This is a genomic window from Streptomyces cacaoi, assembly GCF_006539165.1.
GTDB classification, from domain to species: Bacteria; Actinomycetota; Actinomycetes; order Streptomycetales; family Streptomycetaceae; genus Streptomyces; species Streptomyces cacaoi.
The window spans coordinates 172230-287124 of sequence record NZ_BJMM01000002.1; the positions used below are offsets into that span (position 1 = coordinate 172230).

The 114895-nt window shown below is 74.4% G+C and carries 94 protein-coding genes and 2 pseudogenes (2 of these 96 only partly in view); 52 read left to right on the forward strand and 44 right to left on the reverse strand.

The genetic code is table 11. The annotated features are described in order from the left end of the window. Positions 1–222: the final stretch of a FadR/GntR family transcriptional regulator gene (locus tag SCA03_RS01220; protein WP_212766894.1), read on the forward strand. Its footprint begins 627 nt before the window's first position; only the last 222 of its 849 coding nucleotides appear in the window; the start codon falls outside the window, past its left edge; it ends in the stop codon at positions 220–222. A gap of 13 nt (positions 223–235) precedes the next feature. On the opposite strand, the gene uriT is transcribed toward SCA03_RS01220, so the two are convergent. After that, entirely contained in the window at positions 236–1684 is a 1449-nt protein-coding gene (uriT, locus tag SCA03_RS01225) for a uridine transporter UriT (RefSeq protein ID WP_078874948.1), read from the reverse strand. Beyond that, entirely contained in the window at positions 1681–2697 is a 1017-nt protein-coding gene (locus SCA03_RS01230) for a nucleoside hydrolase (RefSeq protein WP_141275165.1), read from the reverse strand. Before SCA03_RS01230 ends, uriT begins: the two co-directional genes overlap by 4 nt. Positions 2698–2962: 265 nt before the next feature. Here SCA03_RS01230 and SCA03_RS01235 point away from each other — a divergent pair, with 265 nt between their 5' ends. Then, complete coding sequence (locus SCA03_RS01235) at positions 2963–3712, forward strand: GntR family transcriptional regulator (RefSeq protein WP_030878058.1); 750 nt, start codon at positions 2963–2965, stop codon at positions 3710–3712. Positions 3713–3742: 30 nt separating this feature from the next. Here SCA03_RS01235 and SCA03_RS01240 read toward each other — a convergent pair whose 3' ends face one another. From SCA03_RS01240 to SCA03_RS01250, 3 genes are all read right to left on the reverse strand, one after another. After that, a complete protein-coding gene (locus SCA03_RS01240; protein WP_230988428.1) occupies positions 3743–4135 on the reverse strand; it encodes an NUDIX hydrolase in 393 nt (130 codons plus the stop codon). Between the two features lie 65 nt (positions 4136–4200). Then, positions 4201–4899, reverse strand: a complete 699-nt coding sequence (locus tag SCA03_RS01245) for an HAD family hydrolase (protein WP_030890531.1) — start codon at positions 4897–4899, stop codon at positions 4201–4203. 150 nt (positions 4900–5049) lie between these two features. Then, the gene (locus tag SCA03_RS01250; RefSeq protein ID WP_086817387.1) at positions 5050–6309 is read right to left on the reverse strand and encodes an alpha/beta hydrolase; all 1260 of its coding nucleotides are present in this window, start codon (positions 6307–6309) and stop codon (positions 5050–5052) included. A gap of 230 nt (positions 6310–6539) precedes the next feature. Between SCA03_RS01250 and SCA03_RS01255 the strand changes: the two genes are divergently transcribed. The 4 genes and pseudogenes from SCA03_RS01255 (at position 6540) to SCA03_RS01270 (ending at position 9463) form a co-directional block, all read left to right on the forward strand. Continuing rightward, entirely contained in the window at positions 6540–6995 is a 456-nt protein-coding gene (locus tag SCA03_RS01255) for a MarR family winged helix-turn-helix transcriptional regulator (protein ID WP_030878067.1), read from the forward strand. Between the two features lie 114 nt (positions 6996–7109). Beyond that, positions 7110–7325: a hypothetical protein gene (locus tag SCA03_RS01260; protein WP_030878071.1), complete on the forward strand. Its 216-nt coding sequence runs from the start codon at positions 7110–7112 to the stop codon at positions 7323–7325. 148 nt (positions 7326–7473) lie between these two features. After that, positions 7474–8034: pseudogene (locus tag SCA03_RS35880) on the forward strand (TerD family protein); the annotation flags it as partial. A 769-nt stretch (positions 8035–8803) separates the two neighbouring features. Continuing rightward, the gene (locus SCA03_RS01270) at positions 8804–9463 is read left to right on the forward strand and encodes a nucleoside/nucleotide kinase family protein (RefSeq protein ID WP_086815448.1); all 660 of its coding nucleotides are present in this window, start codon (positions 8804–8806) and stop codon (positions 9461–9463) included. 39 nt (positions 9464–9502) lie between these two features. Here SCA03_RS01270 and SCA03_RS01275 read toward each other — a convergent pair whose 3' ends face one another. From SCA03_RS01275 to SCA03_RS01295, 5 genes are all read right to left on the reverse strand, one after another. Further along, the gene (locus SCA03_RS01275; protein WP_086815447.1) at positions 9503–10642 is read right to left on the reverse strand and encodes an aromatic ring-hydroxylating oxygenase subunit alpha; all 1140 of its coding nucleotides are present in this window, start codon (positions 10640–10642) and stop codon (positions 9503–9505) included. Beyond that, the gene (gene solA / locus SCA03_RS01280; RefSeq protein ID WP_086815446.1) at positions 10639–11835 is read right to left on the reverse strand and encodes an N-methyl-L-tryptophan oxidase; all 1197 of its coding nucleotides are present in this window, start codon (positions 11833–11835) and stop codon (positions 10639–10641) included. The genes SCA03_RS01275 and solA overlap by 4 nt, the downstream gene beginning before the upstream one ends. A 190-nt stretch (positions 11836–12025) precedes the next feature. Continuing rightward, on the reverse strand, positions 12026–14503 hold the full coding sequence (locus tag SCA03_RS01285) for a GcvT family protein (RefSeq protein WP_051856045.1): 2478 nt from the start codon (positions 14501–14503) through the stop codon (positions 12026–12028). Positions 14504–14573: 70 nt separating this feature from the next. Then, on the reverse strand, positions 14574–15659 hold the full coding sequence (locus SCA03_RS01290; protein ID WP_030890513.1) for an S-(hydroxymethyl)mycothiol dehydrogenase: 1086 nt from the start codon (positions 15657–15659) through the stop codon (positions 14574–14576). Between the two features lie 225 nt (positions 15660–15884). Beyond that, a complete protein-coding gene (locus SCA03_RS01295; protein WP_030878094.1) occupies positions 15885–16688 on the reverse strand; it encodes an IclR family transcriptional regulator in 804 nt (267 codons plus the stop codon). 278 nt (positions 16689–16966) lie between these two features. Between SCA03_RS01295 and SCA03_RS01300 the strand changes: the two genes are divergently transcribed. The 8 genes from SCA03_RS01300 (at position 16967) to SCA03_RS01335 (ending at position 24617) form a co-directional block, all read left to right on the forward strand. Beyond that, positions 16967–17365 (forward strand): bifunctional 3-phenylpropionate/cinnamic acid dioxygenase ferredoxin subunit, encoded by a 399-nt coding sequence (locus SCA03_RS01300; protein WP_030878098.1) that lies wholly within the window; start codon positions 16967–16969, stop codon positions 17363–17365. Further along, positions 17362–18525 carry an NAD(P)/FAD-dependent oxidoreductase gene (locus SCA03_RS01305; RefSeq protein WP_030878100.1) on the forward strand — a complete coding sequence of 388 codons (1164 nt, stop codon included), beginning with the start codon at positions 17362–17364 and terminating at the stop codon, positions 18523–18525. The genes SCA03_RS01300 and SCA03_RS01305 overlap by 4 nt, the downstream gene beginning before the upstream one ends. Positions 18526–18635: 110 nt before the next feature. Then, complete coding sequence (locus tag SCA03_RS01310) at positions 18636–19517, forward strand: FAD binding domain-containing protein (protein WP_063764675.1); 882 nt, start codon at positions 18636–18638, stop codon at positions 19515–19517. Beyond that, on the forward strand, positions 19514–20035 hold the full coding sequence (locus tag SCA03_RS01315; RefSeq protein WP_051846381.1) for a (2Fe-2S)-binding protein: 522 nt from the start codon (positions 19514–19516) through the stop codon (positions 20033–20035). Before SCA03_RS01310 ends, SCA03_RS01315 begins: the two co-directional genes overlap by 4 nt. Continuing rightward, positions 20032–22452 (forward strand): xanthine dehydrogenase family protein molybdopterin-binding subunit, encoded by a 2421-nt coding sequence (locus SCA03_RS01320; protein ID WP_086815445.1) that lies wholly within the window; start codon positions 20032–20034, stop codon positions 22450–22452. Before SCA03_RS01315 ends, SCA03_RS01320 begins: the two co-directional genes overlap by 4 nt. Before the next feature lie 184 nt (positions 22453–22636). After that, the gene (locus SCA03_RS01325) at positions 22637–22822 is read left to right on the forward strand and encodes a hypothetical protein (protein ID WP_030878111.1); all 186 of its coding nucleotides are present in this window, start codon (positions 22637–22639) and stop codon (positions 22820–22822) included. A gap of 38 nt (positions 22823–22860) precedes the next feature. After that, entirely contained in the window at positions 22861–23577 is a 717-nt protein-coding gene (locus tag SCA03_RS01330) for an antibiotic biosynthesis monooxygenase family protein (RefSeq protein ID WP_086815444.1), read from the forward strand. Next, positions 23574–24617 (forward strand): NAD(P)-dependent oxidoreductase, encoded by a 1044-nt coding sequence (locus SCA03_RS01335; RefSeq protein ID WP_086815443.1) that lies wholly within the window; start codon positions 23574–23576, stop codon positions 24615–24617. The genes SCA03_RS01330 and SCA03_RS01335 overlap by 4 nt, the downstream gene beginning before the upstream one ends. 59 nt (positions 24618–24676) lie before the next feature. On the opposite strand, the gene SCA03_RS01340 is transcribed toward SCA03_RS01335, so the two are convergent. Beyond that, complete coding sequence (locus tag SCA03_RS01340) at positions 24677–26176, reverse strand: MFS transporter (RefSeq protein WP_051846378.1); 1500 nt, start codon at positions 26174–26176, stop codon at positions 24677–24679. A gap of 55 nt (positions 26177–26231) precedes the next feature. Between SCA03_RS01340 and soxR the strand changes: the two genes are divergently transcribed. Continuing rightward, entirely contained in the window at positions 26232–26690 is a 459-nt protein-coding gene (gene soxR, locus SCA03_RS01345) for a redox-sensitive transcriptional activator SoxR (protein ID WP_030878123.1), read from the forward strand. Between the two features lie 235 nt (positions 26691–26925). After that, on the forward strand, positions 26926–27141 hold the full coding sequence (locus SCA03_RS01350; protein WP_030878126.1) for a DUF2180 family protein: 216 nt from the start codon (positions 26926–26928) through the stop codon (positions 27139–27141). 9 nt (positions 27142–27150) lie between these two features. Here SCA03_RS01350 and SCA03_RS01355 read toward each other — a convergent pair whose 3' ends face one another. Continuing rightward, entirely contained in the window at positions 27151–28020 is an 870-nt protein-coding gene (locus tag SCA03_RS01355; protein ID WP_371863882.1) for a cytochrome c oxidase assembly protein, read from the reverse strand. Next, entirely contained in the window at positions 28017–28577 is a 561-nt protein-coding gene (locus SCA03_RS01360; RefSeq protein WP_086815442.1) for a DUF2243 domain-containing protein, read from the reverse strand. The genes SCA03_RS01355 and SCA03_RS01360 overlap by 4 nt, the downstream gene beginning before the upstream one ends. Positions 28578–29073: 496 nt before the next feature. Here SCA03_RS01360 and SCA03_RS01365 point away from each other — a divergent pair, with 496 nt between their 5' ends. Next, positions 29074–31134: a bifunctional aldolase/short-chain dehydrogenase gene (locus tag SCA03_RS01365; protein ID WP_086815441.1), complete on the forward strand. Its 2061-nt coding sequence runs from the start codon at positions 29074–29076 to the stop codon at positions 31132–31134. Positions 31135–31455: 321 nt separating this feature from the next. On the opposite strand, the gene SCA03_RS01370 is transcribed toward SCA03_RS01365, so the two are convergent. Further along, positions 31456–33024: an MFS transporter gene (locus SCA03_RS01370; RefSeq protein WP_086815440.1), complete on the reverse strand. Its 1569-nt coding sequence runs from the start codon at positions 33022–33024 to the stop codon at positions 31456–31458. Positions 33025–33259: 235 nt separating this feature from the next. On the opposite strand from SCA03_RS01370, the gene SCA03_RS01375 reads away from it, so the two are divergent. Then, positions 33260–33916, forward strand: coding sequence for a TetR/AcrR family transcriptional regulator (locus tag SCA03_RS01375; RefSeq protein ID WP_158102291.1), 657 nt, complete (start codon positions 33260–33262; stop codon positions 33914–33916). A 131-nt stretch (positions 33917–34047) separates the two neighbouring features. On the opposite strand, the gene SCA03_RS01380 is transcribed toward SCA03_RS01375, so the two are convergent. The 3 genes from SCA03_RS01380 to SCA03_RS01390 all read right to left on the reverse strand — a co-directional run bounded on the left by SCA03_RS01380 (position 34048) and on the right by SCA03_RS01390 (position 38442). Further along, positions 34048–35436 (reverse strand): amidase, encoded by a 1389-nt coding sequence (locus SCA03_RS01380; protein WP_158102290.1) that lies wholly within the window; start codon positions 35434–35436, stop codon positions 34048–34050. Continuing rightward, a complete protein-coding gene (gene asnB, locus SCA03_RS01385; protein WP_030878155.1) occupies positions 35433–37289 on the reverse strand; it encodes an asparagine synthase (glutamine-hydrolyzing) in 1857 nt (618 codons plus the stop codon). The genes SCA03_RS01380 and asnB overlap by 4 nt, the downstream gene beginning before the upstream one ends. 133 nt (positions 37290–37422) lie before the next feature. Then, positions 37423–38442 carry a diiron oxygenase gene (locus SCA03_RS01390; RefSeq protein WP_158102289.1) on the reverse strand — a complete coding sequence of 340 codons (1020 nt, stop codon included), beginning with the start codon at positions 38440–38442 and terminating at the stop codon, positions 37423–37425. 458 nt (positions 38443–38900) lie between these two features. Between SCA03_RS01390 and SCA03_RS01395 the strand changes: the two genes are divergently transcribed. The 6 genes from SCA03_RS01395 (at position 38901) to mce (ending at position 52007) form a co-directional block, all read left to right on the forward strand. Continuing rightward, positions 38901–40415 (forward strand): amino acid adenylation domain-containing protein, encoded by a 1515-nt coding sequence (locus SCA03_RS01395; RefSeq protein WP_159787805.1) that lies wholly within the window; start codon positions 38901–38903, stop codon positions 40413–40415. A gap of 76 nt (positions 40416–40491) precedes the next feature. Beyond that, entirely contained in the window at positions 40492–43530 is a 3039-nt protein-coding gene (locus SCA03_RS01400) for a condensation domain-containing protein (RefSeq protein ID WP_158102287.1), read from the forward strand. Positions 43531–43707: 177 nt separating this feature from the next. Beyond that, positions 43708–45024: a crotonyl-CoA carboxylase/reductase gene (gene ccrA, locus SCA03_RS01405; protein WP_030878165.1), complete on the forward strand. Its 1317-nt coding sequence runs from the start codon at positions 43708–43710 to the stop codon at positions 45022–45024. Between the two features lie 278 nt (positions 45025–45302). Continuing rightward, a complete protein-coding gene (locus SCA03_RS01410; protein ID WP_086815436.1) occupies positions 45303–50048 on the forward strand; it encodes a non-ribosomal peptide synthetase in 4746 nt (1581 codons plus the stop codon). Further along, positions 50041–51483 carry a methylmalonyl-CoA mutase family protein gene (locus tag SCA03_RS01415; RefSeq protein WP_086815435.1) on the forward strand — a complete coding sequence of 481 codons (1443 nt, stop codon included), beginning with the start codon at positions 50041–50043 and terminating at the stop codon, positions 51481–51483. Before SCA03_RS01410 ends, SCA03_RS01415 begins: the two co-directional genes overlap by 8 nt. Before the next feature lie 68 nt (positions 51484–51551). Then, on the forward strand, positions 51552–52007 hold the full coding sequence (mce, locus tag SCA03_RS01420; RefSeq protein WP_030890453.1) for a methylmalonyl-CoA epimerase: 456 nt from the start codon (positions 51552–51554) through the stop codon (positions 52005–52007). Between the two features lie 6 nt (positions 52008–52013). Here mce and SCA03_RS01425 read toward each other — a convergent pair whose 3' ends face one another. Further along, positions 52014–53510, reverse strand: a complete 1497-nt coding sequence (locus SCA03_RS01425; protein WP_030878178.1) for a YfcC family protein — start codon at positions 53508–53510, stop codon at positions 52014–52016. A gap of 347 nt (positions 53511–53857) precedes the next feature. Between SCA03_RS01425 and SCA03_RS01435 the strand changes: the two genes are divergently transcribed. Continuing rightward, the gene (locus tag SCA03_RS01435; protein ID WP_141275167.1) at positions 53858–55891 is read left to right on the forward strand and encodes a CocE/NonD family hydrolase; all 2034 of its coding nucleotides are present in this window, start codon (positions 53858–53860) and stop codon (positions 55889–55891) included. 75 nt (positions 55892–55966) lie between these two features. Here SCA03_RS01435 and SCA03_RS01440 read toward each other — a convergent pair whose 3' ends face one another. The 3 genes from SCA03_RS01440 to SCA03_RS01450 form a co-directional block, all read right to left on the reverse strand. Beyond that, a complete protein-coding gene (locus tag SCA03_RS01440; protein ID WP_030878183.1) occupies positions 55967–57790 on the reverse strand; it encodes a glycoside hydrolase family 3 protein in 1824 nt (607 codons plus the stop codon). A gap of 80 nt (positions 57791–57870) precedes the next feature. Continuing rightward, positions 57871–59157, reverse strand: coding sequence for an MFS transporter (locus SCA03_RS01445; RefSeq protein ID WP_030890445.1), 1287 nt, complete (start codon positions 59155–59157; stop codon positions 57871–57873). A 98-nt stretch (positions 59158–59255) separates the two neighbouring features. Further along, entirely contained in the window at positions 59256–60272 is a 1017-nt protein-coding gene (locus SCA03_RS01450) for a LacI family DNA-binding transcriptional regulator (RefSeq protein ID WP_030878188.1), read from the reverse strand. A gap of 245 nt (positions 60273–60517) precedes the next feature. Here SCA03_RS01450 and SCA03_RS01455 point away from each other — a divergent pair, with 245 nt between their 5' ends. After that, positions 60518–60718, forward strand: a complete 201-nt coding sequence (locus SCA03_RS01455) for a hypothetical protein (RefSeq protein ID WP_030890439.1) — start codon at positions 60518–60520, stop codon at positions 60716–60718. A gap of 120 nt (positions 60719–60838) precedes the next feature. Here the strand turns inward: SCA03_RS01455 and SCA03_RS01460 are convergent, their stop codons facing one another. The 8 genes from SCA03_RS01460 to SCA03_RS01495 all read right to left on the reverse strand — a co-directional run bounded on the left by SCA03_RS01460 (position 60839) and on the right by SCA03_RS01495 (position 71163). Next, entirely contained in the window at positions 60839–61987 is a 1149-nt protein-coding gene (locus tag SCA03_RS01460; protein ID WP_086818013.1) for an alcohol dehydrogenase catalytic domain-containing protein, read from the reverse strand. Then, on the reverse strand, positions 61984–62310 hold the full coding sequence (locus SCA03_RS01465) for a putative quinol monooxygenase (protein ID WP_030890432.1): 327 nt from the start codon (positions 62308–62310) through the stop codon (positions 61984–61986). Before SCA03_RS01465 ends, SCA03_RS01460 begins: the two co-directional genes overlap by 4 nt. 8 nt (positions 62311–62318) lie before the next feature. Continuing rightward, positions 62319–62948, reverse strand: coding sequence for a glycerol-3-phosphate responsive antiterminator (locus tag SCA03_RS01470; RefSeq protein ID WP_030878201.1), 630 nt, complete (start codon positions 62946–62948; stop codon positions 62319–62321). Positions 62949–62966: 18 nt separating this feature from the next. Beyond that, positions 62967–64520 (reverse strand): FAD-binding oxidoreductase, encoded by a 1554-nt coding sequence (locus tag SCA03_RS01475; RefSeq protein ID WP_086818012.1) that lies wholly within the window; start codon positions 64518–64520, stop codon positions 62967–62969. Then, positions 64517–66199, reverse strand: a complete 1683-nt coding sequence (locus SCA03_RS01480; protein WP_030890426.1) for a glycerol-3-phosphate dehydrogenase/oxidase — start codon at positions 66197–66199, stop codon at positions 64517–64519. The genes SCA03_RS01475 and SCA03_RS01480 overlap by 4 nt, the downstream gene beginning before the upstream one ends. Positions 66200–66201: 2 nt before the next feature. Continuing rightward, a complete protein-coding gene (locus SCA03_RS01485) occupies positions 66202–67791 on the reverse strand; it encodes an FGGY family carbohydrate kinase (protein ID WP_086818011.1) in 1590 nt (529 codons plus the stop codon). A 71-nt stretch (positions 67792–67862) separates the two neighbouring features. Next, positions 67863–69308 (reverse strand): MFS transporter, encoded by a 1446-nt coding sequence (locus SCA03_RS01490; protein ID WP_086818010.1) that lies wholly within the window; start codon positions 69306–69308, stop codon positions 67863–67865. Between the two features lie 235 nt (positions 69309–69543). Next, positions 69544–71163 (reverse strand): ABC-F family ATP-binding cassette domain-containing protein, encoded by a 1620-nt coding sequence (locus SCA03_RS01495; RefSeq protein ID WP_086818009.1) that lies wholly within the window; start codon positions 71161–71163, stop codon positions 69544–69546. Between the two features lie 185 nt (positions 71164–71348). Between SCA03_RS01495 and SCA03_RS01500 the strand changes: the two genes are divergently transcribed. After that, on the forward strand, positions 71349–71903 hold the full coding sequence (locus tag SCA03_RS01500; RefSeq protein WP_030878218.1) for a sugar O-acetyltransferase: 555 nt from the start codon (positions 71349–71351) through the stop codon (positions 71901–71903). Positions 71904–72084: 181 nt separating this feature from the next. Here the strand turns inward: SCA03_RS01500 and SCA03_RS01505 are convergent, their stop codons facing one another. Beyond that, positions 72085–73782, reverse strand: coding sequence for a hypothetical protein (locus SCA03_RS01505; protein WP_230988429.1), 1698 nt, complete (start codon positions 73780–73782; stop codon positions 72085–72087). Between the two features lie 583 nt (positions 73783–74365). Here SCA03_RS01505 and SCA03_RS01510 point away from each other — a divergent pair. Both SCA03_RS01510 and arsB read left to right on the forward strand, forming a co-directional pair. Next, positions 74366–74674, forward strand: coding sequence for an ArsR/SmtB family transcription factor (locus SCA03_RS01510; protein WP_030878227.1), 309 nt, complete (start codon positions 74366–74368; stop codon positions 74672–74674). Further along, positions 74671–75789: an ACR3 family arsenite efflux transporter gene (gene arsB / locus SCA03_RS01515; RefSeq protein WP_030878230.1), complete on the forward strand. Its 1119-nt coding sequence runs from the start codon at positions 74671–74673 to the stop codon at positions 75787–75789. Before SCA03_RS01510 ends, arsB begins: the two co-directional genes overlap by 4 nt. Positions 75790–75924: 135 nt before the next feature. Here the strand turns inward: arsB and SCA03_RS01520 are convergent, their stop codons facing one another. Beyond that, a complete protein-coding gene (locus SCA03_RS01520) occupies positions 75925–76572 on the reverse strand; it encodes a YHS domain-containing protein (RefSeq protein ID WP_086818007.1) in 648 nt (215 codons plus the stop codon). A gap of 287 nt (positions 76573–76859) precedes the next feature. Here SCA03_RS01520 and SCA03_RS01525 point away from each other — a divergent pair, with 287 nt between their 5' ends. Next, complete coding sequence (locus tag SCA03_RS01525; RefSeq protein ID WP_141275168.1) at positions 76860–77639, forward strand: hypothetical protein; 780 nt, start codon at positions 76860–76862, stop codon at positions 77637–77639. A gap of 61 nt (positions 77640–77700) precedes the next feature. On the opposite strand, the gene SCA03_RS01530 is transcribed toward SCA03_RS01525, so the two are convergent. Continuing rightward, positions 77701–78738 carry a LacI family DNA-binding transcriptional regulator gene (locus SCA03_RS01530; RefSeq protein WP_051846456.1) on the reverse strand — a complete coding sequence of 346 codons (1038 nt, stop codon included), beginning with the start codon at positions 78736–78738 and terminating at the stop codon, positions 77701–77703. Between the two features lie 347 nt (positions 78739–79085). Between SCA03_RS01530 and SCA03_RS01535 the strand changes: the two genes are divergently transcribed. The 6 genes from SCA03_RS01535 to SCA03_RS01560 all read left to right on the forward strand — a co-directional run bounded on the left by SCA03_RS01535 (position 79086) and on the right by SCA03_RS01560 (position 88048). After that, the gene (locus SCA03_RS01535; RefSeq protein WP_086818006.1) at positions 79086–80408 is read left to right on the forward strand and encodes an ABC transporter substrate-binding protein; all 1323 of its coding nucleotides are present in this window, start codon (positions 79086–79088) and stop codon (positions 80406–80408) included. Positions 80409–80574: 166 nt separating this feature from the next. Further along, the gene (locus tag SCA03_RS01540; protein ID WP_051846455.1) at positions 80575–81444 is read left to right on the forward strand and encodes a carbohydrate ABC transporter permease; all 870 of its coding nucleotides are present in this window, start codon (positions 80575–80577) and stop codon (positions 81442–81444) included. Positions 81445–81578: 134 nt separating this feature from the next. Beyond that, on the forward strand, positions 81579–82400 hold the full coding sequence (locus SCA03_RS01545) for a carbohydrate ABC transporter permease (protein WP_078872923.1): 822 nt from the start codon (positions 81579–81581) through the stop codon (positions 82398–82400). A 111-nt stretch (positions 82401–82511) separates the two neighbouring features. Next, positions 82512–83798, forward strand: coding sequence for a glycoside hydrolase 5 family protein (locus SCA03_RS01550; protein WP_030890402.1), 1287 nt, complete (start codon positions 82512–82514; stop codon positions 83796–83798). After that, positions 83791–86877, forward strand: coding sequence for an alpha-mannosidase (locus SCA03_RS01555; protein ID WP_086814666.1), 3087 nt, complete (start codon positions 83791–83793; stop codon positions 86875–86877). The genes SCA03_RS01550 and SCA03_RS01555 overlap by 8 nt, the downstream gene beginning before the upstream one ends. Before the next feature lie 76 nt (positions 86878–86953). After that, on the forward strand, positions 86954–88048 hold the full coding sequence (locus tag SCA03_RS01560; protein WP_230988430.1) for a zinc-dependent alcohol dehydrogenase: 1095 nt from the start codon (positions 86954–86956) through the stop codon (positions 88046–88048). Between the two features lie 79 nt (positions 88049–88127). Here the strand turns inward: SCA03_RS01560 and SCA03_RS36710 are convergent, their stop codons facing one another. The 3 genes from SCA03_RS36710 to SCA03_RS01570 all read right to left on the reverse strand — a co-directional run bounded on the left by SCA03_RS36710 (position 88128) and on the right by SCA03_RS01570 (position 90651). After that, a complete protein-coding gene (locus SCA03_RS36710) occupies positions 88128–88247 on the reverse strand; it encodes an LPFR motif small protein (protein WP_267883217.1) in 120 nt (39 codons plus the stop codon). 82 nt (positions 88248–88329) lie between these two features. Continuing rightward, the gene (locus tag SCA03_RS01565) at positions 88330–88848 is read right to left on the reverse strand and encodes a methylated-DNA--[protein]-cysteine S-methyltransferase (RefSeq protein ID WP_030878256.1); all 519 of its coding nucleotides are present in this window, start codon (positions 88846–88848) and stop codon (positions 88330–88332) included. 171 nt (positions 88849–89019) lie between these two features. Then, positions 89020–90651, reverse strand: coding sequence for an FGGY-family carbohydrate kinase (locus SCA03_RS01570; protein ID WP_230988431.1), 1632 nt, complete (start codon positions 90649–90651; stop codon positions 89020–89022). A gap of 123 nt (positions 90652–90774) precedes the next feature. On the opposite strand from SCA03_RS01570, the gene SCA03_RS01575 reads away from it, so the two are divergent. The 3 genes from SCA03_RS01575 to SCA03_RS01585 all read left to right on the forward strand — a co-directional run bounded on the left by SCA03_RS01575 (position 90775) and on the right by SCA03_RS01585 (position 94061). Beyond that, a complete protein-coding gene (locus SCA03_RS01575; protein ID WP_086814664.1) occupies positions 90775–91416 on the forward strand; it encodes a histidine phosphatase family protein in 642 nt (213 codons plus the stop codon). After that, positions 91413–92222 carry a DeoR/GlpR family DNA-binding transcription regulator gene (locus tag SCA03_RS01580; RefSeq protein ID WP_030878263.1) on the forward strand — a complete coding sequence of 270 codons (810 nt, stop codon included), beginning with the start codon at positions 91413–91415 and terminating at the stop codon, positions 92220–92222. The genes SCA03_RS01575 and SCA03_RS01580 overlap by 4 nt, the downstream gene beginning before the upstream one ends. A gap of 300 nt (positions 92223–92522) precedes the next feature. After that, complete coding sequence (locus tag SCA03_RS01585; protein WP_230988432.1) at positions 92523–94061, forward strand: FGGY-family carbohydrate kinase; 1539 nt, start codon at positions 92523–92525, stop codon at positions 94059–94061. A 421-nt stretch (positions 94062–94482) separates the two neighbouring features. Here the strand turns inward: SCA03_RS01585 and SCA03_RS01590 are convergent, their stop codons facing one another. From SCA03_RS01590 to SCA03_RS01600, 3 genes are all read right to left on the reverse strand, one after another. After that, positions 94483–95988: an MFS transporter gene (locus tag SCA03_RS01590; RefSeq protein WP_230988433.1), complete on the reverse strand. Its 1506-nt coding sequence runs from the start codon at positions 95986–95988 to the stop codon at positions 94483–94485. After that, on the reverse strand, positions 95985–96719 hold the full coding sequence (locus SCA03_RS01595; RefSeq protein WP_030878268.1) for a GntR family transcriptional regulator: 735 nt from the start codon (positions 96717–96719) through the stop codon (positions 95985–95987). Before SCA03_RS01595 ends, SCA03_RS01590 begins: the two co-directional genes overlap by 4 nt. Positions 96720–96939: 220 nt before the next feature. Further along, positions 96940–97866: a phosphotransferase enzyme family protein gene (locus SCA03_RS01600; RefSeq protein WP_086814663.1), complete on the reverse strand. Its 927-nt coding sequence runs from the start codon at positions 97864–97866 to the stop codon at positions 96940–96942. Between the two features lie 276 nt (positions 97867–98142). On the opposite strand from SCA03_RS01600, the gene SCA03_RS01605 reads away from it, so the two are divergent. Both SCA03_RS01605 and SCA03_RS01610 read left to right on the forward strand, forming a co-directional pair. Continuing rightward, a complete protein-coding gene (locus tag SCA03_RS01605; protein ID WP_230988434.1) occupies positions 98143–98976 on the forward strand; it encodes a polysaccharide deacetylase family protein in 834 nt (277 codons plus the stop codon). A 111-nt stretch (positions 98977–99087) separates the two neighbouring features. Then, on the forward strand, positions 99088–99603 hold the full coding sequence (locus SCA03_RS01610) for a lytic polysaccharide monooxygenase auxiliary activity family 9 protein (protein ID WP_086814661.1): 516 nt from the start codon (positions 99088–99090) through the stop codon (positions 99601–99603). A 66-nt stretch (positions 99604–99669) separates the two neighbouring features. Here the strand turns inward: SCA03_RS01610 and SCA03_RS01615 are convergent, their stop codons facing one another. After that, positions 99670–100620, reverse strand: coding sequence for a glycosyl hydrolase family 18 protein (locus SCA03_RS01615; RefSeq protein ID WP_086814660.1), 951 nt, complete (start codon positions 100618–100620; stop codon positions 99670–99672). Positions 100621–100990: 370 nt separating this feature from the next. Between SCA03_RS01615 and SCA03_RS01620 the strand changes: the two genes are divergently transcribed. Then, complete coding sequence (locus tag SCA03_RS01620; protein ID WP_086814659.1) at positions 100991–102799, forward strand: ABC-F family ATP-binding cassette domain-containing protein; 1809 nt, start codon at positions 100991–100993, stop codon at positions 102797–102799. A gap of 28 nt (positions 102800–102827) precedes the next feature. Here the strand turns inward: SCA03_RS01620 and SCA03_RS01625 are convergent, their stop codons facing one another. Next, complete coding sequence (locus SCA03_RS01625) at positions 102828–103973, reverse strand: baeRF2 domain-containing protein (RefSeq protein WP_030878279.1); 1146 nt, start codon at positions 103971–103973, stop codon at positions 102828–102830. Between the two features lie 150 nt (positions 103974–104123). Between SCA03_RS01625 and SCA03_RS37135 the strand changes: the two genes are divergently transcribed. The 8 genes from SCA03_RS37135 (at position 104124) to SCA03_RS01660 (ending at position 110104) form a co-directional block, all read left to right on the forward strand. Then, positions 104124–104582, forward strand: a complete 459-nt coding sequence (locus tag SCA03_RS37135) for a MerR family transcriptional regulator (protein WP_030878281.1) — start codon at positions 104124–104126, stop codon at positions 104580–104582. Between the two features lie 46 nt (positions 104583–104628). After that, positions 104629–104772, forward strand: coding sequence for a hypothetical protein (locus SCA03_RS34920; RefSeq protein WP_158102251.1), 144 nt, complete (start codon positions 104629–104631; stop codon positions 104770–104772). 106 nt (positions 104773–104878) lie between these two features. Then, positions 104879–105319, forward strand: a complete 441-nt coding sequence (locus SCA03_RS01635; protein ID WP_030878284.1) for a four-helix bundle copper-binding protein — start codon at positions 104879–104881, stop codon at positions 105317–105319. 382 nt (positions 105320–105701) lie between these two features. Continuing rightward, on the forward strand, positions 105702–106433 hold the full coding sequence (locus tag SCA03_RS01640; protein WP_086814658.1) for a hypothetical protein: 732 nt from the start codon (positions 105702–105704) through the stop codon (positions 106431–106433). A 71-nt stretch (positions 106434–106504) separates the two neighbouring features. Further along, entirely contained in the window at positions 106505–107845 is a 1341-nt protein-coding gene (locus SCA03_RS01645; protein ID WP_230988435.1) for a sensor histidine kinase, read from the forward strand. Between the two features lie 94 nt (positions 107846–107939). Next, positions 107940–108587, forward strand: a complete 648-nt coding sequence (locus tag SCA03_RS01650; RefSeq protein WP_086814657.1) for a response regulator transcription factor — start codon at positions 107940–107942, stop codon at positions 108585–108587. 107 nt (positions 108588–108694) lie between these two features. Beyond that, the gene (locus SCA03_RS01655) at positions 108695–108952 is read left to right on the forward strand and encodes a hypothetical protein (RefSeq protein WP_030878294.1); all 258 of its coding nucleotides are present in this window, start codon (positions 108695–108697) and stop codon (positions 108950–108952) included. Between the two features lie 120 nt (positions 108953–109072). After that, a complete protein-coding gene (locus tag SCA03_RS01660) occupies positions 109073–110104 on the forward strand; it encodes a glutathione S-transferase family protein (protein ID WP_030878296.1) in 1032 nt (343 codons plus the stop codon). Here the strand turns inward: SCA03_RS01660 and SCA03_RS01665 are convergent. Both SCA03_RS01665 and SCA03_RS01670 read right to left on the reverse strand, forming a co-directional pair. Then, complete coding sequence (locus SCA03_RS01665) at positions 110092–110778, reverse strand: 2'-5' RNA ligase family protein (protein WP_086814668.1); 687 nt, start codon at positions 110776–110778, stop codon at positions 110092–110094. The genes SCA03_RS01660 and SCA03_RS01665 overlap by 13 nt on opposite strands. A 104-nt stretch (positions 110779–110882) precedes the next feature. Further along, positions 110883–111251 (reverse strand): nuclear transport factor 2 family protein, encoded by a 369-nt coding sequence (locus SCA03_RS01670; protein ID WP_030890338.1) that lies wholly within the window; start codon positions 111249–111251, stop codon positions 110883–110885. Between the two features lie 295 nt (positions 111252–111546). On the opposite strand from SCA03_RS01670, the pseudogene SCA03_RS01675 reads away from it, so the two are divergent. Then, a pseudogene (locus tag SCA03_RS01675) lies at positions 111547–112339 on the forward strand (nucleotidyltransferase domain-containing protein). Positions 112340–112423: 84 nt separating this feature from the next. Here SCA03_RS01675 and SCA03_RS01680 read toward each other — a convergent pair. After that, entirely contained in the window at positions 112424–113812 is a 1389-nt protein-coding gene (locus SCA03_RS01680; RefSeq protein ID WP_030878309.1) for an NADP-dependent succinic semialdehyde dehydrogenase, read from the reverse strand. Positions 113813–113909: 97 nt separating this feature from the next. Next, positions 113910–114278 (reverse strand): DEAD/DEAH box helicase, encoded by a 369-nt coding sequence (locus SCA03_RS01685; RefSeq protein WP_230988436.1) that lies wholly within the window; start codon positions 114276–114278, stop codon positions 113910–113912. 258 nt (positions 114279–114536) lie between these two features. On the opposite strand from SCA03_RS01685, the gene SCA03_RS01690 reads away from it, so the two are divergent. Next, positions 114537–114895, forward strand: partial view of a GNAT family N-acetyltransferase gene (locus SCA03_RS01690; protein WP_030890331.1) — the 5' portion only. 265 nt of this gene lie beyond the right edge of the window; only the first 359 of its 624 coding nucleotides appear in the window; it begins with the start codon at positions 114537–114539; the stop codon falls past the right edge of the window.

Here is a 114895-nt window from a genome sequence, read left to right on the forward strand (position 1 = left end):
GTCGTCGAGGTCATCGAGGGCAAGCTGGCGCACGCCCGGCAGGCGGGCGACGGAGCGGACTGGATGCGCCGCTCCGTCGCCCACCACCGCGAGATCCTCGCCGCGCTCGCCGCGGGCGACGGTGCCCGCGCCGCGGCGCTGGGCCGCGCGGCGCTGTACGAGTCCTACGCGCCGCAGCTGCCCGAGCGGGACCGGGCCCGGCTGCGCGCCGCGCTGGACTGAGGGCGCGGCCGGATCAGGAGGCGACCTCGGCGTCCCGCGGCTTCGGGATGAGGAACGAGGCCGCCCAGGCCGCGGCGACGACGAGCATGCCGGCCACCACGGCGGCCACGTACCCGGTCGCCGAGCCGCTGCCGTCGGGGCTGCCGGCGACCTGTACGGGCGTCAGCAGCGCGAAGCTCAGCCCGGCGCCGAGGCCGAACGCGGCCGAGATCAGCCCGGGCAGGAACCCGGGATGGTCCGCCGGTGCAAGGACGACACCGAGCAGGTTGAGCACGATGTTGGCCATGCCCGCGTAGGTGACGCCGAGCAGCACCGTGCAGCCGATCATCACCGGCGGCGAGTGCACCCCGGCGAAGGCCGCCACCGCGAGGACCGCCACGCTGCCCAGCAGTCCCCAGCGCAGCAGCCGCAGATAGCCCAGCGTCGGAGCGAGCCGCCCGGTGAACGGCCCGACGAGCCAGCCCACCAGCGCGAACGGGGTCAAAAAGGCCAGCGAGGCGGTGCCCGCGCTCATCCCGAACCCGGCCTCCTCGTTCTGCACGAACGACATCAGCACGCCGTTGACCACCGCGAAGACGCCGACGAGGGTGAGCAGTGTGGTCAGCAGCGGCGCCCAGGTCGCCCGCCGGCGCAGATCGCGGATGCGTACCAGCGGGTGCGGGCTGCGCGTCTCCACCCGCCAGAACAGCGCGAAGGCCGCGGCGGCGAGCACCAACAGCCCGGTGAACACCGCCCAGTCGGCCGTCGCGGGCTGCTTGGCCTCCTCGACGGCGATGAGCAGGGCCACCACGGCCACGGCGATCGGCAGCACCCCGGGCCAGTCCATCGGTGTCCCGGCGGACGGCCGGGACTCCCGGCAGCCCAGGCTCACCAGCACCAGCGCGAGCAGGGCGACCACCGCGATGACCCAGAAGATGCTGCGGAAGCCGAACGCACCGGCCAGCCAGCCGCCGGCCAGCGCATCGATCCCGGCCACCCCGCCGTTCACGGCCGTCACCACGCCCATCAGCGCGCCGAGCCGCTTGGGGTCGGTGACCTGGGCGCGCAGCATCAGCAGCGAGATCTGCACGACCGGCCCGGTGACGCCCTGGATCACCCGGGCGACGTCGAGCACCACGATGTTCGGCGCGAGCGCCGCGAGCACCGTCCCGGCCGTGAGCACCGCGAGCATGCCCTGGAGCACGCGCTTGCGCCCCGCGATGTCGCTGAAGCGCGGCAGGAACAGCGAGAACATGCCGCACGCGGTGAAGAACGCGGTCTGCGACAGGCCGGTCGCGGCCTCGTCGGTGTGCAGCTCGCGTGCCATGGTGACCAGCGCGGGGCTGAGCATGCTGGCGTTGAGCTGGAAGGCCACACAGGCCGCCAGCAGCGCGGTCAGCAGCGCCGTCGTGCCGCCGCGGCCGGGGCCGGCGGGTGTCTCCCGCGCCGCCGGCGCCGTCTGCCGTGCGGGCGGGGTGCTCATCGGGCCGTCTCCTGCCCGGACCGGGTCAACCGCTCGACGAGCAGCTCACCGAAGGTGCCGTCGGTCTCCAGCACCACGGTGGCGCCGGCGCCGGGCAGTTCGGGGTAGCCGCGGTGGATGCCGCGGGTGTCGGCGACGAGGGCGCCCCGGGCCGCCCCGTCGGCCGTGTCGACGGTGACCGGCAGCCGGGGCGCCAGCCGCGGGACGACCTCGCCGACGGCGATGGCGGCGGCCAGCGGGTCGTGGCAGGCGCAGCCGCGGAACGGCAGGCACGTCGTCTCGTGGAAGGTGAAGTAGCAGTCGAGGATCTCCCCGGCGAGCCGGCCCGCCGGGCTGTCGGAGGCCAGCAGCCGCTGCCGCTGTTCCTCGGTCAGGTTCTCCCGCATCGTCACGTCCAGCGGGACGAGGGTGAGGTCCCAGTCGGCCGCGAGCACGGCCGCGGCGGCCTCCGGGTCGTGGCCGATGTTGGCCTCGGCCACCGGGGAGATGTTGCCCGGGTGGTGGACGGCGCCGCCCATCACCGTGACGTGGTGGACGAGTTCGGGCAGCCGCGGCTCCGCGCGCAGGGCCAGCGCGAGGTTGGTGAGCGGGGCGGTGGCGAGGATGTCGAGCGTGCCGCCGGCGGCGCGTGCCGTCTCGACGATCAGCTCCACGGCCGAGCGCGGGTCCGGCGCCGCGGTGGGCGGCGGGAGCGCGACGCCGCCGAGCCCGCCCTCGCCGTGCACGGTGCTCACCTCGTCGTGCACGGCGCCGGTCAGCGCCGTCTCGGCACCGGCGGCCACCGGTATGTCCGTGCGTCCGACGGTCTCCAGCACCTGGAGGGTGTTGAGCGCGGACCGCTCGGCACCGGTGTTGCCGGCGACGGTGGTCACGGCGCGCAGATCGGTGCCGGGGGTGAGGCAGAGGTAGAGCAGGGCCAGGGCGTCGTCGATGCCCGTGTCGCAGTCCATCAGCAGGGGACGGGCGGCGGGAGCGGAGGGGGAAGCGGCGGGGGAAGCGGCGGGAAGGGGCATGAGGCTCTCACAAGAAGCGGGGGTGTGCGGGGCAGGGCGGGGCGGCGCACGGGCGCGCTCCACCGACAGTCACAGCGACTTTGTCTGACAACTGGTGGCGCGAGGCTAACTCCGGCCCTACGGCCGCACAAGGGGTTGCCGGACGCCCGAACTCCTGTGGAAACTGCGGTGTACGGGCGTGACCGGGGGGTGAGGGCCGGGCTGGTCGCGTACTACCCTGGGGCTGCCCGGACCGAAAGGTCAGACAAGAGATCGGGGACTTGCGATGCCTCGCCAGGGAAACCGCCGCCACTCGCCCCGCGTCGAGCTGTACCAGCGTCTGGTGGCCGCCATCGACGACGGCACGTTCCCGCCCGGCGCCCGGCTGCCCCCCGAACCCGAACTCGCCACCCGGCTCGGCGTGAGCCGGCCCGCGCTGCGCGAGGTGCTGATCCTGCTCCAGGAGGACGGCGTCATCACGCGCCGCCAGGGCGCCGGCAGCACCGTCAACCAGCCGCCGCCCGCCCCCGGGCTGGAACGCCTGCTGCCCGTCGAGGAGTTGCTCGGCGGCTCCGGCGTGCGCTGCCGCAGGCTCGCCGAGGAGGACGAGGAGCCCACCGACTTCTCCGGGCACCATCTGCGGCTGGCGCCCTCCGCGCGCACCCGCTTCTGGGAGACGGCGGTGGACACCGACGGCGCGACGGGCTGCTTCGCGCACGAGTGGGCAGCGGACCCGGCCGGACTGCGCGCCGTCGACCCGGCGCTCACCGAGGCCCTCCGGCCCGCGCCGGACGCGCCGCCCACCACCATGCTCGCCGCGTTCCTGGCCGCCGCTCCCGGCCTGCCGCTGCACGCCCGCAGCACGCTGGGCGCCACCGTCCTCGGCAAGGAGCGCGGCCACGCCGTCTCCCGCCCGCCCGAGACGCCCGCGCTGCTGCTCACCCAGACCGTCGCGGCCTCCGGCCGTCCGGTGCTGGCCGCCAAGTACCTCTTCCCCGGCGGCTCCCCGCTGCTGCACATGGCACACCGGCGCTGAGCCCCGCGCCCCGGCGGGCGGGCGCCGGGCTCAGATCCGGCCGAGCAGCCCGTCCTGTCCGTCGGCCAGGGGCGCGGCCAGGGGCAGCGGGACGAAGCGGCAGCCGAAGCGCAGACCGGCGTCCGCGTCGGTGCCGCGCACCGTGTGCTGCCAGGTGTCCGCCGTGCGGCGGCCCGCGGACAGCAGGAAGAAGGTGGTGTGCCGGGCCTGTCCGGTCTCCGGGTGCGGACGCTCGTCGGCGCCGAGGGCGCGCACCACCCGCGTGTCCGTCAGCCCCGTCTCCTCCTCGACCTCGCGCAGGACGGCGCTGCGGAGGTCCTCGCCCGGGCGCACCCCGCCCGCCGGAACCTGGGTACCGGCGCCGGGCGCTCCGAGATGGTCGAAGACGAGCAACTCGCGTCCCCCGTCCGTGCGTCGGCGCACGACGTACGCCGCCACCCGGATCCGCGGGGCACCGGCCGCCGCCGCGTGTGCCCCGCCGGGCCCGGTCACCGGGCGCCGACGAGCACGCGCAGGTCCGGCACGGTGCCGTGGGTGGCGTCCGCCAGCCAGGACTCCGGTGTCGGGCCGCCGGTGTAGCCGAGCACGGGCATGCCCGCGGCCAGCGCCGCCCGGACCCCGGCCGGGCTGTCCTCCACCACGAGGCAACGCGCGGGCGGCGCACCGCACTCGGCCGCCGCGTGCAGGAACAGATCGGGCGCCGGCTTGCCCTCGGCGACGTCCTCAGCGCTGAAGATCCGGCCGGGGAAGCGGTCCCACAGCCCGGTGGCCGTCAGCGAGTGCCGGATACGGGAGTGGCTGCCGCTGGAGGCGACGCAGTAGGCCGTGCCCCGGGCGTCCAGCGCGTCGAGGACCTCGGGGACGCCCGGCATGGTGTGCGGCGCGGCGTCGAAGGCGGCGGCGACCCGAGCGCGGTAGTCGTCCAGCCAGGACGCGTCGACGGGCACGGTGGCGTGCCGGCGCACCTCGGCGAGCAGATACGGCTCCGGGGTGCCGAGGAACAGCTCGCGCACGTCCTCGGGGGTCAGCGGCCAGCCCACCTCGGTGGTCATCGCGGCGACGACCCGGGGCCCGATGCGCTCGGTGTCGACGAGGACACCGTCGCAGTCGAAGATCACCAACTCGGCGGCGGCGAGCGCCTCGACGGCGGACGCGGTCGGCGGGTGCGGTCGTGAGGGGGAGGTCATCGGGGCGGCTCCTCGATCGCGCGGCGCAGGCAGGCGGCGCGCTCCGGCCCGCCGCGCCCCCAACCCCATCACACGCGCCGGGCCCGCTCGCCCGCGCCCCGGTGCGCGGGGGCGGGACGCGAGCGGGCCAGGCGCCAGGAGAAGCGCGCCTCAGCGGGTTCCGGCGGCCTCGGTGATCTCCCGGGGTGTGGTGCCGAGCCACCAGTCCGGGTGCGCCGTGCCGTCGGTGACGGAGCCGTCGCGCCGGACGTAGTGACGCACGTCGCGGCCGGGCTCCTGGAGGCCGCCGTTCAGGGCGCGTTCGACCCACTCGGCGCCGAACCGGAAGACCTCGGCGGCGGTGCCGCCCAGCGGGTGGAACTCGTCCTCGTAGACCCGCATCTCCTTGGGGGCGCGGATGCGCTCGTAGGTGGCGAGGGCCTGTTCCAGCCGGGTCAGTTCGTCGAACTCGCCGATGCCGATCAGGACGGGCCGGGTGATGCCGGTGACGAGGTCGCCGAGCGGCATCCGGGCGGCCAGCTCGCGGTCGAAGTGCTCCTCGTCGGTGTACCCGGACATGTACATGAAGTTGCTCTTGAAGCTGGGCTGGGCCCTGTTGAAGATCGTGTCGAAGTCGCCGGTGACCCCCTCGAAGGAGGCCAGCGCCGCCAGGCGCGAGTCGGTGGCGGCGGCACGCAGGCCCCAGTAGCCGCTCATGCTGATGCCGAACATGCCGATGCGGTCGGCGTCGACCTCGGGAAGCTCCGCGAGGAAGTCGAGGTAACGGCTCAGCGCACGCTCGTAGTTGGTCAGATCGACGGTGAGGCCCGTCGCTCGGGACTCGCCCTGCCCCGGGCCCTCGATGGAGAGCGCCACGATGCCGCGCGAGGTGTAGTAGCGCTCGGCCGCCTGGATGTAGTCCTCCTTGATCATGTCCATCCCGGGCCCCAGGAGCACGGCCGGGGCTCCGCGGACCTCGCCGGCCGGCAGGTGCAGCAGGGCGTGGATGTGCTGGCCCTCGAAGTCCAGGACGACGCGGCGCACCCGGCCGTCGCGGAGTGCGCCGAGGCGCGCGACACAGTGGTTGGTGTGCTCGCGGAAGGCGGCCTTGCGCGGGTCGTCCGCGTCGAAGATCGAGTACTGGGCGCGGCCCCACATCACCGCGGCCCGCAGATAGAGGTCGGCGGCGGTCTGTGCGAAGCCCTCCGCGTCGTGGTGGGCGGCGCGCTGTTCGGTCTGGCCGGCGATGGTCGCCCAGGCCTTCGGCAGCATGGCGCCGCTCTTGACCAGGGCGAAGACCTTGTCGAAGTCGGTGTGGTCGTGGCCGAGCTGCTCCAGGGTGCCCTTGGCCTCGGGGTGCAGCGCGTCGAACCCGCCCTGCGCGAGGGCGATGTCCAGGCTCCAGCTCTGTCCGACGGAGCGTGCGGTCATGGCTCTTCTCCTTTTGACGGTGTGGTCCCGGTCCCGGTGTGCGGTGCGTTCTCCCACGCTGAGTTAAGTACTTACCTATTGGGTGGGCGCCGACGGGCCACCGGGCGGGGCCCGTGGTGCGCGAGCATTGGTAAGTACTTATCTATTAAGTACTTGAGATACGCTGGCTGTCAAACAGAGCCCGGGGCGCACATGCCCGACGGCTCCGGAGATCCCCAGGGAGAAGGGTCATGACCAGCACCGACGACGCCCGCCGGCAGGAGGCTCTGGCCGAGCTGTCCCGTGCCGCCTACAGCCTCAGTGCCGCCGACGCCCGCCTGCGCGGCCGGGCCACCCGCACCCCCGGCGCCCTGTCCCTCACGCATGCGCGGGCCCTGCGGGTGCTCGCCGAGCGCAGTCCGCTCTCGATCGCCGAACTCGCCGCGGGCGTCGAGACCACCAGCGCCGCCGCGACCCAGCTGGTCAACGGTCTCGCCAAGGCCGGCTATGTCGACCGGGAGCCCGATCCCGGCAACCGCCGCGCCGTCCGGGTGAGCCTCACCGCACGGGGGCGCGCCCGGCACCGCGAGCGCGAACGGCTCCTCGCCGACTCCTTCGCCGAGGCCCTCCCTCATCTGAGTGCCGACGATCTCGCCGTCGCCACCGATGTCCTCAACCGTCTGAGCGGAATCTACGACGAGTTGTAGCGGGCGCCGCCGAACTCTCTTGCTGGCTTGCGTAATTCCTGAACTCTCGCCGATGCTGTCGGCGTCGGTACCCACGGGGTGCCCATGGGACGGCGGTGAAGTGAGGGTGAAGTGATGAGGCGTGAGGCGGCGATTCTCTCCGGCGGGCCCGCCGCCGGGCTGCGGGTGACGGTGACCGGCCGGCCGCCCGTGCTCCAGGTGGCGTGGCCCTGCGAGGTGGAGGCGGCGGACGAGCAGAGCCCCCGCGTGGTGGCACTGTATGTGTACCGGCGCACCTCCTTCGCCCCCGAGGAGCCCCTGCGTTACGGCTTCGACGCGGCCAGCCCGTGAGCGGGCGGGAGCGGCGCCCACCTGCGGTTCTCGGCTATCCTTCTACAGTTCTGTAGTAGAGGGCTGTGTGCGCCGTGGCTGCCCTCGCGTGCCCGCGCACGGCGCGCGGCACCACGGTGCGCGAGGACCGCGAGTCCGAAGGAGACAGATGGGCGTCACCCTCCCCAAGGGCGGCAACGCGTCGCTGAGCCGGCAGGCACCCGGCGTGCGCAACGTGCGGGTGGAGATCGGATGGCAGGCGGCCGACGGGTACGACCTGGACGCGAGCGCGCTGCTGTGCGGGGCGTCCGGACAGGTCCTGTCGGACGAGCACTTCGTGTTCTTCAACAACCCGCGCAGCCCCGACGGCGCCGTCCGGCACGTGGGCAGCGACGGCGGCGGCACCGGCGCGGGTGACCGGGAACACCTGGAGGTGGATCTCGACCGGCTGCCGGCCGAGGTCGAGAAGGTCGTCTTCCCGGTCTCGCTGTACGAGGCCGCCCGACGCGGCCAGAACTTCGGCCAGTTGACCGGCGCGTACATCCGCGTCTCGGACGGCGAGGGGGCGGGCGAACTCGCCCGCTTCGACTTCCACGAGAACGCCTCGGCCGAGACCGCGATGATCGCCGGTGAGCTCTACCGGCGGGGCGCCGAGTGGAAGTTCCGCGCCGTGGGCCAGGGGTATGTGGCCGGACTGGCCGGTATCGCCCAGGACTTCGGCGTCGACGTCCTGCGCGAGACCGAGGAGGACGCCGGGGCCCCGCAGCAGACCGCCGCCTCCGCATCCCCCGCGTCCCCCGCGCCCGCGCCGTCCGTCCCCGTGGGCCCGGCGGCGTCCACCGCGCCGCCGCCGCAGCCGCCCGCACCGCCCGCCGCGGCCCCCGTGCCGCCCCCGCAACCGGCCGCACCGCCGGCCAACCCGCAGCCGACACCCGGGAGTTCCTCCATGACCTGCTTCTTCGACCCCCACCACGGCCCCGGGACGACCCCGGTGACCTGGTCGCCGCAGTGGGGCGTCCCGCGGCAGATCCAGGCGTGCGATCCCTGCGCGCAGCGAGTGCAGACCACCCCGCCGCCCTTCTACACCGCGCCGCAGGCGGGCTACCCGCAGCAGGGCTACCCCCAGCCCGGCGGATACCCGCCCTCCGGCGGCTATCCGCAGCCGGTGCAGCAGGGCTACCCCGACCAGCAGGCGGGCGGCGGTGGCGGGCAGCGCCGCTTCGGCATGGGCGCCGTCGCCGGTGCCGGTGCGGCCGGCTTGGTGGGCGGCGCGCTGCTCAACGAGGCGCTGAGCGACGACGAGCCCGACGTCACCATCAACCAGTACTACGAGGGCGACGAGTACGAGTTCGAGTGAGCGTGCCCGGTGGCCCGCCGGGTAGTCTCCGGCGGGTCGCCGCCGCCCCGAGCCGCCGTCGAAAGCAGGCGACGGCCGGGGCGCGGCGGCCGTCGAGGGCGGCACCGGCCCGGCGCCGCCCGGGAGCACGGAAGGTCAGCCGATGAGCACCACACCCGACCGGCCGCCCGTCGAGCGGGACCCGGTGGCGCTGGCGGCCCGGGCCCGCGAGCTGCGGGACCGGCCGGGGCGCGCACTGCTCGGACTCACCGGCCCGCCCGGCGCGGGCAAGAGCACCCTCGGTGCGGCGCTGGTGCAAGAACTCGGGCCCGGCGCCGCACTGTTGCCGATGGACGGCTTCCACCTGGCCAACTCCGTACTGGCCGCGCTCGGCCGCGCCGACCGCAAGGGCGCGCCCGACACCTTCGACGGCGCCGGCTACGCCGACCTGCTGCGCCGGCTGCGGGAGGCGGCCGGCACGGAGACGGTGTACGCGCCGCGTTTCCACCGGGAGTTCGAGGAGTCGTACGCGGCGGAACTGGCCATCGGCCCCGACGTCCGGCTCGTCGTCACCGAGGGCAACTATCTGCTGCTGCCCGAGGAGCCCTGGGTGCGGGTGCCGCCGCTGCTCGACGAGGTGTGGTACCTCGACCCGGACGAGGAGTTGCGGCTCTCCCGGCTGGTGGCACGGCACATCTCCTTCGGCAGGGCACCCGAGCAGGCCCACGCCTGGGCGCACGGCACCGACCAGGCCAACGCGGTGCGGATCGCCGCCACCCGCCCGGCCGCCGATCTCGTCGTCCGGCCTGCCCCGCGGGGGTGACGGGCGGGCCGGGCCGCGCGGCCCCGCCCGCCGTCGCGGTCACGCCAGCCGGTCCGTCACCCAGGCGTGGAACTCCCCGATGTGGTGCTCGCTGGGCACCAGCAGGCCGCCGTCCCGGTAGGCACGCGAGGACATGGCCGGCTGTGTCCGCTCGCAGGCCGCGAAGTCCTGCGCGTTGACGCGGTGGAACAGCTCGACGGAGCGGGAGACATCGGCGCCCGAGCCGACGACGTCCGGCGCGTACAGCCAGTCGCACTCGACGATCGTGCGGTCCTCGGCCACCGGGAACATCCGGTGCAGGATGACATGGTCCGGCACGAGGTTGAGGAAGACCTGGGGGCGGATGGTGAGCGCATAGTAGCGGCGGTCGTGGGAGTCCGGCACACCCGGCAGCCGGCCGAACCCGGCGCTGCCGTCCACCGTGAACCCCTCGGCCTCGGCGGCGAACTCCGGCCCGTGCCCCACGAAGTACTGGGCGGCGAAGCCGTCCGCGAACTCCGGGAGCACCTCGGTGAGTTCGGGATGGATCGTGGCGCAGTGATAGCACTCCATGAAGTTCTCGACGATGAGCTTCCAGTTGGCCGCCACGTCGTAGGTGTGCCGCCGGCCCAGCGCGAGATCCTCGACACCGTAGTGGCCGATCACCTCCGGGCCGCCCAGCCGGTCGGCGACCGCGCGGACGACCGTCTCCTCGAAGGACGGCGGCTGACCGGCCAGGCACACCCACGCACAGCCCAGCCACTCGCGCAGCGCGACGGAGTGCAGCCCGAGCCCGGAGCGGTCCACGTCCGGCATCCGCGCCAGGTTCGGCGCGGCGGTCAGCCTGCCGTCCAGGTCGTAGGTCCAGGCGTGGTACGGGCACTGGAGCGCACGGCGGACCTCACCGGACTCCTCGGTGCACAGCCGGGCGCCGCGGTGCCGGCAGACGTTGAGGAAGGCGCGCAGTTCGCCCCGCCTGTTGCGGGTGATCAGCACGGACTCGCGGCCGACGGAGACGGTGCGGTAGGCACCGGGCCGCTCCAGATCAGCGGAGCGGACCGCGCAGAACCACTCCTGCTCGAAGATGCGTTCCTGTTCGCGCCGGAAGTTATCCGGGTCGGTGTAGCGGTGCCCCGGCAGGGTGGCGATCAGGCTGCCGGGCTGCTCGGTCCCCGTCTCCGGGGTCGTCGGCACGGTCATCGCGCGGTCTCCTCCAGTGCGTGCTCCTCGGCCGCGGCCGGTGCCGCGGACCGCCTGCGCGGGTCGAACAAGGTGATCGGATGCCCGGTCGTGCCGTCCTGCACCAGATCGGCGACGATCTCCCCGACGACGGGCACGAACTTGAAGCCGTGCCCGGAGAAGCCGCAGGCCACCGTCACCGCGTCCGGATGGACCGGGTGCCGGGCCAGCACGAAGTGCTCATCCGGTGTGGTGGTGTACATACAGGTGACGGCCTTGCGCAGCCGGCCCGGCAACCGCGGGATACGGGGCCGCAGCTGGGCCGCCATCGCCGCCACCTCCTCGTCGTGGACGGTGCGGTCGATGGTCTGCGGGGTGCACACCGAGCCCTTGCGGAAGAACGCCACCTTCGCGCCGCCCTCCGGGCCCTCGATCGCCGGGAAGCCGTAGATCTGGGTGCCCTCGGCGTCCTCCCACACATAGACGGGCTGCCGCTCCGGGTCGAACGGGCCGGTGCCGCCGTGCGGATGGAACCAGTACATGATCTGCCGCTCGACGGTGAAGGGCACCCCGACGTCCGCGAGCAGCTCCGGGGCCCAGGCCCCCGGACAGACGACCAGATGCTCCGCGGTGTGCACCTCGTCCGCGGTGTACACGCGTACGCCGCGGCCGCCCTCCAGCACCTCCCAGCGGACCGCCGGCTCCTCGAAGCGCAGATCGGCGCCCGCGCCCAGGGCGAGCTGGATGTGCGCGGCCACGGTGGCCTCCGGGCGTACCAGCCCGGCCCGCTGTTCGTACAGCGCCCACTCGTCCTCGGCCGGGGTCAGCGTCGGGAAGCGGCGCCGCACCTCGGCCGCGTCGAGCACCTCGTACGGCAGGTCCCACTGCCGGGCCGAGCGCAGACTGCCCGCGAAGACCCGGCTGCCGGAGTTGCCGATCATCGTGCCGCCGCACAGCGTCGCGATACGGCGGCCGGTGTCCCGCTCCAGCTTCTCGAACAGCTCGTAGGAGCGCAGCAGCAGCGGCACGTAGGCCGGGTCCTCGAAGTACGCCTGCCGGATGATGCGTGAACCCCCGTGGCTGGAGCCCCTGTTGTGGGCGGGGCCGTACCGCTCCAGCCCGAGGACGCCCAGGCCACGGGCCGCCAGATGGTGGGCGGCGGCGCTGCCCATGCCGCCCAGGCCGATGATGATCACGTCGTGGGTTGCCGCCATGCGGACCTCCTGATTCCTGGCCCTCCCCGCCGGGGAGGACGTGACGGCGCCTCCCGGGGGAGGAGGTGAGCGGATGCGCGGAAGGGCGGCGCAGCGGGGTGCGCCCGCCCCGAAGAGGACGTGCCGGGGCGGCTCCCCGGCGGGGCCGCAGCGGGAGCGGCTCCGCCGGGGAGACCAGAGCGAGAGGCGGTCAGCAGCGGATACGGAGCATGTCCGGGTCGACGAGCGGCTCGGCCGCGACCGTCGCCGGGACCTTCTCACCGAAGTAGTCGATGTGCACCGGCGTACCCGGCACGGCGGCCGCGGCCGGCAGCCAGGCGTACGCCACGCAGCGCCCGACGGTGTAGCCGAAGGAGGCGCTGGTGACATGGCCGCCCACCGCGCCGTCCACCCACACCGGTTCGCCGCCCAGCACCACGGTGGCCGGATCGTCCAGGGTCAGACAGCCCAGCCTGCGCAGGGGCGCGCCCCGGGCCGCGAGCGCCGCACGCCCCACGAAATCGCCCTTGGCGGGCCGTACGGCGAAGCCGACGCCGGCCTCCTCGGGGGTGTCGTCGGCGGTCATGTCGGCGCCCCACGCCCGGTAGCCCTTCTCCAGCCGGAGGCTGTTGAAGGCGCTGCGCCCCGCCGCGACCACGCCGAGCCGCCGCCCCGCCTCCCACAGCGTGTCCCACAGCCGCAGCCCCAGGTCCGCCGTGGTGTACAGCTCCCAGCCCAGCTCGCCGACGTAGCTGACGCGCAGCGCGGTGACCGGTACCTCGCCGACATAGGTCTCGCGGCACCGGAAGTAGCCGAACGCCTTGTGCGAGAAGTCGGCGGGGGTGAGCGGCTGCACCAGCTCGCGGGCGAGCGGGCCCCACACGCCGACGCAGCACGTGCCGGCGGTGATGTCGCGCACCGAGACGCCGGGCGGTGCGTACCGCGCCAACCGGTCGGCGTCGGCGGGGGAGTTGGCGCCCAGCTGCCAGCGCTCCGGGCCGAGCCGGGCCGCCGTCAGATCGCTCAGCACGCCGCCCGACTCGTCGAGCAGCAGCGTGTAGGTGACCGCGCCCGGCTTCCTGGCCAGCTGGTTGCTGGTCATCCGCTGGAGGAACTCCAGCGAGCCGGGGCCCTCGACCGCCAGCCGGCGCAGCGGCGTCATGTCGTACAGCGCGACCCGCTCCCGGGTGGCCCGCGCCTCGGCCGCGGCGATCGGCGACCAGTACCGGGCCGACCACGCGTCCCGCGCGGGCAGCTCCAGCTCCTCGGCCAGCGGCGCGTTCGCCTCGTACCAGTGCGGCCGCTCCCAGCCGCCCGACTCCAGGAAGTACGCGCCCAGTTCGGTCTGCCGGCAGTGGAAGGGGCTGGTGCGCAGCGGCCGGGGCCGCTCGGGCGGCTGGAGCGGATGGACGATGTCGTACACCTCGACGAAGCTGCGCTCGCCGCGCTCGCGCACATACCCCGGAGAGCGCTGGGCCCCCTCGAAGCGCCGCAGATCGCACTCGTGCACGTCCACGGAGGTGCGCCCGTCGGTCATCCACTCCGCGACGGCACGCGCCGCGCCCGCCGAGTGGGTCACCCACACCGCCTCGGCCAGCCAGAAGCCGTGCAGCTGCGGGGAGTGGCCCAGCAGCGGCATGCCGTCGGGGGTGAAGGAGAAGACGCCGTTGAAGCCGTCCGCCACCCGGGAGCCGCCCAGCGCGGGCAGCATACGCACCGACTCGCGCCAGCTGTCGGCGAAGTCCTCCGCGGTGAACGCCAGCGAGGACGGCATGACCTCGGACTCGTCCCAGGAAGGCACCGTGTACGGGTCGACGGGCATCGGCCGGTGCGCGTAGGTCCCGATGCCGATCCGGCCCGGGGAGCCGTCCGCCGCGAGGTGTTCGCGGAAGTAGAGGTCGTGGTCCTGGTGGCGCAGGATCGGGCGGACCGCCTCGGTGTCCGGGCGGCCGCCGGAGAGCGCCGGCAGCGGCGCCGTGTGCGCGTACTGGTGCGCCAGCGGCAGCAGCGGCACCTCGACGCCCGCCATGGCGCCGATCACCGGGCCCCAGAAGCCGGCGGCGGAGACGACGTGGTCGGCGGGGAACGTGCCCCGGTCGGTGACCACGCCGGTGACGTGCCCGCCGGCCTGCTCGATGCCGGTGACGGTGTGCCGGTCACGGAACCGCGCACCGCGCCGCCGCGCCCGCTCGGTCTGCGCGTGGCAGGCCGCCACCGCCCGGGCGAGCCCGTCGCCCGGGGTGTGGAACCCGCCCAGGACCTGTTCGGCGTCCAGCATCGGGAACAGTTCGGCACAGCGGGCGGGGCCGACGAGTTCGCCGGGGATGCCCCAGGCCGCCGCCCAGCCGGCCTTGCGGTGCAGCTCCGACCAGCGCTCCTCGCTGCCGGCCACCTCCAGGCCGCCGACGGGCAGGAAGCAGGGACGGCCGGCCGCCCGGAGCCCGGTGAACTTCTCGACGGTGTAGGCCGCGTAGGCCGTCAGGGTGCGGGACGGGCCGGTGCGGAAGACCAGCCCGGGTGCGTGCGAGGTGGAGCCGCCGGGGGAGTCCAGCGGGCCCTGTTCGAGGACGGTGACGTCGCGCCAGCCGCGCTCGGTCAGTTCGTCGGCCAGTGCGCAGCCGACGATGCCGGCGCCGATGATCACCACACGTTCGGTCCGTACCGGCGCTCCGGAGGTCTTGGGGGTCACGGCTCTCCTCCGTTCACTTCTCCGCTCCGGCGGGGGTCCGGGGAGCTGACGGGGCGTGCGGGCAGGCGGGTCACAGGACCACCACCGAGCGCAGTACCTTGCCCCGCAGCATCCGCTCGAAGGCGGTCTCCACCTCGTCGAGCGCGATGGTCTCGGTGACGAAGGCGCCGAGGTCGAGTTTGCCGCTGAGGTAGAGGTCGATCAGCAGGGGGAAGTCGCGGCTGGGCAGACAGTCGCCGTACCAGGAGGACTTGAGGGCGCCGCCGCGGGAGAATACCTCCAGCAGCGGGAGTTCGACGGTCACGTCGGGGGAGGGCACCCCGGCGAGGACGAGGGTTCCCGCCAGGTCGCGCATGGCGAAGCCCTGCTGGTAGGTCTCCGGGCGGCCGACGGCCTCGATGACGAGGTCGGCGCCGTTGCCGCCGGTCAGCCTGCGCACCTCGGCGACGGGGTCGGTGCCCCGCGAGTTGACGCAGTGGGTGGCGCCGAACTGGGTGGCCGTGTCCAGCTTGGCGTCGTCGATGTCGACGGCGATGACCTTGCGGGCACCGGCGAGCGAGGCGGCGGCGATCGCCGCGTCGCCGACGCCGCCGCAGCCGATGACGGCGACGGTGTCGCCGCCGCCGACCCCGCCGGTGTGCACGGCCGCGCCGTAGCCGGCCATGACCCCGCAGCCGACGAGCCCGGCGGCCTCGGGCCGCGCCGCCGGGTCGACCCGTACCGCCTGGCCGGCGGCGACCAGCGTCTTCTCGGCGAAGGCGCCGATGCCGAGCGCCGGTGTCAGCGGGGTGCTGTCGGGCAGCGTCATGGGTCGGGCGGCGTTCTGCGAGTCGAAGCAGTACCACGGCCGCCCTCTGCGGCAGGAGCGGCAACTGCCGCAGGGCGCCCGCCAGGCGAGGACGACGAAGTCGCCGGGGCGCGGATCGGCGACGCCCTCGCCCACGGCCTCGACCACGCCGGCGGCCTCGTGTCCGAGCAGGAACGGGAAGCCGTCGCCGACGGCGCCTTCCCGGTAGTGCAGATCGGTGTGGCAGACGCCGCATGCCTGGACGGAGACGAGCACCTCTCCCGGGCCGGGGTCCGGCACCAGGACGGTCTGCACCTCCGCCGGGGCGTCCTTCTTCATCGCGATGACAGCGCGGACCTCGTGTGGCATTCCCAGACCTCGCAAGCTGTTGCGTAGTGCACGACTGGTTGCGCTATGGGAAACATAGTGAGAATGCCGCAGACCGCCGTCAAGAGATGACGATCAGTGGTTCCTGACGGGGTATCAGAAAAATTGTGCGGGCCCGGCCGGAGCCGGGCCCGCACAGCGGAACAGCGTTCGTGAGGTGCGCCTACGCGGGCTCAACAGCCCTGCGGCGCACGGGAGTTGTGGCGGTCAGTAGGCGTACCCCATCCGGCGCGACAGCTCCTGCGCCGCGGCCATCGTGCGCTTGGCGACCTCCTGGAGCCGCTCCTCCTCCAGCCGGTAGGACGGGCCCGAGACGCTGATCGCGCCGATCACCTTGCCGTCGTGGGCGCGCACCGGCGCCGCCACGGCGTGCAGACCGATCTCCAGCTCGTCCCTGGCGGTCGCGAACCCGTTGCGCACCACGACCTTCAGCTCCGACCGCAGCTCGGCGGGCGAGGTGACCGTGGCCTCCGTCAGCCGGGGCAGCTTGCGCGAAAGGGTGCTCTCCTGCACGGACTTGGGCTGGTGCGCCAGCAGCGCCTTGCCGCTCGACGTGGCGTGCAGCGGCGTGCGCCGGCCCAGCCAGTTCTGCGCCGTCACCGAGGAGGAACCGCGCGCCTGCATGATGTTGACCGCGGCGTCGTCGTCCAGGACCGCGATGTTCGCCGTCTCGCCCGCGTCCTCCGCCAGATCGCGGCAGACCGGGGCGCCCTCCTGCGAGATGTCCAGCCGGGAGGCCGCAGCTCCCGCCAGTCTCAGCACGCCGGGGCCGAGATAGTACTTGCCGCGCTCCTGCTCCTGTGTGACCAGACCCCTGGCCTCCAGGACGCCCAGGAGGCGGAACGCCGTCGACTTGTGCACGGCCAGTTCGTCGGCGATCTCCGTGACGCCCGCCTCGCCGTGCCGCGCGAGGATCTCCAACACGCTCACGGCGCGGTCCACCGACTGGACCGAGCCCGCCGCGCCCTTCGACTGCCTGCCCGCTGTGGTGTCCTCCGTCTTGTCCGTCATCTGCTCAACGTCACCGCCTGGTGGCCTGATCGTGGTTCACGGTTCCCGGCGCACGGCTGTGCGCTGCACTCACCAAAGTGCCAACGGGGCGTCTTCGGCAAGCGCTTGACGTGACGCCTTCCCGCTTGGATTCTGTTGCGCATCACGCGGCATCGTGCGCGATACGGAACTCGGATAGTAGCGAACAGTCTTCCGGCACCCTCCGGCCCGGCCCCTCGGACCCTGGTCCGGGCCGGTTCGGAGCCGACCCTGGCAACCCGCACGTGAGGTGATTCACCGTGATGATCGTCTGCCGCCTTGAGGACCTGCCTCCAGGGGAATCCGTCCGCCTCGACCTCGACCCTCCCATCGCTGTCTTCAACGCCGACGGCGAGCTGTACGCGGTCGACGACACCTGCACCCATCAGGACGCCTCGCTCTCCGAGGGCTGGCTGGAGGGCTGTCTGATCGAATGCCCGCTGCACGCGGCTTCATTCGACCTGCGCACGGGCAGGCCGACCTGCCTGCCGGCCCGCCGGGCGCTGCGCACCCACACGGTCAGCGTGCTCGACGGCGTCGTGTACGTGCACGTCGACGCCCACGAGAGCACCGCCCCCGCTCCCGCCGGACTCACAACCGGCCCCGGAGCGACCGTTGTTCAGGCCGCAGCGGCGGCCGGAGAGGAGACCGCAGCATGAGGACCATCACCGTGATCGGCGCCTCGCTCGCCGGCCTGTACGCCGCCATGGCCCTGCGCGAGCACGGCTACGACGGCCGGCTGGTGATCGTCGGAGCCGAACACCACAGGCCCTACGACCGCCCGCCGTTGTCCAAGGAGTTCCTCACCGGAGCCGTCACCGCCGACCGGCTCGCGCTCGCCGACGCGGAGGAGATCGCCGAGCTGGACGGCGACTGGCTGCTGGGCACCCGCGCCGAGGGGCTCGACCCGCCCGACCGCGCCGTCGTGCTGGAGGGCGGACGCCGGGTGCGGACCGACGGCGTCGTCCTGGCCACCGGGGCGGTGCCCCGTACCCTGCCCGGCGAACCGCTCGCCGGCGTGCACACCCTGCGCACCCTGGACGACGCGATGGCGCTGCGCGGGGAGCTGAGCAGGGGGCAGGTCCGCGTCGTGGTCGTCGGCGCCGGGTTCATCGGGGCCGAGGTCGCCTCCTCCTGCGCGACCCTCGGCCACCACGTCACCGTCGTCGAGGCCGCGCAGCAGCCCCTGCTGGACCGACTCGGGCCGCGGATGGCCGGGTTCTGCGCCGACCTGCACACCGACCACGGCGTCGCGCTGCTCACCGGCACCGGGGTGCGGGCCCTGCACGGCGATGCGCACGGCCGTGTCGCCTGGGTGGAGCTGGCCGACGGGCGGCACGTACCGGCCGACGTCGTCGTCACCGGGATCGGCGTACGGCCCGCGACCGACTGGCTGGCCGGATCAGGGCTGCCGCTGGACGACGGGGTCGTCTGCGACGCGGGCGGTGTCACGCCGGTGCCCACCGTCGTGGCCGCCGGCGACGTGGCCCGCAGCGCGGGTGTGCGGAGCGAGCACTGGACCAGCGCCATGGAACAGCCCGCCGTCGCCACCCGCAACCTGCTGGCCGGGACGAGCGTCGAACGCTGCACCTCGCAGCCCTACTTCTGGTCCGACCAGTACGGCATCCGCCTCCAACTGGCCGGACGGCCCGGGCCCGAGGACACGGTCCGGATGGTCGAAGGGGCCCCGGAGGACCGCAACTTCCTCGCGGTCTACGAGCGGGACGGCGCGACCACCGCCGTCCTCGCCGCCAACCGGCCCCGCCCCTTCGCCCGGCTGCGCCGCGAACTGAGCCGCGACCCGCTCGCCGCGGTCTGAACCGCCCCGACGGGCTGCGGCAGGACACCCGCCCGCAGGGCCGGGCGGCGGTCTTGCCCGGCGGACCCTCCCCGCGGAGGCTGTGCGTGAGCCTGCGGAAGGGGTCGGTCGTGAAGCCTCCCGTCTTCGAGTACATGGCGCCCGCCACGGTCGAGGAGACCGTGCGGGCGCTGGCGCGGCACGGGGCCCGGGCGGCGCCGCTCGCCGGAGGGCAGAGCCTGGTGCCGCTGCTCAACCGGCGCCGCGTGCGCCCCGATGTCGTCGTCGACCTGGGCCGGGTGGCGGGCCTGGACACCGTGCGCGTGGCGGACGGCGCCGTGCGCATCGGCGCGCTCGCCCGGCTGCGGACACTGGAGCGGCACGAGACGCTCGGCGCGGCGCTGCCCGTGCTGCGGCAGACCGTGCGGCTCGTCGCACACCCCCAGATACGCACCCGGGCCACGCTCGGCGGATCCCTGTGCCACGCCGACCCCGCCGCCGAACTGCCCGCACTCGCGGTCGCGCTCGGCGCGCGGCTGCGCCTGGCCGGCGCCGGTGGCGAACGCGAGCTGGACGCCGAGGAGTTCTTCCGGCCCGGCCGCACCGCACGCCGGCCCGGTGAACTGCTGACGGAGATCACCCTGCCGCTCCGGGACGGTTTCACCCACCGGTTCGTGGAGATACCCCGGCACGCGCACGGCGGCCTGCCGCTCGTCGGTGTCTGCGCGGGGACGCGCCGGGAAGCGGACGGCACCGTCACCGCCGCACGGATCGCCGCGGCCGGCGCCGCCGACCGCCCGCTGCGTCTGCGCGGGGCCGAACGCGCCCTCACCGGCGGCCCGTTGACCGAGGAGGCGGTGGCCCGCGCGCTGGACGCCGCCGCGTCCGCCGCCGCCCCGCCGGCCGACCCGCACGGCGATGCCGCCTACCGCACCGCGCTGCTGCGCACGGCGCTGCGCCGCGCCCTCGCCGCCGCCCCGCACCCCGGCACCGACCCGAAGGAGCGCGCATGACCACGGCAGCCCGCCGGACAGTCACCCTCACCGTCAACGGCGCCGCACGCTCGGCCCCGGCCGAGGACCGCACCCTGCTCAGCGACTTCCTGCGGCACACCCTCCGGCTCACCGGGACCCATGTGGGCTGCGAGGAGGGCGTGTGCGGCGCCTGCACCGTCCTGCTCGACGGCGAACCCGTCCGCTCCTGCCTGCTGCTCGCCGTCCAGGCACAGGGCCGCACCGTGGAGACGGTCGAGGGGCTCGCGGACGACGGCCGACTCAACGCGCTGCAACGCACGTTGAAGGAGACGCACGGACTCCAGTGCGGCTTCTGCACCCCGGGCGTCCTGATGAGCCTCACCGCGGCCGAACGCGAAGGGCTCGACGAGGAGGAGACCGCGGGCCAGGTCCTGGCCGGGCACCGCTGCCGCTGCACCGGCTACGCCGGGATCCGCGCCGCCGTCGCCGCCCGGCACCGCGCCCCCGGGGGCCCACGGCAGGCGCCCCGCGGCGGAGGAGCGGAGGCCGCCGGATGACCGCCGCACCGGCCGGCCCCGGGCCGGACGACACCACCGCACGGCCCGACGCCCCGCAGCAGCCCACCGGCGGACCCATCGGCCGCTCCGTGCCCCGGCTGCACGACGACCGGCTGCTGCGCGGCCAGGGGCGGTTCACCGACGACATCGACGACGGCACCGCGCTGCACGCCGTCGTCCTGCGCAGCCCCGTCGCACACGGCAGGCTCACCCGCTTCGACGCCGGCGCCGCACGCGCCGACGGCCGGGCCGTGCTCGTCCTCGGCCCCGACGAGATCGCCCGGCACACCCGGCCCCTGCCCACCGTCTGGCGCATCCGGGGACAGCGGCAGGACACCATCGAACTCGCCCCGCGCACCGTGCGGTACGCGGGACAGCCCGTCGGGCTCGTCGTCGCCGCCGGCCGCGCCGAGGCCGAGGACGTGGCCGAACTCGTCGAGACGGGCTACGAGCCGCTGCCCGCCGTCGTCGGGACCGACGCCGCGCTCGCCGACGGCGCGCCCCTCGTCCACCCCGAGTACGGCGGCAACACCGCCGGCAGCGCCCGCTTCGGCGACTCGGAGGACGAGGTCGAGCGTGCCCTCGCCGGTGCCGCACACGTCGTCACCCGGGAACTGGGCGTCCAGCGCGTCGCCTACACCTCGCTGGAGACCCGCGCGCTCCTCGCCGAGTGGACCCCCGGCACCGAACAGCTGACGGTGTGGGCCGGCACCCAGGTGCCCCACCCGTTCCGCTACGGACTGGCCCGCGCCCTGCGGCTGCGCGTCGACCAGGTCCGGGTGGCCGTGCCCGACCTGGGCGGCGCCTTCGGCGGCAAGACGGTGCTGCACGCGGACGAGACCCTCGTCTGCCTCGCCGCCCGGCTGCTGGGGCGCCGCGTCGCCTGGACCGAGGACCGCGCCGAGGCGCTGACGGCGAGCTACCAGGGCCGGGGCATGAGCGCCACCGCGCGCCTCGGCCTGGACGCCGACGGCCGCTTCGTGGCGCTGGACGCGCACATCACCGGGGACGTCGGCGCGTTCGTCTCCCAGGCCGGCACCGGGCCCTTCCAGGTCGCGGCGCAGGCGATCGAGGGCCCGTACCGCTTCGGCCGGGCCGGTGCGAGCGTCCGCGCCGTGTGGACCAACGCCGTGCCCACCGGCGCCTACCGCGGCTACGGGATGCAGGAGGCGTGCTGGATACGGGAGCGGCTCGTCGCCGAGGCCGCCCGCGAACTGGGCCTGCCGGCGGCCGAGTTGCGGCGCCGGAACCTCATAGGGCCCGAGGAACTCCCGTACACCACCCGGACCTTCTCCACCTACGACACCGGCGACTACCCCCGTGCCCTGCACAGCGCCGAACAGGCCGTCGCGGACGCCCCGCGGGTGCGCGAGGGCCGGATCCGGCGCGGTGCGGCGGCCGTTCCGAGCATCGAGGCCACCGGGTACGGGCCCACCTCGCTGCTGGAGGCGGCCGGAATGGAGGCCGGCGGCTGGGAGAGCGGGCGGATCCGGGTCAACGAGGACGGCACGGTCACGGTCTTCGCCGGCGTCGTCGCCATGGGCCAGGGCATCGAGACGGCGCTCGCCCAGATCGTCGCCGACCGCCTCGGCGTCCCGCTCGGGCTCGTCGCCGTCCGCCTGGGCGACACCGACACCACCCCGCGCTCGGAGTTCTCCTCCCAGGCCAGCCGCTCCGTCGTCGTCGCGGGCGGCGCCCTGATGCGGGCCGGCGCCCGCATGCGGGAGCGGATGCACGCGCTGGCGGCGAGCCTGCTGGAGACCTCGGCCGAGGACGTCCGGCTGGACGTGGAGGGGGAGGACGAGCCGGTCTTCCGGGCCGCCAAGACCTCCCGCACGGCGACCTGGGCCCAGGTCGCCCACCGCGGCTGGCTGGGCTGGGGCAGGCCCGACCCGGACCGCATCGTGCTGGAGGAGACCGTCGACTTCGACCCGCCGGGGCTCACCTACGCCTACGCGGCGCACGCCGCGGCCGTCGCCGTCGACCTGGACACCGGCCAGATCACCGTCGAGGGCTACTGGGCCTTCTCGGACAGCGGCCCCCTCGTCAACCCGATGATCGCCGAGGGGCAGATCGCCGGTGCCGTCGCACAGGGCCTCGGTATCGCGCTGACCGAGGAGGCCGCCCTGGACCCGTCGACCGGGCTGCCGCTGACCACCTCGCTGCGCGACTACGAACTGCCCGCCCCCGCCACCGTCCCGACGGCGCTGCACCTCAGCCACACCAGCACCCCCGGAACCGTGGCCCCCGGCGGATTCAAGGGCCTGGGCGAGGGAGGCATGCTGCCCGCCCCGGTGGTGGTGGCCAACGCCGTCGCCGACGCCGTGCCCGAGATCGCCCGCCGGCTGGAGCGCACCCCGCTGAGCCCCTACCGGGTGTGGACGATGCTGCGCGACGCCGGCCTCGCCACCGGCTGACCCGCGACCGGAGGCCGATTGGGGACTTCCAGCGGTGCCGGGCCCCGGATTTCGGCCCGCGCCGCCTCGCAGGTCCCCACAAGCAGTTCAATGAAACGATGGAAGGGAAGGCGCCCGCAGGGCCGGCCGGCAGGCCCGCGGTGCGCCGTACCGTTCCGACTTTCCATCCAGCAGGGAGCAACGGATGAGGTTCCGGCTCGACATCGATATGACGGACATGACGGAGGAGGGCCAGGCGGCCCGGGAGATCGGCCGCGCTCTGCGGTACTGGGGCGGAAATCTGCACCACTTCGCCCTGGAGCCGGGAGACGGCAGTACCATCACCGACTCCGCGCACCGGGAGATCGGCAACTGGCGCGTCGTCGACTGACACCGGGCGCCCGCGCTTCCCGGAGGAAGGAGCAGCACATGAACACCGACGGGGTGTCCCTGCCGGACCCGGCCGACCCCCGCTGCGACGGCGCCCTGTTCGGGCTGTGGCGGCTGTCCTCCGGGGAGCACGCGCACGCGGCGGCCGAGGCCGTACGCACCGTCTGGGCCGCACGCCCGTGGCCCTCCGAGCGGCTGCTGAGCTACAGCGTCCTCGTCGACACCGAGGGCACGACCCTGCTGCACTGCTCGCAGGTCACCGAACTCCGGGCGCCCGGCGCCGCGTTGAGCCGCGAGCAGGCGGCGGAACGCTCCACCGCGGTGGACGCGCTCGTACCCGGCATCGAACGGCTCGGCGTGATCGGCGCCCGGCGCCACCGCAGCAGCACCCCGCCGGGCCCGCGCGACGCGAGCAGGGTCGGCTGCGTCGTCCTCGTCACCCGGGAGTTGGCCCCGGCGGACGCCGACGGCGCCCGCGCCCTGGTGGACACCCTCTTCGCGAGCGGCGCCGGGGCCCCGCTCGCGCCCGGCCTGATCGGCGCGCACTTCCACATCTCGCCGGACGGCGGACACGTGCTCAACTACGCGGAGTGGACCGACGAGCAGGCCCACCGGGCGGCGGTCGGGGCACCGCCGCGGGACAACGCGGACTGGGAGCGGGCGCACGCCTGGCCCGGCCTGGTGCGCAGCGGGTTCCAGCGCTTCCGGCCGGTGCTGACCCTGCTGCCCGGAACGCGGGAGGGCGGCGCGGAATGACGGCGGTGCCGGACCCGCGGCGGATCGGCGCCCTGCTGCGGGACGCCTCCGTCACGGTCGACGCGGACCTGCCGGCGCAGGTCCGCGTCGAGGTGGCCCGGATCGCCGGCCGCCCGCCGGGCGCGGGCACGGGCCCGCGGGTGCACGTCGGGCCCGCGCTGCCCGCGGACGCCGGGCCGCGCCGACTGCTGTGGATGCACAGCACCAACGCGGGCGTGGACGGGCTGCTGCGCGCGTGCGGGCCCGCCGGCTGGCCGGCCGGAACGCTGCTGACCCGCACGGTCGGGCGGATGGGCGAGCGCATCGGCCAGTACGTGCTCGGGTGGGTGCTGGCCGACTGCCAGGACGTCGTCGGCTTCCTGCACCAGCACGAGGCCCGGGTCTGGCAGCGGCGGCCCGCCCGCCTCGCCGCGGGCGAGCGTGCCGTCGTCTTCGGGACCGGCGGCATCGGAACGGCGATCGGCCGTGCCCTGCGGGCCGTCGGCGTCCGCACCGTCGGGGTGGCACGCACCCCGCGCCCGGCCGACGGCGGTGACGGCCGCGGCGGGTCCGGCGGGTCCGGCGGGTCCGACGGGTGCGGCGGGTTTGACGGGGTCGTCACGCTCGACGCCGTGCTGCGCGAGGCCGCCCGGCCCGCGGGCGAGGCCGGGGAGACGGCCCGAGTCCTCGCGGGCGCACGCTGGTTGGTCAACGCGCTGCCGCTCACACCCGCCACCGAACGGCTCCTCGGCGCCGAGCTGTTCGCGGCCGCCGGGGGAGCGGCACTGATCAACGTCGGCCGGGGCGCGACCGTCGACACCGACGCGCTCGCCGCCGCCCTCGCCTCCGGCACGCTGCGCGGCGCCGTGCTCGACGTCCTGCCCGAGGAGCCGGCACCGCCCGAGTCCGCCGTCTGGGACCTGCCCCGGACGGTGATCACCTCGCACTCGTCGGGGCCCACCACCGAGGCGGACATCGTCGCCGACTTCCGCACCGCCTGGACGTGCCTGACGGCCGGAGAGCTGCCGCCGCTCACGGTCCGGCCCGACGCCGGGTACTGACCTCCGGGCCGGTGCGTCCTCCGCGTGGCCCGGGGCGCGGCCGTGTCCCCGCCCCGCCGTCACGGCGCGGGCGCCGGCGGGCCCGCCGCCGTCCCGCCCGGCACCGCGTCCGCCGTGCGCCGCCACGCCGCCGTACCGCGCCACACGCACCAGGCCCCGAGCACCCCGGCCAGCCCGATCCCGCACAGCGACAGCCGCGCCTGACCGGCCGTGTCCGGACCGCCGAGGCGGACGAGCACACCGGCCACCGCCGAGCCGACGGCGTTCGCGACCAGTTGCACGGTGTTGATCGCCGCGGCGGCGGTCTCGCCCTCCTCCTCCGAGGCACCGCCGCCCATCACCCGCGTCGCCAGATGCGGCCAGGCGATGCCGATACCCGCGCCGCCCACCAGCAGCGCGCACACCCAGCCGAGCACCGCGCCGCCGCCCATGCCGTGCCCCGCCCACAGCCCCGCCGCCAGGAAACCGGCCGTCACCAGCAGCGGAGCGGCCGAGGCGACGACGCTGCGGACGGCCGGGCGGGCCAGGACGGCGCTGGGGATCTCGCCCAGCGTCCAGCCCAGCGCGATCGCCGCGCCGGCGAACCCCGCGAGCAGCGGCGCCAGTCCGGCCAGCCGCTGGCCGAACAGCGGGACGAACGCCTCGATCTGGGAGGCGACGGCCAGCAGGGCGATGCCCGCGTAGCACCAGGGGAGCGGCGATCGCAGCCGGAAGGCGGAGCGCGGCAGGACGCGCCCGCCGCGCCGCCGGTCGTGGGCGAGGGCGAGGACCAGCACCACCGCGGCCGCCGGCAGCAGCACGGCCGGCGCCCCGCCGGAGCCGAGGACGTTCCCCAGCGCGACGAGCAGCACCCCGGCGAGCAGCAGGCCGACGGTCAGCGGCGCGGCCGCGGGCGGCACCCCGGCCCCTGCCCCGTCCGCGCCCGCGGCCCGGGCCGCCGGGACGGCGAGCGGAACCACCGCGCCGACCAGCGCCGTCGCGGCGAGCAGCGCCCACAGCGCCCCGCGCCACAGGTCGAACTGTGCGAACGCGCCGCCCACGGCCGGGCCCAGAAAGGTGCCCAGCCCCCACATCCCGGAGACCAGCGCCGTGCCCAGCGGCCACAGCCGCTCCGGCAGCAGCGAGCGGATCAGCGCGTACCCGAGCCCGGACAGCAGCCCGCCGCCCAGCCCCTGGACGAACCGCCCGGCCAGCAGGACCGGCATGGCGGGCGCCAGCGCGCACACCGCCGTGCCCACGGCGAAGGAGCCGAGGGCCGCGAAGTAGGCGCCCCGGGCGCCGAGCCGCGGCAGCAGGGTGCTCACCAGCGACGAGGAGATCACCGAGGCCAGCAGGAAGACGGTCGTCACCCACGCGTAGAACCGGTCGCCGCCGATGTCGGCCACCGCGCCGGGCAGCAGACTCGTCATCAAGAACACGTTCGTCGCGTACAGGCCCACACCGCCGGCGAGGACGACGGCGGCCTTGCGGTGGCGTGCGCCCAGCAGCTCGCCCCAACTCCCGTGCGGGCGCGGGGAATCGGGCGGGGGAGAGGTGTGCAGGTCGGAACCCTTGGTCATGCCGTGACGCTAGAACCTCAGGCGCACATGAGGTCAACCGCGTATCGTCGCGCGCATGCCGCACCCGCAGTCGATGCTCACCGTCGGTGAGGTGGCACGCCGCTCCGGCGCCACGGTCGCCGCCCTCCACCACTACGAGTCCCTGGGACTGCTCACCCCGCACCGCACCGCGGGCAACCAGCGCCGCTATCCGCGGCACATGCTGCGCCGGGTCGCGCTGATCCGGATGGCGGCCGGCGTCGGCATTCCGCTGGCCGACATCGGCGAGGCCATGGCCGGGCTGCCGCAGGACCGGGCGCCCGACCGCGCCGAGTGGCAGCGGATCACCGGGCTGTGGCGGGAGGCCATCGACGAGCGGATCGCGACGCTCCAGCAGCTGCGCAGCCAGTTCGTCGAGTGCATCGGCTGCGGCTGTCTGTCGATGACGCGCTGCTCCATCGTCAACCCGGACGACCGGCTCGCGCCCGCCACCGCTGCCGCCGCCCCGCCCCGCCGGGCACGGCGCCGCGGATAGCGCCCGGCCCGGCTGCCCGGCCTCCCCGCTTCCCGGGCACCCCGCTTCCCGGCTTCCCGCTTCCCGGCCTCCGGGCGTCCCGGCCACCGGCAGGAGAGCCGGGAGGTGCGGCCGGCCCTCTCGCGGGGTACCCGGGGCGTGTCCGGGCCGCACCATCCCGCGGCCCGGGCCGCCGACCAGCCGGAACGCCGCGCAGTCCGGGACGGGCACCGGCCGTCCAGGAGAGAGGCGGAGCATGCACTGCTACGACTGCCACCAGGAAGGCAAGGAGACGACGGCGCTCGCCGTGTGCCGGGACTGCGGTGCCGGGGTCTGCTCCCGGCACCTGCGCCCGGACCCGGAGCCGGTGCGGCGCTCCACCAGCTCCGGGCAGGTCTGGTCGGGCCAGGAGTCGCGGCGCATGATCTGCGAGACGTGCCACCGGACCTATCTGAACGAACGCGGGGCGTGACGGCGCCGCTCAGCCGGCCGGCGCCGGCCGCTCGCGCGGCGCCGCCCGCCGGGCGGGCACCGCCCCGGCGGGTGCCTTCCTGACCGGCCGCCAGGTGGCCACCAAGGCCGCGGCGAGCAGGAGTTCGGCGATGTCGCCGCCGTAGTACATGAGCTGCGCCGCGTCCCGCACCTCGTCGACGGGCACGTGCACCCCGATGAGGAAACCGCCGTACAGCATCTGGGAGACCGTCGCGTGCGCCGCGACCGCGACGCCCAGCAGCACCAGGCGGGCCGGGACGGAGGGCCGCGACGGCGCCGGGTCGGGCCCCGCGACGACCCAGGCGAACAGCCAGCCGGCCAGCAGGAAGTGCGCGTGCAGCGCCGGATGCCCCCAGGGCTGCGCCGTGAGGACGCCGTACAGCGGAGTGAAGTACAGCAGCGCCAGCGTGCCCGTGCTCAGTGCCAGCGCCGTCACCGGGTGTGCGAGCAGCCGGACGGGGCGGGAGCGCAGCAGACGCGTCAGCCGACGGGCCCGGTGGCTCGGTACGGCCCGCAGCAGCAGCGTGACCGGCGCCCCCAGCACCAGACCGAGCGGGGCGTACATCCCGATCAGCATGTGCTGGGCCATGTGCGCGCGGAAGTCGCCGTGCGCCGCCGGGCCGAGCGGCGGCAGCAGCGCGAGGGCCGCGAGCGCGCAGCCGGCCAGGAAGCTCACCGTGCGGGCGGTGTGCGGCGGCCGCCCGGGGTCCTTGCGGCGGCACCGGTGCACGAGCAGCAGATACCCGGCGGCCAGGAACAGCAGCGGCAGGGCCGGCAGCACGGCCGCCGCGAACCCCGCGGCCCCCGAGCCGCCCGGGTCCGGGTGCGTTCCGTGGTGGTGGCCTCCGGCGCCGGTCACGACCACGCACCGCTGCCGGGCACGGGCATGTCCAGGGCGCGGGTCCGGCCGCCGCGCTGGAGCAGGTACCCGACCGCCATCAGCAGGACGCCCACCACGAGGAAGCCGGTGTCCCACCACACCTGGTACGGGCCGTCGTGCACATGGTGGATACCGAGGATCTGGTGGTCGAGCAGCCCCTCGACGAGGTTGAACAGGCCCCAGCCGGCCACGATCCAGCCCCACAGCACCCGCGAGGTCCACACCCGGCGGCGGCCGTGCGTGACCCGTGAGTACAGCAGCGCCAGGCCCAGCAGGACGGCGAGCCAGCACACGGCGTGGAAGATCCCGTCCCACACGGTGTTCATCTCCAGGCCGGAGACGCTGTGCGGCGAGTAGTACTTGACGCCGATGCGGTCGGTGTTGGTGCTGCTGAGCATGTGGTGCCACTGGAGCAGCTGGTGCAGCAGGATCCCGTCGACGAAGCCGCCGAGCCCCACCCCCAGCACGATGCCCGGCGCGGTGATCCGGTTCGGGGGGACCTCCGTCCCCGTCGGCCCCGTGGTGGTCGCGGTCATCGCTTCTCCCTTCCGAGACGGTGCGTGCGCGGCGCGCGCACCGGACGGCACGGGGTTCCCCCTCGGCGTGCCCGGCTCACCGGCCGGGCGGCATTTCCGCCGTCCGGCCCAGACGCACCACGGGGCACGCGCCGTCCGGCCCGGCGGTCCGCCCCGAAGGGGCCGGCGGCGCCGTGTGAAAGGTTTCAGCCGGGCGGTCACGGCCCCGGCTCGGCGGCCGCCCTTGACGCGCGCGGGCCCCGCGGCCAGGGTTTGATTCGTTTCAACCGACGGGAACCGTACGGCGGTTCGCGCCTCGCAGGACGGATCAGCCCCGGCGGCGTCCGTGCGACGGCTCCCGGGACCGGCGGCCGGGCCGCCGCGCCGGTGCCGCGCCCGCACGCCGCCGCCCGCACACGGGGCCCGTCGCCGTGCCCGGTGCGGGCCCGCCGTGGAAGGCCGCCGCGCGGGTGGCCGCCCCGTCGGCCACCGGCCACCGAGCAAAGGACAGGAAGCCATGCAGCCCTCCCCTTCCCGGCCCGGCACCCAGCCCCCCGTCGCGGACCTCCTCGCCCGCTCGCACACCCTGGGAGCCGACCCGCGCAACACCAACTACGCGGGCGGCAACGCCTCCGCCAAGGGCAGCGCCGACGACCCCGTCACGGGCCGGCCCGTCGAGCTGATGTGGGTCAAGGGCTCCGGCGGCGACCTCGGCACGCTCACCGAGGAGGGGCTCGCCGTGCTGCGGCTCGACCGGCTGCGTGCCCTGACCGGCGTCTACCCCGGACCCGAACGCGAGGACGAGATGGTCGCCGCCCTCGACCACTGCCTGTACGGCAGGGGCGGCGCCGCGCCCTCCATCGACACCGCCATGCACGGTCTGCTGGACGCGCCGCACGTCGACCATCTGCACCCCGACTCGGGCATCGCGCTGGCCTGCGCCGCCGACGGCGAACAGCTCACCCGGGAGTGCTTCGGCGACGCCGTCGTCTGGGTGCCCTGGCGCCGCCCCGGCTTCCAACTCGGCCTGGACATCGCCGCGATCCGGCGGGCCCACCCGGAGGCCGTCGGCGTCGTGCTCGGTGGGCACGGCATCACCGCCTGGGGCGCGACCTCGCAGGAGTGCGAGCGCAACTCGCTGTGGATGATCCGCACCGCGGAGAGGTTCCTCGCCGAGCGCGGCACCGCCGAGCCCTTCGGCCCGCCGCTGGACGGCTACGCGCCGCTGCCCGAGGCCGAACGCCGCTCCCGCGCCGCCGCGTTGGCGCCCGTCGTGCGCGGCCTGGCCGCCACCGACGCCCCGCGGGTCGGCCACTTCACGGACGCCGCGCCCCTGCTGGACTTCCTCGCCCGCGCCGAGCACCCCCGGCTGGCCGCGCTCGGCACCTCCTGCCCGGACCACTTCCTGCGCACCAAGATCCGGCCGCTGGTGCTGGACCTGCCGCCGACCGCCCCGCTCGACCGGGCCGTGGCCCGGCTGACGGAGCTGCACGCCGCCTACCGGGCCGAGTACGCCGCCTACTACGACCGGCACGCCGACGCCGACTCGCCGCCGATGCGCGGCGCCGACCCGGCGATCGTGCTGGTGCCCGGCGTGGGCATGTTCTCCTTCGGCAGGGACAAGCAGACGGCGCGCGTGGCCGGGGAGTTCTATCTGAACGCCGTCAACGTGATGCGTGGCGCGGAGGCCGTATCCTCCTATGCGCCGATCGACGAGGCGGAGAAGTTCCGCATCGAGTACTGGGCGCTGGAGGAGGCCAAGCTGCGGCGCATGCCGCGGCCCCGGCCGCTGGCGGCCCGGATCGCCCTGGTGACGGGCGCCGCCTCCGGCATCGGGCGGGCCGTCGCCCGGCGGCTGAGTGCGGAGGGCGCCTGCGTCGTCGTCGCCGACCGCAACGCGCGGGACGCGGCGGCGGTGGCCGCGGAACTGGGCGGGCCGGACAAGGCGGTCGCCGTCACCGTGGACGTCACGCGCGAGGAACAGATCGAGGCGGCGTTCGCCGAGGCGTGCCGGGCCTTCGGCGGCGTCGATCTCGTCGTCAACAACGCCGGACTGTCGCTGTCCAAACCCCTGCTGGAGACCACGGCGGCCGACTGGGACCTCCAGCACGACGTGATGGCCCGCGGCTCCTTCCTCGTCGCGCGGGAGGCGGCGCGGGTGATGCGCGCCCAGGGCCTGGGCGGCGATCTCGTCTACGTCGCCTCGAAGAACGCCGTCTTCGCCGGCCCCGAGAACATCGCCTACTCCGCGACCAAGGCCGACCAGGCCCACCAAGTGCGGCTGCTGGCGGCGGAGTTGGGCGGGGACGGCATACGCGTCAACGGGGTCAACCCGGACGGGGTCGTGCGCGGCTCGGGAATCTTCGCCGGTGGCTGGGGCGCACAGCGTGCCGCGGTCTACGGCGTGCCGGAGGAGAAGCTCGGCGAGTTCTACGCACAGCGCACGCTGTTGAAGCGGGAGGTGCTGCCGGAGCATGTGGCCGCCGCGGTCTTCGCCCTCACCGGCGGCGATCTGTCACGCACCACCGGGCTGCTCGTGCCCGTGGACGCGGGCGTACCGGCGGCCTTCCTGCGCTGAGCACGGCCCGAGCCGAGCACGGCCCGAGCTGAACACGCCCCGAGCCGAGCACGGCTTGAGCCGGTCGCTGCCCGCGTCCCGGTGCGGTGTGCGCCCGGCACGCCCGTCGCCGCACACGATCCGTGCCCGGCGACCGGTGTGCCGGGCCGCCGGGCGCCGCAGAACCCTCCCGAGGCCCGCGCCCCGCCGCCTCCCGCCGGGCACCCTCCGCGTCGTCCGCCGTCCGCGTCGTACGGGCGGTGCCGGTGGCGCGGGCGCCGGACCACCCGCCGTGCGCCCGCGCCACCCGCGCGAGGCGGACGTCGTGCCGTACCGGGACGGTCAGACGGCCTCCGGCTCCGCTCCCGCCGCGGCCCCCCGCTCGTCCTGGGCGACCGTGCCCCGGGCCCGCACCGTGCACACCCCGACCACGGCGCCGAACACCGCGGTGGCCGCCGCCGCCAGGAACGCCAGATGCAGCCCGTGCGAGAACGCCAGCGACGAGATGCGCTCCAGCGTCGAGGTGGCCACCCCGGTGCCGTCCGGCAGCTTCTGGTGCGCCAGCGCGTCCACGACCCTCTCCCGTACCCGCTCGGGCAGCACGGCGGCCTCCTCCTGGAGCTTGCGGGTGACGCCGGACGCCTGGACGGTGCCCAGCACCGCGATACCGAAGACGAGGCCGAACTGCTGGGCCGATTCCACCGTCGCCGAGCCGGCGCCGGAGCGCTCGGTCGACACCTGGGAGAGCGCGGCGGAGTTCGTCGCCGGGATCGAGGCGCTCACGCCCAGCCCGAAGAGCGCGAGCATCCACCACGTCCAGGCGTAGGAGGAGTCCGCGTCGAGCGTGGCCAGCAGGAACAGGCCGGCGGCGGAGAGCGTCAGCCCGCCGAGCATCGGCCAGCGCGGCCCGGCCTTGCCGATCAGCCGGCCCGCGAGCGGCGAGCCGACGACCATGGCCAGCGCCGCCGGCACGAACGCGAAGCCCGTCGCCACCTCCGAATAGCCCTGCACCTGCTGGAACCACAGCGAGAGGAAGAAGAACAGCGAGGAGAGCGCGAAGCCGACCACGAAGGCGACGACGATGGCACCGGAGAAGGTGCCGCTGCGGAACAGCCGGACCGGCAGCATCCGGTGCTCACCGCGCTGCTCGACGGTGATGAACGCGGCGAAGGCCACCACGGCGAGCGCCCCCGCACCGAGCACGGCCGGGCTCGTCCAGCCCAGGCTGCCGCCCTCGATCAGCGCGAACGCGAGCGCGGTGGACCACACCAGGCCGAGCACCAGACCGGGGACGTCCAGCCGCTGCCCGGCCAGCGAGGGCAGCGGGCGCGGCAGGGCGCGGGCGCCGAGGACGAGCGCGATCACGCCCAGCGGCAGGTTGACGGCGAACACCGCGGGCCAGCCGACGGTGCCGACCAGCCAGCCGCCCAGCACGGGCCCGGCCGCGACGGCCACCCCGTTGAGGCTGGACCAGGCGCCGATCACCTTGGCGCGCGCCCCGGCGTCGGGGAACGCGTGCACGATCAACGAGAGGCTGCCCGGCACGAGTACGGCCGCCGCGAGCCCCTGCACCGCCCGGCCGATCAGCAGCACCGGAAGCGACGGGGCGAAGGTGCACAGCGCCGCGCCGGCGACGAACAGCACCATGCTCCCCATGAAGCTCTTGCGCTGGCCGAAGCGGTCGCCGAGCAGCCCGCCGATCAGCAGGAGTCCGGCGAAGGCGAGGGTGTAGGAGTCGATGACCCACTGGAGCCCGGAGAGCCCGGTGCCCAGGTCGCTGCCGATCGCCGGCAGCGCCACGTTGACCACCGACAGATCGAGCATCGCCAGAAAGACCGCGATGAACAACGTGACGACGGTGGCTGCCTGATTGCCCCGTTCCCCTGTGCTCGTGACGGATTCGGCAGTCATGCGGTTCTACCCGTTTCTCTCGTGGCTGGGTCACGGGACGCACGGCACCGTCCTCCGCCGCGCGGCGGCGCGCTGCCGGGCAGCCCCTTCGCAAGGCGCCGCGTGGGCGACGGCTCCAGGGATGCGTACGGTGTACACCATGTCCGAGGCTCGCCGTGTTCCCACGGGCCTGTCAAATCCCCCTCGTCACCTCCGGTCAATTCCGGTCAGCACCGCCGTTTGCCATACTGCGAGCGTGAACACACCTGCTCAGCGCCTCCCTTGGAAGACCCTCAACCGACGGGTGGTCATCGACCAGGCCATGCGCGTCGTCGAGACCGAGGGCATCGACAAGCTGTCCATGCGGCGGGTCGCCGAGCAGCTCGGGGCCTCGCCGATGTCGCTGTACCGGCACGTGGCCAGCAAGAAGGAACTGCTCGGCGCCCTCGCCGAAGAGGTCATGGCCGATCTGCGGCCGCCCGGCGGCGACCGCTCCCCGCGCGCCCGGGTGCTGGCCGCGCTGGAGCACGCCCGCGAGGCGATGTCCCGGCACCCCTGGCTGCTGCCGGTGCTGCTCGCCCAGGACCCGCCGCCGGTCCGGCGCCCGTGGCTGACCGAGCACGTGCTGGACGCGCTGCTGGAGGCCGGTCTCGACGAGAGCGCCGCCGTGTGCGCCTACCGCAGCCTGTGGCAGTACGTGACCGGCCATCTGCTCAACGCCGGGCGTGAGGACGCCTGGCGTGAGCGTGCGGCCTCCGCGCACACCTCCGACGAACTCGCCACGGAGCTGGAGCCGTTCCCCGTCCTGCGGCACGCCCTGCCCCGGCTCGCCTCGCTGGATGTGCACGAGCAATTCACCGCGGGCCTGGAGGCCCAGCTCGACGGCTTCCTGGCCACCGCGGAGCGGGCCTAGGACCCGCCCGGCCCCAAAACCGGCCCGAGCACCGCCACGGCGGACCGGCTGCGGCCCCGGTTCCGGCCCCGGCCGCCCCCCGTGCGGTCGGGACCGGAACCGTGGTCCTTCTCCTCCTCCCCGGATCCGGGTCACCCGTCGGCTTCCGCCTCGGGGTCGTCCGGTGGCGCCAGCAGGCCCTCGGCCCGCTCGGCCAGCGCCAGCAGTTCGTCGTCCTCGCCCCAGTGGCCCACGAGTTGCATCCCCACGGGCAGCCCCGCCCCGTCCGTGCCGCACGGCAGGGACAGGGCCGGCAGCCCCGTCAGCGACGCGGGCAGGATCAGCGGCGCGAACGCCTGGGTGAGGTCCCAGGTGGTGCCGTCCGGCCAGTGGAAGACGGGCGTGCCGGCCGGCGGGGCCGTGACGGGCAGGGTCGGAAGGACGAGGCCGTCCAGGCCGTGCCGGGTGAACAGCTCGGCGTAGGCGGTGCGCAGCGCATCCTTCTCCCGCAGCGTGGCGGCCAGTTCGCCCGCCGGGAAGGCGGCGGCGTGCTCCAGCAGCAGCCGCACGTCCTTCGTGTAGGAGTCCGCGTGCTTGTCGACCAGGTCGGCGTGCACCCGGGCCAGTTCGGGCAGCGACACCCGCACGTACAGCTCGAACTGCTCGTTCCAGCCGGGGAGTTCGACCGGCTCCAGGGTCACGCCCGGCGCCGCGCGCAGCGCCGCCAGCCCCTCGGCGAGCGCGGCGGCCACACCCGGCTGGACGTAGCCGGAGAACAGCGCCTCCGGGACCCCCAGCACGCACGGCCCCTTCCGCAGTCCGGCACGGCGCGGCCGGAACGGTTCCAGGGTGAGCGGGTCGAGCGGGTCGGGGCCGCGCACCGCGTCCAGCAGCAGCCGCACGTCCCGCACGTGCCGGCCGAGGAGTCCCACATGGTCCAGCGAGGGGCTGGCCGGGAACATCCCGTACCGGCTGACCAGCCCGTAGGTGGGTTTGAAGCCCACGACACCGCACAGCGCGGCGGGGATGCGCACCGAGCCGCCGGTGTCGCTGCCCAGCGCGGCCCGGCACACCCCGGCGGCCACGGCGGCGGCCGAACCGCCGGAGGAGCCGCCGGGCAGATGGCCGGGGTGCCGGGGGTTGCGGGTCGGGGTGTTGACCACGCCGCAGCCGAACTCGTGCATCCGGGTCTTCCCGAACGGCAGCGCGCCCGCCGCGCGCAGCCGGGCCACCACCGTCGCGTCGGTGCGGGGGACGTTGCCCTCCAGCACCCGGGAGCTGCAACTGGTGCGCTCCCCGGCGGTGTCGAAGATGTCCTTCACCGCCACCGGGGCGCCCCACAAGCCCCCGCGAGGGGCGCCCCGGCGGTCGATCGCCTGTGCCCGGCGCAGCACGAGCGAGCTCTCCAGCGTTTCGAAGGCGTGCACGAGCGGCTCGGTGGCCTCGTACCGCTCCAGCGCGGCACGGGCCAGCACGCTCGCGCCCGCCGGGCCGCGCGGCCCGGCGGCGGTGCCCGGTGGTCCGCTTCTCGCGGAGGTCACAGCGCCACCTCGACGTCGTACATCCGCATCCAGTCGTCCAGCTGCACGACCATCTCCAGGCTGGAGCGGTTCGCCTGCTCGGCGGCGGGCCCCTCGGGGTCGTCGAGATAGCGCTGCGTCAGCTCGGTGTCGAGCAGTTCGCGGACCGGCGAGTCGGACGAGCGCAGGATGCCGGCGACCTTGGTACGCAGCCGCGCCGCGTATGCGGGGTCCACTGCCACCGGGTAGCCGGCCTTCTCGCGGTCGCGCACCGAGGGCGGCAGCAGATCCGCCGTGGCGGCCCGCAGCAGGCTCTTCTCCCGGCCGTCGAACGTCTTCATCGCCCAGGGGATGTTGAACACGTACTCCACCAGCCGGTGGTCGCAGAACGGCACCCGTCCCTCCAGGGAGGCGCCCATGCCCATCCGGTCCTTGCGGTCGAGGATGATCTGGAGGTACCGGGTGAGGTTGAAGTACGTGATCTCCCGCATCCTGCGGTCCAGGGGCGCCTCGCCGTCGAGCACCGGCACCTCGGCGAGCGCCTCGCTGTACCGGTCCTGCTCGTAGCTGCGCAGATCGAGCTTGGCCTGGAGATCGGGCGCCAGGAGCCCGGCCGACCAGATGGTGTTGGCGCCCGGCATCCGCCGGCTGGCCTCCACCCACGGCAGCATCGCGGTGTCCCGGTAGTGCTGGTCGTGGAACCAGCCGTAACCGCCGAACATCTCGTCCGAGGCGTCACCGGTCAGCGCCGCGGTGCAGCCCTCGCGGACGCCCCGGCTGAGCACGTACAGCGAGGTGTACAGATCGCCCAGCGGCGTGGGCAGATCGCGGGCGCTCAGCGCCGCCCGCCGGTTCTCCTCGCTCATCAGGTCCTCGGGCCCGACCATCACGGTCGTATGGGTGGTGCCCAGATGCCTGACCATCTCCTGGACGAACGGCTCGTCCATGGTGTTGCGCACGCCGTCGCCCTTGAAGTGCTCGGCGTGGTCCTTGAAGTCGACGGAGAAGGTGAGCAGTTCGTCCTGCTGCCGGCGCTTGAGCGCGCGGGAGGCGAGGGCGGTGATGACGCTGGAGTCCAGCCCGCCGGACAGGAAGCAGCCCAGCGGGACGTCGGCGACGACCTGGCGGTCGACGGTGTCCTCCAGGATCTCCCGGATGGTGGAGATCGTGGTGTCGAGGTCGTCGGTGTGCTCGCGGGCCGGCAGGGACCAGTACCGGTGCAGCTTGGTGCCCGCGCGGGAGCTGCACAGCATGGTGCCGGGCGGGAGCTCGCGGATACCGCGGTAGACGGCCTCGCCCGGGGTCTTGACCAGGGTGAGGGCCTCGCGCAGCCCCTCCACGTCGACGGTCGCGCGCACCTGCGGGTGGGCCAGGATCGCCTTCGACTCCGAGCCGAAGATCACCGAGTCGTCGCGCACCAGGTAGTGCAGCGGGTAGATGCCGAACCGGTCGCGGATGAGCGTGAGTTCGTCGACCCGGGCGTCCCAGACGGCGAAGGCGAACATGCCGTTGAAGCGGCGGGCGCAGTCCCTGCCCCACTCCAGGTAGGACCGGAGCACCACCTCGGTGTCGCTGGCGGTGCCGAAGCGGTGGCCGAGCTGCACCAGTTCCTCGCGGAGCTCCACGAAGTTGAACAGCTCACCGGTGTAGGCGAGGACCACCGGACCGTCGTCGCTCGGGTGCACCATCGGCTGGACGCCGCCGGGGAGGTCGACGACCGACAGACGGCGCACACCCAGTCCGGCGTGGCCGCCGGTCCACACGTCGGAGGCGTCGGGGCCGCGGCGGTCCATCGTGTCGGTCATGGCACGCAGCAGCCGACGCTGCTCGGTCAGGTCGCGACGGAGGTCGATCCAGCCGGCTATTCCACACATGTGAGGTCCTGGTTCTGTGAGTAACGGTTCCGGTGGGCGGGGGACCGGAGACGGAGGCGGGCGGCGCGCGCGGCGCCGGGGGCCGGCGGGCCGCGGAGCGGGCGGCCGGGCAGCGGGAGCGGGGCGTGTCCGGTCACGGGGCGGCGTGCAGCCTCTCCGGAACGATCAGCCCGGCCTCGGTGAAGCTCTCCTCCACGCCCGGCAGGTCGAAGGCGTCGTGATCGGCGAAGAGGCGGAGCGTCTGCCGGGCGGCGCGGCGCATGTTCGCGAGGACCTCCTGGCGCGGATAGGACTCGGCGACGATCCGCGCGGCCGTCGCGGGCGGCACGTCGCTCGCCAGCAGCGCGGCCTTCACCATCCGCAGATCGGGCTCCAGGCAGGCCAGCACCAGTTCCGGCAGCACCCGCGCGGCGGCGGCGCGGTCGGGAACGCTGAGCGCTCCCCACAGCCGGTTGAAGAACAGCGCGAAGAAGGCGTGGTGGCGGGCCTCGTCGCGGGCGTGGTCGGCGACGACCTCACGGACTCCGGTGACGACGCTGCGGTCGCGCGGCACGTCGCCGAGTATCGAGGTGACGAGGGTTTCGAAGACGACGACCTGGAGCAGCCCGCCCAACCCGGGCCGGAGCCGGTCGAGTTCGGCCTTGGCCGCGTCCAGCCGGTCCAGCACCGGGTCGAAGCTGTAGGGGATGTCGGGTATCCCCGTCTCCCGGGCGACCTGCTGGACCATGTCGAAGCTCATCAGCGAGTGGAACGCCTCGTCGCAGTAGATCTTCCACGCGTCCATGCGGATCGGGCCGGCCACGGCGAACCCGGCCTCGTCCAGGGCGATGCGGTGCGTGGTGCGGTTGACGACCTTGGCTTCGAGGTGGGCCGTGCGGTTCATGTACTCGTACAGGCCGCGGGCCGCCAGCGCGTCGCGGACGGAGGCCGGCATGGCCTGGACGGCTTCGTGCTCCAGGTGCGGCAGCAGAGCGGGGGAGAAGAGCCACTTGCCGTCGTCCCGCTCGTCGTGGAAGAGCCTGCGTGCACTGACCCGTACGCCCGCTCTCTCGTACCAGCCCTGGAATATGTCGTGGTGCCCCATCGAGTCCTCTGCGTGAGTTCGGGTCGGGCCGTTGACCTTGAGGGTGATCCCGTAAGCACTTGCGTACATGCTACGCATCCTCAACTCCCCTTGTACAGGGAGGAGTCGAAGAGCGGCGTCGTCGCACCTCGCGGGGGTGCGCCGGTCCGTCCACCCGGCACGTCCGGCCGTAAGTGGTGCGCGCGCCGTCCGTTGAGGACCGAGCGGCGCCGAATGTGGGCGCCGCGCCGACGGTGATGAATGAAGTGTGAACCCCTTGCGAGCCGTGTGCCGTCCGGAGTAGGGGTGGCGGCCACGCCATGAATTCACCGCGGGAAGCCACCGCTCGGCGGCACCGAAACCGCGGCTCCATGAACTCCCTTATTTCAGGTCATATCCGGGTCATTCGCGCAGCAGAGCGTGTGGGTGTGGTCACGTTCGGCAAGTGCACGTGGCTCTTGACGCGTGCACTGCGCGCAAGTCAGGATGCCGTCTGACCAAGCACAGCGCTCTCAAAAATCAACGATTACTTGACGTGGGAGGGTGTTTTGGCGACGGCGGAGTGCCTGCCCGAGCTCTTCGACCGCACCGCGGAACGGTTTCCGGACGCCGTGGCCGTGACAGGAAAGTCCGGCTCTTTGACCTACGCCGAACTCCGCACCCGAGCAGAGTCACTCGCCCACCGAATTCGCGAGGAGATACCCGGCACCGGTTCCCGTATCGGTATCCGGCTGTCCCGCGACATTTTCGTTCCCGTCGCCGTGCTCGCAGTTCTCAAGTCCGGCAACGCCTATGTGCCGCTCGATCCCGAATACCCCGAGGAGCGGGTCCGGTTCATGGCCGAGGACGCCGAGGTGCGCGCCCTCGTCTCGGACCGCCCCGCCGGCCCCGGCACCCCGGCCGTGCCGCACCTGCCGGTCGCCGGCCCGGACGCCGCGGACCGGCCGGCGGGCGCCGCCCCGCTGCCCGCCGTCGCACCCGGCGATCCGGCCTATGTCATCTACACCTCAGGATCCACCGGCCGCCCGAAAGGCGTGGCCGTGGCGCACGAGAGCGTGCTGGCCCTGCTCGACGGCTGCGCGGGCGTGTTCGACATCGACGAGCACGACGTGTGGACGCTCTTCCACTCCTACTGCTTCGACTTCTCCGTGTGGGAGATGTGGGGCGCCTTCGCCCACGGCAGCCGCCTCGTCGTCGTGGACGCCGACGTCGCCGCCTCGCCGGAGCGGACCGTGCGCCTGCTCGCCGACGAGGGCGTCACCGTCCTCAACCAGGTGCCGTCCGTCTTCCGCACCCTGGCCAGGGTCGCCCGGGACACGGCGCCGCCCGCGCCCCCCGTCCGCCATGTGATCTTCGGTGGTGAACCGCTGGCGCCGCACGGCATGCGCAACTGGCGGGAGGCGTTCGGCCCGGGCACCGTCTTCCACAACATGTACGGCATCACCGAGACCACGGTCTTCGTCACGGCCCACCGCGTACCGGAACACGCGATCGACGGGGACGCCACCCTGCCCATCGGCCTCCCGCTGAAGGGGTACGACACCGTCGTCGTCGACGAGGACGACAAGCCCGTGCCGCCCGGCGGCCAGGGCGAACTCCTCGTCTCCGGCACCGCCGTGGCCCTCGGCTACCTCAACCGGCCGGAGCTGACCGCCGAACGCTTCGTCGAACTCGCCCTGCCGGAGCGGGAGCCCGCGCGCTACTACCGCAGCGGGGACATCGCCCTGCTGCGGCACGACGGGCTGCTCGAACACCTCGGCCGCCGCGACAACCAGGTCAAACTGCACGGCTACCGGATCGAGACCGGCGAGATCGAGACCGTCCTGGCCACCGCCGACGGCGTGCAGGAGGTCGCGGTGGTCGTCGGCACCACCACCGCCGGCCACCAGGTCCTCGTCGCCTTCTACGTGGCGGACGAGAACCTGGACCGCACGCTGCGCAGCACGGCCTTCGGGAAACTGCCGCTGCACATGGTGCCCGTCGGGTACCGGCGCCTCGACGCGCTCCCCCTGTCACCGTCGGGAAAGACGGACCGGACCGCCCTGGAGAGAATGCCGGTCTGAATTCCGGCCCACCCCGTACCGCCGTCGATTCATCAGGGAGTAAGCGGCAGTGGGAAGTTCCGAGTCCGATATACATGTGCTTCCTGCGAGCCGCGCCCAGGAAGCGATCTGGTACGAACAGGAGGCACGCCGGACCGGCAGCAACTGCGGGCATTTCTCCGTCACTCTCCAAGGGTCCGTCCCGGAATCCGCCGTACGGGAGGCGTGCCGTGTCGTGGTGCGCCGGCATCCCGCACTGCGCACCCTTTTCTCTCCCGGGAACGACGGCAGACTGCTGCGCACCGTCCGGCCCGCCGACGACGTATTCCATTGCACAACGGAAGAGCTCCCGGCCCCCGCGGGAAAAGAGATAGCGGCCACCCGTGAATGGGTCCGCAGCCGGTACGGAACCTGTTCCTGGCCGCTGCGCACCGAACCCCCGGCCCGCTTCCACATCCTCCGGCACGGCCCCGGCCGCACCACGCTCGCCGTCGTCGTCCACCACATCGGATTCGACGGCCGCTCGAAATTCCTCTTCGCCCGGGAATTCTCCGCCGCCCTCACCGCGCTGCGCGCCGGCGAGCCCCCCGAGGAGACCCCGCTGGAGGAGCCGGCGGAGACCGGGGAGGAGAGCCCCGGGACGGGCGAGCGGGTCCGGCGCCGCTGGGCGGAGCTGGCGTCGGTGGAGGCCGGCACCCGGCTGCTGCCCGGCGCGGCACCGGCCGGCTCCGTGCCCGGCGGCGAACGGCCGGGCGACGAGGGGCCGGTGCTCACCTCCCCGCGCTTCGACGTACCCGAGGGACCCGCGCTGCGCCGGCTCGCCCGCGCGGGCGGCACCTCGCTGTTCAGCGCCCTCATGGCCTGCACGGCCGCGCAGTTGACCGCGTACGGCAACCCCTGCCCGGCGCTGTCGGTCACCGTCGACTCCAGCACCCCGGACAACCGGCATCTGATCGGGATGCAGGTCAATGTGGTGCCCGTGGCGCTGCCCGTCCGGCCGGACGACACCTTCCACGATCTGCTCAAGACCGCACGCGGCGCCCTGGAACAGGTCGACCTCGTACGCCGGTTGCCCTTCCAGGACCTGGTGCGTGCCGGGCGTGCCCAGGGCGCCGAGGAAACCTGGGGCAGGATCGGGCTGTCCTACCCGCGGGTCCCCGGCGATCTTCCCGGCATCCCCGGGCTCGCGCCGCAGTGGGACTTCTTCGCGCCCAACTTCGCGGCGACCTTCGATGTGACCCTCCAGGTGCGGGCCACCGCCGAGGAGTGCTTCGGCCGCGTCGACTACGTGGACGGCCTGCTCGACGCCGGGAGCGCGGAGCTGATCGGCGCCCATTTCCAGCGCGTGGCACGGGCCTTCACCGACCGGCCGGACACCCCCGTGTCACGGCTCGACCTCCGCGCGGACGCCACCCGCCGTGCGGCACGGACCCGTTGGGAGTCCCCCGCGAGCGCACGCCCGGCCCGCGCCACCGGAGCCCGCGCGTCGGACGCCGAAGAAGCGCCGGCCCGCGCGACCGGAACCCGCGCTGAGGAAGTCGCCGGGGCGGAGGCCGAGGTCCCGGACGCCGTCGTGCGACTGGCCGGGGCCTTACCCGCGGACGCCGACGCCACCGCGGCCGCCGTCGCCACCGCCGTCCACGAGGAGCTGGCCCGCGCCGGTGTACCGCTGCGTGCCCTGGTCGGCTGCGGCGTCCGCGATCCCGCCGACCCCCGGCTGTACGCCACGCTCTGCGCGGTCATCCGCTACGGCGCGGTGCCCGTACTGCCGTCCGGACCGTCCGTACCCGGCGGGCCGGAGGGGACGGAGGGGCCCGACGCCGCCGAGTACCGGGTCGTCTTCCCGGCCGAAGGCTCCGAGGCGGGCCCGCGAGCCGTGCGGTGCCCGGGCGTCGCCGGGTCCGGCGGGGACGACCGGCCGCGGCGCGTGCTCGCGCAGGCCGTCGCGCTCGCGGCACGGCAGGCCCGCGCCGAGGCGGAGGCCGGACGCCGCCCGCGGGTGCTCGCGCTCTCGCCGGTCTCCTCGCGCGGCTTCCTCCAGGAGCTGCTCACCGCCTGGTACGCCCGCGGCACCCTCGTCGTGCCGCCCGGTGACGTCCCGCACGACCCCGAGGAGATCCTCGCCGCCCTCCGGGACGGCGCACACCCGGCGGACCTCGCGCTCGTACCGCCGCCGCTGCTCCAGCCGCTGGCCGCCCGCGCGGTGGCCGGACCCGCGCCCGCACCGCCCGTCACCGTCGTCGTCCCGCACGGCCGTCCCGCCGTCACGGACGAGCTGCACCGGTGGCGCCGCGCCGGTGCCGTCCTGCGCCTCCAGCTCACCGATCCGGACGCCGACGTCGTCGCCGTCGGCGCGCTGACGGAGGACGGCTGGCTGCTCACCGACCGGGTGGACGGCCGCGCACTGCACGCCCGCAGCGCCCACACCGACCACCCGCTGCCCGAGGGCGTCCCGGGCACGCTGTGGCAGGGCGCCCCGGGCACCGACGGCGCGGGGCCGCTCCGTGCGGCCGGGGCCGAGGTCACGCTCCGTGCGGACGGCGCGCTGCTGCTGCACGAGGGCACCGGCGAGGAGCACGTCGGTGCGCTGGAGCGGGCCCTGTGCTCCCTGGAGTCCGTCGGCGAGGCGTGCGTCCTGCCGGGAGCGTGCGAGGACGGCGGCGCGCTCGCGGTCCTGGTGCCCGCGCCGGGACACCGCGTCGACAGCGCCGATCCCGGGTTCCGGCGGATGCTCCACGACGCGCTGGCAGACCAGGAAGTCCCCGGCCGCATCAGGGTGGCCGACCGATGTCCGCGCACCCCGGAGGGGCGGATCGACCGGGAGCGAATCCTCCGGGAGCATCAGGAGAGCCGACTCATGTCCCAGCCACAGCAGCTCACCCCCCTCCAGCAGGCCGTCGCCCGGATGTGGCAGGAGACGCTGGAGAGCGGCGAGCTGGATCTGGACACCAACTTCTTTCTCGCGGGCGGCCATTCGCTGCTGGCCACCAGGGTTCTCACCAAGGTCGCCGAGGAGTTCTCCATCGAGCTGACCTTCCGCGATCTGCTGGAGAACCCCACGGTCGGCGAGTTCAGCGCGGCCGTGGAGCAGGCCATGCTCGATCACCTCCGCGCCGGCGGCGCCGGCAGCCGGTAGCGCCCGGCGCCGGTGGCCCCGGGCCGTCGCGTCCCGTACCGCGGCGGACCGGTGGCCGCCGGTACGACGGGCCGGGACGGGTGCACCCGGCCCGTCGTCCGTCATCGGCCGGCGGTGCCGGCGCGGTGTCCGGTCACGAGGAACCATCCACACTGCTAGGGGGAACACGTGCACAGCATGATCGAAGCCGTTGCCGGGGGAGCTTCCGCCGAGGAGCTGGCGAGCCTTCCGGTTCCCGACGCCTACCTGGCCGCGCACACCCGGGCCGAGGACGCCGCCGACTACGAGGGCAGGCCCACCGAGGAGAAGGACATCCGCAAGACCGTCCACCTGGACGAGGTCCCGATGCCCGAACTCGCCCCCGACGAGGCGCTGGTGGCGGTGATGGCGAGCGCCATCAACTACAACACGGTGTGGTCCGCGCTCTTCGAGCCCCTGTCGACCTTCCGGTTCCTGCCGCAGATGCGCAAGGAAGGGCCGTGGGGCGCCCGGCACGACCAGCCGTACCACGTGCTGGGCTCGGACGCTTCCGGGGTGATCGTCCGCACCGGGAGCGCCGTACGCCGCTGGGCGGTCGGGGACCGCGTGGTGGTCGCCACCGCCTATCTCGACGGCCAGGACCCGGCATCCCAGCAGGACGGCATGCTGGCCGCCGACCAGAAGGCGTGGGGCTTCGAGACCAACTTCGGCGGCCTGGCGCACTTCACCGTCGTCAAGGTGAACCAGCTCATGCCCAAGCCCGCACATCTCACCTGGGAGGAGGCGGCCTGCAACCCGCTGTGCGCGGGCACCGCCTACCGCATGCTGGTCAGCCCGAACGGCGCCGGTATGAAGCAGGGGGACGTCGTCCTCATCTGGGGGGCCACCGGCGGCCTCGGCGGATACGCCGTGCAGTACGTGCGCAACGGCGGCGGCATCCCCGTCGGTGTGGTCGGCTCCGGCGCCAAGGCCGACCTGCTGCGCGATCTGGGCTGCGAAGCGGTCGTCAACCGCAGCGAGTTGACGGCGGCGGCCGAGGGCGCGCCCGAGCAGGAGCAGTGGCGCGAGATGGGCCGGCTGATCCGGCGCCAGGTCGGCGAGGACCCGCACATCGTCTTCGAGCACGTGGGCCGGCAGACGTTCGGCGCCTCGGTCTTCCTGGCCCGCCGCGGCGGCACGGTGGTCACCTGCGGCTCCAGCACCGGCTACATGCACCAGTTCGACAACCGCTATCTGTGGATGAAGCTCAAGCGCATCGTCGGCAGCCACGGCGCCAACTACCAGGAGGCGTACGAGGCCAACCGGCTCATCCAGATGGGCCGGGTCGTCCCCACCCTCTCCGCCGTCTACCCGCTGGAGGAGGTCGCCGAGGCCGCGTACTCGGTGCAGCGCAACGACCACATCGGCAAGGTGGGCGTGCGCGTCCTCGCCCCGGGCGACGACTGCGGCGTCGAGGATCCCGCACTGCGGGAGCGCGTCGGCGAGGAGCGCATCCGCCTCTTCCGCGACCGCTGACGGGCCCTGCGGGCACGGGGGTTCGGGCCGCTGCTGCCGTGCGCAGCACCCCGGCCGACCCGTGCCCGCACACCGGTCCGCGCCCGCACACACCCGCACGCCGGTACCCGCCCGCGCACCGGCACGCGCCCCCGCACGGCACCGCCCGCACCACCTTCGTGCCGTGCGGGGGCGCGCCCGCCGTCCGCCCGCCGCGCCGCCTGAACCGTCCGGCCCCCGCAGCGCGCCCGGCCGCCCCGCCGCTCCGACGGAGCCCGACCCCAAGGACTCAGCACGCCATGCCGCAGCACCGCTCCGCACCGCAGCACCCCGGCACCGCGCCCGCGTGCACGGACACCCCGACCGGCACATCCGGTACCTCCGGCACATCCGGTTCCGGGGACGACCCGGTGAGCCCGCCGCCCCGGGAGCCGACGGCGTCCCCGGCCGAGCCCTCGCCGTCCTCCGCGCCGCTGTCCTCCGCGCAGGCCAGGCTGTGGTTCCTGCACCAGCTGAAGCCCGCGAGCACCGCCTACACCGTGCACCGGTCCGCCACGCTCACCGGGCCGTTGGACCGGGCGGCGCTGGCCGCGGCGGTCGACGCGCTGGTCGCCCGGCACCCGGCGCTGCGCACCACCGTCGAGACCGGCACCGGTACGGAAGCGGACGACGGCACGCCCCGGCGCCGCGTCCACCCGCCCCGACACGGTCTGCTGGACGTCACCGATCTGACGGGGGCCGGGCCCGGACAGGCACGGCGCGCCGCCGAGCGGGAGACGGACCGGGAGGCCCGGCACCGCTTCGACCTCGCCGCCGGCCCGCTGTTCCGGCCCCGGCTGCTGTGCGTGGCCGAGGACGAACACGTCCTCTCGCTCACCTTCCACCACATCGTCGTCGACAGCTGGTCCCTCGGCGTCCTCCAGCGCGACCTCGCCGAGCTGTACCGCGCGGCACGCGAGGGCCGCCCGCCCGAACTGCCCCCGCTCGACGGGGAGTCCGCCGACGGCACGTCCCCGGAGGACGCCGAGGACCCGGAGGCCGCTGCCGGGTACGCGGCGCAGCTCGCCTACTGGGAGAAGCAGCTCGACGGGCTGCCGGAAGCGCTCGACCTGCCCCGGACGGCGGCGCCCGCGGTCGCGCCGGACGAGGCGCGCACGGACGGCGGGGACGAAGCAGACGAAGCAGATGCGGCGCACCGGCCGGACGGAGCGGACGCGGCGGAGCGCCCCGAGGGCCGGGAGTGCCGCTTCGTGCTGCCGGCGGCGACGGCGACCCGGCTGCGGCAGCTGTCGGCGCAGCGCCGCAGCACGCTGTTCATGACGTGCCTGGCCGCTGTGCAGGCCCTGTTGAGCCGGTACACGGGGGCCGAGGACGCCGAGGACGCCAAAGACATCGTGGTGGGCTTTCCCGTCGCCGGGCGGCACAGCAGTCGGCTGCACGACCGGGTGGGCTTCTTCGTCAACTCCCTGCCGGCGCGGACCGACTGCTCCGGTGACCCGTCGTTCGCCACCCTGCTGGGCCGGGTGCGGGAGACGGTGCTGGGCGCGATGGAACACCAACGGGTGCCGTTCGAGGAGCTGGTGGCCCGGTTCGCGCGGCGGCGGGAGGCGGAGGGCAACCCGCTGTTCCAGGTGTGGTTCGATCTGCGGCCGCGTGCCACCCCGCCCCGGCTCGACGGCGTCGACAGCCGGCTCTCCCCGACGAAGGTCACCACCACCAGGTTCGACCTGGAGTTCCACTTCGAGGACACGGGCGGGGAGTTGCTCTGCCACCTCGTCCACCGGCCGGGGGTGTTCGACGAGCCCGTCGTCGCGCGGATGGCCGCGCACTGTCTGCGGCTGCTGGAGCACGTCGCCGCCGAGCCGGAGACCGCGCTCTCGGCGCTGCGGCTCGGCGACGCCGCCGAGGCCGAACTGCTCGACCGGTTCGCCGCCGGCCCGGCGCCCGTACCCGCCGCCGCCCGTCCGCTCGTCGAGGGCTTTCTGGAGCAGGTGCGGGCCCGGCCGCACGCGGTGGCCGTCGAGGACGCCGCCGGAACGGTGGACTACGCCTCCCTGCACGCCCGTTCGGACCGGGTGGCCGGGCTGCTGCGCTCGCGCGGTATCGGCCCCGACGACGTGGTGGCCCTGTGCGCGCCCCGCGGTGCCGGTGCCGTCGCCGCCGTCCTGGGCATCCTCAAGGCCGGCGCCGCCCACCTGCCCGTACAGGCCGACCAGCCGGCCGACCGCGTCGCCTACATGCTGCGCGACGCCGGCGCCGTCCTGGCGCTCGTCGGTGACGGCTGTGCCGAACGGCTCCCGCCGCAGGCGGCGCTGCCGGTGGTCACCCTGGCGGAGGCCGAGGCGTACGCGGAGCCGCGGGACGCGGCCGCCCCGCAGCCGCCGTCCGCCGGGCCCGATCACCTCATGTACGTGCTGTACACCTCCGGTTCGACGGGCCGACCCAAGGGCGTCGCCATGCGGCGCGGTGCCCTGGAGAACCTGGTGCGCTGGCAGCTGGCCGGTGCGCCGGAGCCCTGCCGCACCTTCCACATCACCCCGCAGGGCTTCGACGTCTCCGTCCAGGAGGTGTTCGTGACGCTGCTGTCCGGCGGCACCCTCGTCGTGCCGCCGCCGGACGCCCGCCGCGACCCCGACCTGCTGCACGACGAGGCGGTGCGCCGGGACGTCCGGCGCGTCTTCCTGCCCCCGCTGGTCCTGCACCAGCTCGCCCGCGCGGCGCTGGCCGACGGACGGCCCTCCCCGCTGCGGGAGTTCGTCGTCGCGGGGGACCGGCTGGACCTGCCCGCCGACACGGTGCGTTTCCTGCGGGGTCTGCCCGGCGTCGTCGTCGAGAACCACTACGGCCCCACGGAGACCCATGTCGTCACCGCGCACCGGCTGACCGGGCCGCCCGGCGACTGGCCGGCCCACCCGCCGATCGGCCGGCCCGTCGCCGGTGTGCGGGTGCGGGTGGCCGGCCCGGACCTGCGGCCCGTCCCGCTGGGCGTCCCCGGCGAGTTGATCGCCGAGGGCGCCTGCCTCGCCCGCGGCTACACCGGCGCCGCCGCATCCGGTCAGGACCGTTTCCTGCCCGACCCGCACGGCCCCGGGCGGCTGTACCGCACCGGCGACCTGGCCCGGTGGCGGCCCGACGGCACGCTGGAGCACCTGGGCCGGATCGACGCGCAGATCAAGTTGCGCGGCCACCGCATCGAGCCGGGCGAGGTGGAGGCCGCCCTGCGCTCCCACCGGGCCGTCGCCGACGCGGTGGTGTGCGCCACGGGCGACGAGCCGGCCCTGCGCCACCTGGTCGGCTACGTCGTCCCGGCCGGTGAGCCGCCCGAGGACTGGCACACCGAGCTGACGGGATTTCTGCGCGGCCGCGTCCCCGGGCACATGGTGCCCTCGGTGTTCGTGCCGCTGGACGCGCTGCCGGTCACCCGCACCGGGAAGGTGGACCGCAGGGCCCTGCCCGCACCACCGGCCCGCCCGGCCCGGCGCGGCACCGCACCGGCGGCCCCCCGCGACCGGGTGGAGCGGCTGCTGCTGGAGCAGTGGCGGCAGGCGCTCGGCGACGGCCGGCTCGGCATCCACGACGACTTCTTCGACGCCGGGGGCCACTCGCTGCTGGCGCCCGCGCTCGTCCGGCAGGCCGGCGCCGCACTGGGCGTGCGCCTCGGCGTGCGCGACCTCTTCGAGCAGCCCAGCGTGGCCCGGCTGGCCGCCGTCCTGCGCGACCGGGCGTCCGGCGGCGCACGGCCGGCGGGGGAGACGGGCCCGTCGGCGGAACACCCCCCGGCCGCCGGAGCGGCCGAAGCGGCGTCCGCGGCACGCGCCGAGCGGATGCGCACGGCCACGCTGGGCCCGGGGTTCGCGGTCGCGCCGGACGCCTCGGGTCCGGCGGACGGCACGGCGGAGCCCCTGCTCACCGGCGCGACCGGACTGCTCGGCACCTATCTGCTGGATGTGCTGCTGCGCCGGGGCACCGGCCGGGTGCACTGCCTGGTCCGGGCCGGCAGCGGGCCGGAGGCCCACGCGCGGCTCGTGGACCGGCTGCGTGCCGCCGGCCGCTGGCGTGCGGAGTACGGCGACCGCGTCGTCGCCGTACCGGCCGACCTGTCGGCGCCGGACCTCGGCCTGACCGACGCCGAGCGGGACCGGCTGGCCGACACCGTGGGGGAGATCCACCACTGCGCGGCCGACACCCACGCGCTGCACACCTATGAGCAGGCCGAGCCGGCGAACGTCGGCTCCACCGCGGCGCTGCTGCGGCTGGCGGCCCGCCGGGGCGTGCCCTTCCACTTCGTCTCGACGCTGGCCGTCGCGCCGCGTGACCCGCGGTCGGGACGGTGCGTGGAGGAGTGGGCCGACGGCCGGGTCGATCTGCTGGACTCCGCCGACGTCTGCCACGGTTCACCGGGGTACGTGCAGAGCAAGTGGGTGGCCGAACGGCTCGTCGCGCAGGCGGCGGCGGCCGGGCTGCCCGTCACGGTGCACCGCCTCGCACGGCTCGCGGGCGACCGGGCCACCGGCCGGTATCTGGCCGAGGACGCGCTGTCCGAACTGATCCGCGCGGTGGCCGAGGTGCGGTGCGCCTCCCGGCTGCCGCTGACCGACCTGTGGACGGCCGTGGACGACGCCGCCGAGTGGATCGTCCGGCTCGCCCGCCGCCCCGACCGTCCCCGGGTGCCCGTCTACCACCTCCCGGCCGCGGCCGTCGACCTGCGCACGCTGTGGCGCCAGGTGGAGAGCGCGCCCGGCACGCCCGTGCCCCAACTCGACCACGCACGCTGGACGGAGGTGCTCGCCGACGGCGGCCCCGCCACGGCGAAGGCACAGGGCATCGCCGCACACCTGGCGGACCGCGCGAGCGTGCCGGGGGTGCGCGAGCACCTCATCGGCCAGGGCGCGGCCGTGGACTTCACCCGCGCACAGGAAGCGCTGGGGCCCGGGGCCGACCCGGAACTTCCCGAAACCCTGCTGGCGGCGTTCGTCCGGGCGGCGACGACACCGGACGGCGAGCCCGCCGACGGCGAGACGAAGGAGCAGCCAGACCATGGGTAAACCCGGAGAGTACCCCTTCGACGCCGGGCTGCACCCCGGCGGCTACACCACCCGGCCGTGGACGGTCCGGCAGCTTGCCGGGCTGGGCGACTCCACCGACACCAACACCCGGTTCCGCTATCTGCTGGACGCGGGCGAGACGGGGCTGTCGCTGGCCTTCGACCTGCCCACCCAGATGGGGCTCGACCCCGACCACGAGCTGGCCTCCGGCGAAGTGGGCCGCACCGGCGTCTCGGTGGCCACCGTGGACGATCTGGCCGCCGTCTTCGAGGGCATCCCGCTGGACGAGGTGTCGGTCTCCTTCACCATCAACGCGACGGCGCCGATGATCCTCGCCATGTGGATCGTGGCCGCCGAGGAGTCCGGCTGCGACCCGGCGAAGCTGCGCGGCACGGTGCAGAACGAGATGCTGAAGGAGCATCTGGCCCGCAACGCCGTGGTGTTCGACGTCGCCACGAGCCTGCGCTTCTCCATCGACGTCATCGAGCACTGCGTGCAGCACATGCCGGGAGTCAACCCGGTGTCCCTCTCCGGCGGGCACGCCCGGGAGGCCGGCGCCGAGCGCTCCCTGGAGATCGCCTGCGGTATCGCGGACGCGGAGACCTATCTGGCGGGCATGCTGGAGCGCGGCTGGTCCGTGGACGACGTGGCCCCGCAGTTCAGCTTCATCTTCGGCACCCATATGGAACTCCTCGCCGAGGCCGCGAAGTTCCGCGCGGCCCGGCGGCTGTACGCGACGCGGATGCGCACCCTGCACGGCGCCCGGAACCCCAAGTCGCACAAGATGCGGATCCAGGTCAACACCTTCGGCTCGGCGCTGGCCGCGGGGGAGCCGCTCAACAACGTCGCCCGCACCACCGTGCAGGCGCTGGCCGCCGTGCTGGGCGGGGTGCAGTCGCTGCACGTGTGCTCCTTCGACGAAGCGGTGCAGATCCCCGGCCGGTTGGCGGCCCGCACGGCGCTGCGGATCCAGCAGATCCTGCTGGAGGAGACCGATCTGGTGCGGCACATCGACCCGCTCGGCGGCTCGGAGGCGGTCGAGCGGCTGGCCGAGGAGATCGAGCGGGACGCGGCCGAGTGGCTGGAGCGGATCGCCGACCGCGGCGGCATGCTGGCCGTCATGCGCAGCGGCTGGCTCCAGGCGCAGATCGACGACATGGCCTACCGCGACCCGGGCCCGCAGGTGGGCGTCCGCGACGGTGAGGTCGACGAGTCGGAGCAGCAGCTCCTCGCCGCGCAGCGCCGCACCAGCACGGCGCCCGGCCGGCGGGTGCCCTTCCGGCGCACCGACTGCCCCGAACAGCTCGCCCGTCTGGCGGAGGCCGTCCGCGCCGACCGCAACATCATGCCCGAGCTGATCGAGGCCGTCCGGGCCCGGGCCAGCATCGGCCAGCTGCGCCGGACGATCGAGGACGCGCTCCCGCAGGCCGGCTGACCCGTCCACCGTCCCGTCCGTACCGGTACGCGGGTTCCGGTACGGACGCCCGGCGAAGGAGGAAGAACGTGATCACTCGTATCGACCACATCGGCATCGCGTGCCACGACCTGGACGAGACCGTGGACTTCTACCGCCGCACCTGGGGGCTGGAGGTCCACCACACGCAGGTCATCGAGGAACAGGGCGTCCGGGAGGCGATGCTGCGGGTCAACGGCACCGACGACGGCAACGCCTGCTGGCTCCAGCTCCTGGAGCCGGTGCGGGAGGACTGTGCCGTCGCCACGTGGCTGGAGCGGCACGGGGAGGGCGTCCACCACATCGCGTTCGGCACGCCGGACGTGGACGCCGCTGCCGGCGCCGCGGGCGAGGCGGGCATCCGCGTCGTGTTCGACCCGCCCCGCACCGGCTCCATGGACTCCCGGGTCACCTTTCTGCACCCCAAGGACTGCCACGGCGTCCTCACCGAACTGGTGACCTCCGCCGGCGACCTGGCGCGGCGCGGGGCGCGGCCCGTGGAGTGAGCGCGGTCAGCCGATGACGGTACCCAGCGCGAGGAAGCCGCAGGTCAGCACCGCGATGACGGCCAGCAGCGGGGCGATGAAGCGGATGTAGGTGTTGTAGCCGACCTTGCCCAGCGCGAGCCCGCCCATGAGCACCGCGCTGGTCGGGATGCACATGTTCATGATGCCGTTCGAGGTCGCCCAGGCGGTGACGACCAGCGAGCGGGGCACCTCGGCGAACTGGGCGAGCGGCGCGAGGATCGGCATGGTCAGCGTGGCGTGGCCCGAGGTGCTCGGGATGAGGAAGGCGAGCGGCAGGTTCACCACCCACACCAGGACGGTGAACAGCGCCGAGTCCGTCCCGCTGACCACGCCCTGCACGGCGTTCAGCACGGTGTCGGTGATCTTGGAGTTGTTCATGATCACCGTGATGCCGCGGGCGAGCACCACGACCAGCGCGGGCGCGATGAACTCGCCCATGCCCTTGGTGAGCGTGGCGGTGAAGTTCTGCTCACCGAGCCGGCCGACGAAGCCCACCACCACGGCGGCGATCAGGAACAGCGCGGCCAGCTCGGGGAAGGACCAGCCCAGCTCCCAGGAGTAGGGCGCGGCGTCGGGGTCGCCGGTCAGGGCGCTGGCCCAGGGGATCACCGAGAAGATCATCAGCGCGAACGTGACCACCAGCAGCACCAGGACGGTGGTCTGGCGGCGGGTCAGCCGGTCCGGCTCCGGGGCGCGGGAGGCGTCGATGTCCTTGTCGCCCGGCAGGAATCCGCTGCGCGAGCGGAAGGGGTCCTTGCGCACCCGGCGCGCGTAGCGCAGCACATAGGCGATCGTGACGCCGGTGAGCACCACGAACATGATGGTGCGCAGCACGATCCCGTCGCCGATGGAGACCTTGGCGGCGGACGAGGCCACGCCGATGGAGAACGGGTCGACGGTGGCGGCCAGGATGCCGATGCCGGAGCTGAGCAGGATCGCCGCGCAGGCCACCAGGCGGTCGAAGCCGAGCGCGAGCATCAGCGGGACGATCAGCCCGTAGAAGCCGAGGGTCTCCTCCGACCAGCCCTCGACGGAGCCGAGCAGCGCGAAGACCACCATCACCCCGGCGATCAGCATCCCGCCGCGGTCGCGCAGCCGGTGTGCGAGCCGGCCGATGCCGCGGTCCAGCGCGCCCGTCGCGAACACGACGGTGATGAACGCGCCGATGGCGAGGACGAAGAAGAACACCCCGGCGCTGCCGTAGAGCGCGCCGGAGGCGTCCGGGTCGACGTGCCCGGTCTTCGGGTCCTCCACGCCGTAGAGGCCGTTGACGGGGAAGGTCAGCAGGTCGCCCAGGCGGGACCAGAAGTCCTCGGGCGACGGGATGCGGTGGTACGTCCCCTCGATCGGGTTGCCGTCGCCGTTGCGCTCGTACTCGCCGCTGGGGATGAAGAACGCCGCGATCCACACCGCGACGGTGACCACCGTGAGCACGGTGATGGCGCTGGGAAAGGTGAAGCGGCGGCTGCCCGGCTCGGGCACGGCCGTCCCGGTGCCCCCGGCGCCACCGGCACCGCCCGCGCCGTCGGCGCCTTCGACGCCGCCGGCCCCGCCGCCGGGCGCCGCACCGGCGCCGTCCTCGGGGGCGTCCACCGCGGTGTTCTCTCCCGGCCGCCGGGGTTCGCGGCCGTCTTGACCAGCCGTCACCAAAAGTGCTCCTCGTGCTCGGCACGGGCCGGCGGTCGCACAGCGGCTCCGCCGAGCCGTGAGGGGAGCGGAGGCCGGGAATCCAGGCGGCCCACACAATCGGAATGTGTCGCTCCGCCAAAATATACGGTCACATATGGTCGAGAGCGAACCGAGATGGACTTTCTGTGAGGGATCCCGTCATGCACCACCCCGACCCCGCACCCCGCCCGCACCACCCCGTGCGCGTGCTGCGCCACGTATGGATCCCCATGCGGGACGGCGTACGCCTCGCCGCGCGGGTCTGGCTCCCCGAGGACGTGACGGAGCCGCAGCCCGCGATCCTGGAGTACATCCCGTACCGGAAGAACGACGGCACCGCCTCCCGTGACGTGACCCTCCACGGAGCCTTCGCCCGGGCCGGCTACGCCGCGCTCCGCGTCGACTGCCGCGGCTCCGGCGACTCCGAGGGCGTCATGCTCGACGAGTACCACCAGGACGAACTCGACGACGCCGTCGACATCCTGGCCTGGCTGGAGCAGCAGGAGTGGTGCGACGGGAACGTCGCGATGATCGGCAAGTCCTGGGGAGGCTTCAACGGCCTCCAGGTCGCCGCCATGAACCCGCCGCAGCTCAAGGCCGTCGTCACGGTCTGCTCGACCGACGACCGCTACCACGACGACGTGCACTACCAGGGCGGCGCCGTCCTCGCCTCCGAGATGCTGCCCTGGGCCGCCACCATGCTCTGCTACAACGCCCGCCCCCAGGACCCGGAGGTCTACGGGGACGCCTGGCGCGAGGAGTGGTTCGCGCGGATGGCCCGCACCCCCTCCTACCTCGACACCTGGCTCGGCCACCAGCGCCGGGACGCCTACTGGCGGCACGGTTCCGTCATCGAGAACCCGGAGGCCATCACCGCCGCCGTCCTCACCGTCGGCGGCTGGGCCGACCCCTACCGCGGCGCCGTCCGCCGGCTGCTCGGCGAACTCACCTCCCCGGCCAAGGGGTTGATCGGTCCCTGGGCGCACACCTACCCCCACCAGGCCGAGCCCGGCCCGGCCATGGACTTCATCGGCGAGTGCCTGCGCTGGTTCGGGCGCTACCTGCGCGGCGACGACACCGGCGCCGACCGGCTGCCCGCGCTGCGCGCCTGGATGCCCGACCCCGCGCCGTTCGGCAGCGACAGCGAGGAGCGCCCCGGCCGCTGGGTCGTCGAGGAGGAACTGCCCTCGCCGCACATCCACGCCCGGGAGTTCGCGCTGCGGGGGACCGCCGCGCTGCCGCCCGAGCAGGCCGGCGCCCCCGGCGCACAGCCCGCCGCACAGCTGCGCTCGCCGCTCGCCGTCGGCGCCGCGGCCGGCAACGTCCTCCAGTTCGGCGACCTCGCCGGCCGCCCCGGTGACCAGTCGGCGGACGACGGCCGCTCGCACACCTTCACCTCCGCCCCGCTGACCGAGCGGCTGGAGATCCTGGGCGAGCCGGAGGTCGAGCTGACCGTGTCCGCCGACCGGCCCCGGGCCCAGCTCGCCGTCCGCCTCTGCGAGGTCACCCCGGACGGTGCCTCCCGCCTGGTCACCACCGGGCTGCTGAACCTGACGCACCGCGACTCGCACGCCGAGCCGCAGCCGCTGGAACCGGGCAGGCAGTACCGGGTGACGGTGCCGCTGTTCCTCACCGGGCACGCCTTCGCCGCCGGCAGCAGGGTGCGCGTCTCCGTCTCGGCCTCGTACTGGCCGTGGATGTGGCCCTCGCCCGAACCGGTGACGGTCACCGTGCTCCCGGAGGGCGGCACGCTCCGGCTCCCCGAACGCCCCGCCGACCCGGCCCGGGACGGCGAACCCACGGCGCTGCCCACCCCGGACCCGCCCGCCGCGCTGGACGTCACCGAGGTGCCCGCCACCCGCACCGTGCGGTGGGACCCGGTGGCCCGTGAACAGGTGGTGGAGATGACCTTCTCGGACGGCACCACCGTCGACCTCACCGACGGGCTGACCCGGACCGAGACGGAGCTGAACCGGTTCCGGATCCGGGAGGACGACCCGGCCTCGCCCGTCGTCGAGTGCGAGCGCACCGACGCCATCAGCCGCGGCGGTTGGGACACCGAGGTCCGCACCTACAGCCGGATGACCTCCACGGTGGACGACTTCCACGTCACCAACCGGCTGGTGGCGCTGGAGGGCGGCCGGGAGGTCTTCACCCGCAGCTGGGAGACGACCATTCCGCGCGACGAGGTCTGAGCGTTCCGTCCGGTCCGCCGCGCACACGTTCCGGTGCCCGGCGACCGCCGTCGCCGGGCACCGGACGGGGCTGTATCAGCGCGCCGAGGCGGACTCCGGGGCGTAGGCGAGCCCGTGGCCGCAGCGGTAGAGCGGCGCCGCCGTGTCGAAGGGGACGTCCTCGCGGCTGTCCTCCACGGCCTGCATCGAGGACGGCAGATCGAACGGGAGGCGCCCTCGCGGGGCGCTGCGGCCGAAGACGACGTCCAGCAGGGCGTCGTCCTCGGCGCCGTAGTCGCCGACCAGGGCGTGCGCGCTCCCGGCGACCGCGGTCAGCACCGCCGGGCGCTCCAGATAGACCAGGACGACCGTCGGCACCACGGCGGCGACGGCCCGCACATGCTCCTCGGTCTCCGCCGGGAAGCGCAGATCACCGCCGTGGAACCACTCGTCGAGCGTCCCGCCCCGGTTCTGGTAGGGGGCGTGCAGCCGCAGCAGCGCGACCTCGGCGTCCTCGGGTGCCGCGGCGGGCTCGGCGTACCCGGCCAGTGCCTCGGCCGCGAGGCCCTCCGTGTACACCCGCGTCCCCTCCCGCAGCGGCAGCAGCGGGCCCTTCCCCCGTACCGAGGCGGGGAGTTCGGCGTTCTTCAGCAGCGTCAGGGAGCGCCGCTGGGCCTCGCGCCCCGCGCGGCGCAGCGGTTCGGTGCCGACAGACGTGGCGGCGGCCGCCGCGTCGACCCGGCGGTTCTCGAACAGGCCGAGGCGGAACTTCTCCCGCAGCAGCCGGCGCACGGAGAGGTCGATACGGGCCTCGGTGATCCGCCCGGCGTCCACCAGGTCGAGCACCAGCCCGGTGCAGTCGTCGCCGCCGAACTGGTCGACGCCGGCGTCCAGGGCGCGGGCGAGGCGCTCGGCGGGGGAGAGGTGCTCCAGACCGTAGCCGTGCGCGTCGAAGACGTCGCCCTCCAGCATGGTGGACTCGACGACGTTCCAGTCGGTGCACACGATGCCGTCGAAACGGTGGTGCCCGCGCAACAGGTCCGTCACCACGGGGCGGTTGAACGCGAAGCCGACCTCCTCCCAGCCCGGCACCCCGACCGGCATGCCGTAGTAGGTCATCACCTGGGTCGCGCCGGCCCGGAACGCGGCGTCGAAGGGCAGCTGGTGCAGCCGGGCCAGCCCGCCGGGGTAGACCTGCTCGCGGTGGCGCGGATCGTGCGCGTCCTCGCCGCCCAACTGCGGGCCGCCGCCCGGGAAGTGCTTGACCATGGCGGCGACCGAGGACGGGCCCAGGCCCTCGCCGGGGCCGCGCAGCCCCCGGATGAAGGCGGCCGTCATGGCGGACACCGTGACCGGGTCCTCGCCGAACGTGCCGTACCCGCGTGACCAGCGGGGGTCGGTGAACAGATCGGCCATCGGACCGAGCGCCACCCGGATCCCCAGCGCCAGATACTCCCTGCGCACCACGTCGCCGTACGCCTCGGCCAGCGCCGGGTCGCCGATCGCGCCGATCCCGGTGTGCTCCGGCCAGCGCGACAGCCGCTCGATGGCCTGGCCCGCGGCGGGCGTGGAGAACATGCCGTGCCGCGGGTCGGTCGAGACGGTGACGGGGATGCCGAGCCGGGTCGAGGCGGCCAGCTCCTGGATCTCGTTGTGCCAGTGCGCGATCTCCTGGGGATCGTCGCCGCCCAGGATGTTGAAGTGGGTCAGCCCGCGCTCCAGGACCAGCTCCTCGGCGGTGCGGACGCCGTTGGCCTCGTCCGGGGTGGTGAGCAGCGTGCCGCCGGGGCCGAGCGTGTTGGCGGTGTGGAAGAGCTGGCCGGCCTTCTCCCGGAGGGTCATCCTGCCGAGCAGATCGGTGACGCGCTCCTCGACGGGGCGCTCGGGGTCGAGGTAGGCGGGGCGCTGGTGGTCGTGCATGGGGTGCTCTCTCGAAGGTGGGCCGGGGGCGCGGGTTCCGGGTGCGCGGGTGCGCCGACCGGCAGGGGTGCGTGCGGTGTTCAGCTGCGCCGGACGGGCAGGACGGCGGGGACGGCGAGCAGCGCGACGAGCAGCCCGAAGGCGAACAGCGCCGGGTAGTTGTCGCCGCCGCCGAGGGCCAGCAGGCCGGGCGCTATCAGGGTGATGAGCGAGTACGGCAGGGTCGCGGCGATGTTCATCACGCCGAGGTCCTTGGCCGCGTTGTTCGCGTCGGGGAGGACGTCGGTGGGCAGCGCGATGTCGACGGCGAAGTACACGCCCATGCCGATGCCGACGACGGCCTGGGCGACGAGGAAGCCGGTGACCGAGTGGGCCACGGCCATCAGCCCCATCGCGGCGGCGAGCAGCACGGCCGCGGCGAACACCACGGGCTTGCGGCGGCCGATCCGGTCGGAGATCCGCCCGGCGGGGACGGTGGCGGCGAGGATGAAGACGTTCGCGATCAGGCTGCCGAGGAACACGTAGTGGGTGACGCTGTCCTCGTCCTGGCCAAGGTAGTCGGACAGGTAGTAGGCCATGTACGTGGTGACGGTGGCGTAGCTCGTCCACATCAGGAAGCGGCTCAGCCAGGCCCAGCCGAAGTCGGGGAAGCGCACCGGGTTGGTCCACAGGAAGCCGAGGAGTTCCCTGGCACGCATCGCGGGCACCTGCGCCCTGGCGATCCGGCGGTCCCGGCCGTACAGCAGGAACGGCACGATGAGCGCCGCACCGATCAGGCCCGGGACGAGGAGGATCGCCACGGTGGAGGCGTTCAGCGCGTCCACCAGATAGGTGCCGCCGAGGGTGGCCAGCGGGTTGGCGAGGGCCAGCACGCCGGAGGCGAAGCCCAGTTGGCGCTCCGGGACCTGGTCGGCCAGGGCCCCGTAGACGGCGGCGACCAGCGCGTTGTAGAAGCACTGGGCGAGACACCAGCCCACCACGACCTGCCAGGTGGCGGACGCGTAGGCGATGACGGCGAGCCCGGCCAGGCCGCCGAGGGTGCCGATGACCATCCACGGCCGCCGGGCGCCGAACCGGGAGGTGGTGCGGTCGGAGAAGAGCCCGAAGAGCGGATTGGCGACCAGCGCGACCAGGGCGCCCAGGCCCAGCGCCAGGGAGAGCGCGCCGACCTTCCCCGTGGCGTTCATCCGCTCGACCTTGAGGGCGACGGAGACCAGGGAGGGGACGAGGACGCCCATCCAGGCCCCGAACAGGGCGAGGAAGTGGACGAGGATGAACGAGCCGGGCACGGGCTCCTTGGCAACGGGCGCCGGTGCGCCCTCCTTCGCTGCGGCGCCCGCTGCGGCGTCGTCCGTGGTGGTGGACACAACTCTCCTTCGAGTGACCGGCCTACGCGGCCGGGTGGTGCTGGTGGTGCCGGTGGTGCGCGTCGCCCGCGGGCGGCCGGCCGACGGGGCCGTGCCGTTCAGCGCGCTCCGCAGGAGGCGCGGACGACCAGTTCGGTGGGGACGGTGAAGTGGGCGGGAGGAGCGCCGTGTTCGATCGCGTCGAGGAGCATCCGCACGGCGGCCGACCCCATTTCGCGGAAGGGCTGGCGCACCGTGGTCAGCGGGGGCCGCATCACCCGGGCGATGGGCGAGTCGTCGAACCCGGCGACGGCGAGGTCCTCCGGAACCCGGCGCCCCTCGGTGTGCGCCACGTTGAGCACGCCGAACGCGATCTCGTCCCAGGCGGCCGCGACGGCGTCGGGCCCCGCCGCGAGCAGCTCGCCGAGCTCCTCGGCGGTGGGCTCCCGGTCGGCGGGCAGCACGGTCAGCTCCGGGTCGTAGGGCAGCCCCGCCTCGCGCAGCGCGTCCTGGTAGCCCTCGAAGCGCTCCTGTGCGAAGGCGTCGTCCAACTGCCCGCCCGCGAAGGCCACCCGCTTCCGGCCGGTGCCGACGAGATGGCGGACGAGATCGCGGAAGCCCGCGCGGTTGGTGCTCTCCACGTACGGCAGGTCCAGCCGGTGTCCGCGGTCGTCGATGACGACGGCGGGCGGGCCGGTGTGGGCGAGCGCGCCCACGTGCCGCGGGGTGCCCTCGGGCATCAGCAGGATCAGCCCGTCGATCGAGAGCGCGGGCAGGGTGCGGGTGACGAACTCGCGCTCGGCGCGCTCGCCCGGGTGCAGCGGCTGGACGAGCAGGTGCAGTCCCCGGCGCGCGGTCTCCTCGGCGATGCCGTACTGGATGTCGGCGTAGCCCCACCAGTGGGTGAGCGGCATCAGCAGGCCGATCGTGTCGTGCCTGCCGGTGCGCAGGGCACGGGCGCCGGCGTGCGGGAACCAGCCCAGCTCCGCGGCGACCTCCCGGACCCGCTCGCGGGTGGCCGCGCCCACGTCCCGGTGGTCGTTGAGCGCGCGGGAGACGGTGGGCTTGCTCACCCCGGCCGCGCGGGCGATGTCGGCGATGGTCACCCGGGCCCGGCCCGGTGAAGCCTCCTGCATGGGCACCCCTGTGTGCTCTGCCGTCCGGTCGTTCGTCACTCGGGAGCCGGCGTGCGCCTCCCGAGTCCTTGGAACGTTTCCGAAATCGATTCCGGAACTGTTCTGGAACGTATCTCCGCACGGAGAGGAGGCGCAAGAGTCCGGGGGAACACCGGGGTGCGACGGCCGTCACACCCCGTGCCGCGCCGTGCCCCGAGCCGTTTTCCGCCGGGCCGGACGGGAACCCGGGCCGCGAGGTGATCGACATGCCCGAACCCGGCAGCAAGAGCTACGACATCCACCGGGCGCGACGGCGCAAGGAGAAGGAGAAGACCGGGGAGGCCGACCGCAAGCAGGCCAACGAGGAGGCCAAGCGGGACATGGAGCAGGACCCCAAGTGGCGCCCCTCGGGACCGCACTCCGACCGCGGCCGCGGCCCGAAGAGCGAACGCCCCGGCTCCCACTGAGGGCCCCGTCCCGGCGGGGCCGCCACAGCCGCCGCCGTCCCGGCGCGTCCCCGGGGAGCCGGGCGTCCGGGACGGCGGCGTGCGCACCGGCCGGGCGGCGCGCCGCCCGGCCGGTGCGGCTCAGGCCGGGAGCATGCCCGAGGGGTCCAGCAGCCGGCGGATGGCCGAGCCGTCCGCCAGCGCCTCCAGGGCCTCGTTCAGCTCCCCGGTCGCCAGCGGGAGCGTCCCCGTGTGCAGCTCCTCGACCGGCATCAGACCGGCCCGCCACAGGCCCAGATAGCGGGGGATGTCCCGCTGCGGCACGGCGTCGCCCATGTAGGAGCCCACGAGGGACTTGCCCTCGCCCGCGAAGGCCAGCGCCGGCACGGAGTCCAGCATCCGGCCGGGCGCCGGGAGCCCCGCCGAGACGACCGTCCCGTCCCGTGCGACGGCCGCCATGCAGGCGGCGACGACGGACGGGCTGCCCACCGCCTCGACGGCGAACCGGGCGCCGCCGCCGGTGACATCCGCGACGCCCTCGGCCGCCTCCTCGGGCGTGAACGCGTGCGAGGCGCCCAGCCGCAGGGCCAGCTCCCGCTTGGCGGGCACCGGGTCGACCGCCACCAGCGGGGAGGCGCCCGCGGCACGCGCCCCCAGCACGGCGGACAGGCCGACCCCGCCCAGCCCGAACACGACGGCCGACTGGCCGGGCCGCAGCCCGGCCGTGTTGACGACCGCGCCCGCCCCCGTGAGCACGGCGCAGCCGAACAGCGCGGCGACGGTGAACGGCACATCGTCCGGCACCGGCACCAGCGACTCCTGGGCCACCACGACGTGCTGCGAGAACGCCGAGACGCCCAGCTGGTGGTGGACCGTGCGGCCTGCCGTGTCGCGCAGCAGCGACGGCCCGTGCAGCAGCCCGCCCGAGCCGTTGGCCTCGGCCGCCGCCGGGCAGAACGCGGGCCGGCCCTCCGCGCAGGACGCGCAGTGCCCGCAGCCGGGGACGAACACCAGCACCACATGGTCGCCGGCCGCCACCCGGGACACCCCGGGCCCGGTCTCCTCCACCACGCCGGCCGCCTCGTGCCCCAGCGCCATCGGCAGCGGACGGACCCGGTCGCCGTTGACGACCGACAGATCCGAGTGGCACAGCCCCGCCGCGGCGATCCGCACCAGGACCTCACCCTCCCGCGGCGCCCCCAGCTCCAGCTCCTCGACCTCGACGGGGGCGCTCGTGCCGTAGGGGCGCGCGGTGCACACCTCACGCAGAACGGCGGCCCGTGTCCTCATGCCGGGGCCTCCGTGGCCGCGCCGGTGCCGCGCGGCGCCAGGCGCACCACGTCGCGGGACTCCAGCAGCGGGACCACACCCTCCAGCACGTGGCGGCGGAAGTGCGCGGAGGCGCAGTGGGCCGTGAAGTCCTCCTCGGCGTCGTACTCCTCGTACAGGACGACGGTGCGCGGGTCCTCGGTGCCCTGGTGCACCCGGTACTGCCGGTTGCCGGGCTCCCGCCGGGAGGCCGCGGCCATCTCGTCCAGCAGCGCCAGGACCTCGTCCTGCTTGCCGGGCAGGGTGCGGTACCGCGCCACGACGACATAACTCCCGTAACTCATGTTCCCTCTCACTTCTCGGCGGCTTCGGCCAGGGCGTCCCGGGTCAGGTGCCACAGCCGGGGGTCGGAGGTGGCCGCGGCGACGGCGCCCAGTTCCAGCGCCTCGGCCACATCGGCGGCGGACTGCACGAAACCGGCGGCCACGTGCGGGGTCAGCGCGCGCAGCGACTCGGCCGACATGCGCGCGACGATCGGCGCCGGCATGACCTCCACGAGGTCCGGCAGGCCCCGGGAGACCGCGTCCAGGCTCCGGTTGAGGTTGGAGCGGTCGGTGACGAAGACCTTCTGCATCGTCAACAGGCCCAGCGGGCGGCCCTTTTCGACGAGGGACAGGCGGGTGCTGACCATCCCCGCCGCGCCCAGTTGCCGGAGGAACTCCAGCGCGCCCCGGTCCTGTGCGAGACCGGGGCTGGAGTCGACGTTGACGAAGACGGTCTTGCCCGCCCGGCCCAGCGCGGGCACCACCTGCGGCAGCTTCCCGACCGGTATCGAGGCCAGGATGCACACCGAGGCCGGGGCGGTCAGGAAGTCCTTCAGATGCGGTGCGCCGACCACGGAGGCGACGACCGGTACCTTCGCGAACGCCGCGGAGAGTCTCCGGTCGAGTGAGGTGGCGCTGGGCCGGTGCTGCGGGCTCATACCTTCTCCGGTGTTTCGTCAGCTCAGCGGGGAGGTCCCGAATCGGCTGGGGAGGCCCAGCTTGCCAGGGTTGAGGATGCCCTTCGGATCCAGCGCCTCCTTCACCGCCGTGAACGTCGCGAACCCGGCGCCGAGCGCGTCGGCCAGGTACGGGCCGCGCAGCAGCCCGCAGCCGTGGTGGTGGCTCAGGGCGGCGCCGTGCTCGATCAGGACCGCGTTCGCCGCGTCCCACACCGAGCGGTACCAGGCGCGGCGCTCGGCCGGGTCGACGTCGCCGCGCAGCGAGAAGTACACGCAGGCGCCGTCGGTGTAGGCGTGCGACTGGTGCGCCGAGGCGGCGAGCGTGCCGGGCACCGACCGGATCGCGGCGACCACCTCGTCGTAGATGACCGGCAGATCCTTCCAACTGGCCGCCATCTCCAGGGTGTCGGCGACGAAGCCGGGGGACTGCTTGAAGCCGTCGGAGGACTTGCCCACCAGCATCCGCTCGTCCAGCCAGCGCGCGAAGACCGTCTCGCTGTCCAGCTCGGGCCCGTACTCCTCGCACACCTCGCGGCTGACCCGCAGTGCCGCGTCGACCAGGGCCGGGTCGCCCTCGTCGGCGATCAGCAGCAGATTGGTGTCCGGCTGGTCGAAGTGGACGCCGCTCTCCAGCGCGTCGTACAGCCGCAGCACCGCGGGGGTCGCGCCGCGCTGGAGGATACGGCGGCACGCCTCCAGGCCCTGCGCGAACGTCTCGAAGCCGAACGCGAGCGCCTTGGCGTACTCCGGCAGCGGGTGCACCCGCAGCCGGGCCGAGACGATCACCCCGAGGGTGCCCTCCGAGCCGACGAACAGCTGGCGCAGATCGGGGCCCGTGGCCGCCCGGGAGTAGTCGCCGTAGGTGGCGCGGGTGCCGTCGGCGTGCACCACGTCCACCCCGACGACCATGTCCTCGATCTTCCCGTAGCGGGTGGACAGTTGGCCCGCGCCCCGGCAGGCGATCCAGCCGCCCACGGTGGACAGGGCGAAGGCCGACGGCCAGTGGCCCGTCGTCACGCCGTGGGTCTCCTGGAGCTCCTTCTCGAACAGGTCGCCGAACATGCCCGCCTGGACGTCCACGACCTGCGACTCCGCGTCGTAGGACAGGATCCGGTCGAGTCCGCACACATCGAGGACCACGCCGCCGAACACCGGCAGCGCGGCACCGGTCACATTGCTCCGGCCCGCCGAGGCGGTGACCGGTATGCCCTCCTCGTGGCAGATCCGCAGCACCGCCGCCACCTGCTCCTCGTCGGCGGCCTCCACCACCACGGCCTGCGGCGTGGCCGGGCTGCCCGCCGTCTCGCCGATCATCGAGCCCGCCCACCAGTCACGGGTGCGGGTCACCACCTCCTCGCGCCCGGTGTGCACGGCCTTCGCCGCGCCGCGCAGCCGCTCCACGACGGCGTCCGGCACCTCGACCGGGTCGCTCTGGAGCGCCGCGGGGCCGTCCCCCACGGGGGTGCGCTGTGCCCAGCTGGACGGGCTGGGGGCGCCGACGGTGTAACGGCCCCGGTTGAACGGGTTGGTGATCGTCTGACGGCTGATCATGCTGCTGCTCCTTCGCGGTCCCCGAACAGGACCTGCTTCTCGTGGCGTACGGAATCGAGGTACGCGGACACCTGCCGCTCCACCTCGGCGTCGGACAGGCCCAGCTCCCGGCCGAGCAGGGCACCGACCTCGGGCGCCGCCTCGGCGGAGGCGTCCCGGGCGAACAGCCGGGCCCGCAGCCGGCGCGAGAGCACGTCGTCCACCGAGCGGGCCAGCTCGGCACGGGCCGCGTAGACGACCTCGGCCCGGGTGTAGGGCAGCGAGGCGACGACGGGCTCGGCGAGCGAGGGGTCCTCGGCGATCAGGTCGTGCACGAACCGTGCCTCGGTGCCGTACCGCTCGCCCAGGTGCGCGGCGAGCCCGCCGGAGGCGGCGACGGCCTCGGCGTCGTAGCCGGCACCGCCCAGCAGCGGCAGATGCACGGTGCGGCTGCGCGCCTTCTGGCCGAGCACGCCCAGCACCTTGTCGACGACGAGTTCGCCCATGTGCCGGCTGGTGGTCAGCTTGCCGCCGGTCACCGTCACCATGCCGGTGGGGCCGACGGTGATGTGGTGGTCGCGGCTCATGTCGAGCGTCGCGCCCTCCTTCTTGCCGACGAGCGGACGCAGGCCGCCGATCGAGCCGAGCACGTCGTCGGGGGTCAGCTCGGCGTCGAAGGCGGTGCGTGCGCCCTGGAGGAGGAACTCCATCTCCTCCCGGGTGCAGTGCACGTCGTCGACGGAGCCCGTGTAGTCGGTGTCCGTGGTGCCCAGGACGACGGTGTCGCCCCAGCGGGTGCAGGTCGCGCGGCGGGCGCGGCCGGGTATCGGCACCGTCACCGTGCAGTCGATGCGCAGCTTGTGCCAGGGCACCACGATGTGCACGCCCTTGGCCGGGCGCACCTGGTCGCTGTGCCCGGTGTCCGCCATCGCGTCCAGCCGGTCGCTCCACACACCCGTGGCGTTGACGACGGCACGCGCGCGGACCTCCAGCTCCTGCCCGTCGACCGTCACCCTGGCGCCGCTCGCCCGGCCGCCGCTGGTCAACAGGGCGTCGACCCGGGCCCCGTTGAGGACGGTGGCGCCCAGCGCCGCCGCCGTGCGGGCCACGGTCAGGGTCAGGCGCGCGTCGTCGGCGCGGCTGTCGAAGTAGAGCAGTCCGCCCCGCAGATGCTCGCTGCGCAGCGTCGGCGCGTGCGCCAGCACCTGCGGCACCGACAGCCGCTGGTGCAGCTTGCCGATGCGCCAGCCGCCCACCAGGTCGTACGTCCACAGCAGGCCCTCGAAGCCCTTGGCCAGGCGGGGGTCGAACACGCCCTCCTGCTCCAGCACGGGGAAGAGGAACGGCAGCCGGTGCACCAGGTGCGGGGCGTTGCGCCGGAACCGGTGCCGCTCCAGCAGGGAGTGGCGCACCAGATTGACGTTGCCCTGCTCGATGTACCGCAGTCCGCCGTGCACCATCTTCGACGACTTCGACGAGGTGCCCGAGGCGAAGTCGTCCTTCTCCACCAGCGCCGTGCGCAGCCCCCGTGAGACCGCGTCCAGCGCCGTGTACACGCCCGTGATGCCGCCGCCGACGACCAGTACGTCGTACGGCTCGTCCGCGAGCTGCCGGGCGGCCCGCTCCCGGTCCAGCAGCAGGGCCGAGCGGCGCGTCGCCCGCGCCGAGCGCCCCGGCTTGCGGGCAGGCAAGGTGATCACAATCAACTCCAGGTAGTGCTCTGCGACGGCCGGCGGGCCGCCGCGTCCGGTCCGGGAAGCGGCTCGCGCAGATGCGCCGCCAGCAGCGCACGCCACTCGGCCCGCCGCTCCTCCCGCACGCTCCCGTTCTCCTCGGGCTCGAAGACGTCGCCCGTCGGCGACGCCGAGACGATCTCGTCGATCTCGTCGAGGGAGGCCCACGTCCCCGTGCCGACGCCCGCGAGATAGGCGCTGCCGCGCAGGCTCGCGGTGGCCGCGTCGGCGACCCGCTCCAGCGGCATACCGACCAGCGCGGCCTGCATCCGCATCAGCGCGTCGCTGCCGGCGACCCCGCCGCCGGCCCGCAGCCGGGCCAGCGGGGCGCCCATCGTGGCCGTCACCCCGTCGACCAGGTCGCACACCGAGTGCGCGATGCCCTCCAGCACGGCGTGCGCCACGTCCTCCTTGGTGGTGGCCAGGCTCAGCCCGCTCAGCGCGCCCGTCGCCTCCGGCCGCCACACCGGCACCCGCACCCCGGCCAGCGCCGGGACGAAGCGCGGGCCGCCCGGCCGGTACCCGGAGCGGGCCGCCAGCTCGCCGATCTCCTGCGGCGAGCGGAACATCCCCAGGTCCTCGCAGAGCCAGCGCAGCGCCGAGCCCGTCGTCGAGCAGTACGCCTCCAGGCTGAAGACGGTCGTGGCGCCCTGCCGCCAGCCGGGCTGGGCCAGCACCCCGGCGATGTCCTCGCGCGGCCGGGCCGGCACCTCCCCCGTGGAGACGTCGACGAAGGCGCCGGTGCCGAACACACACATGCCGTGCCCGGCCTGCGGGCCGCCGAGCGCCAGCAGCGCCGCGTGCTGGTCGCCCATCGAGGCGGCCAGCGGGACGGCGATGCCGAGGGTGTCCTCGTCGGTCGTGCCGAAGTGCTCGCCGTCGCCGGGGCAGTCGGCGCGCAGCTCGGGCAACAGCTCGGCGGGAAAGCCGAGATGGGTGATCCACTCCGTGTCCCAGGCGTGCTCGCGCAGCAGATAGCCGCCGGTCGAGCCCGCGTTGGAGGCGGTCGTGGCGTAGGTGGCGCCGCCGGTCAGCTGCCAGATCAGCCAGGTGTCCACGGTGCCGAACCGCAGCCGCCCCTCCCGGTGCGCCGCCGCCACCTCGGGCCGCTCGGCGAGCTGCCGCGCCGCCCACAGGAAGGGCGAACGCGAGCCGACCGGCCGGCCCGTGCGCTCCAGCAGCACCGGATCCCACTCCGCCTCGTACGCGGCGAGATCCCGGGCGTACCGCCGGTCCTGCCAGACGACGGCGGGCAGCAGCGGCAGCCCGGTGACCGCGTCCCACAGGACGGCCGTGGCCCGCTGCGTCGTCAGCGCGACCGAGGTGGCGCGCACGCCCTGGTCCGCTGCGGCGGACAGCGCCCGCCGGGCGACGTCCAGCGTGGCCGTCCAGATCTCCATCGGGTCCTGCTCGACGGAGAGCGCGTCCGGGTGGCCGACCCGCAGCGGCCGGTAGCAGACCTCGCCGGCCTTTCCGTCCGTGCCGACGACCGCTGCCCGCGTCCCCGTCGTGCCCTCGTCGATGGCGAGCACGCCCGTGCGCGCCGGCATGCCGCTCATGGCCGCTCCTTCTCGTCCGTGGTCCCTGTCGTGCGTACCGTCCCCGCCCCGGGCCGGGTGCCCGGCGCGGCTCATCGCGCGGGGGCGGCGGCGGGCGAGGAGCCGGGCAGTGCGGGCCCCTGCTCGTCCGGCTGTTCGTCGTCCGGCGAGGCGTCGGTGCGCGTCGGGTCCCACTTGACGGCCAGGCAGGTGAGCATGCCCAGCAGCGGGACGACGGCCAGCACCAGGAAGGTGTGCGCGAGCCCCAGCGCGTCCTTGATCTGCGGGAAGACGTACAGCCCGATGACGCTGCCGAAGCTGCCGACCATGCCGGTCACACCGGTGCCCAGGGCCCGCACGTCGCTGCTGTAGGACAGCGCCGCGATGGACTTGCCGTTGGCGCCGGGGCCCGCCGAGTGGCACAGGATGAACAGCACCGGCAGACAGAAGGCCACCACGAGCGGTGCCTTGCCGAAGGTCAGCCCCATCAGCACCAGCGCGACGCACACCCCGCCGAAGCCCCAGGCGGAGCTGAGCCGCAGCCCCATCCGCCGTCCGCACCAGGCGGAGGCGAGCCCGCCGACGATGCCGACGGCGTTGAACACCATCGAACCGATCGTCGCCTTCTCGAAGCTCTCCCCGAAGATCGTCAGGCTGATGACCGGCAGATACCAGCCCACAGCGAAGTACTGGAGGCCCTGCCCCAGGGAGATGACCGAGGAGAGCACCGTGCGCGGCAGATAGGCGCCCTTGAACAGCAGCCCGGCGTCCCGCAGTCCCACGGCGGGGGCGGCGGTGTGCTCGCCGGCCGTACCGGCGTCCGGCGCGGCCACCGCGTCGATGCCGTAGATGCGCCGCAGGCTGCGGACGGCGTCCTCCAGCCGCCCCTTGCTCGCCAGCCACGCCGGGCTCTCCACCAGGAACAGCCACTGGAGCACCAGCAGCACCGCGGCGATCACCCCGGCAGAACCCAGCGACCAGCGCCAGATGTCCTGGCCGACGTCCAGCTGGTAGAAGCCCAGGGCCAGCACGAGGTTCCCGGTGGTGGCGCAGTACCAGACGGCCTGCCACAGGTTCAGCCGGCCGCTGCTGGCCTTCGGGGTGTACTCGGCGAGCAGCGCCATCGCGACGGCGAAGTCCACGCCGTAGGCGACACCGACGAGCACCCGCCCGAGCCACACCGTGGTGAAGTCACCCGAGAAGGCGGCCAGCAGCGCTCCCGCCACCGCGAACACCTTCGCGACGAGCAGCGGCGGCACCCGGCCGATGCGGGTCGCCAGCCAGCCGCCGACGGGGTTGAAGAGGATCGCCAGGAACGGCGCCGTGGCGGTCAGCACCGATATCTGGGTGCTGGAGAGATGCATCTGGTCGGTCATCGGACCGAGCCCCGCGCTGAGGGCCGCGTTGGCGTACGCATCGAGGAAGAGGCCGCCGAAGGCGAGATACCAGGTGATCCGTGCGCGACCCGTCACGGTGCGCAGCCCGTCGATGAGCGCAACGATGTCGGCGACGCCTTTGACGCTCGGACGTTGTGCCATAACTCCGCCTTTTCAGGAGGACCTGACCGGCGGCACAACGTGAAAAGCAGACACAGCGAGGCCACCGACAGGTGGTCTGTGTCTGTGCCTGCCCAAGAAACCCCGGCCGGCTCGGGCGGACCCGCGACGGCCGGTGGTACGAGCAGGAGTCAATAATGCGCACGGTTGTTCGTCAAGAGTTTCCGCGGGATTTCCTGACGCCACCGGCGCCCCGCGGGCCACGCCCGGTGGCGGCTCAGCGGGCCCGGGCCACCCGCCCCTCGTCCCAGACCGGCTCCGGGGTCTCCCGTACCCGGCCGTCGGCGCCGAAGACCAGGAAGCGGTCGAAGGCGCGGGCGAACCAGCGGTCGTGGGTGACGGCCAGCACCGTCCCCTCGTAGCTCTCCAGCGCCTGCTGAAGGGCGTCGGCGCTCTCCAGGTCCAGGTTGTCCGTGGGCTCGTCCAGCAGCAGCGCCGTCGTCCCGGCCAGTTCGAGCCGCAGGATCTGGAAGCGGGCCTGCTGGCCGCCCGACAGATCGCCGAAGCGCTGCTCGGCCTGGCCGGAGAGGCCGTACCGGTTGAGGACCGGCATGGCCGCGCCCCGGTCGTGCGCGTGCTCCCGCCACAGGATGTCGAGCAGGGTCCTGGCGTGCAGTTCGGGATGCGCGTGCGTCTGCGAGAAGTGGCCGGGGACGACCCGGGCGCCCAGCTTCCAGTGGCCGGTGTGCGCGACGGAGCCGCCCGCCAGCAGCCGGAGGAAGTGCGACTTGCCCGAGCCGTTCGAGCCGAGCACCGCGACCCGCTCGCCGTAGAACACCTCCAGGCCGAACGGCCGCATCAGACCGGTCAACTCCAGGTTCTCGCAGGTGATCGCGCGCACGCCGGTGCGACCGCCGCGCAGCCGCATCCGGATGTCCTGCTCCTTCGGCGGCTGAGGAGGCGGCCCCGCCTCCTCGAACTTGCGCAGCCTCGTCTGCGCCGCCGCGTACCGGGAGGCCATGTCGTCGCTGACGGAGGCCGCCTGGCGCAGCGTCTGCACCAGCTTCTTGAGCTGGGCGTGCTTCTCCGACCAGCGCCTGCGCAGCTCCTCGAAGCGTGCGAACCGCTCCTTGCGCGCCGCGTGGTACGTGGCGAAGCCGCCGCCGTGCACCCACACGTCCGAACCGCCCGGCGCCGGCTCCACGCTGACGATCTTCTCCGCCGCACGGGCGAGCAGCTCCCGGTCGTGCGAGATGAACAGCACCGTCTTCCGCGTACGCCGCAGCTGCTCCTCCAGCCAGCGTTTGCCGGGCACGTCCAGATAGTTGTCCGGCTCGTCCAGCAGCAGCACCTCGTCGCCGCCGCGCAGCAGGCACTCCAGCACCAGCCGCTTCTGCTCGCCGCCGGAGAGCGTGCGCACCTCCCGCCAGCGCGCCTTCTCGTACGGCGTCCCGAGCGCGGCCGTCGTGCACATGTCCCAGAGCGTCTCGGCCTCGTAGCCGCGCACCTCCGCCCAGTCGGCGAGGGACTGCGCGTACCGCAGCTGCGCGGCCTCGTCGTCCACCGTCATCACCGCGTACTCGGCGTCGTCGACCGCGCGCGCCGCCTCCCGGATCCGCGGCGGCGCCACGGAGACGAGCAGATCCCGCACCGTGCTCTCGTCCCGGACGCTGCCGACGAACTGCGGCATCACCCCGAGACCGCCGCTGACGGCGAACGAGCCGCCGTGCGGCCTGAGTTCACCGGACAGGATCCGCATGAGCGTCGTCTTGCCCGCCCCGTTCGGCCCGACCAGCGCGACGGACGAGCCCTCCGCCACCCGGAACGAGGCGTCCGCGAGCAGCGCGCGGCCGTCCGGCAGGTAGTACTCCAGGTGCGCGACATCGAGATGGCCCATGGCGCCCGATTCTCGGTGGCGCGGCGCGGGGCGGGCAACGCGGTTTTCCCGCCCCGCGGCGTCCCGCTCTCCCGCCGTTCCCCGGCCGCTCCTCCCACGAAGGGGGAGTGCCGCGGCGGCCGTCCCTCGGGGAGACTGGAGCACCGGCGCGCACGGTGCGCACCGGAGAGCGGGGAGGACAGCGCGTGGGCGAGAACAGGAAGCGGATGCTGGCCGGGGACTGGTACATCCCCGACGACGAGGAACTGAAGGAGGAGACACGGCGGCGCGCCGAACTGTGCGCCGCCTACAACGCCGCCACGACGGCCGATGACGCCGAACGGCGGGCCGTACTGGAGCAGTTGATCGGCGACCTGGGCGAGGACGTCACCATCCGGGCGCCCTTCCAGTGCGACTACGGGAGCCGGATCTCGATCGGTCCGCACACCTTCATCAACTTCAACGCCGTCTTCCTCGACGCGGCGCAGATCACCGTCGGCGCCCACGGCCAGATCGGGCCGAACGTCCAACTCCTCACTCCCACCCACGAGTTGGACACGGAGCGGCGCCGCGAGGGCTGGGAGAAGGGGGAGCCGATCACGATCGGGGACAACGTCTGGCTCGGCGGCGGCGTGATCGTCTGCCCCGGGGTGACGATCGGCTCCGACACCGTCGTCGGCGCGGGCGCGGTCGTCACCAAGGACCTCCCCTCCGGCGTGCTCGCGGTGGGGAACCCGGCGCGGGTGGTCCGCTCGCTGTGACCGGGGCACCCCGCCGCTGAGCGGGGTCGGAACGGCGGCGGCGCGCCCGGTCCGCGCCGCCGCACCCACTTCCCGCGGGCCGCGCCCGCACGCCGTCGGCGCCGGCCGAGCCGCTTCCGGTGCCGCTTCGTGCGTCGCCGTGGACGTCGACCACGTCACCGGCAAGGGCGGTCGGCCGGGGCTACTTGCCCGCCCGGCCGAAGCCGAGCGTGCGGCCGAGGACGTCCAGCGCCTCGTCGGCCCAGCCGATGATCCGCAGCCCGGAGGTGAGGTTGCCGGGCGGATGGTTGATGAGCGTGTCGTGCCGGATGAGCCGGGCGAAGTCCACCCGCACCGGGTCGGGGCGCGGCCGCTGGTCCCGCGGGGTGCGGAACTCCACCCCGGCCCGGCGCATCACCTCGATCAGCTCCTGCGCGAGGAGCCCGTAGGCGACGGTCGTCGGATGCACCCCGTCCAGCGAGAACAGCCCGCCCGCGCTGCGCCGGCCGTCCTCGGAGAGCAGGAAGTGCGAGGTCGGCACCGGGTCGAGGGCCCGCAGCTCGTCGGGCAGCGGATAGGGCGACCACCAGTCGGGGCGCGCCGAGGAGTCCTCGCCGAACCGGCGGGTGGCCAGGCGGTCCAGCAGCCCGGCGGAGTCCATGAGATACCAGTCGCGGCCGGCCCGGCGCGCCTTGCGGACCACCTCGGCCATCGAGACGTTGTAGCTGTCGATGGCCTCGTCCACCTGTCGGGCCTGCTCGCCGGTCAGATGCGGGTCGCGGCGCGGGTCGAAGTCGTCGTCGTCGATCCAGGGACGCGTGTAGTACGGGAAGTAGCGCGAGCCCGGTTCGGCCTTGCCCCGCACCCCCCTCGCGACCGGCGCGATGGTCACATGCGGCACGGTGCACCAGATCACGTGCCGGGCCCGGATCTCCCGTACGGCGGCGGCGAGTTCGTCCAGCTCGGCGGCGAAGTGCTCGGGGCGCCAGACCGTGTAGCGCCCCTTGCGGCGCAGATCGTCGTAACCCTCCCCGCTCCAGGCCACCTTGAGCTGGACGACCGAGGAGAGCGCGTTGTTGGCGCCGAGGAAGACGATCAGCGTCTCGATGCCGTGGTCCGGGTCGCCGTCCCCGCCCCCGGAGCCTCCCGGAGCGCCCGGATTCTCCGTGCCCCGCTCCTCGCCCAGCGCCGCCGCCGCGGTGACCTGGGTGAGCGCGCCCGCCGCTGCCGGACGGGTGGGCAGCGTGCGCAGCGCGGCGCGCTCACCGGCGTCGCCGACCATCTGCCGGACGAAGTCGTCCTGCGGGGCGCCGATCATACGGCGGCACACATCGGCGGACTTCTCCAGCGCGTCGCGCACGTCCCAGCCGAAGCAGGCCAGGTTGTGGTGGATCGCGGTGGTGGACACCGGCGAGGCGCCGGGGCCGCGCTCCCAGTAGTCCTCCACCTTGTCCATGAACCGCCGGGCCCGGAACAGTGCGGACGGCACCTCCCACCAGTCGACGTCCCGGCCGCAGTGCTCCTCCAGGTCGCGCAGGAGCATCTCCAGATTGAGCGGCAGCCCGCCGCAGCCGTCGTAGGAGGGGTGCCGGAAGCTGTCCGCCCAGCCCAACTCGTGGGCGATGATCGCCGGATAGGACAGCCCGGTATGGAAGACCGCGCAGCTCTGGAAGCCCTGGGTGAGGGAGTCGCCGAGGGCCACGAGCCGGTGTCTGGGCTCGCCGCGCCAGGAGGTGGCGACGGGGATGCCGAGCGTCGGATCGGCGTACGGGCTCGCCGCGCGCGGGCTCCGGGACACGGTGGGATCGGACGTTGTGGGATCGGACGCCGTGGCGCGGGAGGCCGCCGCCTCGGTGGCCGTGGACTCGGACGTCGTCGGGGGAGTGGAGGATTCCGTCATCGCGTGCTCCGGGGGTCGCATGCCGGCGGTGCCGGTGGGGGGACGAGCGGGTGCGAGGTGTCGGGCCCCGGCGGAAACCGGGGTGGTGCGCGGTCGTTCAGGACGCGGCGGGCTCCGGCCGCGGTTCCGGGCCGGCCGCCGTCCCGCCCCGGTGCGGCGGACGCGTCGGCCCGCCGAAGGGGAGGGACGCGACGGGCACGATGCACACGGCGAGTACAGCGGGCCGGGTGGACCCGGTGGGCGCGGTGGGCGTGGGCCCGGCCGGAGGCGCGGCCCCCGGCTCTTCGAAGACCTCTTCGTCCACCGGCACACAGGTCTCATGCCCGCCCCGCGCGCGGTTGACGCGGAGTATGACAAAGGGAGTGACGCGCCGGGGGAACGACCGGCCGCCCGGGGCCCGTTGCCCTGCGCGGCTGCGCTCCGCGGGATGCTCGATGCCCAGCCGGAGGGCGCACGTGCGCGGCGTGAACCGTGGGCGCGTCGTATGTCTCCGGCCAGGCGGTCAGCCGGACGGCGGCATCCAGTCGCCAGTGACGTCAGCCGAGACTGGTATCAGCGGGCAATGATGTGAGAGTGTCGGTGCATGCTGACTTCAGTCGATCCTGATGTGATCCGGGTGCTGGGTGATCCGCTCCGCCTGAGGATCGTGGCTCTGCTGGCGCGCGAGACGCTCTGTACGACGCACCTGGTCGAGGAGACCGGCGCCAAGCAGACCAATCTGTCCAACCACATGAAGGTGCTGCGCGAGGCCGGACTGGTGGAGACCGAGCCGTGCGGTCGCTTCACCTACTACAAGCTCAGGCCCGACGTTCTGGCCGGCCTGTCCGAGCAGTTCGCCGCGCTGGCCGCCTCCGCCCGCACCGCCGTCGAGAACCGGAGGCCCTGCCCGTGACCTCCGCCGAACCCGCCACCGGCCGTACGCGGGGCGCCGACCCGGCCGGGGACGACTCGATCGTCAGGAAGCTCTCCACCCTCGACCGCTATCTGGCGGTGTGGATCCTGCTGGCCATGGCCGTCGGGCTGGGGCTGGGCCGGATCGTCCCGGGGATGAACGACGCGCTCGCGAAGATCGAGATCGGTGGGATCTCGCTGCCCATCGCGATCGGTCTGCTGGTGATGATGTATCCGGTGCTGGCCAAGGTGCGCTACGACAGGCTCGACGCGGTCACCGGCGACCGGCGTCTGATGGTCTCCTCGCTGGTCGTCAACTGGATCGTCGGCCCGGCGGTGATGTTCGCGCTGGCGTGGATCTTCCTGCCGGATCTGCCCGAGTACCGCACCGGACTGATCGTCGTCGGGCTGGCGCGCTGTATCGCCATGGTCATCATCTGGAACGACCTGGCCTGCGGCGACCGCGAGGCCGCGGCCGTCCTGGTCGCGCTCAACAGTGTCTTCCAGGTGCTGGCGTTCGGCCTGCTGGGCTGGTTCTACCTCGATCTGCTGCCCCGGTGGCTGAACCTCGGCGACGGGCAGGGCCTGGACGTGTCCGTCGGGCACATCGCGCTGAACGTCGTCGTCTTCCTCGGCATCCCGCTGCTGGCCGGGTTCCTCACCCGGCGCATCGGCGAGCGGAGGATGGGCCGGAGCGGCTACGAGGCGAAGGTTCTGCCGCGGATCGGGCCGTGGGCGCTGTACGGACTGCTGTTCACGATCGTGGTGCTCTTCGCGCTCCAGGGGAAGACGATCACCTCGCAGCCGCTCGACGTGGCCCGGATCGCGCTGCCGCTGCTGGTGTACTTCGCGGTGATGTTCTTCGGCACCTTCGCCCTCGGCAAGGGGCTGGGGCTGGCCTACGACCGGACCGCGACGCTGGCGTTCACCGCGGCGGGCAACAACTTCGAGTTGGCCATCGCGGTCGCCATCGCCACCTTCGGCGTCACCTCCGGGCAGGCGCTGTCCGGCGTCGTCGGCCCGCTCATCGAGGTCCCGGTACTGATCGGCCTGGTGTACGTCGCGCTCGCCTGGCGCAGGAGGTTCGCCCCCGGCACGGAGACGACGGCCCCGTGACGCGGCGCACGGACGTGGCGGTGGCCGGCGGCGGCCTGCTGACGCGAGGCAGCCCGGCGCGTGCGGGACCGCCGGCCGTGCGCCGCTGACCGGTACAGCCGCAACGGCCGCGAGGAGACCACCGCCGGCCGCCTGCTACTGCCGGAGCGGCACCCCGTGTTCGTCGGCGAAGGCCCGTCGGCACATGCCGTGGCAGAAGCCGTACAGGACGCCCTCGTGCACCAGCGTCAGCGGCGTTCCGTCGAGGTCCACGCGCATACCGCAGACCGGGTCGATCAGCGAGCCCGGCGGCGGGTCCGGAGCGGGCCGGGCGGCGGCATCGTCGCGGTACGGGCGGGAGATCAGCTCGGTGAGGTCCATGCTCCCCATGGCTCTTCCGTGCAGGCCGATACCGCCCTCGGAGACCCCCTCGACGAGAACCACGGCGTCCGGCTCGCGCCGCACCCGCTCCGGATCCCGGCCGGCGGCCCGCTCCGTCTCGGCCAGCACCTCCGTGACGATCTCCACGGTGTAACCGCTCATCTCCTTGCGCCAGGACGCCGGCACGGTCACCCGCACCAGGTAGCGCGGCGGATCCGCCGGGTCCGCCTTCGGCCGCCGCCCGAGCACCCAGGTGGCGGGCGTGTGCACCAGGACGTGGGTGAGCGTGCGCTGGGCCTCCAGGATCTCGATGGCGTGGCTGTCGTCCTCGACCATCAGCGTGTCGATGAGCCGCTCGGCCAGCGCCTCCCGTTCCTCCTCGTCCAGCGCGCCCCTGGGCACGAAGACCTCGATGAGCAGCATGGTCGACTCCCGTCGTCCGGTGGTCCGTTGCCGTCCGGCCACCGTGCCGCGTCCGGGCACCCGTCCGCGTCCGCCGAGGGGACCACCCGTGCGCTACCACGGCGGGAGCAGCCGCCCGGCGCAGCTGCCGCCGGCGTTGTCGGCACCGCTGCCGGTGGCGCCGGCGGCGGCTTCGCGCGGCGGGACCGCGGCACGGTCGCCTGTGCCGGACGCCACCCGCGCGGCCCGCAGTGCCGCGCACACGGGTAGCGTCCTGTCCGACCGCAGCGAAGGGGAGGTTCGGGGCCGTGGACCAGCGACGGAGAGTGTTCGTCCTCTCGCCCGTACTGCGTGTGCTGCTGGGCCTGTTGGGAGCGGCGTCGTTCGGTGCGGGCGTGCTCGCGGTGTTCGTCGCACGGGACGGGGCGGGCACGGCGGTGCTGATCGCCTTCGGCGGTGCGCTGCTGGTGCTCGCGCTGCTCGGGGACCGGGTGGAGAGCCTGGAGTTCGGCGGGACGTCGCTCAGCCTCCGCGAGCGTGCGGCCGAACGGCTCGTCCGGGCCGAGGACTCCGAGCGCGGGGGCGACCCGGCCACGGCCGACCGGCTGCGCGCCGAGGCCCGGGCCCTGCTGGAGGCGGCGGCCGGACCGCTCGCGGACCGGTACGGCGCGGTGCGCGGCACGATGCCGCCCGGCGCGCGGCGTACCCGTGCCATGGGCGAGGTCGTCGCACGCGCCCGGAGGCTGTCCGAGGAGCGCTCCTTCGACCCCGCCGAGGTCCTCCGGTGGCTGCGCGAGGGCGGCGACGAGGAGCGGGTGACGGCCCTCGCCATGATGCAGGCGCGGGCCGAACTGCGGGACTTCGACGCCGCGTTGGCGGCCGTCGAGCACTCGCGCAGCGCGTTCGAGCAGTACCAGGCGATGCGGCTGATGGCGCTGATGGCCGACGCGCTCGACGCGGCTCAGCGTGAGCGGCTGGCCGCGGCGCTGGTCGCACAGCGGGAGCGGTGGCGTTTCCGGCGCGACGCGAGCCGGCAGCGGCTCAGCGAGGAACTCCTGCGGCGGCTGACGGAGCCGACCGGACACTGAACACCCGCCCGCCACCGGCCGTTCCGTGTGCCGAGGGCGGTCCGCCCGCCCTTCGGCCCGGCTACCGGTGTTCCGGCGCGGGTGCGGTGCTCTCCCGCGGGGTCAGCCGGGGGAGGGGCACCTCGACGCGCCGGCGGGGGCCGCCGGTGAGGACGTCGAGGAGCTGCTGGGCGGCGTGCCGGCCGAACTCCTCGGTGTCCCGGGAGAGCGAGGTGAGCTGCGGGTGGAGGGTCCGGCACAGCACCGAGTCCTCCCAGGAGACGATGGAGACGTCCCGCGGCACCGAGTGCCCGGTCTCCGTCGCGACGCTGACCGCGGCGACGGCCATCACCTCGTTGTCGCAGATCAGCGCCGTCGGGGGAGTGGGCAGGGCGAGCAGCCGGCGCGCGGCCTCGGCGCCCTGCGCGTCGGTGTAGTCGGTGGTGACCGAGCGGGCGTCGGCCAGCCCCGTCCGCTCCGCCTCCTCGCGCAGCGCCCGGATCCGGCGCTCGGTGTGGGTGAAACCGCCGACGCCCGCGATGTGCGCGATGCGCCGGTGGCCGAGTTCGTAGAGATGCCGGACGACGGTGACCATCGCGGCCGCGTCGTCCGCCCACACGCTGGACAGCCCGGCCGCAGCGGCGTCCCGGCGGTCCGGCCCGTCCGTGGGCTCCGCCCCGCCGACGACGACCGCGGGCAGGCCGAGCGAGGCGAGCAGGGCGGGCCGGGGGTCCTCGGTGCGCGGATCGACGACGAGGACGCCGTCCACCCGGCCCTCGGCCCACCATCTGCGGTACAGCTCGCACTCGGCCTCCAGGCCGTCCGCCATCTGGAACAACAGGGCCTGGTCGCGCGGCGCGAGGGCCCGCTGGATGCCGGACATCAGCTGGAGGAAGAACGACTCGACGCCGAGGCTGCCGGCGGGCCGGGCCAGCACCATGCCGAGCACACCGGCCCGCTCGCCGGACAGGGCGCGCGCCGCCGAGTGCGGGCGCCAGCCCAGGCGCTCGGCCACCCGCTCGATACGGGCCCGGGTCCCGGGAGAGACCCCGGAGCGGTTGTTCAGCGCGAAGGAGACCGCGCTCGCCGACACCCCGGCCTCCCGGGCGATGTCCTTCATCGTCGGCCGCTTGGGCGGCTGTTCGTCCACCGCGTCGTCCACCGCGTCCTCCACCGCTTCTTCCACCGCGCTCCTCCTGTGTGGCACGCCCGGCGGGCCGCCGGAGCACACGGTATCCGTGCCGCTCCAACTCCCCCCGGGCACCGGGCGGTTCGGGCCCGGCCGGCGGGCCGGGAGCGGGCCCGTGCCGCTGGACCGTCCCGCTCCACGGCATGGAGCCTGTGAGCTAACGCGGTTTAGCTTACCCGAGCTAAAGCGGATTAGCTCCTGGCCGCCCGAGTATTGACACGATGCCTGGGCGGATGCAGAGTTCACCCCGACGTGTTCTGAGCAAAGGAGCCGGTTCCATGTCCCCCGCCCAACTTTCCCCATCGGCCGGCAGATTGCTCCGGCCGGCCTCCGTCGCCACGATCGCGCTGGGCACGGCCCTGTCCCTGACGGCGCTCACCGGCTGTTCGTCGGGCTCGGGCGGTGGCTCGTCGGACGCGAGCGGCGAGGTGAAGGGCAAGATAACGTTCCAGACCTGGAATCTCCGCGCCGAGTACAAGGACTATTTCAACGGTCTGATAGCGGACTTCGAGAAGAAGTACCCCGGCACCAAGGTGCGGTGGATCGACAAACCGGCCGACCGCTATGCGGAGACGCTCAGCGCCGACGCCGCCTCCGAGAACCTTCCGGACGTCGTCAACGTCTCGCCCGACAAGGCGTATCCGCTGGCGAAGGCCGGTGCGCTGATGAACCTCAGCAAGGACGAGACGGCGGCGAAGGCCGAGAAGCAGTACATGCCCGAGGCGTGGAAGGGCAACGAAATGCCCGGCCTCGACGGCGTCTACGGATTCCCGTGGTATCTGAACACCGGCCCGCTCTTCTACAACAAGCGGCTGTTCGAGAAGGCCGGGCTGGACGGTGACAAGCCGCCGCGCACCTACGAGGAGCTGTTCTCCTACGGCGAGAAGCTCGCGAAGAAGAAGGTCGCCTCCCTGGGCACGGCGCCCGCCATCGAGGACTTCGGCCGCTACGGCGTGGAGTTGATGAACAAGGACGCCACCGAGTTCACCTACAACAACGCCAAGGGCGTCGAGCTGCTCAAGAAGTACAAGAAGCTGTACGAGCAGGGCGGTCTGGACGGGCAGGCGATGTCGGCCGGCCCGGAGAAGGCGGGCGAGAAGTTCGAGCAGGAGAAGATCGCCATGAATGCCGGCGGCGCGCTCGACCTCACCTCCTTCAAGGAGAACCAGCCGCAGCTGTACAAGAACATCGGGCTGACGGACGCGCCCAACAACAACGGGCATCCGAACATGTACGTGATGAGCCTCGGCATCAGCCAGACCAGCGAGAACAAGTCCACCGCCGTGGCCTTCGCCAGGTTCGTCACCAACAAGAAGAACCAGGAATCCTTCGCGCACAAGGTCGCGGTCTTTCCCAGCACCAAGGGCTCACTGGACGAGCCGTACTGGACGGAGGGCGGCCGGAGCCCCGAGGACCGGGTGCGGGTCTCCTCGGCGAAGCTGCTGAAGAAGGCCGTCAACTACACGCCCGTGGTGATGACGGAGGAGATGAAGACGGTGCTCAAGAAGGAAGTCTCCAAGTGCTTCCTCGGCCAGAAGAGCCCGAAGCAGGCGCTGGACGACGCGGTGGCCGAGTCCAACAAGCTGCTCGAACAGGTCTAGGGCGGGCGCAGTGAACAGCACCGCCTCCGCTTCCGGGCCCCCGGCGCCGTCCGCCGGCGCGGCGGGCCCGCCGTCGGCGCCCTCCACGCCGTCCCCGGACTCCCCGGCTTCCTCGGGTTCTCCGGGTTCCCGCTCGTCCCGGGCCGCCCGGCGCGGCGGCGCCCGGGTGCGCACCCACCGTGCCCACAGCCCCTGGCTGTTCCTGCTGCCGGGCCTGCTCATCACGCTGGCGTTCAACATCTATCCGTTCGTCGCCACGGTCTGGAAGGCGTTCACCGACGCGCGGACGCTCACCCCCGGCAGCTTCGTCGGGCTCGACAACTTCCAGGAGATGCTGGCCGACGAGCAGTTCTGGATCGGCCTGCGCAACAGCTTCCTGTACGTGGCCGCCGTCGTGCCGTGCACGGTCGTGCTGCCGCTGCTGCTGGCCCTGCTGGTGCACAAGAACCTGCCGGGCATCGCGTTCTTCCGCTCGGCGTTCTACACCCCCGTCGTCGCCTCCGTGGTCGTCGTCGGGCTCATCTGGGTGTGGATGCTGGACGACCGGGGGCTCGTCAACGCCGTCATCAAGACGCTCGGGTTCGACACCGTGCCCTTCCTCAGCGACCGGTGGCTGATCCTGCTGAGCGCCATGCTGGTCACGGTCTGGAAGGGCCTCGGCTACTACATGATCATTTACATGGCCGCGCTCGGCAACGTCCCGCGCGAGCTGCACGAGGCCGCCTCCGTGGACGGCGCGGGGCCGGTCCGCCGGTTCCTGTCCGTCACCGTGCCCGGCGTACGCAACACCATGGTGCTCGTCGGCGCGCTCTCGTCCGTGGCCGCCTTCCGCGTCTTCTCCGAGGTCTTCCTCATGGCCGGACCGGACGGCGGACCCGCAGGCGAGGACACCACGCTGGTGATGCTCATCCAGCGCACCGGCACCGGTCTTTCGGGGCGCGTCGGCTACGCCTCCGCGATCTCCCTGGTGATGTTCGTGATCACGATGGTGCTGCTGCTGGCCGTCTTCGCGGCCGAACGGAGGGACAAGAAGTGACGTCCACCGCCCCCTCGGCCGCACCCGGCAACGGTTCCGCGCCCGGGGAGGGGACCGACCCGCGGCGGCCGGCCGCCCCCGCGCCGCGCCGGCGCCGCCGCGTGCGGGATCTGCGCAACGAGGACGGCAGCCGGATGTCGCGCGGCTCGGTCGCCGTGCGCTACGTGCTGCTGGCGCTCGTCTTCCTGCTGTGCGTCGGCCCGTTCCTGTGGCAGCTGTCCACCTCGCTCAAGAGCCCGGGCGAGAACGTCTACAGCGATCCGCCCAAGCTGCTGCCCGAGCACCCGACGCTGGACAACTACCAGAAGGTCGGCGAGATCATCCCCGTCTGGGACTACGCGCTCAACTCGCTGAAGGTCGCGCTCGCCAACGTGGTCAGCAACGTCGTCGGCGCCTCCATGGCCGGATACGCGCTGGCCCGGCTGAAGTTCCGGGGCCGCAAGTACGCCGCGCTCGTCTTCCTCGTCGCCATGCTCGTCCCCGCCGAATCGATCATGATCGCGCAGCTGACGACCATGCGGGCGCTCGATCTGCACAACACGCTGACCGCCGTCGTGCTGCCCGGCTGTGTGGCCGCGCTCAACGTCCTGCTGCTGCGCAACGCGTTCCGCAACATCCCCGAGGAGATCGAGGAAGCGGCCATCGTCGACGGCGCCGGCGTGTGGCAGCGCTACTTCCGCATCGGGCTGCCCGCCGTCAAGGGCACCCTCGCCGTCGTGGCGATCTTCGCCTTCATGGGCGCCTGGGACGACTTCCTGTGGCCCCTCATCGTCCTGACCGACGACTCCAACTACACCCTCACCATCGGCCTCAACTTCCTGCACGGCACCTTCTCCAACAACCAGCGGCTCATCGCCGCCGGCACGATGATCGCGGTCGTCCCGCTGATCGTCCTCTTCGCCTGCCTCCAGAAGTACTTCTTCCGCGGCGTCGGAGAGGGCGCCGTCAAGGGCTAGGCCCGACCGGCCCCCGACCGGCCCGCACCCCGCGCCCGGCTTCGCGCCCCGGCGCGGGGATGCCCTCCCCCGCACACCCGCCCGGCCCGAGCACCAGGAGCCCCGAACACAATGCTGCGCTTCGGCGTCAACTACACCCCCAGCCGCGGCTGGTTCCACCACTGGCTCGACTTCGACCTCGACGACGTCCGCCGCGACCTGGACGACATCGCGGGGCTCGGACTCGACCACATCCGCGTCTTCCCGCTGTGGCCGCTCTTCCAGCCCAACCGCAGCCTCATCCGGCCCCGCGCCGTCGAGCAACTGCTGGCCCTGGCCGACGCCGCGGCCGAGCGCGGCCTCGACCTCAACGTCGACGGCCTGCAAGGGCACCTGTCCAGCTTCGACTTCCTGCCCTCCTGGACCGCCACCTGGCACCGGCGCAACCTGTTCACCGACCCCGAGGTGGTCGAGGGCCAGGCCGCCTATCTGCGCACCCTGGCCGAAGCCCTCGCGGGGCGCCGCAACTTCCTCGGGATGACGCTCGGCAACGAGATCAACCAGTTCTCCGACCGGCCGCACCCCGATCCCGACCGGGCCGGCGAGGCCGAGATCGACGCCTGGCTGCGCCGGATGCTCGCCGCCTGCGAGGAGGGCGCCCCCGGGCGCGCACATCTGCACGCCGAGTACGACGCCTGCTGGTACCAGGACGGCCACCCCTTCACCCCGCGCCAGGCCGCCACACTCGGCGCGATGACCGCCGTGCACTCCTGGGTGTTCAACGGCACCGCGCAGCGGCACGGGCCCACCGGCACCGCCACCGAACAGCACGCCGCCTATCTGACCGAACTGTCCAAGGCGTGGGCCACCGACCCCGCACGCCCCGTCTGGCTCCAGGAGGTCGGGGCGCCGGCCCCGCACGTCCCGGCCGACGGCGCCGCCGCCTTCACCGAGGCCACCGTCGCCGCGACGCTGGACTGCGAGCACGTGTGGGGCGTCACCTGGTGGTGCTCCCACGACGTCGACCGCGCGCTGGCCGACTTCCCCGAACTCGAATACGACCTCGGCCTGTTCACCACGGACCGGAAGCGCAAACCCGCGGCCGAAGCCCTCGCGCGCGCCGCCGAGCGGGCCCCCGAGGCCGCGCCCCCGCCGCGCACCACCGCGCTCGTCCTCGACGTGGGCGAACCCGGGCCGGCGGACAGCGCCCCCGAACGCTCCGTGTGCGCGCCCGGCGGCTCCTTCTTCGAGGCATGGGCCGCCCTCGCCGCCGACGGGGTACGTCCCGCCGTCGTCCTCGCCTCCCGCGCCGCCGACGCCGCACACTTGGCGGCGCGCGGCATCACCGAGACCGTGCACCCTCGCGAGGTGCCGCAGCCCGCCGCCCGTACGACCCAGGAGACGCACCCCCATGCATGACGACCGCACCCTCGTGGAGGCCCGGCTCAAGCGGGTACTGGACGAACGCATCCGCCCCGCCCTCTACCCCGTCTCCGTCCCGCTGGAGATCACCGCCTGGCAGGCGCCCGGCGAACCCGTGCCCGTCGCCGAGGGACTGGCAGCGCCCAAGGAGCCCGTCGCGACCGGCGACAGGTGGGGCCCGCCCTGGGGCACCACCTGGTTCCGGGTGCGCGGCACCGTGCCGCGGGAGTGGGCGGGCCGCACCGTCGAGGCCCTGCTGGACCTCGGGTTCGACGAGAACATGCCCGGCTTCCAGTGCGAGGGCCTCGTCTACACGCCCGCCGCCGAACCCGTGAAGGGCCTCAACCCGCGCAACCAGTGGGTCCGGGTGAGCGACAGCGCCCGCGGCGGCGAGGAGGTCGACCTGTACATCGAGGCGGCGGCCAACCCCGTCATCCTCGACTACCACCCCTTCCTGCCGACGCAGCTCGGCGACAAGCACACCGCGGGCACCGACCCGCTCTACCGCCTGGCCCGCATGGACCTGGCCGTCCTCGACACCGAGGTGTGGGAGCTGATCCAGGACCTGGAGGTGCTCGGCGAACTCATGGCCGAGCTCCCGGTGGACAGCGCACGCCGCTGGGAGATCCTGCGCGCGCTCGACCGCTCCCTGGACGCCGTCGACCTCCAGAACGTCGGTGCGAGCGCCGCCCGGGCCCGTGCCTGCCTCGCGGAGGTGCTGGCCCGGCCGGCCGAGCCGTCCGCGCACCGCATCAGCGCCGTCGGGCACGCCCACATCGACTCCGCCTGGCTGTGGCCGCTGCGCGAGACCATCCGCAAGGTCGCCCGCACCACCGCCAACATGACGGCCCTGCTCGACGACGAGGACGAGTTCGTCTACGCCATGTCCCAGGCCCAGCAGTACGCCTGGATCAAGGAGCACCGGCCCGAGGTCTACGCGAAGGTCAAGAAGGCCGTCGCGGACGGCAGGTTCGTGCCCGCCGGCGGCATGTGGGTGGAGTCCGACACCAACATGCCCGGCTCGGAGGCCATGGCCCGCCAGTTCGTGCACGGCAGGCGGTTCTTCCTGGACGAGTTCGGCGTCGAGAACGACGAGGCGTGGCTGCCGGACACCTTCGGCTTCGCCGCCGGGCTGCCGCAGATCATCAAGGCGGCCGGCGCCAAGTGGCTGCTCACCCAGAAGATCTCCTGGTCGGCCACCAACTCCTTCCCGCACCACACCTTCTGGTGGGAGGGCATCGACGGCACCCGGGTGTTCACACACTTCCCGCCCGTCGACACCTACAACTGCTCGATGCAGGGCAAGGAGATCGCGCACGCCGCGAAGAACTTCAAGGAGAAGGGCCGCGCCACCCACTCCCTGGCCCCCACCGGCTACGGCGACGGGGGCGGCGGCACCACCCGCGAGATGGTCGCCAAGGCGCGCAGGCTGCGGAACCTGGAGGGCTCGGCCACCGTCACCTGGGAGAAGCCCGCCGACTTCTTCGCCAAGGCCGAGGCCGAGTACCCCGGCGCCCCGGTGTGGGCCGGCGAGCTGTATCTGGAGCTGCACCGCGCCACCCTCACCAGCCAGGCCAAGACCAAGCAGGGCAACCGGCGCAGCGAACACCTGCTGTACGAGGCCGAGTTGTGGGCGGCGACGGCCGCGGTACGCGCCGGCTCCGCCTACCCGCACGAGCGGCTCGACCGGCTGTGGAAGACCGTGCTGCTGCACCAGTTCCACGACATCCTGCCCGGCTCCTCCATCGCCTGGGTGCACCGCGAGGCGGAGCGCACCTACGCCGAGGTGGCCGCCGAGCTGGAGGAGATCATCGAGGGCGCGCTGACCGCGCTGACCGCGCTGACCGGCGAGCCGGCCTCCGGCGGCGACGGACCGGCCGCCCTGCTCGTCAACTCCGCGCCGCACGCCCGCAACGGCGTCCCCGCCCTCGCGGCCGGGCCCGCCGCCACCGAGGCCCCCGCCGTGGCCGTCAGCCGCCGCGCCGAGGGCGGCTACACGCTGGAGAACGGGCTGCTGCGGATCGCCGTGGACGCGCGCGGCCTGGTCGTCTCCGCCTACGACCTCGCCGCCGACCGCGAGACGCTCGCGCCCGGCGCCGCCGCCAACCTCCTCCAACTGCACCCGGACTTCCCCAACATGTGGGACGCCTGGGACGTCGACGCCTTCTACCGCAACGTCGTCACCGACCTCACCGAGGCCGAGGAGGTCCTGCTCACCGAGGAGAGCGACGAGCGCGCCACGGTCCGGGTCACCCGCGCCTTCGGCGACTCCCGCGCCGTCCAGCACCTCACCCTGCGGGCCGGCGGCACCGGGCTGGAGCTGGAGACCGAGGTCGACTGGCACGAGACGGAGAAGTTCCTCAAGGCGGCCTTCCCGCTCGATCTGCACACCGAGCGGTACGCGGCCGAGACCCAGTTCGGCCATCTGCACCGGCCCACCCACACCAACACCAGCTGGGAGGCGGCCAAGTTCGAGGCGTGCGCCCACCGCTTCGTCCATCTGACGGAGCCCGGCTGGGGCGTGGCCCTCGCCAACGACTCCACCTACGGCCACGACGTCACCCGCACCGTGCGCGACACCGACGGCGGCACCACGACCACGGTGCGCCTCTCGCTGCTGCGCGCGCCCCGCTTCCCCGACCCGGAGACCGATCAGGGCCTGCACCGGTTCCGGTACACGCTCGTCCCCGGCGCGGCCATCGGGGACGCCGTCCGGGCCGGCCAGGACGTCAACCTGCCGCTGCGCACGGCCGGTCCGTCCGCCGGGGCCGTCGAGCCGCTGGTCTCGCTGACGGGAGCCGACGCCGACGCGGTGACCGTCTCGGCCGTGAAGCTCGCCGACGACGGCAGCGGCGACGTCGTCGTCCGCCTCCACGAGGCGCACGGCGGACGGGCGTCCGCGGTGCTGCGGCCCGGCTTCGCCGTCGGATCGGTGACCGTTACCGACCTGCTGGAGCGGCCCCTGGAGAGCGCGCCGGACGGCACCCGGGTGCGGGCCGGGGCGGACGGTGCCGTGGAGCTGTCCCTGCGGCCCTTCCGGCTGGTCACGCTGCGCATGACCCGGGCCACGGCCTGACCGGCCGCCGTGTCATGATCCACGGGTGACCGCCGGGCCACGACCGCGCCCGCTCCGCCGTACGAAGGGACGTCTCATGGGGCCGACGAAGGCGACGCCGGAGGACGCGCCGGACGAGGCGCGGCAGGGCAGCTGGCCCGCCGGCCGCATGCGGGCCGCCCGCATCACCGGAGTCGGCCGCACCGAGCTGGCCGAGGTGCCCGTGCCCGGCCCCGCGCCGGGCACGGCACTCGTCCGCACCCGCAGGGCGGGGATCTGCGGTACCGACCTGGAGATCCTGCACGGCACCTCCGCCTTCGTACGGGACGGACGGATCACCTTCCCGCACGTCTTCGGGCACGAGTGGTACGGCGACGTGGTCGCCTACGCCGACGAACCGCCGCCCGGCGCACCGCGGGTGGGCGACAGCGTCGTCGGCAGAACTATGGTCCCCTGCGGCCGGTGTCCCGCCTGCCACGCCCAACGGGCCCAGATGTGCGAGCAGTTGAGCGAGACGGGCCTGTACGGGCTGGACGGCGGCGCCGCCGACTACGTGCGCATGCCCGTGCACGCGCTCACGCCCCTGCCCGCCGGCTTCCCCGAGCCGGCGGGCGCCCTCGTCGAACCGGCCGTCTCCGTCGTCGAGGCGTACACCCGCGCACGCCTCGCCTTCGACGACCGGATCGCGGTCGTCGGCACCGGCACGATGGGCCTGCTCGCCGTCCAGTTCGCCGCGCACCACGCGGCACGGGTGGACGCCGTCGGCATCGACGAGGCGGGCCTGGAGCTGGCGCGCCGGTGCGGCGCCGCCGCCGTCCACCACGCGGACGCGGCGCCCGAGGGCGCCTACTCGCTGATCGTGGAGGCGTCCGGTGCGGCCTCGGCGTTCACCGGTGCGCTGCGGCTCGCCGAGCGCGGCGCCCGGATCGCGATGGTCGGGGTGGCCCAGCAGCCGGTCACCTTCCACCCCGGGGAGCTGTCCCTCCAGGGCCTGGACATCCTCGGCATCCAGCACGGCGTCGCGCACTACGACCGCACGGTGGCCCTCTTCCGGCGGGGAATCCTGGACGCCGCCCCGCTGGTCGGACACACGCTGCCCGCCGAGGCGGTCGGTGAGGCGTTCGCCCTGCTGGAGGAGGGGCGCAGCGGGCCGCCCAAGATCCTGCTGGACTTCACCGCCGAGCGGGACTGAGCCGCGCACCCGGCGGCGCCGCCCGGCGGCCGGAGGTTCCCCGCGGCCGTGCGGGGCCGGGCGGCGCGCCGCCCGGTGCTCAGCGGGTCGACCGGGAGGCACCGCCCAGCAGCCGGGCCACCAGCCGGAACGGCAGTGTGACGACGGTCGCGAGGGCCCCTCCCACCATGCGGAACACATCGGCCACGGCGCGGAACATCGGTCCTCCTCGGGGACGGTGGCACGGTCGCTTTCTCGTGCGGCGCCGGGTAGCCGCCCCCGCGCGGCCCAAACGGGACGGCTCACCACAGCGCCCCGGACCACCTCCCGGCGGCCCCCGCGCCCTCCAGGCCGAGCAGCCGCCGCTTGCGCTCCAGCCCGCCGCCGTACCCGGTGAGCGAGCCCGAGGCGCCGACGACCCGGTGGCAGGGCACGACGATCCCGACGGGATTGCGGCCGTTGGCGAGCCCGACCGCACGCGCGGAACCGGGACTTCGGATCCGCTCGGCGAGCTGCCCGTAGGTCACGGTGCTGCCGTAGGGGACACGGCACAGCTCCCGCCAGACGGTGCGCTGGAAGGCGGTGCCCTCCAGGGCCAGCGGGAGGTCGAACTCCCGCAGCTCGCCGGCGAAGTACGCGGCCAGCTGCTCGGCGGCCTCCCGGAACGGCGCCGCCCCGGCGGGCGCCGGTGCGCCGAACGTCTGCTGCGCGGGGCGGTGCCGCTGCCCCTCCATGTACAGGCCGCACAACAGACCGTCGGCGGCGACGAGCGTCAGCGGTCCGAGCGGGGAGGCCAGGACGGTGTGGAGACGAGGTGCCACGGTGAACTTCCTTCCGACCCGGCCATCCTGGCCCGCCGCCCGGCCCCGCACCGGCGGAATCGCGCCATCACCCCGGCGGGCCGCCGCGACGGCACGCCCGCCCGGCCGCCCCTGCCGCGCCGGGGCCGCCGTCCCGCGGTCCGTGCGCGACGGCGGCCCCGCGCCCGGGGTTCACCCGGCGGCCGCCGCCGCGGTTCCGGCCGCCGCCCGGTCCCAGCCGGGGCGCGCCTCGGCGACCCGCGCCCGGTAGTCGGCGTAGCCCCGCTCGTACAGCTCCCGGTCGTCCGCCGCCGGTTCCACGATCCGGTGGCCGGCGTGCCAGCGCTCCCCGTCGACGGGATCGCCGAGCGCGGCCCTGGCCACGATCGCCGCGCCCTTCGCACCGACCTCGGGCTCCAGCGGAACCCGCACGGGACGGCCGAGTATCCCGGCGAACGTCCGCACCAGCTCCGGCGAGCGGGCACCGCCGCCGCAGGCCGCGAGCGCCCGCGAGAGCCCCGCCGCCTCCAGGCAGTGCCGCGCGGCGTAGCCGACCGCCTCGCACATCGCGCGGACCAGATCGGCCCGGCCGTGCCCGAGCGACATCCCCTCGAACCGGGCGCGTGCACCGGGCGCGACGAACGGCGCCCGCTCGCCCGCCTCGGACAGGAACGGCAGCGCCGTCACCCCGCGTGCCCCGGCGGGGCTGCCCGCCAACAGCGCCTCCAGATCCCCCGTTCCGGCGCCCACCAGCCCCAGCGCCCAGTCGACACCGGCGGTGCCGACCATGGCGGGCATCGCACGCAGCCAGCGCCCCCGCTCGGGTGTGCACAGCCACATCCCGGCGGGCTCCGCAGCCCCCGCCGTGTCGGTGTCGTCCGTCAGCACCTGGCAGGCGAGCGTCGTGCCGAGGGTGAGCAGCCCGTCACCGACCTCCCGCACCCCGCTGCCGATCGCGCAGGCCGGCAGGTCGTAGGGGCCCGCGGTGAGCGGCAGCCCCGCGGGCAGCCCGAGCATCCGGGCGCCCTCCTCGTCCAGCGCGAGCACGGTGTGCGGGGCGGCGGGCTCGGGCAACAGCCGGGCCGCGTCCGCGACACCGCAGGCGGCCAGCGCCTCGGGACGGTAGGCGCGGGTCGCCGGGTCGAGGAACGGGAGGGTGGCGTCGGACGCGTCGACCGCGACGGTTCCGGTCAGCCGCTGGGCGACGGCGTCCACGCAGTACCCGGCGACGGACGCCCGCTCCAGCGCCTGCGGTTCGTGTCTGCGCAGCCAGGCCAGCAGCGGTGCGTGGCAGCCGGGGAAGAGGCCCGAGCCGGTGTGTGCGAAGACCGTGTCGACGGTCTTGTCGGCGCGCCACTCCTCGACGATGTCCGCGGCCCGGCCGTCCATCCAGGAGATCATCCGCCGCACCGGCCGCCCGTCCGCGTCCCGCAGCCACAGCCCGTCTCCCTGCCCGGTGAGCGCGAGCGCGGCGGGCGGCCCGGGCAGGGCACCGGCGACCTCGCGGACCACGGCGGCCACGCTGTCGAGCACCTCGTCGAGTTCCTGCTCGACGACGCCGCCCGGGCCGCGCAGCAGCGTCGAGCGCCGGGAGGCGGTGTGCAGGGCCCTGCCGTCGCGGTCGAAGGCCACGGCCTTGGTGACGGAGGTGCCGATGTCGACACCCACGACGACCCCCGCGGCGCTGCTGACCCTGCCGACGCCGCCGGTCCTTCCGGCCCTCCCGGCGCTTCCGGCTCCGTCGGCCCCGCCGATCCCGTCCGCCCCGCCGACTCCGCCGCTCCCGGCCATGGCCGCCGCCTCCAGACACCCTCGTCCACACATGTTCGCTGTTATATTTATAGCGCTCCACGTGAAGAAGCAATGGCCGCGTCCCGGCCGACGGCGGCAACGGGCCGGCGCCCGTGCGCACGGCCCGGCGCCGCCCCCGAATCCTCTGGAGGATGAATGGCCGCCCGGCTCCTGCTCGTTCGCCATGGTCAGACGGTCTGGCACGCCGAGAACCGGTACGCCGGGTGCTCGGACGTGGCGCTCACCGAAGCCGGGGAGCGGCAGGCCGACGCACTGGGGGAGTGGGCGGCCGGCCGGGCCGTCGACGCCGTCGCCTGCTCGCCGCTCTCCCGCGCACGCCGCACCGCCGAGCCCGCCGCGCAGGCGCTCGGACTCGTCCCCGAGGTCCACGAGGGCCTGCGCGAGCTGGACTTCGGCTGGGCCGAGGGCCGCACGATCGAGGAGATGACCGCGGAGAACCCGGAGGCGGTCCGGGCCTTCCGTGCCGACGCCGAACGCGGCGCCTTCCCCGGCTCCGAGCGGCCCTCCACGGTCGCCGAGCGGGTGTGCGCCGTGCTGCGGCGGCTCGCCGTCGCACACGACGGCGGCACGGTGCTGGTGGTCGCGCACAACAGCGCCCTGCGCATCGCGCTGTGCGCACTGCTGGGCATCCCCGTGGGGCGCTACCGGCTGGTGCTGCCGCGGCTGGAGAACGCCGCCGTCAGCGAGATCGAGGTGGACGGCGCGCGCACGGCGCTGCGCTCCCTCAACGTGCCCACGGCGCCCGGTGGTTCGTCCGCCGGCCGGGAGGGCGCGTGACGCCCGCGGGCGGCGGCGGGGGCGGCGCGGGCCCGGCCCGTTCGCAGCAGGACCGGCGGCAGCTGATCGCCGAACAGGTGGTGCGGCACGGCACCGTCTCCGTCGCCTGGCTCGCCCGGACGACCGGGGTCAGCGTGATGACCGTGCACCGCGATCTGGACGCGCTGGCCGGGCGCGGTGTGCTGCGCCGCTTCCGCGGCGGCGTCTCCGCGCTGCCGACGAGCGTCTTCGAGAGCAGCCTGGACTACCGCGCCGGGGTGCGGGTGGCCGAGAAGGACGCGCTGGCCCGGGCCGCCGCCGCACTGGTGGAGCCCGGCATGTCCGTGATGCTCGACGACTCGTCCTCCGCGCTGGCGCTGGCCCGGCTGCTGCCCGGCAAGGTGCCGTTGACGGTGCTCACCAACGCGCGCCGGGTGATCGACGTCCTGGCCGACTGCGAGGAGATCCGGCTCATCGCCCTGGGCGGCGAGTACTCGCACACCCACGACTCCTTCCTCGGCGGGGCCTGCGTGGAGTCGATCGAGGCGCTCTCGGTCGATCTCGTCGTGGTGAGCACCTCGGCGATGAACACGCGGCTGACGTTCCACCAGGAGCCCGATGTGGTGCTGGTCAAGCGGGCGATGCTCGCCTCGGCCGCGCGCCGGGTGCTGCTCATGGACCACTCCAAGATCCCGCGCACGGCGCTGCACCGCGTCTGCCCGGTGGCCGGGTTCGAGCACGTCGTCGTCGACGAGGGGGTCGACCGGGGGCTGGTGGCCGAGCTGCGGGAGCAGGTCGCCGATGTGCGGGTGGCGGCCCTCGACTGAGGTCCGGTTCTCACACTCAGGATGTGAAATTAACATGGTGAGTGATGCGGTGTCGCGTGGCCTGTCGGCGGACGCCACACGCTGCCGGCGCCGAGCCGTGTGTACCGACGGCTGCCCACGGCCTTCACCGGGCCTGCGGCTCCTGCGGCTTCTGCGGCTTCTGCGGCTCCCGCGGACCCCGTGGCCTCCGTGGTCACCGGGGCTCCCGGGGGCTTACCGGTCCCCGTGGGGCGCCCGGAGCGGCACGGCGCCCGTGGCTCACGCGACTCCCCGTGTCTTCCCGTTCGAGAGGAACCGCCCGTGACCAGTCCCGATCCCCAGCCCGCCGGAGCCCCTCCCGCCGGGTCCGCCGTCCCCGTCGTGGCCGGCGTCGACGTCGCGACGGCCACCGTCCGTGTCCTGTGCGTCGACGCGCACGGTACCGTGCACGGCCGCGGCGACGCCGAACTCCCCCCGCCCGTACGGGAGGCGGGCGGCGCCGGCCGCAGCGAGCAGGACGCCCGCAGCTGGTGGCCCGCCGTCGCCCGGGCGCTGCGCCGGGCCACCTCCCAACTGCCCGCGGGCGGCGCCGAGGTGCGGGCCGTCGCCGTCAGCGCCACCTCCGGCACCCTCGTCCCGGCCGACGCCGACGGCGCCCCGCTCGGCCCCGCGACGATGTACGACGACCGCCGCGCCGCCGACCTCAACGCCCGCGCGCAGCAGGCCGGTTCCCCGCGGTGGGCGGCGCTCGGGCTGACGGTCGGCCCGACCGCGGCGCTCGGCCGCGTCGCCTGGTACGCCCGGCACGCCGCCGAACAGCCGGGCACGGCGCGGATCCTGCACACCCCGGACCTGCTCGTCGAACGGCTCACCGGCGGGCGCGCCGTCACCGACTGGAGCCACGCGCTCAAGACCGGCTACGACCCGCGCGCCGGGGAGTGGCCCGCCGAGGTGCTCGACGCGCTCGGCGTACCCGCCGACTGGCTGCCCGAGGTCCGGCCGCCCGGCAGCCTCGCCGGCACCGTCTGCGCCGAGGCCGCCGAGGAGACGGGGCTGCCGGCCGGCTGCGAGGTGCGGCTCGGAATGACGGACGGCTGCGCCGGCCAGCTCGCCACCGGTGCCGTCCGGCCCGGGGAGTTCGTCGGCGTCCTGGGCACCACCTATGTGCTCAAGGGCGTCACCCGCGACCTGGTCACCGACCCCTCCGGCGCCCTCTACAGCCACCGGCACCCCGACGGCTGGTGGCTGCCCGGCGGTGCCTCCAACACCGGAGGCGAGGCCCTCGCCGACACCCCCGCCGCCCGGCTCCCCGCCCTCGACGCCGACGCCGGACGGTACGGGCCCGCACGGGGCCTGTGCTACCCGCTGCGCCGCGAGGGGGAGCGCTTCCCGTTCGTGTCCGGTGCCGCACGCGGCTTCACGCTCGGCCCCGACGGGCCGCACGGCGCCGGTGGCGGCCAGGAAGCCGTCGAGCTGCACCGGGCCCGGCTGGAAGGCGTCGCCTTTCTGGAGCGGCTCGCGCTGGAGCGGATCGGGAAGCTGGGCGTCACCGTCTCCGGGCCGCTGCACACCGCGGGCGGCGGCAGCCGCAGCGCCCTGTGGACGCGGATCCGGGCGACCGTGCTGGGCATGCCGCTGCGCGTCGCCGACCGGGCGGAGACCGCGTTCGGCGCCGCCCTGCTCGCCGCCGCCGGCACCCTGCACCCCTCCCTGGAGGCCGCAGCCTCGGCCATGGCACCGGCCGGCCGCCTCGTCGAACCCGTACCGGCGGAGAAGGACGCGCTGGACGCCTCCTACGCCCGCTTCGTCGCCGAACTGGAACGCCGCGGCCTGCTGGGCCCCGGCTCGGCGACGGGCTGACGGACAGCGGGGCTGCGCCGCCGCGGCCGTCACCCCGGTTGCCTTTCCCGGCTCGGGTACCTGCGCGGGCCCGGCCTTGGTGTCTGCGCGGGCCTGGCCCGGGGCCTGTGCGGCCCCGGCCCCGGGTGCCTGTGCGAAATCCGTGCCCCTCCCGGCTCGGGTCCGCTCGGCCCGGCCCGGCCCGGCCCGGCCAGGGCGGTGGGCGGCGGGCAGCCGGTCGGCTCCGGTGCCTGTCGGCCGGGCCGGTGCGCGGCCGTCGGTCCCGTGCGGGGCGCGGACGGTGGAGGGTGCGCAGCCGGTCCGGCGCGGTCCCGTGCGGGGTGCGGGCGGCCGGGCCGGTGCGCAGGCGTCGGCCCCTGCGGGGTCCGGGTGGTAAGGGGCGGGCAGGCGGTCCGGCCCGGTCCTGGGCCGGTGCGGTGGGTCAGTCCGGTGCGGGTCCGTCGCGTGGGCGTGGCGGCAGCCAGATCGCGACCGCGACGGCCGCCAGCACGATCAGGCCCGTCAGGGTCAGCATCGCCGTGCGCAGCCCGTCGGTGAACGCCGTCACGACCGCGTCCCGCAGCGCCGGGTCCGCCGTCCTGGCACGGGCGGCGGCCACCGTGCCCGGTGCGTCGGGGCCGCGCAGCGGCGCGGGCAGGTGCGCGGTGAACACGGCCGTCACCAGCGTGCCGGTCAGCGCGATACCGAGCGCGCTGCCCAACTCCCGGGCCAGGCTCTGGAGTCCGGACCCGGTGCCGGCCCGCTCGGGCGGCAGGGACGTCATCATCGCGTCGGACAGCAGCGGTGTCGCCATGCCGCAGCCCAGCGCGGTGACCGTCGCGCCCAGCGCGTAGAGCGCGTAGGGGCTGTGCGCGTCCACCGTCGCGACGACGCCCAGACCGGCGGCGAGGACCAGCATGCCGCCCGCCGCGGTGCCGCGCCGCCCGGCGGCCCGCTCCAGCAGCAGCCCGCAGCGCGGCCCCGCGAGCAGCGCCACGGCCATCGGCAGCAGCCGCACCCCGGCACCCAGCGGGCCGTACCCCTGCGCGTACTGGAGGTACTGGCCGTTCAGATAGAACAGCCCGAACATGCCGGTGAACAGCGCGGCCATGCCCAGCGCCCCGGCGCGTACGGCGGGCCGCAGGAACAGCCGCGGATCCAACAGCGGGTGCGCGGCGCGCAGTTCGTGCCGCACCCACCAGACGAGCAGGGCGGCGGCGACGGCCAGCGCACCCAGCACGGCGGGCGACGTCCAGCCGGACTGCGGCCCGGAGACGATGCCGAACAGCAGCGCGAGGAACCCGGCGGTGAGCAGCGCGGCACCGCCGGGCGCCACGGGCCGCTCGTGCCGGGGCGCGACGGGTGCCGCCCAGGCGGCCAGCGCGAGCGCGCCGAGCGAGAGCGGCAGCAGACACACGAAGAGGCTGCGCCAGCTTCCGTACTCGATGGCGGCGCCCCCGCCCAGGTTGCCGAGCACGGCAGCCAGCCCCGTCATCGACGCCCAGACGGCGACGGCCCGCTGCCGCCGCTCCGCCGGCACACCGTCCACCAGCAGCGCCAGCGTGTTGGGCAGCACGGCGGCGGCGCCGACACCGCTGAGCATCCGGCCCGCGATCAGCACGCCCACGTGCGGTGCCACGGCGCACACCGCCGAGCCGAGCGTGAAGACGGCCATGCCGCACAGCAGCGTGCCCTTGCGCCCGCGGCGGTCGGCGAGCGCGCCGGCCGGGATCAACAGGCAGGCGAACACGACGACATAGCCGTCCACCACCCACACCACCTGGGCCGCCGACGGGTGCAGCGCGCTGCCGGACAGCGCCGGGATGGCGAGGTTCACCGCCGAGACCATCCCGACGACGAGCGTCACGCACAGGCACATCCCCGCCGTCAGCGCCGCACCGGCCCCGCGCGCCGCGCCGCGCGGCAGCGCCTGCTCGCCGGCCGTCACGGCCGCTCCATCCGGGCGCGGAGCATCAGCCGGTCGCCGCGGATACGGATGTACTCCAGATCGGCAGGGCTGCCGTCGGCCAGATACGTCAGCCGTTCCAGCGCGAGCACGGCGCCGGACCGCTCGGGCACCGCGAGCACGGCACGGGTCGCCGGGTCGGCCGCCAGCGCCTGCACGGTGATCTCCGCGTGGCCGAGCCGGACCCCGGAGACGGTCTCCAGCAGCCGGAAGACGTCGCGGTGCTCCAGCGTGCCGCGCTCCAGCTCCAGCAGCGGATCGCCGATGCGCGGCAGCAGATACGTGGTGTCCAGCGACAGCGGCACCCCGTCCAGCCGCCGCAGCCGCTCCAGGTGGACGACCTCGCCGTCCTCGGGCACGTGCAGCCGGCGCGCCACGGCGGCCGGCGGGCGGACCCGCCCGGCCGTGCGGATCTCGTTGACGACGCTGCCGTGCCGCTGGAGCACCTCGGCCAGCCCGGCCAGCTCGTCCAGCGGATGCTCGTGCACCCGGCCGGTGACGACGGTGCCGACGCCCCGCCGCCGCTCGACGAGGCCCTCGTCGCTCAGCAGGCCGAGGGCCTCGCGCACGGTGTTGCGGCTGACGGAGAACTGCGCCACCAGTTCGCGTTCGTCGGGCAGCAGCCCCTGCGGGAACGAGCCGGCGAGCACCTGGCCGCGCAGCACATGCGCGACCCGGCGGGCCCGGTCGGCCCGGGGAGAACTCGATTCCATGGGGGCCGACGCTAGGCGAGCAGTGTTGCCCGCGCGTTACGCCACCCGTCCTGACCTGCGACAACGCTCTGATCAGCGGAGATGTGGCGGAGAGCGGGAGTTCCGCCACCCCTGCGCGGGGCACCCGCCGCTCCCCGCCCGCACGCCCCTGCGACGGGCCGCCCGCCCGCCGGCGGAACGGGCCGCCGGCCCGCCGCTGTGACCGGCCGCCCGCGCGCCGTCAGAACGGGCGCCAGCGGACCGTCGGGTCCGCGTCCCGCAGCGAGGCGACCCGGCGCAGGAACTCCGCGCGGGCGGCCGGGTTCCCGGGGGCGTGCTGGGCGACCCACGCGCAGCTCGCCGTCTCCCGCGCCGCACGCAGCAGCGCGCACCCCTCCCACTCGCGCACGTCCCAGCCGTAGGTCCGGCAGAACGCCGTGTACTCGGCCTCCGGGAGCCCGTAGCGGTCCAGGCTCAGGGCCATCACCACCAGGTCGTGCTCCCGCAGGTCGGAGGAGAAGGTCTCCAGATCGACCAGCAGCGGGCCCTCGGCGGTGACGTGCACATTGCGCGGCAGCGCGTCCCCGTGCACCGGCCCGGGCGGCAGCTGCGGCACGAGGCCGGGCAGCGCCGCCGTGATGTCGTCGCGGCGGGCACGCAGGAACGCGGCGTCCTCCGGCGGCACCGTGTCGCCCGCCAGCCGCAGCCAGCGTTCGACGCCGTCGAGCAGGTTGCGCGGTGGCAGCCGGACGGTCGGCTCCGGCAGGGCGTGGACGAGGCGCAGCAGCCCCGCGAGGTCCTCCGCGTCGGCCTTGCGCACCGCGGGGGGCAGCCGCTGCCAGAAGGTGACGGGGTGGCCGTCGACCAGCCGGGCCCGCGGGTCGGCCGCGCGGACCGCCGGCACCTTCTGCTCCTCCAGCCATGTCGCCACGCCCAGTTCGCGTTCCGCCCGCGGGAGGAGCGAGGCGTCGCGTCCGATCCGCACGACCCGCTCGCCCAGCGCGAACACCGCGTTCTCACCCAGCGACAGCAACTGCGCCGCACCGGCCGCGCCGCCCCCGCTGCCCGGGCCGTCCCCGCTGTCCCGGCCGTCCCCGCTGTCCGTGCCCGTCGCCGCGGCCAGTACCGTCCGTGCCCGTTCCTCGGTGAATGCCTCGCCGGTCGCCATCGCCGCCGTACTCCTCGTCTCGCTTTGTGCTGCACGGGCCGCGCGGGGCCCGGACGCCGGCGGGATCACCGCGCGCCGAGGCTCCGTTGTACCCGGAGCGGGAGTCCGGCACCGCGCCGGACCTGCCGGACAAGGCTGTCAGGCGGGCTCCCGGCAGGTGACGGCGACCCCCGGCACATGCGGCGTATGTCTCACATGCCACCCGGAACCGTGGTGACGCCGGACGACTCTGCATCATTGACAAGCACGGTCAAAAACGGGCAGTTGGGAGCGGAAGTGCACAGCAAGGGAAGCAGGCGGCCGGGTGCCGTGGCGACGGCGGCCGCGGCGGGAACCGTGGTCGTCGGTCTGCTGACGGCGTTCGCCGGTACGGGCGCGGGTGCCTCCGCGTCGTCCCGGCATCCGGGGTGGGAGCAGAGCCTGCGTGGGGGGCCTGTGCAGCCGGGGGACGGCAAGGGGAGCGGGGCGCCGAGCGCGAAGCCCGCGCCGTCGAAGGCGCCCCCGAAGGCCGGCCGCTCGATAAGCCACCACACGCGTGCGGGCGGCCACAGCGTCGCGCTCACCCTGGACGACGGGCCGCATCCGGAGTGGACCCCGAAGGTCCTGGATCTGCTGAGCGAGAACCACATCAAGGCGACGTTCTGTCTGATAGGCCCCAACGCCGAGGCCAATCCGCAGCTCGTGCGGCGCATCGTGGCCGAGGGGCACCGACTGTGCGACCACTCCGTCGACCACGACACCGGCATGGACCACAAGCCGGTCGACTATCAGCGGCAGCAGATACTCGGCGCCAAGAAGATGATCGACAAGGCGTCGGGCGGCGCCCGCGTCCACTACTACCGCGCGCCGGGCGGCGCCTTCACCCCGGCCAGCCGGCGCATAGCCGCAGGGCAGGGCATGCGTCCGCTCGGCTGGGTCGTCGACCCCGCCGACTGGGAGCGCCCGGGGGTGGAGGCGATCCTGGAGAACGCCAAGAGGCAGGTGGAGGACGGGGCGGTGGTCCTCTTCCACGACGGGGGCGGGGACCGCTCGGAGTCCTACGAGGCGTTGCGGCAGTTCATCCCGTGGCTCAAGGAGCAGGGTTACTCCTTCGACTTCCCCAAGGCGTAGTGCTCCTCGCGAAGTTGGCCGGTTCCGTGCGGTGCGCGAGGGCTTGACCGCGTACGGTCAGCCGCTAAAGTCTAGACCAATTTCATGCTCGGCCTCTTCAAAGGAGCTGACATGCACAAGAGACGGAAGATTGCGGCACTGACCGGCGCGGCCCTCGCGCCTCTCCTGGTCCTCGGCCTGTCCGTGAGCCCCGCCGGCGCACACGGCTGGATCACCGACCCGGCGAGCCGGCAGGACCAGTGCGCGGCGGGGACCGTCAAGTGCGGCGAGATCAAGTGGGAGCCGCAGAGCGTCGAGGGGCCCAAGGGGCTCAAGGACTGCGCGGGCGGCAACGAGCGCTTCGCCGATCTGCGCGACGACAGCAAGGGCTGGAAGGTCAGCGACGTGGGCAGCTCGGCCACGTTCAACTGGAACATTCCCGTCCCGCACGCCACGAAGAGCTGGCAGTACTTCATCGGTGACACCAAGCTGGCCCAGTTCGACGACGGCGGGGCCCAGCCCGGTGGGCACGTCTCGCACAACGTCGACTTCAAGGGCTTCACCGGCAAGCAGAAGGTGCTCGCCGTGTGGAACATCGCCGACACGGCGAACGCGTTCTACGCCTGCGTGGACGTCAACATCCGCTGATCCGGCGGGAAACCGGCACGGTGGGCCCACCCCGGCGGCGGGCCCACCGCGCCGGCGCCGCCGGGCTCAGCCCCGCAGCGCCGCCGAGACCTCGGCCGCCCACTTCCACGGCTCGGCACGGCCACCCGGCTGCGCATTGAAGAACTCCCAGCCGTCCACCCCGCCGAACCCCGGGTGTTTCCCGGCCAGTTCGCCGAGCGTCGCCGTCAGCCGGGGCAGCTCCACATAGCCGCTTCCCCCGTTGGCCGGATCCGTCAGCACGCCCGCCACGACCTTCTCCGGCGGAATCAGGCCGCGCTCCACCACGGCGTCGTAGCTCGCGGTGGACTCCATGCTGCCCCAGCCGTTGTAGAACTGCGCGTTGAACCAGGAGATCGCGTCGCCGCGGTCGCGGTAGAGCCGCTCGTAGTCGAAGCCGGACAGATTGCCGCCGCCGCTCAGCGCCGTGCCGACGGGAGCGAGCGTGAGCAGGAACCCGTCCCCGAAGTCCGCCCGCAGCGCGTCGACGAGCCGGGTTATGCCCTCCTGGGACATGTCCTCCTCGACGTCCAGATCGGCGCCGTCCAGCCGGTACTCCCGCAGGAAGTCGCGCAGCAGCGGGTAGTAGGTGTCGAACTCGTTGTCCAGCCGGGTGAAGCTGCCCTGCGCCGCGCCGCCCACCATCGCCAGCACCGGCACACCCGCGGCACGCAGAGCGTCCAGATCCCGCCACATCGGCGCGTACTTCTCCGCCTCCGGCGGATCGTCGTTCACGGTGACCGGCGGATGCGGGCCCCCGACATCGTTGAGATGCACCGCGGCGACGATCACATGCGTGGCGCCCGTCGCGTGCTCGGTCAGCCCGAGCGGCGAGACGTAGGCGTCGTCCGCGTACTGCGTCTGGTAGTAGACGACGACCCGGCCGCCCGCCGCCCGCGCCCGCCCGGCGGCCCCGGCCGGCAGCGCCCCGAGGCCCGTGAGCCCCGCCGCTCCGGCCACCGCCGCCGCCAGCACGCTCCGCCTGTTCACACCCGTCATGCCGTTCCTCTCCTGTTTCCCTCGCCCCGCCCGTCACCGGCTCCGGTCCACCGGATTGTGGGCACAACCACGCCCGCCGGAGAAGAGGGCGGAGCGGACCGGCCGCGACACCACCCCGGCCGCACGGCGCCGGCCGCCCGCCCGGAGCCGCCGACCGGCCCGGATGTGCCGGGGAGCGGGCACGGTTACACTCGACGCCATGCATCTGTTCTTCCTCTGACCGGACGACCGGACCGGGCTCGACCCGCCGGCCGGCCCCACGGGCACGGCCACGGCGCGCGGTCGCCGGGTCCGCACCGCACGTCCGGAACGGCCTCTCCGCCCCCGCGCACCCGTGCGCGCCGGGGCCCGTCCTTCAGGGAAAGAACCCATGCGCGACCGCGCTCAACTCGCGCTCGCCGACGTCTCGAAGGCGTACGGCGACCGCACCGTCCTCGACCAGGTGTCGCTGACCGTCCGCCCCGGCGAACGCGCCGGAATCGTCGGCGAGAACGGCTCCGGCAAATCCACCCTGCTGCGGCTGATCGCCGGCGTGGAACGGCCCGACACCGGGGAGCCGACCGTCCGCTTCCCCGGCGGCAGCGGATACCTCCCGCAGACCCCCGACCTCGACCCCGGCGCCACCGTGCAGGACGCCGTCGACGCGGCCCTCGCCGAACTGCGCGCCCTGGAGGGTGCCCTGCGCCGTGCCGAAGCCGGCCTCGGTGACGCGGGACCGGACGAACTCCACGCCTACGGCGAGCTGTTGACCGCCTACGAGCAGCGCGACGGCTACCGCGCCGACGTCCGCTTCGCCGCCGCACTGCACGGTCTCGGCCTGGGCCACCTCGCACGCGGCCGACGGCTGGGCACCCTCTCCGGCGGCGAACAGGCCCGGCTCGCGCTCGCCTGTGTGCTCGCCCCCGCCCCCGAACTGCTGCTGCTCGACGAGCCGACCAACCACCTCGACGCCCGCGCGGCCGCATGGCTGGAGGAGCAACTGCGTGCCCACCACGGCACCGTCGTCGCCGTCACCCACGACCGCGCGTTCCTCGACCGGGTCGCCACCACGATCCTGGAGGTCGACCGGGACACCCGCACGGTGACCCGGTACGGCGACGGCTGGAGCGGATACCGCGCGGCCAAGGCCGCCGCCCTGCGCCGTTGGGCACAGCGGCACCAGGAGTGGTGCGCCGAGGTCGCGCGCGCCCGCGAACTGGCCGACGCCGCGGAGCACCGCCTGCACCGGACGGGCCGGGACCCGGGGGAGGGGTTCGGCAAACACCGGCGCTCCCACGAGAACAAGCTGTCCGGGCGGGTGCGGGCGGCCGGGCAGCGGCTCGACCGGCTGCGCGCCGCACCGGTGCCCCCGCCACCGGAACCCCTGCGCTTCACCGTCCCGGAGTCCCTCGCCGGTACGGAGTCCCTCGCCGGTACGGAACCGCACGCGGGTTCCGGACCGCACATGGGCGCGGAGCCGCGCACGGGTACGGGGCCGCTCGTCGGCGGGGCGTCGCTCAACGGCGTCGGCCGGGTGCGGCTGGAGGGTGTCACCGTGGGCGGACGGCTGCGCGTCGACGTGCTCGAACTGGAGCCCGGGGCACGCCTGTTGGTGTCCGGGCCGAACGGCGCGGGCAAGACCACGCTGCTGCGGGTGCTCGCCGGCGATCTGACGCCGGACACCGGCACCGTCACCCGGCCCGCCAGGACGGCACTGCTGCGCCAGGAACTGCCCGCGGTGCCGACCGCGCCGTCACCGTCGTCACCGTCGACGCCGTCCTCGCCGTCCTCGTCGTCCTCGCCGACGGCGGTGCCGCTGCTGCACGCCTGGGCCGCCGGGCGGCCGGGGGCGCCCGAGGAGCACGCGGCGGAACTGCTCGCGCTCGGCCTGTTCCGGGCCGAGGACCTGACGGTGCCCGTCGCACGGCTGTCGGCCGGGCAGCGCCGCCGCCTGGAACTCGCCCGGCTGGTGGCCCGGCCCAGCGATCTGCTCGTCCTCGACGAACCCACCAACCATCTGGCCCCCTCCCTCGTCGAGGACCTGGAGGAGGCGCTCGCCGGCTACCCCGGCACCCTCGTGGTCGTCTCGCACGACCGCCGGTTCCGGCAGCGCTTCCGCGGCGAGCTGCTGGAGCTGAGCGGTGGGGCCGTCGTCGGGGGCACCGGTGGCACCGGAGCGTTCAGGACGGCGGCGCCGTGACGGGCGCCGCCGCCGGAACCCGGGCGGTTCAGGAGAGGGGTGCGCCGCCCGGGTCGTTCGTCCAGCGCAGCAGGGCGCCCATCCCGCCCACCGGGACGTCCCGTTCGCCGTCGGTCACCAGGACCTCGGCGTCCGTCGCGGCCGCGCTGCGCAGCAGGGCGTCGTCGGCGCGGGCCGGTGCCGGGTCGGAGGAGCCCAGGTAGCGCAGCTCCGAGCGGCGCACCCCGAGCTGGTCGGGGTTCTCGCCGACCCACACCTCGCGCCCCCGGTCGGTGCCGCCGGGCCCCATCAGCAGCGTCCCGATGCGGTGCTCGCGTGCGGCCTCCACCAGGTCGGGCACGTCCTCCGCTGTGCCCGCCGAGAGGCCGGGGGCGCCGGGCGCGTGCCCGGCACGCAGCCCGTCCAGTGCCTCGGCGGTGTGCCGCTGCGCGTAGTCGGCGCGGGCCTGCTCCGTCGCCTCGTCCAGCAGCTCGGAGTCCGAGCCGGCCGCGCGGCCCCCGTGCCGGGTCTCCACCGCCGCCTCCCGCAGGGCCGGGGGCAGCCGGTCGTGCACCGCGCGGCGCTCCCGGGCGTCACCGCACAGCACCAGGACGTCGGCGCCGGTCGCCGCGAAACGCTCGGCGACCGCGTCGGCGATCAGACCGGCGTTGGACTCCCAGGTCTCCTCCACCCGCAGCTCGAAGTGGCGCTCGGACATGTCGCCGGTCGCGGTGCGGTGCACCGGGTAGTCCGAGCCGAGCGCCTGCCCGGCCGGGCGCACCCCCTGGGAATCGCGCAGCTCCATGTCGGCACCGGTGCGGTCGATCCGCACCGTCAGACACAGCGGGTCCTCGCGCATCAGCTCGGGCAGCGGAGCCAGGTGGGGAAGCACCGAGTACGACGTGAGCGTCTGCTGCGGCGGCTGGGTCAGCGGCAGATCGAGCACGACCTCGCCCCGGTTCGCGAAGACGGCCCTGCCGTGCGGCTCGTCCTGCGGCCGGAACGCCTCCAGCCGCTCGGTGACGGCACGGGCCGTGCGGCTGTCGGCACCCTGGCCGATCAAGGTCTCGCCCGCGTCGCGGGCCGTCAGCCGCCGCTCGGTCCCCGCCGACTCGGTGGCCTGGGCCGTACCCGCGTAGGCCGTCGCCCACGGACCGCTGCGGGCGAAGAGAGGGGTGAGGGATTCGAGGTGCATGGTGCCTCCCTGCTTCGCGGCTGCTTGCGCAGTCCGCCGGGTACCCGGGCACGGGCCCCCGACACCGGCGGCGCCACGGACACCGCCGATGCCAGGGGGCCTCCGCCCTCCGTTGACCTTCGAGCCGCTCGAAGGCGCACAATCGCCGCCGTGGACGACACCGACCGGGCGCACCGCGCCACCCGGGACGCGCCCGCACGGGCCGGTACCGGAAACCTGATGAGCATCTCCGCCTTCGCCCGCCGCGTCGGCCTGGCGCCCAGCGCCCTGCGCTTCTACGACGACTGCGGCGTCCTGAGCCCCGCCGCCGTCGACCCCGTGACCGGCTACCGCTCCTACTCCCCGCAGCAGCACGACCGCGCCGTGCTGCTGCGGCGGCTGCGCACGGCCGGGCTGCCGCTCACCGGGGCCACCGCCGTGCTGGACGGCCCCCGCGACGGCCGGACCGTACGCGGACTGGACCCGGAACGCGGTCGCCGAGGGACTGCGGGCCACCGGCGCGCTGCCCGAGCGGGACGCCGAAGGACCGCTGCGCCGGCTGCTGGCCGCGCTGTGCGCCCGGGCCGACCTGGTCACGCTGGGCCTGCTGCTGCCGTCCTGGCTCGGTGACCTCGGTACCGAAGAGGACCGGACACGCTTGCTGACCGTCCTGAACATGGCACACGCCTCCCGCCGGCTGCCCGCCGAGGACCTCCGCACCCTCCGGGACGCACTCGCCGCGCTCTCTCCCGCGCCGCAGCAGGAGCCCGCCCCCACGAGCGGCTCGGCGACCGTTCCCGCGACCGGCTCCGCCCCCTGAGCCCGGCCTGTCGCGCCCGGGCGAGGAGCGCTCCGCCGAGCGGTTTCACCCTCGCCCCGCGGTGTCACCACGGGAACGGGAGGACGATCCCGAGGAGGCGCGAGCCATGACCACCGTTGTCGAGGAAATGCGCCGGACCCACCCGGTCGCACCGGATCCCGCCGTGGACGACGTCCTGGTGCGCTGTGTGGCCGCGTGCCAGTCCTGCGAACAAGCCTGCACGGCGTGCGCGGACGCCTGTCTGGGCGAGGACCAGGCGGACCGGCTGCGCACCTGTATCCGGCTCGACCAGCAGTGCGCCGACGTGTGCCACACCACGGCACGGCTGCTCATCCGGCACCACGACGGGCACGGCGGTTCCCTGGCGGGCCAGGCCGAACAGGGCGCCGTACGCGCCCAGTTGGAGGCGTGCGCCCTGCTGTGCGCGGCCTGTGCCCAGGAGTGCGAACGGCACGCCGCACACCATGCGCACTGCCGGGTGTGCGCCGCCGCCTGCCGCAGCTGCGAGGAGTCCTGCCGCGCACTGCTGGCCACCCTGGAGCACTGACCCCGACCCCCGCCCGGCCTCCGCCGGACCCCCGCCGGTGCCGGTCTGACCACGCCCGCCGGGTGAGCCGCCACGCGACCGCCGCGAGACCCCTGCCGGACCGCCGTCGCAGCTCTCCCGGGGCCGACCGACCGCCGCCGCAGCTCTCCCGGAGGCCGCAGGACGTCCCCGACGTGCGGCCCTCCCGTAGCGGGTGCGGCGTCCTCCGCCCCGGGAGTCGGCCGCCGGTCCCCGGGCGGAGGACGCGCCTCCGGCTGCCCTGAGTGGGGCGGACCGAACCCCGGGGTGGGGCAGCCCGAACCCCCGGGAGGTGGTGGGCCGAACCCTCTGGATCCGTGGCGGCACGATCGATCCGCGCCCGTGGCCGCACGAGCCTTGGGGCATGACGAGTGCACCGACCCCGTCGAATTCCTCGCCGTCCGCCCCGGGTTCGCCGTCCGCCCCGGGTTCGCCCCCTTCCCCGAGCCCGTCGGCCGAACCGGACGCGTCGCGTCCGCCCACCGGGCCGGGTGCCGGCCCCGCCGCCGGGCCCACCTCCGGCAGCCGGCTGGCGCTCGTCCTCGGCGAACCCTTCCGTGCCCGCACCTGGCGTCGGGTCGCCCACATCCTGCTGGCCGTTCCCGTCGGCCTGGTGTCGCTGCCGCTCGCTGCGGCCGGTGGCCCCGCCGGGCGCCTCCAGTACGGTCTGGCGCGGCTGCTGCCCGGCGTGGCGGGCGGGCCGCGCACGCCGGGCGGGCCGCGTGCGTTCGCGCACGCGCTGCTGGCCCTTCCGCTCAACGTCGTCGCCCTGATGACCACGTGCTACGGCTGGGCGCTCGTCCTGCTCAATCTGGCCTGGCCGCTGCGGCCCCTGGTCGGCATGCCGCTGCACGCGGAACGCTCCTGGGGCGGTCCGTCCGTTCTCGGCGCGTGGCTCGTCCACGCCGCGGGCGGGGGTGTGACCTTCCTGCTGGCGATGCCGTGGATCTGCCGCGGACTGGCCGCGCTCCAGGCCCGGCTCCTGACGAGCGTGCTCGGCGGACGGGGCGGCGCGGCCGGGACGACGGTGGTCCTCGCGCTTCTGGTGGCGGGAGGGGGTGCCGTGCTCGCCGTCCCGGTCGTCCACCAGCTGTGACCGGCCACCGCCCCGGCCGCTCCGGCCCCTCGCCCCTGGACGTGTCGGCGCCCGCGCCTACGCTGAGGACCGTGCCGTCCCTCCCGACAGCCCCGACCGCCGCCCCGGCGCGCCGGATCGCGGCTGCCGCGGCCACCGCTCTGCGCCCGGTGTTCGGGCTCGGGGCGCTCGCCCGGGTGCTGTACGCGCTGCTCGCGCTGCCGCTGGGGCTGCTCCTGCTGGCCCTCGTGCCGGTGGGGCTGCTGCTCGGTGTGCTGCTGTCGTGGACGGCGCCGGGGCTGTGGCTCCTGGCCCTCACCGTCCGGGGCGCGCTCGCCGCCGGTGCGCTGAACCGGGCGCTCACCCGGTGGCTGCTGGACGAGACGATCGAGCCGCCGCCGCACCCCGCGGGCCCCCGGGCGGGCGCGCGGCGGCGCGCGTTGCTGCGAAGTCGCGCCGGGTGGCGGGCGGTCGGCTGGTGCCTGTCCGGCTGGGCCCTGGCGCTGCCGCCGCTCGTCGCGGTCGTCGCCGGATACGTCTACGGCCTGCTGTTGCTGGCGCATCCGGTCCTGCGCCACTGGAACGTGCGTACCGTGCGCGAGCCGGACGGAACGGTCCGGCACGTCGCCCTGGAGATCGCCGACATCTCCTTCGACCCGTGGCCCCGCTTCCTCGTCCCCATGGCGGCCGGTGCGCTGCTGCTGGCCGCCGCGCCGCTCCTGCTGCGGTGGGCGTTCCGGCCCTACCGGTGGGCGGCGCGTGCCTGGCTGGGGCCCAGCGCGGCCGATCTGCGCATCCGTGCCCTGGAGGAGAGCCGTGCGCTGGCCGTCACGGACTCCGCCGCCACGCTGCGCCGGCTCGAACGCGATCTGCACGACGGCACCCAGGCCCGGCTGGTGGGCCTGGGGATGCATCTCACCCTGCTGCGCGAGCTGCTCGACAGCGGCGCCGGCCCCGAGCGGCTGGGCACGGTCCTCGACACCGCCCGGGAGAACGCCCATTCCGCCGTCGTCGAACTGCGCGATCTCGTCAAGGGCATCCACCCGCCCGTGCTCGACCAGGGCCTGGACGCCGCGCTGTCCACCCTGCTCGCCTCGGCGCCGCTCCCGGCCGAGCTGACCTGTGCGCTCCCGCGCCGCCCCGGCCGCCCGGTCGAGGCCATCGCGTACTTCTGCGCCGCGGAACTCGTCGCCAACGCCGTCAAGCACAGCGGCGCGCAGAAGCTGGCCGTCGACGTCCGGCTGGACGCGGAACAGCTCGTGCTGACCGTGCGCGACGACGGACGCGGGGGAGCGGTGGTCGGCGCCGGCAGCGGGCTGAGCGGGCTGCGCGCGCGGGCGGGCACCGTGGACGGAACCCTGGAGTGTGCCAGCCCACCGGGAGGCCCTACGGTGGTCACCGTCCGGCTGCCCGCTTCCGGTCTGCGGAAGTGACGGGCGGCATGCGGCAGTCGGCCACGGGCGCGTGCACGGTCGGGCCCGCTCCGGGCGCCGGGAAGGACACCACAGCGGACGGGGGAGCCGGGCCATGCGCGTCGTGATCGCCGAGGATTCCGCGATTCTGCGGGACGGCCTCGCCCAGCTCCTCACGCTGCGCGGGGTGGAGGTGGCCGCCGCCGTGGACGACGCCGAGCAGCTGCTCGCCGCGGTCGGCACCCATCGCCCCGACGCCGCCGTGGTGGACATCCGGCTGCCGCCCGGGCACAGCGACGAGGGGCTGCGGGCGGCGGCCGAGCTGCGTGCCCGGCACCCGGGCACCGGCGTGCTGATCTTCTCCCAGTACGTGGAGACCCGGTACGCCGAACAGCTGCTGGGCGACGGCGCGGCCGGCGTCGGCTATCTGCTCAAGGAACGCGTCACGGACATCGGCGAGTTCACCGACGCGCTGCGCCGGGTCGCCGCCGGCGGCACCGCGCTCGATCCCGAGGTGGTCTCCCAGCTGTTCGGCGCCCGCCGCCGGGCGGGAGCGCTCGACGCCCTGACCCCGCGCGAGCGCGAGGTGCTGGGCCTGATGGCCGAGGGCCGCTCCAACCAGGCCATCGCCGCGGGCTTCGTCGTCTCGGAGCGCGCCGTGGAGAAGCACATCGCCAACATCTTCGGCAAGCTCGGCCTTCCTCCGACGGAGACCGGGCACCGCCGTGTCCTGGCCGTGCTGCGCTACCTGGAGAGCGGCTGAACCCGGCGCGGCCCGCCTCCTCGGTCAGGAGTTCGTCAAGTCACCCATAACGCAGGGGAGTTGGGGAATTCTCCCCTGGTGGCGGGAGGCGACACCGGGGGTGGGACATGACACAGACGGGTGCGCGGCGGTGCGCGGCGGCCGATGCGAGGGATCCGACACCGTGCGAGGGACGGGCCGACGCCGTGGCCGTCCTCGACGCGGCGGGACGGCAGCTCACCGGCTGCGTCCACCACGGCGCCCGGCTGCTGGCCAGCCTGGACGGCGGCCGGCTGCACCCCTCGGCTGCGGCGCTGCCCTGGGCCGTCGAGGTGTACTGCCGGGCCGCCGAACTGCCGCCGTCCCCCTGGATCGTGGGGCGCTGAGCCGCCGGCGCAGCGGGGCCGCGGTCCTCGCGTCGCTCTCGGCAGCCGGCGGTGCGTGATGGTGGGATGCGGGCAGGGAGTCCGGCAGGCTCCCGCCACCCCGCGCGAAGGAGAGACGGCATGTGCCCCGCTGACACCGGCGAAGGCGCCGGAAACACCGAGTACGGCAGGAAGGCGTTCAAGCGGTCCAGGAGCCACTTCGCGGACCGGATCACCGCGGACGGGCGGGACGGCTGGCCCGTGGAGGCGGGCCGCTACCGCCTCGTCGTCAGCCGTGCCTGCCCCTGGGCGAGCCGGGCGCTGGTCTCCCGGCGGCTGCTGGGACTGGAGAGCGCGCTGTCGCTGGCCGTCGCCGACCCCATCCAGGACGACCGCAGCTGGCGCTTCACCCTCGACCCGGGTGACCGCGACCCGGTGCTGGGCATCCGCTTCCTGCACGAGGCGTACGACAAGCGGGAGACGAACTATCCCGGCGGGGTGAGCGTCCCCGCGATCGTGGACGTGCCCAGCGGCGAACTCGTCACCAACGACTACCAGCAGATCACCCTCGACCTGGCCACCGAATGGTCGGCGCTGCACCGCCCCGGCGCACCCGACCTGTACCCCGAGGCGCTCCGCGACGAGATCGACGAGGTGGCCGAGGGCGTCTACCGGGACGTCAACAACGGTGTCTACCGCGCCGGGTTCGCCACCGGCCAGGAGGAGTACGACAAGGCGTACGCCGATGTCTTCCGCCGGCTGGACCTGCTCTCCGAGCGGCTGCGCGACCGCCGCTATCTGGTCGGGGACACCCTCACCGAGGCCGACATCCGGCTGTTCACCACGCTGGTCCGCTTCGACGCCGTCTACCACGGCCACTTCAAGTGCAACCGGAACAAGCTCGCCGAGGACCCGGTGCTGTGGGCCTATGTGCGCGACCTGTACCAGACGCCCGGCTTCGGGGACACCGTGGACTTCGACCACATCAAACGGCACTACTACGTCGTGCACACCGGCATCAACCCGACCTCGATCGTGCCCGTCGGCCCCGACCTGTCCGGCTGGCTGACGCCGCACCACCGCGAGCAGCTCGGCGGCCGGCCGTTCGGTGACGGTACGCCGCCGCCCCCGGTGCCCGCCGGTGAGGAGGTTCCCGCGGGTCACCGGCCCTGAGCGCCGGCCGCCCCGCGGGCCGCTCCTCCCGGCGGGGGCGCCGCCGGCCCGCCGGGGCGTCCGTCGTCCGCGCCCGTGCCACCCGCCGCCGCCTCGGCGCCGAGCGGGAACGACAGCCACGGCACCCACCGCCGCCCGTCGTGGACCACCAGATCGACCGCCCGTATCCGCGCCCGCACCGGCAGGTGCCCGGCCAGCCGGGCCTCGATCGTCCGGTGCACGGCCGCACCGCCGGTGTTGGCGACGGTCAGATGCGGATCCAGCTCGCCCAACAGCCCGCCGTACGGCGGGTGTTCCGGCCAGCGGGCGGCCACGGCCCGGGTGAGGGCCCGCAGCGGCGCCGCCGGCTCCGGCACCAGGTGCAGCACACCGGGGAAGCGACCGCAGCGCGCGAATTCCACGGTGAACGGCGGGTGCCCGGCGAACAGCCCGGCGAGGGCGGCGCGTTCGGCCGGGCCGACGCCGGAGCGGTGCAGGAAGGGGAAGAGCACGGTCAGATGGGCCGTGCCGCCGTGGCGCGCCGCGGTGTCGTACCGTGCCCGCCAGTGCGCCACCAGCGCGTCGGCCTCCGGCACCGGCACGCTCAGCGCCGTCGTCCCCACCGCGACCGGCCATCCCCCGCCGTCCTGCGCCCGGTCCTGCTCCGCCGTCGCCGCCGCCTCCTGTTGTGCCATGGCCGCACGGTAGGCCACGCCGTCGGCCGCCGTCCGCCCGGCCGCCGCCTCTCCGCACCCCCGTGTGCTCCCCGGGCAGCGCGAGCGGGGGCGGTCCCGCCGGGTCAGGCGCCGGGCACGCGGTCCAGGAAGCCGTGCACGGCGGTGATGCGGCCGTCCGCGTCCAGCGTGACGACATCGGACCCGGCGGCCGGCGAGCTGCCGTCGGCCGTGGAGACGAGGTCCCAGCTGAACCGGGCGATGTCGTGGTGGCCGTCGACGCCGCCGGTCATCCGGAACTCGCAGCCGGGGAACTGCTCGCGGGCCGCACCGATCGCGGCCGTCAGCTCCGCGTGGCCCCGCACCGAGGCCAGCGGATCGGTGTACGAGCCGTCCTCGGCCCAGGCGGCGGCCACGGCCGCGGCCCGGGCGGCGGCGTCCGGGGCGTTCCAGGCGGCGAAGTAGCGCTCGGCCGCCGTCTCGTAGATGCTCATGCCGGATCCTCTCCTCGGTGGCCACCGCTCGGTCGGCGGCCGGTGCACCGACGATGCCCCGGCGCCGGCCGCCGGGTCGATGACGCCCGGGGTAATGCCCGCCGACGGCCCCGCCGCTGCCGGCCACGGCGCGCCGTGTTAGCTTCCGCCGTGTGAAGTGACGAGCCCGCGGCGGTCCCGCCCACGCCCGCACCGGCCCCCGTACGAGCAGCGCTCCGGCCGCCGGTGCGCTCGGGCTGTCCGGGCCGGCCGCGTTCCGTGCCCCTGTTCACTTCACCGGAACGGAAAGATCCGTATGACCGACACCTGTGCACCTCCCGCCTCGGCCGCGGACGACGAAGCCTTCCTCGGCCGGCTCGCCGACTCCCTCGCCGCGCTGGGCCACGTCGAGGCCGTGACACTCGGCGGCTCCCGCGCCACCGGCACCCACGGCCCCGACAGCGACTGGGACGTCGCCGTCTACTACCGGGGCGCCTTCGACCCCGCCGCACTGCGTGCCCTCGGCTGGCCGGGCGAGGTCAGCGAGCTGGGCCTGGGGCGGCGGTGTGTTCAACGGCGGGGCGTGGCTCACCGTCGAGGGCCGGCGCGTCGACGTCCACTACCGCGACCTCGACGTCGTCGAGCACGAACTCGCCGAGGCCGCCCGAGGCCGGTTCCACTGGGAGCCGCTCATGTTCCATCTGGCGGGCATCCCCAGCTATCTCGTCGTCGCCGAACTCGCGGTCAACCGGGTGCTGCGCGGCTCGCTGCCCCGCCCCGGCTACCCGCGTGCGCTGCGCGACAGCGCCCCCGCGCACTGGCGGGAGACCGCCGGGCTGACCCTCGCCTACGCCAGGGCCAACAGCGCGCCCCGGGGCGGCCGTACGGAGGTGGCCGGGGCGCTGGCCGTCGCCGCCATGCAGACCGCGCACGCGGTGCTGGCCGCGCGCGGCGAGTGGGTCACCAACGAGAAGCGGCTGCTGGACGCCGCCGGGCTGCGCGGTGTCGACGACGTCGTCGCCGCGCTCGGCACGGAACCCGCCGGGCTGCTGCGCGGGATCGAGGCGGCCGAGGCGCTGTTCGCGCGGGCCACCGGCACCGCGGGCTGAACCCGCGCACGGCAGCGGGCGGCCCGGCGCCCCGGAGCGAGGCGCCGGGCCGCCCGGCGGGAGAAGAGCCGCGTGTGCGGGCGGTCAGGCGCGCCAGACCGTGGTCGCGTTGCAGAACTCCCGGATGCCGTGCCCGGCCAGCTCCCGGCCGTAACCGGACCGCTTGACGCCGCCGAACGGCAGCGCGGGGTGCGAGGCGGTCATGCCGTTGACGTAGACACCGCCGGCCTCCAGATCCCGTACGAAGCGGTCCACTTCGGCGTCGTCGTGCGTCCACACGTTGGAACTGAGCCCGAACGGCACATCGTTGGCGATGTCGATCGCCTCCTGGATGTCACTGACCCGGTACAGCGAGGCCACCGGGCCGAAGGACTCCTCGCGGTGGATGCGCATGCGGTCGGTGATGCCGGTCAGGACCGTCGGCTCGTAGTACCAGCCGCGGTCCGCTCCGCCGGGCCGCCGGGCGCCGCACAGCGCGGTGGCGCCCTGCGCGAGGGCGTCGTTCACCAGCTCCTCCAGATCCGAGCGGCCCCGCTCGCTGGAGAGCGGGCCGACATCGGTGGCCTCGTCCAGCGGATCGCCCACGGTCAGCTCCCGCATACCGGCCACGAACGCCTCGGTGAAGGTGTCGTAGACGTCCGTGTGCACCAGGAAGCGCTTGGCCGCGATGCACGACTGGCCCGTGTTCTGCACCCGGGCCGTCACCGCCGTACGGGCGGCGGCCGCCACATCGGCCGACGGCATCACGATGAACGGGTCGCTGCCGCCCAGCTCCAGCACCGTCTTCTTGACCTCGTCGCCCGCGATGGCGGCCACCGAGCGGCCGGCCGGTTCGCTGCCGGTCAGCGTCGCCGCGACCACCCGCGGGTCCCGCAGCACCGACTCGATGGCGCCGGAGGACACCAGCAGTGTCTGGAAACAGCCCTCGGCGTAGCCGGCGCGCTGGAACAGCTCCTCCAGGTACAGCGCCGTCTGCGGCACGTTCGAGGCGTGTTTGAGCAGGCCGACGTTGCCGGCCATGAGCGCCGGCGCCGCGAACCTGATCACCTGCCAGAGCGGGAAGTTCCACGGCATGACCGCCAGCACGGGCCCCAGCGGCCGGTAGTGCACCCGGGCGGAGACGGCGCCCGAGTCCCGGACGTCGGCCTCGTCCGGCCGCTCGTCCGCCAGGAGCGACTCGGCGTGCCGGGCGTACCAGCGCATCGCCTTGACGCACTTGGCCACCTCGGCGCGTGCGGCGGTGACGGGCTTGCCCATCTCCGTGGTGACCAGGCGTGCCACCTCGCGCTCGTCGAGTTCCAGCAGACCGGCCGCCGCCTCCATGAGTCGCGCCCGCTCGGCGAAGGACGTGGTGCGGTAGGCGCGGAACGCCGCGTCGGCCCGGGCGATACGGCGCTCGGTCTCCCGCTCGCTCAGCGGGTCGAAGGTCTTGAGGGTCTCGCCGTCAGCTGGGTTCACCGTCGCGATCGGCATGAGGAAACCTCTCGGGTCGGGTACGTCGTATCTGCCGGGTCCCCGGCTGCCGTGCCGGCACGCGGCGGGATGCCCGGCGGATACGCGGTGCGCCGGCTCACTCGTCGTAGCGGGTGGGCGGGAAGTCCCTGCGGTCCTTGCGGGCCTGCAACTGGTCGGGGTCCAGCTCGCCGCGCGCCAGTTCCCTGTCGACCTCGGCGCGCTCCGACTCGTACTGCCCGGACCGCCGCACGTCCTCGGTGCCGGGCGTCCGCCCCGTCGGTGTGCCCTCCGACGGCGGGGCCGCGGCGGGGACGTCCTCGGGGTCGTAGGCGTCCACCCCGTTCTCCACCCGCTCGGCCTCGGCGCGGCGCGCGAGCTGCTCGTCGTCGGGCTTCTGGGGCATTCCGCCGTGGAACTGCCGCTCTCCGGGACCGCGTGCCTGGTCGGGGCGGCCGCCTTCCTGATCCGGCTGGCGCTTGGACATGTGCGCCTCCTCACCTCGCGGTGATGTTGCGTCCTCTCCCCAGGGAACACCCATCCGGCGGGCAGCACCAAGCGGGGCCGACGTCCGATGCGTGTATGCGCCATGCACTCACCTGCGCGTTCCCGGCCGGGACGGGGGGCCTCTTCCGGTGGACGAGCGGTCCCGGTCGGGCACGGGAGGGGGCGTTCGCTCGTTGTGTCCGCCGGGGGCCGTCGTGCCTCCCGAGATCCGGACGTTCCGCCCGCACGAGGAGCCTTCATGACCGGAACCGAACACATCGGGGCCGCCCCCGCCGACGCCGCGATCCGCCTCGCCCTGCCGGAGGACCTGCCCACCGCCCTGCGCACGCTGACCTCGGCGTTCGCCGACTACGCCTTCACCCGGCACGTGGTCGCCGCCGACCGGCACGAGGAGCGGGTCGGCCGCTTCCAGGAGCTGTTCCTGACCCGGATCGGCATGGAGTACGGCCGGGTGTGGGTGGTGGACGGCGGTGCGGCGGCCGCGGTGTGGACGACACCCGAGCGGGACCCGGCCCCGGGGTTCGCCGCGATCGGCCCGGAGCTGGGCGAGCTCGCCGGGGACCGGGCCTTCGCCTTCGAGTCGGCCGAGCGGGCGCT

Coding starts and splice junctions, on each gene's coding strand:
- uriT (WP_078874948.1), bottom strand. CDS start 1,684: ATGAGCACCCCGCCCGCACGGCAGACGGCGCCGGCGGCGCGGGAGACA.
- SCA03_RS01230 (WP_141275165.1), bottom strand. CDS start 2,697: ATGCCCCTTCCCGCCGCTTCCCCCGCCGCTTCCCCCTCCGCTCCCGCC.
- SCA03_RS01235 (WP_030878058.1), top strand. CDS start 2,963: ATGCCTCGCCAGGGAAACCGCCGCCACTCGCCCCGCGTCGAGCTGTAC.
- SCA03_RS01245 (WP_030890531.1), bottom strand. CDS start 4,899: ATGACCTCCCCCTCACGACCGCACCCGCCGACCGCGTCCGCCGTCGAG.
- SCA03_RS01250 (WP_086817387.1), bottom strand. CDS start 6,309: ATGACCGCACGCTCCGTCGGACAGAGCTGGAGCCTGGACATCGCCCTC.
- SCA03_RS01255 (WP_030878067.1), top strand. CDS start 6,540: ATGACCAGCACCGACGACGCCCGCCGGCAGGAGGCTCTGGCCGAGCTG.
- SCA03_RS01260 (WP_030878071.1), top strand. CDS start 7,110: ATGAGGCGTGAGGCGGCGATTCTCTCCGGCGGGCCCGCCGCCGGGCTG.
- SCA03_RS01270 (WP_086815448.1), top strand. CDS start 8,804: ATGAGCACCACACCCGACCGGCCGCCCGTCGAGCGGGACCCGGTGGCG.
- SCA03_RS01275 (WP_086815447.1), bottom strand. CDS start 10,642: ATGACCGTGCCGACGACCCCGGAGACGGGGACCGAGCAGCCCGGCAGC.
- solA (WP_086815446.1), bottom strand. CDS start 11,835: ATGGCGGCAACCCACGACGTGATCATCATCGGCCTGGGCGGCATGGGC.
- SCA03_RS01290 (WP_030890513.1), bottom strand. CDS start 15,659: ATGCCACACGAGGTCCGCGCTGTCATCGCGATGAAGAAGGACGCCCCG.
- SCA03_RS01295 (WP_030878094.1), bottom strand. CDS start 16,688: ATGACGGACAAGACGGAGGACACCACAGCGGGCAGGCAGTCGAAGGGC.
- SCA03_RS01305 (WP_030878100.1), top strand. CDS start 17,362: ATGAGGACCATCACCGTGATCGGCGCCTCGCTCGCCGGCCTGTACGCC.
- SCA03_RS01315 (WP_051846381.1), top strand. CDS start 19,514: ATGACCACGGCAGCCCGCCGGACAGTCACCCTCACCGTCAACGGCGCC.
- SCA03_RS01320 (WP_086815445.1), top strand. CDS start 20,032: ATGACCGCCGCACCGGCCGGCCCCGGGCCGGACGACACCACCGCACGG.
- SCA03_RS01325 (WP_030878111.1), top strand. CDS start 22,637: ATGAGGTTCCGGCTCGACATCGATATGACGGACATGACGGAGGAGGGC.
- SCA03_RS01330 (WP_086815444.1), top strand. CDS start 22,861: ATGAACACCGACGGGGTGTCCCTGCCGGACCCGGCCGACCCCCGCTGC.
- SCA03_RS01335 (WP_086815443.1), top strand. CDS start 23,574: ATGACGGCGGTGCCGGACCCGCGGCGGATCGGCGCCCTGCTGCGGGAC.
- SCA03_RS01340 (WP_051846378.1), bottom strand. CDS start 26,176: ATGACCAAGGGTTCCGACCTGCACACCTCTCCCCCGCCCGATTCCCCG.
- soxR (WP_030878123.1), top strand. CDS start 26,232: ATGCCGCACCCGCAGTCGATGCTCACCGTCGGTGAGGTGGCACGCCGC.
- SCA03_RS01350 (WP_030878126.1), top strand. CDS start 26,926: ATGCACTGCTACGACTGCCACCAGGAAGGCAAGGAGACGACGGCGCTC.
- SCA03_RS01360 (WP_086815442.1), bottom strand. CDS start 28,577: ATGACCGCGACCACCACGGGGCCGACGGGGACGGAGGTCCCCCCGAAC.
- SCA03_RS01365 (WP_086815441.1), top strand. CDS start 29,074: ATGCAGCCCTCCCCTTCCCGGCCCGGCACCCAGCCCCCCGTCGCGGAC.
- SCA03_RS01370 (WP_086815440.1), bottom strand. CDS start 33,024: ATGACTGCCGAATCCGTCACGAGCACAGGGGAACGGGGCAATCAGGCA.
- asnB (WP_030878155.1), bottom strand. CDS start 37,289: ATGTGTGGAATAGCCGGCTGGATCGACCTCCGTCGCGACCTGACCGAG.
- SCA03_RS01390 (WP_158102289.1), bottom strand. CDS start 38,442: ATGTACGCAAGTGCTTACGGGATCACCCTCAAGGTCAACGGCCCGACC.
- ccrA (WP_030878165.1), top strand. CDS start 43,708: ATGATCGAAGCCGTTGCCGGGGGAGCTTCCGCCGAGGAGCTGGCGAGC.
- SCA03_RS01410 (WP_086815436.1), top strand. CDS start 45,303: ATGCCGCAGCACCGCTCCGCACCGCAGCACCCCGGCACCGCGCCCGCG.
- SCA03_RS01415 (WP_086815435.1), top strand. CDS start 50,041: ATGGGTAAACCCGGAGAGTACCCCTTCGACGCCGGGCTGCACCCCGGC.
- SCA03_RS01435 (WP_141275167.1), top strand. CDS start 53,858: ATGCACCACCCCGACCCCGCACCCCGCCCGCACCACCCCGTGCGCGTG.
- SCA03_RS01440 (WP_030878183.1), bottom strand. CDS start 57,790: ATGCACGACCACCAGCGCCCCGCCTACCTCGACCCCGAGCGCCCCGTC.
- SCA03_RS01450 (WP_030878188.1), bottom strand. CDS start 60,272: ATGCAGGAGGCTTCACCGGGCCGGGCCCGGGTGACCATCGCCGACATC.
- SCA03_RS01455 (WP_030890439.1), top strand. CDS start 60,518: ATGCCCGAACCCGGCAGCAAGAGCTACGACATCCACCGGGCGCGACGG.
- SCA03_RS01460 (WP_086818013.1), bottom strand. CDS start 61,987: ATGAGGACACGGGCCGCCGTTCTGCGTGAGGTGTGCACCGCGCGCCCC.
- SCA03_RS01465 (WP_030890432.1), bottom strand. CDS start 62,310: ATGAGTTACGGGAGTTATGTCGTCGTGGCGCGGTACCGCACCCTGCCC.
- SCA03_RS01470 (WP_030878201.1), bottom strand. CDS start 62,948: ATGAGCCCGCAGCACCGGCCCAGCGCCACCTCACTCGACCGGAGACTC.
- SCA03_RS01475 (WP_086818012.1), bottom strand. CDS start 64,520: ATGATCAGCCGTCAGACGATCACCAACCCGTTCAACCGGGGCCGTTAC.
- SCA03_RS01485 (WP_086818011.1), bottom strand. CDS start 67,791: ATGAGCGGCATGCCGGCGCGCACGGGCGTGCTCGCCATCGACGAGGGC.
- SCA03_RS01490 (WP_086818010.1), bottom strand. CDS start 69,308: ATGGCACAACGTCCGAGCGTCAAAGGCGTCGCCGACATCGTTGCGCTC.
- SCA03_RS01495 (WP_086818009.1), bottom strand. CDS start 71,163: ATGGGCCATCTCGATGTCGCGCACCTGGAGTACTACCTGCCGGACGGC.
- SCA03_RS01505 (WP_230988429.1), bottom strand. CDS start 73,782: ATGACGGAATCCTCCACTCCCCCGACGACGTCCGAGTCCACGGCCACC.
- SCA03_RS01510 (WP_030878227.1), top strand. CDS start 74,366: ATGCTGACTTCAGTCGATCCTGATGTGATCCGGGTGCTGGGTGATCCG.
- SCA03_RS01520 (WP_086818007.1), bottom strand. CDS start 76,572: ATGCTGCTCATCGAGGTCTTCGTGCCCAGGGGCGCGCTGGACGAGGAG.
- SCA03_RS01530 (WP_051846456.1), bottom strand. CDS start 78,738: ATGAAGGACATCGCCCGGGAGGCCGGGGTGTCGGCGAGCGCGGTCTCC.
- SCA03_RS01535 (WP_086818006.1), top strand. CDS start 79,086: ATGTCCCCCGCCCAACTTTCCCCATCGGCCGGCAGATTGCTCCGGCCG.
- SCA03_RS01545 (WP_078872923.1), top strand. CDS start 81,579: ATGTCGCGCGGCTCGGTCGCCGTGCGCTACGTGCTGCTGGCGCTCGTC.
- SCA03_RS01550 (WP_030890402.1), top strand. CDS start 82,512: ATGCTGCGCTTCGGCGTCAACTACACCCCCAGCCGCGGCTGGTTCCAC.
- SCA03_RS01555 (WP_086814666.1), top strand. CDS start 83,791: ATGCATGACGACCGCACCCTCGTGGAGGCCCGGCTCAAGCGGGTACTG.
- SCA03_RS01560 (WP_230988430.1), top strand. CDS start 86,954: ATGGGGCCGACGAAGGCGACGCCGGAGGACGCGCCGGACGAGGCGCGG.
- SCA03_RS36710 (WP_267883217.1), bottom strand. CDS start 88,247: ATGTTCCGCGCCGTGGCCGATGTGTTCCGCATGGTGGGAGGGGCCCTC.
- SCA03_RS01570 (WP_230988431.1), bottom strand. CDS start 90,651: ATGTGTGGACGAGGGTGTCTGGAGGCGGCGGCCATGGCCGGGAGCGGC.
- SCA03_RS01575 (WP_086814664.1), top strand. CDS start 90,775: ATGGCCGCCCGGCTCCTGCTCGTTCGCCATGGTCAGACGGTCTGGCAC.
- SCA03_RS01595 (WP_030878268.1), bottom strand. CDS start 96,719: ATGGAATCGAGTTCTCCCCGGGCCGACCGGGCCCGCCGGGTCGCGCAT.
- SCA03_RS01600 (WP_086814663.1), bottom strand. CDS start 97,866: ATGGCGACCGGCGAGGCATTCACCGAGGAACGGGCACGGACGGTACTG.
- SCA03_RS01610 (WP_086814661.1), top strand. CDS start 99,088: ATGCACAAGAGACGGAAGATTGCGGCACTGACCGGCGCGGCCCTCGCG.
- SCA03_RS01615 (WP_086814660.1), bottom strand. CDS start 100,620: ATGACGGGTGTGAACAGGCGGAGCGTGCTGGCGGCGGCGGTGGCCGGA.
- SCA03_RS01620 (WP_086814659.1), top strand. CDS start 100,991: ATGCGCGACCGCGCTCAACTCGCGCTCGCCGACGTCTCGAAGGCGTAC.
- SCA03_RS01625 (WP_030878279.1), bottom strand. CDS start 103,973: ATGCACCTCGAATCCCTCACCCCTCTCTTCGCCCGCAGCGGTCCGTGG.
- SCA03_RS34920 (WP_158102251.1), top strand. CDS start 104,629: ATGGCACACGCCTCCCGCCGGCTGCCCGCCGAGGACCTCCGCACCCTC.
- SCA03_RS01635 (WP_030878284.1), top strand. CDS start 104,879: ATGACCACCGTTGTCGAGGAAATGCGCCGGACCCACCCGGTCGCACCG.
- SCA03_RS01640 (WP_086814658.1), top strand. CDS start 105,702: ATGACGAGTGCACCGACCCCGTCGAATTCCTCGCCGTCCGCCCCGGGT.
- SCA03_RS01650 (WP_086814657.1), top strand. CDS start 107,940: ATGCGCGTCGTGATCGCCGAGGATTCCGCGATTCTGCGGGACGGCCTC.
- SCA03_RS01655 (WP_030878294.1), top strand. CDS start 108,695: ATGACACAGACGGGTGCGCGGCGGTGCGCGGCGGCCGATGCGAGGGAT.
- SCA03_RS01660 (WP_030878296.1), top strand. CDS start 109,073: ATGTGCCCCGCTGACACCGGCGAAGGCGCCGGAAACACCGAGTACGGC.
- SCA03_RS01665 (WP_086814668.1), bottom strand. CDS start 110,778: ATGGCACAACAGGAGGCGGCGGCGACGGCGGAGCAGGACCGGGCGCAG.
- SCA03_RS01670 (WP_030890338.1), bottom strand. CDS start 111,251: ATGAGCATCTACGAGACGGCGGCCGAGCGCTACTTCGCCGCCTGGAAC.
- SCA03_RS01680 (WP_030878309.1), bottom strand. CDS start 113,812: ATGCCGATCGCGACGGTGAACCCAGCTGACGGCGAGACCCTCAAGACC.
- SCA03_RS01685 (WP_230988436.1), bottom strand. CDS start 114,278: ATGTCCAAGCGCCAGCCGGATCAGGAAGGCGGCCGCCCCGACCAGGCA.